Below are 115,343 nucleotides of genomic sequence, written 5' to 3'. Positions count from 1 at the left end.
CCTATTAAAAACCTGCTAATGCACCTTTTTCCTAAGTTGAAATTCATTTTGGGTAATACTTCTTTAGATGAAAAGCAAGAGTTAGAATGGCGCGAACAGCTACGTATATGTAGTTTAGAAATATTTCCTATTTACTTTCGTCTGTCGTTATCAGCAGGTGAATTGTCTAATATTCAGATAAAAATTATCCTTGGTTTGGTTGAAAATACAGAGAAGTTTAGAAGTTATTTGATAGAACTTACTAGACAAAAACTTCCAAACGGCACAACGCAAGCCAGAGTGTTTATAGAACAGCTAGAAAATTCCACTGAAGAAATTCCTGTAAATTACATCCCTTCAGTTGTAGAAGCTTTGTTTGATGTCAGTGAGCAATTATTATCTCAAGATGATGAATCTCATAGCATTCTTGCTTTTAGCAATGAAGTTATTATTAGTCGTTGTATCTCACAACTCTTGCGTCAAATTAATGAAACATCACGGTTTGAGTTGCTAAAAAAATTAATTACCCAAGGAAAAGCCTTACCAATAATTAATCATGAAATTGCAATATTAAAAGAGCAACAAAGTCAATATGGTACAGATAAATCTAACTATGATGAAAAATGGCTTGTGAATGCACAGCATCTCAAAAAACTGGAAGAAATGACTGCCAGCATAGAGGTAAAAACTGATACTAACTATAAATAATTTTAAGAAGAAGTCAGAATTCAGGAGCCAGAATAAAGACGCTACTCGAAAATACTCGCTACCGCTCCGCTATCGATGACTTGTTAACGCTACGCTATCAGTCGGAGATTCAGACCTGCGACTAATTGAAAACCACCAAATCTACGATTTTATGGGGGTTTTAAACCCGGTAATTCAGACGCTTTTTCGGTTAAAATTCATTCTGAATTCTGACTCCTGACTCCTGAATTCTGTTTGAGAAAAACACTACTACTAGATATATAAATATTCTATAACCTACGAAAGATTTAGATATCTTCAGCACTTTCTAATATCGGGGAATATACTTTAATCCCCCCATTGCACTCATGGAATCGTATGACGTTGTAATTATTGGCGCTGGTCATAATGGCTTAGTTTGTGCTGGCTACCTTTTGAAAGCTGGTTACAGCGTCCTATTATTAGAAGGGCGATCGCTTTATTATGCTTAATTAATTATAGGAATCGTATTTGATTTTTGAAATTATCTCCGTGAGCGGGGAGTGGGGAGTAGGGAATAGGGAATTATGCTTTTAATTTGTACCGAGCTTTTTCATAAATCAAACATTAGTCCTATATATTTAATCCTGTTGAATTAGATTCAATACAGTTCACTTAAGCAATTTTTTCTCTCTCTTTCTTCTCTCTGCATCCTCTGTGCCTTAGCGGTAGCCTGCGGCAAGCCGTACCCTTCGGGAAGCAAGCTACGCGTAGCGTCTCGTAGAGAAGCGTCTACGTTAAAAAATTGACTTGGATAACAAAGTTTTAACCTTAACTGAACCGTATTGGAATTAGATTAAGGTTATATTTTTATAGAAAGCTTTGTTTATTTCTAAAGAATGATTTATTGCTAAAAACTTTATTGTAAAGTAATATTACGTAAATTAATTTGCTTTGAGTTTAACTAAAACTATGCTTATTAGTGCAAAATCAATCATTTAAGCAAAAGCAATTTATTACAGAAGCTAGAAATAATTGATTTAAAATTCAAAGTTGTTTCATTATTTTTAAATTCCAAACTCCCTAAAGTTATGAGAAGTATGGAAGAAGCTTATATTCTCTCAGCAGTACGCACGCGACTTAGTAAATTTGGAGATGTCTTAGCAGATTTGTCTTCAGTAGTTATTGAACGATGCGTTAAACCAGTTTTTTGCTTGTCTACCTGTGACAGGGGATTGGGAAACAATTCTTTTAATCCCGAATCCCTATCTTTTTAAGGAGTAAGATTTATGAAATTAAAGCCAATCAATCAGCAGGTTGTTTCGGTCGTTGGAGCTTCCAGTGGTATCGGACGGATCGCAGCTCTTGAGTTTGCTAGACGTGGGGCAAAAGTGGTAGTTTCCGCTCGTGGTGAGTCAAAGCTAAAGTCTTTGGTGGAAGAGATTCGCAGCTTTGGCGGCGAGGCAACTTATTGCGTGGCTGATGTAGAAGTATTTGAGCAAGTTAAGGCGATCGCAGATAAAACTGTGGAAGTCTACGGGCGACTCGATACATGGGTACATGTCCCCGCTATTGGCATCTTTGCAACTTTCGACAATACAACACCAGAAGAGTTTAAGCATGTTATTGATGTCGATCTTATGGGACAGGTGTATGGTGCAATGGCGGCCCTACCACATCTAAAGCGTGAGGGTAAGGGAGCATTAATCCATGTCTCTTCAATGGAAGGTAGGCGATCGCTCCCCTACCAAAGTGCTTACTCGTCAGCCAAGCATGGAGTCGAGGGCTTTATTGAAGCGATGCGTGTTGAGTTGCAACATGAAAAATGGCCTATTAGCGTCACAAGTGTGAAGCCAGCAGTGATCAACACCCCCTTCTGGAACAATGGCCGGACGAAATTAGGCGTAAAGCCTGCCGGGATACCACCTTACTACGAGCCTAAGCTTGTAGCTGATGCTATCCTCTATACAGCCGAACATCCAACTCGTGACTACTTGGTTGGGGATGTAGCTAAAATATTAGATTTGGTACAGCGCATTTCCCCATCATTAGTAGATTCACTGTTATTGCTCGTCGGCTTCAAGTTACAGCATAGTTCCGAGCCGAAGTCTGAAGATGCACCAAATAATTTTTATCAACCTGTTGCTGAAGACGACAGAGTTAACGGAGATTATGGTCACTTAGTTATACCTAGTCTTTCCGACTGGCTAGAAAAAAATCCGTTTCTTCAGTGGGGTGCGATCGCTGGTACAGCAGCATTAGCGTTTCTAGTAGCTCAAGTAATCAAAGAGCAAGGATAAAGGGGCTTCCAATCAAAAAAAGATCCCATACTTTGATGGCAGGGGAGCAGGGGGGAGGGTTATTGTTGAGTAATTAATTCTTCTCTCAAGAACAGCTTCTCTTCTTCCCTTGCCAGTATTGAGGATCAAGCTTTAGCAGAACGAAGTACACTAATAAAGTTTTGAGCATAATTCTGCGTTGAGAAATCGAGGGCGCGTTGTCTGGCAGCTACTCCGGCACTTTGGGCAAATTCTTGCTCGTCAAGATAACGGAGAATTGCGATCGCTAACTTCTCTGCATCACCGTAAGGTGTTAATAATCCATTCATGCCATCGGTAATAATCTCCGTCGGGCCGCCAGCATCACCAGCAATCACAGGTTTACCCAACGCCATCGCCTCAATAATCACAATCCCAAACGGCTCTTTATCCGATGCGTGAACGAATACATCCATCGCCTGTACCCACTCTGGGATATTACGCTGTAAACCAGCCATAATTACTTGCTCTTTCAAGCCCAAGGCGGCGATTTCGGCTTTTAAAAAATCCTCATAATCTGGTTCTAAATCGTGCTTACCGCCAACTACTACACAATGAGCATCAGGATACTTCTGTAAAATTTTTGGCATTGCTTGCACCAATACGTGCATTCCCTTCCATCGTTGCAATCGTCCAACAATTCCAATCAATGGCCCGTGTAAAGGTAAGCCCAGCTTTCGCCGTGCTTCTTCTGGAGACGGCAAAGCATTAGGCTCAAATCGGTCTAATGCGACACCAGGATAAACTAATGGTGTTGGTCTGTGCGGCCAAATCTCTGCCTGTGCTTGCTTACCATCTTGGGAGAGAGTGATAATTGCACGGGCTGGGATTAAAGTAGCGATTCGTACTAGCCAAGTTTTATCGCTAGGTACTTCTAGCTGATACCATACAGCAGGCAAGCCCGCCAGCATTGCTGCTAAACCTCCAGATATATGCGTGATCCACATCCAATTGACAATTATATCTGCACGTTCGCGGCGGGCGATCGCAGCTATCCGAAAAACGGCGGCAACAAAACGGTGGATTTGGCGTAAACGTCCACTTTCTACAACTCGCGCATCAATGCCAAGGGACTTTACTTGCTCAACCATCGGGCCGTCTTCTAAAAATATCACCAGCCACTCGACACCGACATTACGTCCCTGTTGCACCAAATCCCAAAGCATCATTTCACCGCCACCTCGTTGCTCGGCAAGTGGCATTACAATAATTGCTTTCATAATATATCAGTCCTATTTAAGTTGTAAGATTTTGTTTTTTAACTAACGGCAAAAAATAATTTGTATCCAGTCAAATGTTTTCGGATTTATTCATAATTCTTTTGATGTTGATAATACTTGTGTCCTGCCATAGCCATAGCTAAAAATCCCCAAAGAATCATCCCTGCCACACTTAACATGCCACTACCGATAATTAGCTGTGTGGAAGAACTGATACCGATAGCGCGGGCAGCACTAATAAAACTATCGAAACGACCTTCACCATAACTGCTGACACTGATAATTAAAAAAATTAATCCACCCATATAAAAGATGGCTCCAAACCAACCAAGGGTGAAAAACATATCTAAAATGCCACTATCAATTACCACTACTTCAATTTGTCCAGTTTTTTCGTTAACTTTCCAAATATTTCCTAAGCCATTACCTAGACCATTAGAAAGGGCTAAACCAAGGTTTTTATCGTAACTTCCCGATCTATCTTTAAAACTGTTATCTTCTTCAAGATTAGAAAAAGTTTGTAAACGAGCTGCTACAACCCCAGCAATTGGTTCAATGGTTGTCAATGGCACAACACAAATTGCCATCACCGCAATTATGATGATTAAGCGCATTTGAATCCGGGTTTTGACTGAACCCACGATCATAATTATTCCTAATAACCAGCCTCCCCAATTAGTACGTGCTTGTGTCAACAGGAAGGACAAGTAACCAACAACTGAAGCAGGAAAAATTAAGTTTCCTGAACTGGTAAATAACAACAGCAACCCAGCTTGCATAACGGAACCAAAGGGGCCGACTGAGTGCAATGTACTCCAGACGCGCATCCCGAAAGGTACAGGATTTCCAGAACTCATGAATAGTTTTGATTGGATGAGCCAGTACCTATCCCATTCAGGAGCCACGACGAATTGATATACGCCATACGCTCCTAAAATTAACACAGACCAAAGAAATGTTCGTTGAATATTCTGGCGATAGCTGGGATAATCTCGCCAGTTGATAAATAAGTGAAAAGCGAAAATGATCGGACTGAGCCAATCCATCAACCCGCGTGCTACAGGGATTGGTGGATTATAAATTAGACCGATTAAAAAGCCATAGAAGACTCCGATAAAAGCTAAAACAAACGGCAATCCCCCTTGACGTGAAGCGCGGGGAAAGTGTCGGAAGAATGTTGCAATAGTGACAAATACTACTAAGTATGGTGCGATGAGCATCTGACGGGTAGCGTCCCAGCCCACCCGATAGTCAACCAAACGGGTAGCTAAGGGCGTGAGAAACCAGATCCACCAAGTAAAGCTGATGTAGAGAATGGGATGCCGCAAGTATAAAAATATGGCTACTATCAAAGCCATCACCGGATAAATTAGGCGTAATGCGGCAGTAGCACCAGCAAAATAGCAAACTACAGTTAGTAATATAAAGCCTGCGATCGCCATCCAACCCTGTTGCGATCGCTCTTCGGGAGAATAGCTTTCTTGTAAAAAACTATTGAAAAGTATCTGTCTATAATTCATTCAATTTTAGATTTTAGATTTACACATAAAAAATCCCAAATGAAATAATTAGTCTGCAATGACCAATGACAAATGACTAATGACCAATGACAAATTGTTTATATCCTTGCCAACGTCCACGCCAAGATGCCAGCAATTTTTTCCCTGCCAACTGCCCTTGGCTAGGTAAAAATCTCAGCCATTGGACGAAACCCAAGCTATCGCATGTACCCACAAATACTGCCCAGAATAAAAATATAATCCGGCGGATAAATGGCAAATGCTCTAATAAAACTAAGGTTTCATTATGGACTAAATTAATAAAGGCAATTTCATTAAAATTATTTCGCTGGTCTTCATCAAAACGTTGTGCCGGATAGTGATCTACAGCAACATTAGGATCGTAAATTATCTTCCAACCTGCCCGTTTTAATGTCAGAGTGAATGCCATTTCAAAATGTACCTGCGCTCCAGTACCGCGCATCCGCTCGTCAAAGCGTAGTTGTCCGATTGCTTGGGTACGAAAACTCATGTTTACGCCCTTGAGAATATCAACTTCGCGAGGTTCTCCTACTCCCAGGTGATGGTTGCCAATCACTCGGCCAAACCATTGCAACTGTCCCACTACTGGGCGGGATTCGTCTTCTAGTTTGCTGCCGTGGTATATCCAATCACGCCCTCCCAGTCCGCCGAGGTGGCTATCACAGGTAAAGTAAGCGGCGATGCGCTCTAACCAATCTGGGTGAGGTGCAGCATCATCATCAGTAATGGAAACAATATCACCCTCCACTGCTGCTAGTCCGGCGTTGAGGGCTGCTACTACTCCCGGTTGTGTGACTTTCACAGTATGCAATGGCAGATTGGGCGCGTTTAATTGTGCTAGAAATTCCCAAGTTTCTGCATCCGTGTCACGGACAACTACTATCACCTGATCAACCGGTTTAGTTTGCTCCTGTAGCGCCAAAAGGCAGCGTGATAGGTCTTGTGGACGGCGATAAGTCGGTATCAGAACGGTGTTCCGCATTCTTGCTTAACTCCTCGAATAGATCCACATAAGTTTGTGCCATAGTAGTCCAGCTATGTTTTTCTGCCACAGAACGAGCTGCTTTGCCCATTTGCTGTATCAACGGGATATCGCTCACCAAGGACATCAACGCCACAGCCAAAGCATCAATATCATCTGAGTCGGATAAGACGATGCCACATTCTGGTGTCACCAACTCTCCGCCCCCGGTGGCTGTGGCAGTAATTACAGGCAGTCCTGAAGAAAGTGCTTCTAACAATACGAGACTACAAGCTTCGTATCGGGAAGGAAAAACAAATAAATCTACTGCTTGCATAATTTGGGGGATATCACGGCGAAATCCCACAAAATGCACGCGATCGCTTAACCCCAAAGATGCTGCTAATTCTGGGAAAGGGCTACCTTGTGTGTGTCCTACCACCACCAAATGTAAATCGGGAACTTTCGCCAACGCGTGCAACACCGTATCTAAGTTCTTTCTGGGTGTGCGGATATCTCCGGCGAACAATGCTAAGGTGACATTCTCCGTTAAACCTAATTTTTGGCGATGCCTACGGCGGGCTACGCCTACACTTGGGCCAGGGGCAAACTCTTCTAAATCAACGCCATTGATAATTACACGAATCCGAGAACGCGGCACACCAATGTTAATTAATTCCTGTGCTACCTTTTCGGAGACAGCCACCACAACCTGGGCTTTTTGGAAAGCCTGTTTTTCCCAACGCGCATTAAAAGCCGTAAACAGCCATTGGTACAAACCATATAAGTCTCGACGGTTGCGGGAAATATGAACAGGCGATCGCAACCATGAACTATGGACAAAATGTACAGCATTTACATCAGCCGCAGCCAGATTAATTGCGCCATTGACTTTAACTAAATCAATTTCAAAGCGATGTTGACGTAACCAATCTGCACTTTTTTGGGCAAATATCAAATTGCGAACAAATTCTGTCGGATAGCCTTTGACTGGAATTTTAATCCAATTAACTTGACTATTCTCTTCTAGTTCTGGTGCGACTTCACTAGCCAATAATGTCAGTTGATGACCACGACAAATTGCTTCTTGAGCTACTTCGTAGTTTACTCGCCCCTGACCATCTCCTTTTTTGATTTTATGAGTAACAATACAAAATTTCATACACTACCTTGCTTGGTAAAATAAGCGAAAACAAAGACGCAAAGTAAAAAGATTTTTATTACCTCTGTTCCCTCTGCGTCTCTGCGGTTCGTTAAAAGAATAGACCCCCCTTATAAAGGGGGGAAACTTGAAATCTTGCCCCCTCCCCTTCACAAGGGGAGGGTTGGGGAGGGGTAATTCAAGGATTTTTGCAAGAGGTCTAATCTAGAATTTAGACACTATTCCTCTATCATTTAGAGATTTCTATTAATTTTTCTGCGAAAAAACGCGGAGTAAAACTAAGAGTTAGTGCAGCCACAGTTCGCACATCAAATTTTTGTTGATTCAACGCCTGCCAAAAATATGGACGTGCTGCGGCTATCTGTTCACTTCGTAGCAAACCAATTCCCAAAGTTGTATTAGCTTCTAACCATTTTTGTTGAAAGTAACTTTTAAATTGCTGTAACTGAGCGTCTTTCATAAAGACTTGATAACAAAACATTTCGCTTTTAGCTTTGCGGATTTTTGCTTGCATATCTCGACTACCACTGAGCATAGTATCAGTTTGCTCATGGGCGCGATATCGCGTCAATCTTTCTGGATAATAGTAAGCACCGTAACCAGATATACAACAGAGATAAGTTAAATATAAATCCCACATTCCGCCAACTTCTGAGGGCATACTATCCCAATCGATAATATTATTACGAATCACACAAGATGCAGCAGTGGGTATGCTTTTATCTACCAATCCAATTTTGTAAAAAGGTTGATGAATTCCTTTTGCTAGTTTGTCTCGCTTATAACCGCGTGTATTTTCTTCAGTTCCAGCATGATTAATTATGCTATTAGCATCTATAATATATTGGTCACAAAAAGCGAGAATTAATTCAGAATTTGCTTCTAGAGGTGGTACTAGCTTTGCTAAAAAATCTTCATTCCAGATATCATCATCATGGAGGCTAGCAACATATTTACCTCGCGCTATCTTGAAGCCATGCTGCTGATTAGCAAGCATACCTACATTTTGCTGATGTCGCCAAAATATTATACGTGAATCACCAAAAGATTCCACAAGTGCTTGAGGATTTTCTGGGCTACAATTATCAGAAACAATAATTTCGATATTTTGATAAGTTTGTTTAACAGCGCTAGCGATCGCTTGCTTAAGATACTCTGGTCTATTATAGGTGGGGATAATAACGCTAACCAAAGGCTGTTGGGATTCTTGAGACAATGACATAGTTTTTTCCTTTATATTTCGTAGTTAAAATATGGACAATTTGATATACAAAACCTAAGCTTATTTCACTTGAGAAATGCTATACACTTTTTTGGCTCTAAAAGGAAATTCAGCTATTGTTTTTGCATAAATTGTTTGAAGATTATTCACATGAGCATTCATGGTAAATTCTCTCATTAATAAAGCATGACCTTGTTCTCCCATGTATCGGCTTTTTTCATAATCTCCATACAAATTATGAATCGCATCAGCCAGTTTTTTGATATCATTACCTGGAACAAGAATACCTGTTTCTCCATCTCGTAAATGTTCTGGAATCCCTCCGACTGCACTACCAATTACAGGTCGATAACGAGAGTATGCTTCTAGAGTTACAAGACCCGCAGGTTCAGGCCAAACGCTAGGAAAGATGACTGCAAAACATTGTTCGTAAAGGTTATTTAATGTGTTGCGATCGCACCAACCATGCCAAGTAATTCGGTTACTTAATCCGAGTGTATTTGCTAACCTTTCTAAGCGTGGTCGTTCCCAGCCTTCACCTGCAATATCAAGTTTGATTTGCGGATTTGTATGTATTAAGGTTTTGAGTAACCATTCTAAACCTTTATCAGAAACAATGCGACCAACAAACAAAATTCTATGATTTTGATGGATATCTAAACTCAAAGGTGCAACGGTTATTTTTGGTATAGAAATACCACAATGTAACGTTACAATCTTCTCAGAGTTTACACCGTTTTTAATCAACTCTTGACGCACGTATTCGCTATTAGCAACAAAAGTAATTTTTACCTTTTTTAAGACATCTAATAGCTGATGAGTATTTTGCAGTTCTTTAAGAGTTCTTAAAGGTCTACGACTACCACATTTGTCTGCTAATTTACCCCAGGTACAACCTAAGTAAGAGAAATTGCGATCGCAGATTTTTCCTTGTCCAGCTAAATACTTTGTGCCGCTAGGACAGTACAATGAGTGATTATGAACGCTGAAAACCGTAGGACACTCGCCTGTAAGCTGCAAAAGTAAATCTGGGCTGTGGAGGTGCAGCAGCTTAAACTGGCTTTGGTCAACATTCTTAAGCGATTTTATCACGCGATCGCTAACTTCAGGTGGTCGATGTTCAAATAGAGAGGCTAAATAAGTTTCAACACCTCCGCCCTCGCCTACATCGAAATTGGAGCATTGATAAATTAGGTCTTCTTCAAAAATACCTCTGTCCAACTGTTCATCACTTCGCTTGGCATCATTGATTGAGTTAAGCATTAACCACCATGTTTTACGTTATTACTAACTGTGTTTGTCATCTAAATAGAGGCTTAAGTTCATCAAAATTATATGCCAACATTAAACCAAAGCTTGTGTCTAACATCACTCACATAATGCCTGAGAGCAATGTTTTTACTTGCAGATTTATCTGGATAAATGAACTGATCTTCTACATTGAGAACATATTTATTTGAGCATATAGGTTTACCATGATTGTGATGCATTGTCAAATGAACAATTGTTTGTTCCGTAAAATAAGTAGGAGCTTCTTGGAGATTTGCTAAACGTTCGATAGCAAAACTCCAGTCAAATTCATGCCTAAAGAATATAAATCCACCATTTACTGGATTTAGTTTTTCAGAATCATCATAAATAATTCGCTCATCTAGTGACATAGAACAATCAGGTAGATAAAGAGAATATTTATCGTCCGATTTACTCAAATCAATTAAATCAATACCGCCGGGGAAAAATAAAATATCTGAATCAGTGTAAATCGTAGCTCCATTAACCGGAATTGACATTAATGCTGACAACTTTTTGCCAAGTGGATGCAGTTGGGCATAATCATGAACACATTGAGGTAAATCTGTTCTCAGGAAGTTTTGTAAAAGTATTACCTTAACGCAGGGATGGATACGGCGGAGTAAATTACAACTAGACTCAGTGTAACTACCATCAGAAACTACAGTGAATATATCTGGAATGCCAACATTACGAATGAATGAGCGAATACTTGCTACTTGTTCTGGTAAATCACGTTCACATGAGAAAGCATAGACACTTACCGGAACTTGTCGAGTTTGTTTTATCGGAATACTGACAATCTGAGAAAGGGCTGCTTTATATAAGGAACGATTAAATCTACCCTGAATTTTAGCAGTATGATAGCCTATGTTTACCATTTATTTTTCCTAGTTATATAAATAATTTAGTAGTGAAATTAATTCGTAATTTGCCAATTACAAATTACGTAGCTTGCTTCTCGCCGGAGGCGAGTATTACGAATTACGAATTATAGTATTGCATCTGGTGATATTCCCAAAGCTTGCCTTTACGTCCTAGTAATTCTTGATATTTACCCTGTTCTACAATCCGTCCTGCTTCCAAAACTACAACTTTATCGGCTTTAGCAATAGTAGAAAGACGGTGAGCGATCGCAATTACTGTTCTACCCACAGATAGCTTTTCTAATGAATCTTGAATTAAGCGCTCTGATACAGAATCTAAAGCACTAGTCGCTTCATCCAAAATCAAAATTTCTGGGTTCCTTAGTAGCGCCCGTGCGATAGCAATTCGCTGTCTTTGTCCTCCAGATAATCTAACACCCCGATCTCCCAATTGGGTATTAAAACCTTCAGGCATTTCTAAAATAAATTCCAGCGCATTGGCTAATTTAGCAGCTTCTTGAATTTGCTCATTAGTAGCTTGTGGAGTACCATAAGCAATATTTTGCCAAACATCAGTATTGAAGATAAAAGTATCCTGACTGACTACAGCTATTTGACGACGAAGAGAGTTAATTTCAAACAGTCTTATATCAACTTCATCGATATAAACATTTCCCTCTGTAGCATTATAAAAGCGAGGAATTAAATCAGCAAGAGTTGTTTTACCAGCACCAGAGGCTCCGACTAATGCAGTCATTTTCCCCTTTTCAATGGTTAAGGTAACATTATGCAACACTATATTTTTGTCATCGTAGCCAAAATCTACAGATACTAAATTTATTGCCCTTTCTAAAGCTTTAAACTGAAGTGTTCCATTCTGAAAATAATTTTTATCATCACTTTTGAGCAAATTTTTAATATTGTCTGCCGAACCATGTAGAGTATTGAGAAATGCTCTAGTACCATTAATATCTTGAACAAACGGGATGAAGCGAAATAGGACAAAGAAAAATGTTAGCAAAGAAGCAACTTGTAGCGTTCCATTACTAACCAGGCTAGTGAATGCCAAAATAATCATTCCCACCAATACCGTAGTAGCTACTCCTTCGGCAATTGGTTTGACAAGTGTCCAAGTGAATACAACTTTAGTTGTAGTACTTACTACCTTGTCACTGGCTTTATAATAACGCTGGCGCTCAAATTCTTGAGTACCACAGGAATGAACTGTGCGAATGCCATTAATAAATTCTATGGCTGTTGATGTAAAATTAGCATTAGCAGTTGTCATGCCAAAACTTGATTCTCTGACTCTGGCATTCAGATTAGATAAACCTACACCTAAAAGTGTAAATAGCAATGCTGAAATTACAGTCAGTTGCCATGATATCAAAAACATTGAAATCAAGTAGACAAGAGTTGTGATTCCTCTAGTTATTAAAAATGCTGCGCCACTGAAACCCTGTCTTATCCTCTCAATTTCTGTGGTTATTGTGTTAATTAGTTCGCCAGAACGAGTTTTGGCAAAGTAACTTAACGATAATGATTGTAACTGTTCAAAAATTTGTTTGCGTAAGCGATCGCCAAAATGCAGTTGAGATAATTCAGTATATACTTGTCCAAAATAATTGAAGGCAACACGTAACCAAGTACTCAATAAAATCAGCGAAGATATTCGGTACAGACGATTAATCGCCGATGAATTAGCTCCCAATACGAAATTATCGAACCATTCTATTCCTGTTTGGACAGGTTGAGCGTTGGGACTAGTTAAGCTTTGCAAAAAAGAAAGTAAAAAACCAATACTGACACCTTCAAAAGTTGCCGCCAGAACTGAGAATATCAAAGCTAAAATTACAATCTTACGAAAGTGCTTAAATTCTCGCAATAGCAAATAGTTGTCCTGCCAAAAGCTGGAAGCTTTAAGTAGACTACGAAGTTTTTGAGGAAATTGGAAATGCATGGATTTTATAATAGTTTGGCAAGGTAGATAGACCGCTATAGTGTTTTAGCCTCAGTGCGGTAGATGAAAACATCAATTACTTACCGCACAGATAAATTACAGTGTTTGGCTATCTAGATGTAACAGGTGAGACTGTGCTTCTACTTCCCAAGAAGCTTTAATTTCTGGTAGTTTATTTAGCTGTACTGCATCTTCTAAAGTCCAACAACGAGATCCGGTTAAACTCATGTCACCCCGCAGTACATTAAATAACAGTGGCAGATTGTCGAGACTGGATTTACCTATCCAACGCCCTAGCGGTGTGGTGTTTTGCGTGCGAAACCTCATTGCCTGAAACAGTTTACCTCGTTCTCCAACACGCCATTCACAGCAAAAAAGTGACCCTGGTGAGTAAACCTGCATTAGCACAATCAATCCCAACATGACTGGACTTACTAATAGCAGCAACACTAAAGCGGCAATCCAATCAATTACTCGTTGGAAGGGTTGGTTAGACAGTTTATTGCTAGCGGATATGTTTAGGAATATTGGCTTTTGAGCTTCTTCACATGCATCTGCCCAAAATCTCAGCAAAGCCTCACCCAATTTAGGATCTATGCTTACCAAACTTACCGGAGAATGTTGTAAGCATTCTACTAGCGATCGCTTACTATTTAATGAAGGCAAATATGGTTGTTTAACTCGTCCAAGCGGCTTCACCAACAGCTTACCCCGTCGCCACTGGAGTGTGCAGTACCCACGATTATCTTGGTGTTCCTGGGTTACATCATATAAATTCTCTAGAGTTGGAATTATTGAAGTTGTCATAATGTCTTTGGATTATACAGGAGTAAATTGCTGAGGCGTTATCAAAGGCTATCAATGCCAAAGACCCAAATCCGAATCTTGTTGTAAGTCCAAAAAGTTGGAGATAATTGAGGGCAAAATATGTTATTGCTATTTGCCACCTAGCCAAGCACACATTGTGCAGAATTATGCTGGTGTAGAGGTTTATAAATCAACGTTACTATCAATATTCATGGGTAATCGGTATTTTCCGGTAACTACTGAAAGTAGAAATATGTAGAGGGAAATTACCCATAAATTTATATCTACGTTTAATTGCACTGAGGTGTTTATTGTATCGATAGATTTACCAAAACCAGTCTGCTGTTATCTTCTAGCCTTTATGAAGGTGCTTTAATCTCTAGAATATAAGACTATTTAGGAATAGCGATCGCTCATATAAATTCTTTATTTACTCTTTAAAGAGCCAGTGATTTCTCGGAAAACCTATAAAGATAGCATAAATATACTGATTTTTTCCTGATAGCAATAAAATTAAATTTTGTTCAAAAAAATGTAGGGTAGCACACCTGTGCTACCCCATTGCGTGTTGTATTTAAACTGTTAGATCCCCGACTTCTCTAAGAAGTCGGGGATCTTTCGTCACCGTACTAACTATTTTTCTACAGCTTGACGCAGAGCTAATTGCTGTTGTTTGATATAAGGTACGTAATTGCTACTAGAGTTTGATACCCCATTAGCTACAACCCCAATCAGATTTAACTTACTCAGCATGGCTGTAGCTTGATTAAGCTGACTTCGCGTTACAATCCCAATGCTTGCCACCATAACCACGCTACGACAAGATGATGCGGTAAGCATGGCATCCACCAAACCGAGAACTGGGGGAGCATCTATGAGTACCAAATCATAGTTTTCCTCAAATGCTGCCATTAATTCTATCATCCTAGGAGAACTCAACAGATTAGCTGGATCAGCAGGTCTGGGGCCGGCGGTCAAAATATCGATGTAGGCGGAACCTGAGTATTGAAGACTAATCTGGTTGGGTAGAGTTGCATCACTAGCCAGTAGAGTTGAAAGCCCCTGTTCATTAGGAAGATTCAGTTGTTCGTGCAGACTGGGATCGCGTAAATTGGCATCAATCAGCAGTACCCTTTTGTGTAAACGGGCAGCACTCATCGCCAAACCCAACGCCAAAGCTGACTTACCCTCATCAGGTAAAGCTGAGGTAATCATCAAAGATTTCAGGTTAGCAACAGTATTTAAAAGTTCAATATTTTTGTAAATCAGATCCAGCGATTCCCAGCGCGGTGGAGATTGCAATACCTGAATTGTCCAGGGAGCGAGAACTTCTGGCTTACCAAAGGGCAACTTGATCATTGATTCTCTGGGTTTGGCTGGCGGTAATTTGGGAGTTGTTCCCAACAACGGCATGGCCATTTGCTTCTCTAATTCAGCAGTGGTGTGAACTGCATCATCAGCCGATTCTCGAACAAAGGCAGCAATGCCTCCTAACATAAACCCAACTACAGCACCTAACAGCAAGTTCTGTTGAAGATTGGGGCCTAATTGTCCGCCTTTTTGAGGTTCTTCTACAACTTCCCAATTAAATCCACCCTTAGAAAGTTCTTGCCGTAATTGCTGTTCTGCCCTTAAAAGCTGCTCTAACCTTTCACGGCTAAATTGCAACTGCGGTAACATCCGATTGTAATAAGCTAAAAGAGGCGGGAAACGTTTGATTTCAAAACGCAACTCGTTTTCTTTCTGGGCCAAAGTTTGATCACGAGCAGTTAAAGCAACTATAGTTGTCTGTGTTTCTACTAACTGACCAGCTAGGCTGAGATCAATTTGGCCAAGCTGTCCTTTTTCGAGAAGAGAATCTCCATTCGTGAATGCACTAGCAGACTTTTCGCCTAAAGTTCTTCCTACCTCTTGTTGCAATAATTCCTTCTGGCTTTTAAGCTGTTCTTTGAGCTTTTGCACACTCGGAGTTTCATCTGTAAAGCGTAAGCGTTCTTGTGCTAATGCCAGCTCGCTTTTTTGAATTTCGTTCAGTAAGCCTTGATAGCGAGTAGATTGACTCAGACGAGAAGCAACTAGAGCATTTTGAGGAGAACGGTTAAGTTGTTCTTCTAAAGATTTTTGGCGTGCTAAAGCTTCGCCATACTGGGCGCGAGTTGTCTGTCTTTCTTGGGCAATATTATTTAAAGCTGTCTCAATAGCTTTGGCCTGTGATTCTGGATCAATTAAGTTTTGATTTCTGCGGAACCTTTGTAAATTTGTCTCAGCCGCGTTTACTTCTTCACTGGCTTTACTTAACTGTTCTCTGATAATTTGCAGACCTTTTTGTAAACGCGAATTCTGTTGTTCTTTGTTATATTCCACATAAACTTGTCGAATTGCGCTCAGAACTTTTTGTGTCTTTTCTGGATCTCCAGCAGTGTATTCAACTTGAAATATTTTAGTAGCAACATTATCTTCTTTGCTCCTTATTTGAGTTAGTACTAAGGAAGCTTTAATCTCAGCCGAACTTATATCTGGATAATCAGATTGAAGTTTATCAACTGCTTTTTGGATGAGTCCTGAACTCTGCATCAAGTTAAGCTGAGTTGCAGTATCTATGACCACATTAGAGTCAGTAAATTGGTTGTCTACACCCCCTCCTTCTGTTTTTCCTTGATAGTTAGGTTCTACTAGCAGTTGCATGGAACTTTTATAAGTTGGCTTGGTTTTAAAAGTTACCATGCCTGCAATAGCAATAGAAGTAATTAATACTGCTAGAAACCAAGGAAATCTTCGCACAAATACGGCAAACAATTGTCCGTAGCTTGGTTCAGTTTCCGAAGCTGGAGTTATCTGAGGATTTAGACTAGTTTGAACCACTTTTATTATCCTTGTCTTCAAGACTTACGCTAAGAGATTCTCCGAAAATACCTATTTGTTTTACGAACTGCCAAGAAGGAGAAAGAAAAATAAATAGGTAATCTTATAGGGGGAAGAGATTAGGGAATCAAATGAATAATTGATGCACACCACAAGCTTGGTTAATGATTTGCTCAACTTTACTAAAGAAGGCATTTTCTGAAAAGTTTGCTACTGCATGGTTACGGATGCGATCGTAATCCCAAGAAATACCATTGGCTTCTAGTAATGCAATTTGTAGAGATTCGGGTGTTTGCCTTTTGAAAAAGACTCCGGTTTCACCTGGTATTTGAGTATCTAATACTCCACCTGCACCATAAGCGATGACTGGTGTACCACTAGCATTAGCCTCTACTGGAACTAATCCGTAGTCTTCTAAGGCTGCGACAATAATAGACTTGGCTTTGGAAAACAAGTCTTTACGGGTTCTATCACTTACGTGTCCCAAGAACTCAATATTTTTTAATGCTTTGGATTTTAACCGAGCAAGTTCAGGCCCATCACCTGAGATTAATAATCGCCATCCCAGCCAGTTAAAAGCTTCAACTATTATATCAAGGCGCTTATAGCTGATCATCCGGGCTGAGGCCAGATAATATTCTTCTTTTATATCAGAAAAAAGAAATTTACTAGTATCAATTGGATAGTTTACCATCATTGCCTTTTTGCCATAAATACTTTCAATACGGCGGGCAACGACACTAGAATTGGCAATGTAAAGGTCAGGTTCCTGTGCATATTTCAGGTCTACCTTTCTCATTACTTGAAATATTTGTTCGATTAAAGGAGCAAAATATCTATAGTCTCCGTATTCTCTTAAATAGGTTGCTGTATCCCATAAGAAACGGGTGACGTTATGACAGAAGCAAATGTGGCGGGCATTGGGATTTTTTCGCACTGCTTTAGCGAAGCTGGTGCTACTGCTAATAATTAAATCGTAGTCTTGCAGATCCAAGGCACGAAAGGCAGGAAAATATAGAGGAGCCATTGACCTGAAATATTTTGCTGCACCAGGAATTTTTTGTAAAAAGGTTGTATTGACTATGCGATCGCCTAGATCAATAGTTTTTTCTGGATCGTACAGAGATGTGAAAATATCTGCTTCGGGATAGCGTTTACAAAGCAGCTCAAACACACGCTCTGCCCCACCTCGCTGGGTTAAATAATCGTGGACTAGAGCAATTTTCATGAATTTGGCCTAAAGTTTCGATCAGGTTTGTTTCAACGCTCCCCAGCAAGTTATTATCAACAACTTTAGTGTCCCGCAGTATAACTCCTATCCTCTTCACGAAATCCTGGCGACAAATAGGGGCGTACAACTAGCTGTACGCCCCTACAGCCGATTCATTTGTAGCTATTACCCAACTGCTACTAAGATTTTTTCTGAGGCGAAATAAGTGTTTTGCTCAGTTCTTAGTTGGTCGCAAAGTCTGCCTTCAGGTAATTCTACATCCTCATAAGTGAGGACTTGATCCTTAGAAATATCTCGTTTGAGGCGACATCCTTCGGCTAAACCAATTGGTAGAAGATTTTGCTGTTGGACGATATTGGAATTTTCACATTGTCCGTAGGTCATGTAGTAGCCGATGCCATCTAAGGTTTCTCCTGCTTTCAGATCGATTTTGGCAGTGGTGACAACATCTACTAGCGGGCCTGCTAGTGGAGACATAACCGCATCACCAAATAGGACAGCACGCGCTACGGACAAGGGAACTTCAAAATGACAGAGGTGATAAGGAGTATAGAAGCTGTAAAGTGGGCCTTCGCCTAATTTATATAAGTTGAGATAGTGCTGTTGCTTGGGGTCGTCGTGAGTGGCAAATACATATACGCCAGGGCCAGGTTTTGCTCCAACTACATAATCGACGATGCCGCCCAGTTCTTTGAGTTGTTCAACATCATATATATGGGCCATTTCATCGACATAACCGTTAAAGTCATATCCTAGCATTCCCCGTTTGGCGACTTTCATGCCTGTGGCATTGGCAACGATCGCTTGCTCAAAGGAAATTTTGGTTCCGTCGGCAAAGCTAGCCACCATGTGGGGCTTTTGACCCCAACGTTTAGCAAATCCTTCCTGGGTGGTGGGATTGCGATAGGGGTCTTGGAGTCCTTTAATGTTACCGCACAATAACGGAGTTAGACCAATGCTTTTGACAAAGCGGTAGAGGTTCATTTGCACCCCTGGCTGATCGCCATCACAGGCAGTGAGAATCACACCTGCTTTGTCAGCATAGACTTTGAGGATGGGGCCAATGGTGCCGTCGAGTTCGGCATTCATCATAATCACATGCTTGCAATGAGCGATCGCTTCCATAACGATGTGAGCGCCAAATTCCACTGCACCTGTGACTTCGATTAATGCATCGATGCCCTCGGCCCGACACAGTAACTTAGCGTCTTCTGTGACTGCATACTTACCGTTAGCGATCGCATCTTCTAATTCGCTGACAGTTGCAACAACTTGAATATCTTCAATTCCTGCTTCCGAATAAGCTTGTTTAGCTGCATCAATCTGGCGATTGGAGATAGCAACTAACTCCATTCCTGGCACTGAATTGACAATTTGGTTGGCAATTCCTCGACCCATAAAACCAGCACCAATCATTCCCACCTTAATAGGATTTCCTGCTGCTGCACGGGCTTGTAAGGCGCGATCGATAATAATCATGAACTAAACTCCTTTTTGGAACTGTTGGTTGTGATACAAATTCTCTATAAACTTGCACTTAATAATTTTTTAAAGCTAAATATTAAGTACATTTTCATGTGAATTAAGATTAGCTATAGCTAATAACTGGTTCTTTGCTAGATGCTATAGAAGCAGTCTGTTTTTTCTGGCTATGATTTTCGATAATTTGCTCCACAACATTTCTGTAAACTTGGGCAAACTTTTCTTTGGTATGATTTGCTCTTGCATATTCCCAAGCCTGACGAGACATCAGCTTTAGGTCTTCAACAGGCAAATTGGAAATACTTCTAACTTTCGTCTTAATTTCGTCAACGGAAAGATTGTCAAAAATCACACCAAAATCGTGAACATCTACACCAGATTCGTAGCTCAAAATCGGAATTAACCCAGCTTGCAAGCAACTAATTACTGCTCCTGACTGTCCTTCAGAAACAGAAGGATAAACAAGCCCTAAACAGTTATTTGTCACCTCTATAAAATCAGGGCTAGTAACATCAATCCACCCATAAGTGTGGATGTTAGGTGTTTCGTACAGTTCTTTATAGAAAGCTTGCTCAAATTCTTTGTCACTACTTACCGGCCCACAAATTGTTAAATGGTATTCCGGCATTTGGGCAAAAGCATCTAAAACTAAATCTAATCCTTTGAGGACTAAAGCACTACCACCAAACCACAGAAAACGCTTTCTTACCGCTTCAAAATCTTTTTTGTCGGGATAAGGATAAACCACAGGCGAAGAAATTGGGATGCGATACATCGGTTTATTGGCATACTTGAATGTATCAGTTGTGAAATCGTTACCCAACACAATCGCGCAATCGGCATATTCAATTCCCAAGTTAGGAACTTCAAATCGCTGTGGTTTTAAGGTGATACCTTTGCGCCGTTGTAGTTCTAGAAGTCTATTGCATTCTGCTGCATTGCGAAACACCATATTCGCAATGTCAACGTGGAAAATCTTGATGCAATCCTTATTGAGTTTTGGTGCAAGCGCTTCCATTCGATGACGGATATCAATGAAAAATGCGTAGTCTTTTTGAGGAACAAATTTATTATTGTGGAACTGGATAACATCAACGTTATAGCCTAAAGTTAAAAAAGTTTGGGCAATTTGCCAAACTTCCCAGTACCAAGTATGGTCATTAGGCATTGGCTGACCAGGTTTTAAGAGGAATGGTTCAATCCGATAAGAAAGAAGTACATTTCCTTTGGAAGGCTGTTTAGGCTTTAGGGAGACAACCTGTAATGTCTTAGCGTAATTGATGCGAGCTTCGACTTTTTTAGAGACAAAAGAGATAGTATTACCGACACGAGATAGAAGATTATTTGGCATTTATTTCTATCCTAATTAATTATTGTATTAGCTCATGAAAAGCAGCCAGTGTGTTCTACAATAAACACCTGGCGTAGAGAAAGAGTCTATAGTTATCTGGAAGCTGTACCGCCAACAGTCATCATTCTCAACAAAGGCCAATTTAAATCTTTCTCAGATATTTCAGTCACATCTAGAGGCCAATCAATGGCAAAGAATGGGTCGTCATAGCGTAAACCCCTTTCATACCCTGGCGTGTAAAATTCGCCAACTTGATATATAACTTCAGTCTCATCTGTGAGTGCTTGATAGCCATGAGCAAACATTTCTGGAACATACAAAGCGCGGCGGTTTTCTGGGGTTAGCTCTACACCAATGTGTGATAAAAAGCTAGGAGATTCTGGACGCATATCAATAATTACGTCATAGATAGCACCTTTAGTACAGCGAATTAATTTCGTTTCTGCTGCTGGGAGAATTTGATAATGCATTCCCCGAATAGTGCCTTTTTTATAGTTAAAAGACAGGTTACATTGGGCAACTGTTGGCTTTAATCCGTATGCTTCAAATTCTTGAGCGCAGAAAGATCGAGCAAAAAAACCACGCTGGTCTGGCTTTTCTTCTAAGTCAATAATGAATGCGTCTTTGAGTGCAGTTTCAGTGAAAATCATTATGATTCCTTTGAGATGAATGTTGGTTAATTAAATTAGATATTCTTCCGACAAGAACGTTTTTAAGTTGATACTTTAACTGCATCAGATGCAGAACGTAACTCAGCTCTAGGATAAGTATCATCCCAGTATTGAGTGCAAAGGTCTGGTCTTTCAGGAGGATTGGCAGTGTAACAAAAGAATAGCGCTGACCGTTCTTCTGTGCGGACTGTGCCATGATGCAAAGCATTTTTCGTATCTACAATAATTACAGTACCTGCTGGGCCTGGGCAGGATTTCCAAGCTGATTTGGGGATGACTGGTTTTACTTCTTCATCATCGATACCCATATAACCTGACTTCCAAAGTTTGTAATAAAGTTGAATATAACTCCAACTAAATAAGGAAGTTAAAGAGCGAGGAATGTATTCAAAAGGCCCGGTTTTTTCTTCTACATCATTTAAGTAAATGAATATTTTGATGATGCGACGGTCTTCGGCATCACTATGCCATAGCAGTGTGCCAAACTGATGTTTGCTAGGGAAATCTTTGCGTAAATGTACACCATGAAAAGCAACAGGAAGACCAATATAATTTTCGATGATGTTAAGAAGTCTTTTCTCGGTTCCCCAAGCATAAAATTCTGGTAAACCTGTTACTGTGGTAATTTGTGGTAATTTTTCGTCTAGATGATTGTTGTTAGGATTTTCCATCTCAGACAATTGATGGTAAGCAGCTTTGAGCAGTTCTGAGCTAGAGTTTAACCCTAAATCTGCCAGTGTTGTGACGTAAACGCCATCTTTTTTGAGAGCCTTAAGAATGTTGCGTAGGCGTAGCCCGTCGTAGACATCGCTTCCTTCTAACACTGGCAAATTTCTGCTATGCTTCCAACGGGCTAGGTAATATTCAAAGTCAGAAGATAGTGTAGATATTTTGCGTTTTATAGCACTAAACATGGTGTAAATCCTCCTTGTTTTGATACATATTTGTTAGGAACTTCATAGCTTACGGTTTATAAGTCCGCACTTCTTGAGTAGGTATTTCATTTGATTCTGCTAACGCGAGTTCTTTAGAAACCATCACATCAAAAGCACACAAGCTAACCAAAGCCAAAAATGGAACTACTATTTTGATAGCGGACATCGGCCATCTTCTTAAAGCACCCAAGAAAACTTTCAAGTTAACTTCTTTACTGTTCTGTAAAAGCATCCGTCTACAAAACTGCTTAGAATATCCATTCTCTTCCAGTTTCAAAATCACTTCGGGTATATGTTTGTATTGCATTAACAGTGCAGATTTTGGTTCTTTTTGCCAATAACTCACACCAACAACACATTCCAAATAAGTTTCTTGAGTGACGATTACTCTGCCATTAGCAGCACAATAACCGGCTAAATATGCTAAAGATATCCAGTTGTTTTCAGCATCTTGCCAATTTTGGAGAGCGCGTTTCACTAAATCAGTGCGGTAGACTGTAGCAGTTAGAAAAATAACTGCACCGACACTTTTTGAGAAACAATGCTCAAATATAGCTTTACCATCACCATCACCATTTTCACTATCTATATCAAACCAGCGATTACCAACAATTGTTGGTGGATGGACTGGTTCACCAGTAATTTGGTTCCGTCCAGAAAAGTTGAGGAACAATAATGATAAATCTTCATACTGCTTGAGTTTGTTAATCACATAAGCAACAGCTCTATCTTGAATTGGATCATCATCACCAATTGTCCAAACATATTTGGTTGTTGTAGAATTTAGGCAATACATAATATTTTTGACTACGCCTAAATTCTTAAAATTTTTATTTGACTTGAATGTAATATTATTAAGCGTTGTTTGCCATTTTTGGATTATCTCCTGAGTATTATCTGTTGAACAATTATCAGAAACTAAAATTTCACAGTCGTCTTCAAACCCTTTAATAGCTTGAGCTAACCAAGTAAGTTGTTTATCTAGAAGTTGGGCACGATTAAATGTAGGAATGGCAATAGTCAGCAGTTTATTCATATTAAGCTCTAATTTGTAGTTAACAAGGTATTAAGCTACTTCCCAGTCTTTTTTTTGTGGTTTGGCAGCAAAAATTTATAGTAGATACACCTTTTAATTACTCTTTAACGATTTCCAAAATACATCAAAGTATTTATCTCTTGAAAATCACTTAAATATTGCCCGCGATCGCAATTCTATATAAATCTAGTAATAATAGGCATTAAGACCCTATTAAAACCCTATCTCGAAGAGGAGATGGATAAATTTTAACTTCAGGAATTGGCACTACAAACTGTCCACCCCACTCGCCAATAAATGCCATTTGCTCCATAATTTCTTCCTTAAGATTCCAAGGCAATATTAGAAGATAATCTGGTTTAGTCTCGCGGATTTTATCTGGTTCAAAAATGGGAATATGAGTTCCAGGTAAAAATAAATCTTGCTTGTAAGGATTGCAATCTACTGTGTAATCTATAAAATCTTTTCCAATCCCACAGTAATTGAGCAATGTATTGCCTTTGGCTGGTGCGCCATAACCAGCGATTGACTTACCTTCTGCCTTAGCTGTCAAGAGAAAATTTAATAGTTTGTGCTTTGTTTTTTTGACTTTTTCTCCAAATGTAATGTAAGTCTCTATGCGATGCAGTCCGGCGGCAATTTCTTTAGCTTTCAAATCTCTAACTCGTTGACTAATGCTGAGATGAACAGCGTAGTCATGTTTGGCATAAATTCTTAATGAACCGCCATGAGTTGGTAATTCCTCCACGTCAAAAAGTTGCAAGTTGTGTGCTGCAAATATTTTTTCTATAGTGAGGAATGAAAAATAAGAAAAGTGCTCGTGATAAATAGTATCAAACTGATTTTGTTCAATAAGTTGTAAAATGTGAGGAAACTCCATCGTCAAAATACCATTCGGTTTGAGGATGAGTTTCATTCCTGCAATGAAATCGTTTAGATCCGGTACATGAGCTAAAACATTATTACCTATCAAAAGGTCAGCTAGTTTTTCTTGTGTCACTAGTTCTTTGGCAGTTTCAACTCCAAAAAACTTGTTGATACTAGGAATGCCTTTGTCTTCAGCAACTTTAGCTATATTTGCGGCTGGTTCTATTCCTAAAACAGGGATTCCCTTTTCTAGAAAATATTGCAGAAGGTAGCCGTCATTACTGGCAATTTCAATAACTTGATTATGATGATTAAAGCCAAACTTCTCTACCATCATCTCCGTGTAAGCCTTGGCATGTTTTAGCCAACTTACTGAGTAAGAAGAAAAATAAGCATAATCGCTGAAAATATGATCTGGAGTTTCAAACTGTTCTAATTGAACTAAAAGAGTGTCTTCAGAAACATAAGCGTGGAGAGGATAAAATTTTTCTGCATTATTTAGCTGTTCTGCTGTCAAATAGGCATTAGCTAAGGGTGACATCCCTAGATCAATAAAGGTTTGGTGCAGGGGTTGACCACTGAAACGACATTTTGCGATCGCCATAAACTTTAACTCACTAATTGCAAATAATTTGATAGATGGATAAGTCCGAATCAACCTATTTGATTCGGAAACTTAGTTTATTTGTTCGCTGTTGCTAGGCTAATCTAACTACTTTTTATTCCAGAAAAAATCTTTGTCAATTTGCTCAGTACGAATCAGATACTCTAGTTGCTTTAAGCGGGTAAATCCTCTAAACAAGAAAGTATCTTCAGCCATATCTATTTGACTGAATAAATCAAATAACTGCTGGGCACCAAGTCGGGCATTCCAATCACACTTAAATCCAGGTAGGATTGTGTTGATTTTCTCGAAGGATACTCGATAGCTGCGGTTATCTGAACCGTTGTTACCAAAGGACAATTTACAATCTGGGAAAATATCAGCAATAATTTCTGCGATTTCTTTGACGCGATAATTATTTGCTGTATCTCCCACGTTGAAGATTTGGTTATGTACAATGTCTCGTGGTGCTTCCAAAGCGCAGACTATTGCTTTGCAAATATCCAGTGCGTGGACTAATGGCCGCCAGGGTGTACCATCACTGGTCATTTTGATTTGTTTGCTAGTCCATGCCAACCCTGCTAGGTTGTTTAAAACAATATCAAAACGCATTCTGGGAGAAGCACCAAAGGCAGTTGCATTCCGCATAAAGGTGGGAGAGAAGTCATCGTCAGCGAGTGGTCTGACATCTCTTTCTACGAGAGTTTTGCATTCTGCATAGGCGGTTTGGGGATTAACAGGCGATTCTTCTGTGACATCACCTGCGGTAGCAACACCGTAGACGCTGCATGAAGACATGTATACAAAACGGCGCACACCCATAGCTTTAGCTAGGCTAGCTAGACGAACTGAACCTATATGATTAATTTCGTAGGTAATATTAGGTGCTAATTGTCCGGCTGGGTCGTTGGAGAGTTCCGCCATGTGAACTATGGCTTCAACACCTTCCAAATCATCAGGGGTGATGTTGCGGATATCTTTGTTAAGGGTTTTGGGTGTTACCCCATTAGCGTTGTATAGCCAACCAACTTTATAAAAACCGGTATCTAGACCGATAACTTCATGTCCTCGTTCAATTAACAGAGGCGGTAATAACGAACCAAGATAGCCTTCTGTTCCAGTTACTAATATTTTCATTGTGGTTAATGCCTTTGTATTGATGAGTTAAATTTTTCGTTTAGTAGGGACGCACAAATATTTGCCCTAAAGGGTGTTGCATTCAAGAGAGAACCGCTATATTTTTCGTTTGTATACAATAGCTTGACCTCTCTCCAAACCTCTCTCCTAAGAGAAGAGAGGCTTTGAATCTTGCTCCTCTTCCCTACAAGGCAAGGGGTTGGGGGTTAGGTCATTGGACTCAACCCAGAAGCGCTATATATATCGGCTAACATTCATTACATAGTTTGCCAACTAACCCATTGCGTAGCAGCACTCTATAGCGGTTCTTAATTGATGCACTACACTTTTTTCTTGTAAGATGGGTATCTTACCCGTCTCTTATATTTCCAGGCTGGAAAAGATGCCCACTATACAAGATTCATCCTTTAATTCAGCAGCCCGGAAGTAATAACAATGTTATCTATGCAGTTACTGCAACATCTAGATGCGAAAGTTGGGGAATTTCTGCCACAAGCGCTTTACCGATTTCTAGAGAAGATGTGGCCGCAGGAGAAGGAGCATTGCAAACATGAATGGAGTTTTGACCGGAAACAATCAAAAAGTCGTCTACAAGCTTGCCATCGTTCATTAAGGCTTGAGCGCGAACTCCCGCATGGGTGGGAACTAAATCTTCTGCTTGAACTTCGGGAATTAGTTTTTGCAAACTTCTGGTGAAGGCTGCTTTACTAAAGGAACGAATGATTTCTTTAATTCCTTCATCAGCGTGTTTGGCTGCCAACTTCCAGAAACCAGGATAGGTGATAACTTCAAGAAAATCCCGTAAGTCAAAGTCGGTTTTTTTGTAACCTTCGCGTTTAAGCGACAGCACCGCGTTTGGCCCTGCATGGACGCTACCATCAATCATTCGGGTAAAGTGAACACCCAGAAAGGGAAAATCTGGATTGGGAACTGGGTAAATTAGTGTCTTGACCAAATAACGTTTTTCTGGAGTGAGTTCGTAATATTCTCCCCGGAATGGAACAATTTTTGCTTGGGGTTCAACTTGACCTAATTTGGCGGTGCGATCGCTATGCAATCCAGTACAATTAATTACAAAGTGGGTTTCAAAGTTACCTTTGTTTGTTTGCAGTACCTGATTTTTTCCACTTGGGGAGATTTTCAGAACTTTTGTATTCAGGTGTAAATCCCCACCCTGCTGTTGAATTAGCTCGGCATATTTCAAACAAACTTGCTTGTAATTAACAATACCAGTTGAGAATACCCGAAGTCCACCTACACATTTTACATGAGGTTCAATTTCCCTGACTTCTTCCGGGCTAATTCTTTTAACTTCTATGCCATTGTCTAAGCCACGTTTGTAGAGATTTTCTAAGCGTGGTAGCTCTTGTTCTTCTGTTGCAACAATCACCTTACCACAAACTTCATGCTCAATTCCATGCTCTTGACAAAACTCTACCATTGAGCGAGAACCGTCACGACAAAATTTAGCTTTGAAACTCCCTGGTTTGTAGTAAATACCAGAATGAATTACACCGCTATTATTGCCTGTTTGGTGAAATGCCCATTGTCTCTCTTTTTCTACTACTAAAATACGGGCATTAGGATAGCGTTTTCCTAAAGCCAGCGCTGTAGAGAGTCCAACTATTCCCCCACCTATAATTGCAAAATCATACATTAGGATTATTGTACTTGAAATTACAGTAAATCTATAAAGTTATTTGTCATTTGTCATTTAACTCCTGACTCCTAACTCCTGTACAGACGCGATTAATCGCGTCTCCACTCCTAACTATCTTTCTACCATACTTTCCAAGGAGCTTGAGTGCTTTTCCATAGTTCCTCTAGGTAGTTTTTATCGCGTAAAGTATCCATAGGTTGCCAAAAACCATCATGTTTGAAAGCCGATAGTTGTTCCATATCAGCTAGCTTTTCTAATGGCTCTTGTTCCCACACGGTAGAATCATCAGCAATCAAATTGATTACTTCTGGTTCTAACACAAAATAACCACCATTAATCCAAGCTCCATCACCTTCAGGTTTCTCTCGAAAACTGGTGATTTTAGTTTGCTCATATCCTAAAGAAATAGCCCCAAAACGTCCGGCTGGTTGAACGGCTGTGAGGGTTCCTAAGGTCTTTTGCTCTTTATGAAATTTAACTAGCTCGGTGATATTAATATTACTAACACCATCACCATAAGTAAAGCAAAAAGTCTCATTACCAAGATGTTCGCTGATTCGCTTTAAGCGTCCACCTGTCATTGTATTATCACCTGTATTTACTAAGGTGACACGCCAGGGTTCAGCATAACCAGAATGCACGTTCATCTGGTTAAATCGCATATCAAAGGTAACATCTGACATGTGTAAGAAGTAGTTAGCAAAATACTCCTTAATTATGTAACCTTTGTAACCGCAACAAATAATGAAGTCATTAATGCCGTGAGCAGAGTAAGTTTTCATTATGTGCCAGAGAATTGGCTTACCACCAATTTCAACCATCGGCTTGGGTCTGATACTAGTTTCTTCACTGAGGCGTGTACCAAGTCCTCCAGCCAAAATCACCGCTTTCATGCAATTACCTCGGAGATTTGTAGGGATATAATTATTTGACTGTGCCAATTTTAGATTCTGGATTTGCAATTTGGGATTAATGCTCGAATGTCACAAGCCTATGAGTAGATTTGCTCTGCCCATTTTCATAACGGGGCATGTGCCAAAAAACTCTTTTTCTCAAAAATCCAAAATCCAAAATCCAAAATTGTTTGACTTTATCGACATGAAGAGGATGCACTTAGATAGAGAAAAATTGATTTCTTTTTTCTTTTTCTACGTCAATAATCTAACTGTTATTTTCAATGAAATCATGAAGGAAATATAAATTAAAATCTTTTCTATATAAAAGCTCTATGAATATCTATAAATAAGAAAACAAATTATCAAATTAGATATAATTTTTACCTAATAAATAACTAGGGTTAGCGTTAGCTAACCCTAGTTAGGCTTGATTTCTGAAATTCAGACTAAATAATATACCAGTAAAAAAACTTACTTGTTTTTAGTTAGTTTTTTCTACATTACTTGAGCTTTGGAATAAAGGGTCACATTTGTTTTCTATGACTACACACATGTTACTGAGTGCTTGCTGATAATTATCCATATCATCTTGCTCAAGAAAAATTTTGGCAGATGCCTGTATATCCTCGACAGCTTTCGCCTGATTTTTGTTAGATTCACTACCGCCATATTGTGCTAGTTCATAGCGAACCATGCCTCGTTTGAGATACACTTTTGCTAGTTTGGGGCTGATAGCTAATGCTTGGTTAAAGTCAGCGATCGCTTGATGATATTCTTGCTCATAATTGCTGCTATATTGAGCAATTTGATAATAGACAACACCGCGTTGAAAGTAAGCTTCTGCTTTGGATACATTAAGTTTTATGGCGTGAGTAAAATCTGTGATCGCTCTTTTGTAAGCTTGTTGAGATTCACCGCTATATTTAGCCATTTGGGTGCGGACAATTCCGCGTCTGATATAAGCTTCAATTTCATTACTATCCAGACCAATGGCGCGATTATAGTCTGCGATCGCTAGGTTATACTCTAAATCGGGATCGTTGCTATATTCGGCAAGCATATAGCGGGCATTACCCCGATTCACAAGAGCTTTGGTTTGATTGGGATTGATTGTGAGAGCTTGGCTATAATCTGCAACTGCTCCTTCGTAATCTTTCATGTTATAGCGAGCATTGCCACGATTTACAATCGCTCTGACATGTGTCGGTTCTTGTTCAATTGCTCCGGTAAAGCTGGCAATTGCTTTTTCATAATCTCGGTCTTGGTAAGCAGTATAACCTTGCTGATAATAATCAGCAAAGCTGAGTTTGTTATTTGTCTGGGGAGACTTCAATGTTTGTTGAGTGTAAGCATTTTGGGTAACTAATGGCTGAGTAAATTTAATCATTACATCCGCATATCCCAATAAACCAAAACCCAGCAAGCAACAAATAATCGGGTACAACTTTGACTTTTTGGAACGTTTATAAGATGTACCGCTTGGGGTAATTACTGGCTGCCAATAATTAGCTGCGTGCGGTGACATGGTTCGCTGTCGCTGTGGAAAATGCGGTGTCTGGGTGTATTGCTTTTTCCGTTTGATTCGCGGTTGAAGATGTTCTCTAGCTTCTATAGCCCGATGTGATGGGAAGGGGTCGCGTCCGCCTAATCGCACGGTACGTTCACACCAGGGACAGCTACGCATGTGGTTGTTGTAGCGATGCTGAGGATTTGTCGTACAGGTAATTAAGGAATCTTCAGCTTCAGCAATAGCCGATAGCCAAGCCTGGGCACTGGGGCGCAGCTGTGGGTTGTTGTGACCATCTTCAAAACAACGGACAAATAATTCTTGTAAGCTGGGATGAAGAATTTCCCAAGCAGGTGCAATTGGTGTAGGAAGGTAGGGTACGTAGCGCTTTTGGCTATAAGTGAAATGACCCGATGCAATGCGAGCTTCGTAGGGCGGTGGCTCAATAGCACCTTGAAAAATCCCCGAAAATGGGTGCGTACCTTCCATTAAGAGTTGAAATACTAGCACCGCTAACCCAAATAAATCGTGAGAAATTTCGCGATCGTGCTGGGCAAAAGTTTTATTCTGTAGTTCTGGTGGGGTAAACTCTGGTTTACCCACTGGGCAGCGATAAACAACATTGCTGCTGGGGTCAAGTACTTGGAAGGAGTCTGTATCTATCAAAGTCACCAGTGCTGTGTCACTGACGAGGATATTTGACTCGTTTACATCACCAATACAATATCCACTAGCGTGTAAAGCAGCAATTGCTGCCGCCAAGTTACGAGCCGTGCGGAGCAGGTACTGATAGTTGAATAGGGGGCAGTGTTGGCGACGGGTTCTAGGGTTGTAAAAGTCGATGATTGGACGCATCCCTTGAATGCGTGGCATCAAAAACCCCAGGATGATATTTTTGCCATCTGCTGCTCGTAATAAATCCTCTGGCCAAGCGATAGAGATATGCCCTAAACTCGCCGTCGGGTTTTCTGGCGGGTTGGCAAGCATCGCTTGGAGTTTATCAGCATGAGCAGTCGTTGGCTTGTGGTAAATCTTTGCCACCAAGTTGTTATCGGATGGCACTGCATAAACACAAGCCTCACCGCCACGTCCCAAACTGACATTGAGACTGAGGATTTCTTTTTTAGGGGAACAACGTAGTACCTGCATAATGAAATTACCGCTAACGGAGTTATTGTAAGATGTGAAACCTGTAAATTTTTTGCTTATGAGTTGTTGAATGCAGCTATAATGAGTGTCAAATCATCATCAGTGCGTTGCGTAATCCGTTCTGAGCGTAAAAACTTTACTAACTGCTCCTTTGCTTCTGTCTTATCCTCGGCATTAGCTACAAATTCAAACAGGGGAAAAAAGAAGGGTTTGTGAGGTTCGCCAACAACCATATTCAAAGCCAGCATTTGTAGTCCATCAGTGATGATGCCAACATTTTCTATGTCTGTGCGCCAGACTCTCATCTGCGCTGTATCTAAGGCAGTAGGAGAAGTTAAAAAAGTTGTTTCGTTAATGTATTCGCCGCTATCAGGTATAGTCAGTGCTAAGAGGTTGCCCATGCTATCTTTTGCCACTGCCAAACCATCACCTATTTGCATTACAGCCACAACTTCTGGTGTGGCGAGCATCACAATTAAGGTAGTTGCTAAATCTTGAGGCTGTTTGTCACAAGTAGCCGCCTCATAATCCACAGCTTTTTTGGCAGCTAGTATGGCATCATTTAAGAGCGATCGCACCAATACATCATCAGTCAAACTTTTCCGAGTGAGTCCTTTGGTTGAAATGTTTTCTATTGCTGTTTCCACAGCAATCATCGCTCCCACTTTCCCCAGTAATGCAGAACCCGCGCCATCTGCTGCGGCCGCCACTAAAACGTTATCTGATAATACCTGCCAGTGATGAGCATCCTGGCATAATTGATTGTTTTTTAAGTGACTTGTACCACATACAGACGCAGCCACAATCCGCCATTGAGCAATCTGTTTTGATATGTTCATAGATTTTTTTCTAGCAGCTAGCTGTGTTAAACATCAAGCTGCAATTTTTTATTAAACAGTCCCCCAACCAATCGGCGGTAGTGCTACCTGTTCGTCTACCTGCGAATGAGAAACAGCTGACATACTAGTTGACAGCCAGACAAACATCTCGATAAAATTCAATCCTTTCAGCTTCAGGGGGGTACGCACAGCTATTTGATTTAAACGAGTCATATTCGCATTTTCTACGCCTACTGTAAAAAATGCTACACGCTTATTAGCTTCATCTCCCTGTAGCCGCTGGGATGCTTGCTCTACAACATTCTCTAGCTCGCCTTGTGGTTCTCCATCGGTAATCATGAATACCCAAGGACGATAGTAAGCAATCCCATTGGCACGATACTGAGATTTCCGCTCTTGAATTATGTCTAAAGCTTTATGGATTCCTGCACCCATTGTAGTCAATCCTTGAGCCGTCAAAATTGGCGGATTGAATTGATCGGCAGTCACAAAGTCTTGTACTACATTGATATTACTATCAAATGTTACGATCGCCACTTCTACCCGTCTTGCAGCTAAGGAATTTTTGACTAATTCATCCTTTAAACTTAGTAAACCCTGATTTAAAGCCTCAATCGGTTCTCCTTGCATCGAACCAGATGTGTCTAGTAACAGTACACAAGGACAACGTGGTTCTGGATTCTCAGCAAATTCTACTACTTCATCAAGTCTTAATGTATCATCCATAACTTTTCGTGTTATGTTAAAGTTCAAAGCTTTATTTCCCTTTCTTGAGAGTATATAATTACAGTCGCCCAAGCGACTTACAGAATATAGTAGCTAGTGGTAGATGCTCTAATTTTTATTAAACAAATTTTTTTCATAAAGTTCTCGACATATTTAAGAAGAACTTGAGAACAGCTTCGTTTAGCAAAAAAGAGTTTATCAAAACGCAGCATTCCCTGTTGTAATGTATCTACCCAAAAATTATATCCATTAACCCTACAGTACAATAAATACGTAAACTTTCCTAGATAAATTTTTAAAGATTTTATGTAGAAAAATCGCTCTTTTACATAAAAGTAATTAACCATAATTGAGCTTCTTAGCTCTAATAGGATAGCAGTGTCGCTGCAAAAACATGGAATCAAATTTACACTTTTAAGGAAGTGGGCATAAATAAACATCATTATTAAGGTCTTCAGTTAAGAGTTGTCGGTAGTAAGTAAAATCTAGAAGTAACTAACATCTACTGAGAGTCAAGTTAGGATAGGTATTTACGTTTATTCATACCCACTTACTTTGTTTTAAGATCGATAAAATAAGTATAATGTGCTAATTGCAACAATCTGTATTTAAAATTTACTAGTTTTAACATATATACATATTTTAAAATAAATATTTTGTACGGAGAGAAATATTACAAAGAAGAAAATATTTCATAGCTGATATTTTCAATTTACAAATGTTCGGTTGTGAATTCCGCAAAAAACTTGAGAAATATGAATAATTCCGGTACATTCACCAAACTACGTCCAATAAGTTTGTTAAGACAGTTATCCAATTGCTCCGACAGTACTTGTTTACAAGCATTGAGTAACTCCGTTTCTTGGTCAATTTACCTAGAACAGGGAAGAATAACCTACGCTACCCATTCAGTGGAACCCTTTGACCGGCTAGAACGTCATTTGCGTCGCCTCAGCCACCAAATTCCGCTGCTTACCAGTGAGGTTCGTGTTCAATTACGTTTAATGTTTGAACCTGATTCACACATTCAGTTAATTGAAGATGATAGCGATTCAAGAAGCCAGCCTCCTGAGTATCAGGCTATATCCTGGCTTGTTAGTCAACAATATTTACATTCTATACAAGCAGCAGTGTTGATTCAAGAATTAGTTCGAGAGGTGATCGAATCATTTTTACTAATCAAAGAAGGTACTTATAAATTAACAGAAACACTTGATACAATGCCAATATTTTGCAGGTTAGATGTAGAAAAAATTCTAGAGCATTGCCAAGTAAGATTAAAAGAATGGCAAGCTTTTGTTCCTCAAATTTCTTCTCCATATCAACGTCCATATCTGTTGATTAATAGCAAAATCGAGGAAAAAGATTTACCAAAATTCCAATCAGATTTAACTAATTGGATGAAAGGTTTTAGTTTGTGTCATCTAGCCGTAATTTTGAATCAAGATGAAATCCAACTGGCTCACACTTTATACTCTTACATCCTTAAGGGTGCGATTATCTTGCATGAAGCTGATCCACCTTATGATAAATTACCAAAGATATTTGAAGAGCAATCGCTTATCTCAAAATTCATTCCTAAGTTAATTGATACCAAAAAAGAACTAAATATCACCGTCAATTCTTACCTAGATATTTCTGAAGAAAATATAGTTCCTGTCCAACGATTACCTCAGATTTCTCCTTCTCCAAAAGAGAAGTTTCAGGAGCCAATAATATCAAATAGCATAACTCCTTTTTTTCAAAGAGTAGCGTCTGCTACTGTAACGGCACAAAAAGCTCATAAAATCGTTTCTGTAGATGATAGCCCCACAATTCTCAAAGAAATTAGCCGTTTCTTAGAAAACGAAAATTTTTCTGTAGTAACTATCAACGATCCGATAAAAGCCGTTTTGTCAATTATAAGGCACAAACCAGATTTAATCTTGTTGGATTTAAACATGCTAGGAATCGACGGTTATGAGTTGTGCCGGATTATACGAAATAATTCCATATTTCAGAAGACTCCTATCATCTTTGTCACTGGGAATAAAGGGGTTTTAGACAAAGTAAAAGCCAAATTAGTTGGGGCATCTGGATATCTGACTAAACCGTTTACTCGCGCCGAATTACTGAAAATAATTTTTATGCATTTGACTTAAATTAGCCACAAAACCTAAAAATTTTGAGCGAGTGAGGAAATTAATACTAATCTGAAATTTGACGAAAACTTAATTAAGGAGAGCGTGTTCATCTCTGGCTAATTGTTTTTTCTCTAGCTTACATGCTACATTTCGGACTCCGATGAGTTGATTGAACGGATTATTGGTATCAGTTAAAGCCCGCTCGTCAAGTGGTCGTTGGTAATTATATTTGTACTTTCCATCTTCACTGGTTGTGGATGAGTTACCACCACCGATGAAGGAAGCGAAAATATTACTATCAGTAGCAGCGCCACTAAAGCCACTGCCACTATCTAAACTGCTGCCATCGGTAGACTGCCATTTGCCATCACTGAAAGAAAAATTACCATTACCAGTTGGATTATTGTTAGTACTTTGTGACCCAACAGTTTGATTACTATTGTCAGTTGCCATTAGAATTAAACTCCTATTACTCAAACTAAAATCCTTCCATCAAGAAGAAAATTAGCGATATTAATGAAAGCATTTGAAAGCATTTATTTACTTTCATTTTCAATAAAAAGAGCAGGTACCACATTTAGCAAGTATACAAAATTAGATTTGCATTTAAAATGAACAAAATTTAGATTGGATTGCCGATTCTTTAGATTCGATTGTCTATTCTTTCGATAGTATTCAGGTAAATTTCAGAAAATTGGCCGATAATCTTTACAGTGAATGCTTTACAAGAATTATTTTAGTGATGTTTCAGCACAAAGAGGGCAAATTTACCTCTTTAAAGTTCTACAATAATGCAATGCAATTACACTAGAAATAAAGAATAAAGTTTGATTGTTATAGTCTATTGAGTAAGAAAATATTCTTATAAGGTTTTATTGAGTTTTAAAAATTTAAGTTCTGCGATCGCTAGAGCAAACGCATTTCAATCACTCTTCTCCCAACTAATATTAAAAACTAACGAAAAAATCAGCATTTATTATTTGATTATTTTCCATCAAAACCATATCTACGACGCGCTACGCCTTGTAAAATCGTGGTCATTGCTCATCGCAAAAAGCTGGGCTTATTGATAACAGAGAAAAAATAATGTCCCTTTTACATAATGTAATAATTGCTCAACGATGGAGTAATAATGCTAAAAAGTAAAACTAGAGTGAATATTCCAGATAAATTAAGCAACGAATTCTTTGAAAAGTGCTGTTGTGTTGAAGTTCTTGAAATCCGCGCAGCATCTAGTAGAGAAGTGCGGGCTGCGCCTACGCACAAAAGTTAGCTAATTAGGTTTTATGTTTTAAAGCTTCGCTCTAGTAGAAAACAGAACAATTTATAAACCTGTTTTCTAGCTAAACTAATAAAAATTCCTACTATGGAGTATCAAAAATGAAAAGTGTAGTGAGCGCTGTTATATTAACATTTCTTGGTGGAGTAAATTCTCTTCCTAGCTATGGACTCTTATCAAATATCAAGCCTTCAAGAATAGAGCTCCAATCAATTGTTAAAGATAATCATCAACAGTTGATGGCTAGAGTTGGAACTATAGATACTCAATTTTATCTTAAATATGGAAAGACAGCTTACCTCCCTACTGAAAATATTAAAATCAAATTTTCAAAAGTTATTCAGGATTCTCGGTGTCCCTCTGATGTAACTTGTATTTGGCAAGGACAAGTTATTATTGGATTAGACATCATAAAAAATGGTAAGCAAGTTTCAACATTGATGCTAACTCTTATCCCAGGTCGTGATGCTTTACCAATTCAATTTTTAGATAAATATACGGTGAAATTGATAGGGGTTTCCCCGTACCCAAGCGGACAGGCGATCGCGCTCCAAGACTACATTGTTGAACTTGTTGTTAATAGAAACTAGATGACCAACCTTTGACTTTTTTTAATTAAAAGTTAAAAATTAAAAAATAAATCAATTGCTCAGAGTAAAAAGCTGGGCTTGTTGAGAACAGAGAAAAAACAAGCCCAGATTATATCGTTATCCTGTATATAGCTATACAGTATTTCTAGGGATATACAAAAATGATAATTTTTACAGGACGAAACTGAAAGTTAGGTGAATTTATGCCTCCAGTTACTGTTGTAGTATTCCACCAAAAACGCTCGTCATTAGTGAAACTACTTCCTTCTAGAGTGTGCCAATTTCCATTAGCATGTTGTATGGCTACTACTATTCCCAAAATGGATGTACTAGGCAAACCATGTGCTACAGAAAAGAAACCATTCTGGTCTGTTGTAGTCGTTAAATAGAAAGTTCTGGCAGTGAAAGGGAATGCCTGAGCAATCAGGTAGGTATCTTTTGGATATAACTCCACCATTTTTTCTTGCTGAGAGTTTTTTAAATCATCATTAAAATCATCTCTTCCAGTAACAGTTGCTATTTGATTGAATTGTTGAAATGAGTTCTTTGAAAGCTCAACAGCAAGAGCCGAATTAATTTTAAAAGTCGTCAGAGTTACAGCAGTAGTCGCTAAAATAGTAGACACACATAATTTCTTCAGATTCATCATAATAGATTAAACCCCTCTAGAAATTGTTATTAATTGCAAACATAAACGCTTCAATCTAAAAGTTACGTCATGCTGTTTGCTAGTTATTATATATTTCAACAAAGTATTGAATTAGTCAAGTATTTGGGACTAATACTTTTAAGTAAGTCGGCGTTAAAAAATCAATCTATGTAACGAAGTCTAAACTTAGTAAAGAGCTTAGAAATGAATCGTTGCAGGGTTTTTACAAATAATTGTTGATAATCTAAATGACTTATTGAATGATTTCCTCTCTGTTACTCAAAATTTCTACTTGAATATTTGCAACTCTTAGCACTACTATTGTTTACGATCGCATCTCCTACCTAATTAGCTCAATTTTTTGGAGTATATTGTTTTGCGAGTCTAACGTAGTAGGATTGTTCAAGTGAAAGGGTACGCCTTGGGCGATGAGTAGCCATTGATCGCTTCTTGCACCCTAAAATAAGAGCAAAAGACGATTCTTAAAACAAGCACACTCCATGCGTATTTCTCTAAATTGGCTGCGCGAACTAGTAGAGATAAAACTTAGTCCAGAAGAATTAGCCGAAACCCTGACAATGGCAGGGTTTGAGGTTGAAGATATTGAAGACCGTCGCACTTGGGCAAATGGTGTGGTTATCGGCAAAGTGCTTGAGCGTCAACCCCATCCCAACGCCGATAAATTAAGTGTTTGCCAAGTGGATATTGGTGCAGGTGAGACTTTAAATATTGTCTGTGGTGCTGCCAATGTGAAGGCAGATATCTATGTGCCAGTAGCAACTACAGGTACTTACTTACCCAACATCGATTTAAAAATTAAACCTGCAAAATTGCGTGGTGTCCCATCTCAGGGCATGATTTGTTCTTTAAAGGAACTCGGTTTGCCCACCGATGTAGACGGAATTCATATTTTTACCCAGGAAAATTTACCATTGGGTAGTGATGTGCGTCCGTTGTTGGGTCTAGATGATGTAATTTTAGACTTAACTGCAACTGCCAATCGCGCTGATGCTCTGAGTATGGTGGGTGTAGCACGGGAAGTAGCAGCTTTAACTGGTGGAAAGTTAAGCATTCCTGAACCCGGTGAAGTCTCCATTACCAAAAATGCCGGAAATTTAGCTTTAAAAATTGCCGATACTCAAGCTTGTCCTGCATACATTGGTACGGTAATTGAACAGGTAAAAATTGCTCCCTCTCCCGAATGGTTGCAACAGCGTTTACGGGCTGCTGGGGTACGTCCCATCAGTAATGTAGTGGACATTACTAATTACGTTTTGTTGGAATGGGGACAACCTCTGCACGCCTTTGATTGCGATCGCCTAAAATCAGTTGCAAGTAGTGAAAATTTAACCATCGGTGTTCGCTTCGCCAATACTGGAGAATCCCTCAAAACCCTCGATGGACAAACTCGCACCCTATCAACCCAAAATTTGTTAATTACCGCAAACGACAGACCCGTTGCACTGGCGGGAGTCATGGGTGGTGAAGAAACAGAAGTTCATCAAGGAACTCAAAGCCTAGTTTTAGAAGCAGCTTTATTTGATTCCGTAGCAATTCGCCGTTCTTCCCGGAGTGTCGGTTTAAGAAGTGAGGCTTCTGGCAGATATGAACGGGGAGTTAACCGAGCCGAGTTGGAAATAGCTAATCGCCGCGCCTTGTCCTTAATTGGCGAATTAGCTAGTGGAATTCTTGTCCAGCAGGAAATTGCCGACACCCGCCCCGACCCGTCTACCTGGAGTCGTTCTATCGCCCTGCGTTTAGACCGCGTTAATCAAATATTGGGGCCGATAGATTTGGGAGAGGATACAGGTGAACTGCAAGAACAGGATGTTGAGCGTATCCTGGCTGCATTGGGATGTCAGTTGACTCCTTCAGAAAAAGATACTAACCATCAACATACATGGTCAGTTTCTGTTCCGCCCTATCGTTACCGCGACTTAGAGCGAGAAATTGACTTAATTGAAGAAATAGCCCGTCTCTATGGCTACAACAAATTTTGCGATACATTACCAGAAAAAGCGGAAGCTGGCTATCTGCCTTTAGATGAGGAATTAATTCGCAAATTACGAGCTTTCCTCCGGGCTGAAGGGTTGACAGAATTAATTCACTATTCTTTAGTCAAACCAGGAGAAGACAGAAATATAGTATTGTCAAACCCCTTATTTGTCGAATATTCAGCGCTGCGAACCGATTTGATCTCTGGATTAATTGATGCCTTTCAATACAATTTAGAGCAGGGTAATGGAGCCTTGAACGGCTTTGAAATCGGGCAAATTTTCTGGCAAGAAGAAGACGGCTTGCAAGAAACAGAAGCCCTTGCTGGGATTGTGGGAGGGGATATTTCTGTTGGCAAATGGTCAAAAAGTGGACGCGAAGAACCCATCACCTGGTTTGAAGCCAAAGGCATTTTAGAAAGTGTATTTCGGCAACTTGCCTTGCCGGTAGAATTTCAACCCGATTGCCGAGATAATCGCTTACATCCAGGACGCACTGCTTCCCTGTGGATTCGGGGTAACAGGCTGGGTATTTTTGGACAACTCCATCCCCAATTGCGACGAGAAAAAGGCTTACCAGATTCCGTTTATGTTTTCCAATTGAATCTAGATGTGCTTTTAGATTCTCTGGGAGAAGATGAAGTTCTGGTTCCAACATTTCAGCCCTATTCTACCTATCCAGCTAGCGATCGCGATATCGCCTTTTTCGCACCCGTGAAAATCTCAGTTGCCGAAATTCAAAAAGTAATTACCAAAGCGGGTAAAGATTTGCTCGAATCGGTAGAATTATTTGATGAATATCGCGGCGAAAATGTCCCCGAAGGACAGCGAAGTTTAGCTTTCCGCTTAATTTATCGGGCTAGCGATCGCACTCTTACTGAGGCCGAAGTCGAACCAGTACACAATAAAGTCCGCGAAGCTTTGGTGGAAAAATTCGGCGTAAACCTGAGAAGTTAGTTATTGGGCATGGTGAAGAGGACTTGGGGACAAGGAGAATTAGGGACAAGGGGAAAGACTTATTGGAAGTTCTAAACTTTTGTCACCTTGTCACCTTGTCACCTTGTCCCCTTGTCTCCCCATCTCCCCACTCCCCGTTCATTTTTTATTTGGAATTAATTAGCTATGCCAAAATATGTACTCTGGGGAACTTACTGCGAAGACGTTCTCGAAAAACGCGCCCCCCACCGTCAAGCTCATTTAGACGGATTAGCAAAACAAAAAGAATCTGGTGTGCTAATTACTATTGGCCCTACCAAGGATGTAACAAAAGTTTTTGGGATTTACGAAGCAGAAGACGAAGCCACTGTACGCCAGTTAATTGAAAATGACCCCTATTGGAAAAATGGCATCTGGACTGAGTATTCTGTTAAAGAATGGATTCAGGCTTTTTAAATTAACGTGAGTTCATTTATTTCCTGAAATAAGACGATTGCGCTTATATTATCTAGCCGTTGGCTAGAGGTGCGATCAATCTTGAACTTTAAGTCCAGATAGGCTGTCTTTTTTAAGATAGCCTATATCTAACCTTCAGGAGTCTACGGTTTAAGTCAACTTTTGCTAGCGTAGTAATATAAGCTTTATCGCTCTCCAGTAAGCGCCTGGAAGCAAAAGGATTAATATGGCTCATTTAAATCAGCGTCGTCCCCAAAATGTCAACGGCGATTTTTATGTAGATAGTACCTGTATTGATTGTGATACCTGTCGCTGGATGGCTCCTGAAGTATTTTATGATGTTGATGACCAATCGGCTGTTTATCATCAACCAACCAATGATGCGGAAAGATTAGCAGCGTTGGAAGCACTTTTAGCATGTCCTACTAGTTCTATTGGCACAATTGAGAAACCAAAAGATATCAAAGTTGCTCAAGAAAAGTTTCCAATATTAGTAGCAGAAAATGTTTACCACTGCGGTTATCATTCTGAAAAATCTTACGGTGCTGCTAGCTATTTAATTCAGCTTCCAGAAGGTAATATTTTGGTGGATTCTCCCCGTTTTACGCCGCCTTTAGTCAAGCGTTTAGAAGAAATGGGGCCAATTCGTTATATGTACCTAACTCATAAGGATGATGTGGCAGATCATCAAAAATTTGCCGAGCATTTTAAGTGCGATCGCATTCTCCATACTGATGATCTTACTGCCGATACTCGTAATGTAGAAATACAGATAACTGGTTCTGAACCATTTTCTTTGACACCAGATTTACTAATTATTCCAGTTCCCGGTCACACGAAAGGACAAACTGTTTTACTCTACAAAAATAAGTTTCTATTCACTGGCGATCATCTCGCTTGGTCAGAAAGCTTGCACCAGTTGACAGCATTCCACGGAGCCTGCTGGTATTCTTGGTCAGAACAGACTAAATCAATGCGTAACTTAGCTAATTACTCTTTTGAGTGGGTGCTACCAGGTCATGGGCGAAGGTTTCATGCTGATAAGGAAACCATGCGCCAGCAGATGCACAAGTGTATTGAATTGATGGAATCTTTGAATTGACCAAATAATTCAAAATTATTCGGTTATATAGCAAAACTTAAAAACACCTAACCCTCTAACCCCTTTCCCGATACCGGAAGGAGGAAATTTTAAAGGAGAGAGATTTAGAGAGAGGTGAAACTTTATTGCATACAAAGCAGCGATCGCTATAACCTGGGTTTTAGAACTTTTTTAACCAAACACGGATTATGAAAAAGCTGATCAACAAGCCGGAAGACTTTGTGCAAGAAAGTCTAGAAGGTATGGCGGCGGCTCATTCCGATTTAATTAAATTGAACTACGATCCCGCTTTTATCTATCGAGCCGATGCACCTATTCCGGGTAAAGTAGCAATTATTTCAGGTGGTGGTAGTGGACATGAACCAATGCACGCTGGCTTCGTGGGCAGAGGAATGCTTGACGCAGCTTGTCCTGGTGAGGTTTTCACTTCACCAACTCCTGACCAAATGCTAGAAGCAGCAAAGCTTGTAGATGGAGGCTCAGGTATCCTTTATATCGTCAAAAATTACAGTGGCGATGTGATGAACTTTGAAATGGCAACGGAGTTAGCCCGTAGTGAGGGCATTCGATCGCTAAATATTTTGATTGATGACGATGTAGCAGTGAAAGACAGCCTCTACACTCAAGGACGCCGGGGTGTGGGAACAACAATACTGGCGGAGAAAATTTGTGGTGCGGCGGCTGAGGCAGGGTATGATTTGCCACAAATAGCAAATTTGTGTCGCCGGGTAAATCTGAATGGGCGGAGTATGGGAATTGCTCTAACATCCTGTACAGTCCCCGCTAATGGAACACCGACCTTTGAATTGAGCGATCGCGAAATCGAATTAGGTATCGGTATTCACGGTGAGCCAGGAACAGAGCGTACAACTATCAAACCAGTAGACGAGATTACCGAAATATTGACGCGATCGCTCCTTAAAGATGCACCATACAGCCGCACACTGCGCGAGTGGGATGAAGACAAAGGAGAATGGGTAGATGTAGAACTAACAAATTTCCCATTTGCCAAAGGCGATCGCTTATTAGCTTTTGTCAATAGTATGGGTGGAACTCCGATTTCCGAACTGTATATTGTTTACCGTAAACTCGCCCAAATCTGCGAGCAGCAAGGATTGCAAATTGTGCGAAACTTGATAGGGCCTTACATCACATCTCTAGAAATGCAAGGTTGCTCCATTACCCTGCTGAAATTAGATGATGAGATGATCCGCCTATGGGATGCACCAGTAAAAACACCAAATTGGCGCTGGGGAATTTAACTAATATACGAATTATGTTGAGTCAGGTGCAGATATTACAATGGTTGCAGGCTTATGCAACCGAGATAGAGCAGAATAAAGCATATTTGACAGAATTAGATGCTGCGATCGGAGATGCAGATCATGGGATCAATATGGATCGCGGCTTTAAAAAGGTAAGCGCTCAGTTACCAACTCTTACAGACAAAGACATTAGCAACATTCTCAAAACCGTCAGTATGACCTTGATTTCTTCTATTGGCGGTGCGAGTGGCCCTCTTTATGGCACCTGGTTTTTACGAGCCAGTACAGCAGTAGTTGGTAAGCAAGAATTAACAGAACAAGATGTTTTAGCGATACTCCAAGCAGGCTTAGACGGCGTGGTGCAACGTGGCAAAGCGCAACTAGGAGACAAAACAATGGTGGATGTATTATCTCCGGCTGTAGGCGCTTTTGGACAAGCTGTAGGAGAAAGTAAGGGAACGCTAGAAGCTTTGCAACAGGCTGTCGCAGCAGCCCAAAGGGGATTGCAAGAAACTATACAGATGCAGGCGAAAAAGGGACGGGCTAGCTACCTGGGGGAACGAAGTATCGGACATCCAGATCCAGGGGGGACTTCTGCTTATTTGATGTTGAAGAGTTTGTTAGGTGTATTGGAAACTATTTGAGATTCAGAAGTTGAAGCAGATTTTGAAGCTTGAAATTATTCCAATTCAAAGCTACTGAAGTTTCAATAGTTAAATCTCCTTTTTTAAGGTTACTCATCAAAGCAGAACCATTTTCAAGACTATGGAAAAGGTCATCTAAAAGCTGCAATTGATTTCGAGGAAGAGTATAGTAAACCTTATTATTTTCAATTTTAACCTCTTTTGGTAAAGCTCCATCGGGAAGTTTACCTCCCAAAAATGTTGTCCAACCTGCAATCAGGTAACGGTAAACTATCGATTCCGTCTCAAACTGAGGGGGTTTCAATAAGCGAAGTTCCCCTTCAAGGCAATTTTCATGAAGAGTTATTTTCTCAGGAGTAAAGTGTAATTGCACTTGAATTTTCTTGTACTCTATTGTTGCAACAAGTCCTTCCTCAGAGTGTGGTTTTAAGGTTTTTAATTGTTCAACTCTAGATTCAGCTTGTTGACAAAGAAGAACCACCATTCTTTTTGTCAAAGTTAACTGTTTAGTGCCTGAGCTAAAGATAATGTATTCTTCTAGGCTTCTTTTGATAAATTGTCTAGACTCCTTAAAGGCTGCTGTAATCTTTCCAAACATAATGCTCTTCGATAAATATTTAGGTTTCCATTTATCAGTATTCCCATATAATTTAGTTAAATCATCATAATTGGACGACGATTTCTTGAAATTTGCTTTCCAAAGCTATATAAATTTGTCTTGTTATATTGCAATACAGTTAAGTATTTCCTTCTTTTCTTCTCTTTGCGTCCTTTGCGTCCTTGGCGGTTAATTCAAAAAATTGACTTTGACAAATAGTTCTAGAGTTAACTGAACCGTATTTTGTTATATTATTTAATCGTCAAATTACTGAATTAATTGTTAAAGCCTTACAATAAAACCGTTTATCGCTGGGGTAAGTCGTAAAGATTACCTAAAAATTCAAACTTATCTAAATTATCTGATTGACAGCAGATATACTCTCAATGCGCCATTTACCTCGTTCTCGAATCAAATCATACCGAACTCGCAAATTATCGCTAGAAGGCTTTTTAAACTGACCATTTTCATATAACTGTTTCACTTCTTTAACCGTAGCTTTCACTACGGCACGATTTGCAAATAAATCACTTGTTTCTACAGATTCTATCTTCAGACTATGGTCATACTTGTAGTATTGTTTTTCTAGCCTATACTGTTCACCAGTCTGCCGCGATTGAGACAAAGCTGAACCAGTTAAAATCTGCTCTAAATTATTAATCTCATGATTGGGCCCGAAAGCTTCAGCTTTGGTTAATAACCAAGCCCGAATGACTTCCTCTGCCGTTGCATTTGTTAAAGGCCCTTCTGCTGATTCTAGTTTACTGTTTGGATCGGGAATAGATATTGGTGGTTGATTTATCTGTATAAATAACTCTGAACCACGCATAGGTGGTGTAGGGAAAAACAAATTTTTTAACCATCCAAAAGTTGTTGTGGCTACCACCCAGAGAACTAATAGACTCACCAAAGAAATAAACACTCTCCATACCAGCCGTGTTTTCCCTTCGATGGTGTTAGCAAAAGTTCGCCGCCGCCGGGGACGACGAGAATAAGGACGATTATCTGGTATACGCTCTCGGATAGTAGATTGAGCAGGTTTTCTCCGCCTACGCTTTTGATTATGAACAGGTGCAGCACTTTTAGCTGAACCGTTCAAATGCTGATTAGTGCCTCTGCTCATCCGTTCAGCAGCAGGAATCTCTGATTTTACACTTCCAGATGAATTCCACATAGGTGGTGAGAAGTTTGGATGTTCGGACGTTTCTTTTGTTGGTGTTTTTGGTAAATCTGAATCAGGGATTCTGCTGTGATTAAATGGCGCTGAAGTCCTAGTTGAATTGCTGTCAAAAGAGGTCTTCTTTGTCTTAGGCTGGGGAAAATACTGGGGGTTAATTACAGCCCATTCATTAGTTGTTTCTGCATCCGTTGGCAGTGCTTCTAAATAAGCTTGCACCTGTTGGTTAGCAAAGTAATCTTTTAGAAGAGCTTGCTGGTTTGCTAAATCTCGGAAATGGGGAAATACTTCGTGTTGCAACCACTGTTCTGCATATAAACACAGCCCTGGTAATAAATCTGGAGAGTCTTGAGATTTTTCCCGAATAAAAGCTAAAGCTTCGTACTCCTGACTAAGTTCTAAAACACGAGTTGCTTCTTCAGTTTGTCCCAAAAGTAATGCACATAGTGACTGTTCTAAATGTACATCTTGGCGCTTGCCCAAACGGATCAGCATTTGCCTTGCTTGCCGAATTAAAGCAGGTTGCCGTTGAGCAAATCCCCGTGCTATTAAGGCATAAACAGCTAAGTAAGTGGCAACAGCAGAAGGACGTTTGCTTTGAGCTTCAAATAATTTGTGCTGTTCCGCGACTGTTAAGTGGTTGCGTAACTGCTGGATAAATCGCAAAAAATCATCTATATTTAAACCAGATTCATCATTGTTAGTGCCATCAATGCCACCACGATCTTCTAAAAGGTTTTGCAATAATTCCAAGCCTTGGCTTCGTTCGGCAGTTTTTTCTTGAGGTAGTGCTAACAACTCCAAAATTCGATATGGTCGCAATTTGTAAAGATCCGCCTGAATTTCTGCCTGTACACTAGTGAACAACCCTTCGCGTACTAAGAGTTCTTGACCAGTTTCTAGGGATATGGCGGCATTTTCGTAATGACCTTGCTGCCACTGTTCACGACCTAATTCTAGACAAGCAAGGGCAACAGTGAGAACAACATCTGGATGTTCAGCGCTTTCGTATATTTCTTCGTCTGCTAAATTATTACTTTTTATTACACTTTTAGCGCCATTTTTATTTACCAGGTAGGGACGACCCAGTTTCAATACAAGCTCGTATTCGCCCAACTCTTGCAAAATTAACAAAGCGCCAACTAATTCGTCTTGGCTAATTTCGATACCCAAACTTTGGGTGTCGCTACCCCTTTTGGTGCTTTCTGGACGATTTTCCTTTGCTACTGCGGCAGCAGCAAGGTTATCAGGGTCATAGGCGTGGGTAAGATAGAGATGATCGTAGGTACTGCGTTGTTTTGGATCTGATAAAACCACGTAAGCTTCTTCTATGAGTTGTTTACGAGAAGAAATTGCTGCCTGAGAATACTCACGTCGAGGCAATTGTACAATGCGATCGCTGTATGCCTGCCGCAATTGTTCATCACTTGCCGCCAACGGTAGTCCTAAAATTCGGTAGTAATCTAGCGGAATTCGCACAGCCTACTTCCCCTGCACCGTGATCAACATAATTCACCTAGAGCGTTCCAGGCCTGTAAAACCGTGCCATAACAATGCCGTATAGAATTTACTCTACAAGTGTATATTGCAACAACTTGTTTTGTACCTTCCCGAAATTTTGAGTCACATTTTAGTACTAATTTTTTGCTTTCGCCTAGAAAGCCTCAGTTGTTTGTTTTAATTCTTAGTATTTTTATTTAACACAACTATTATCAGCCTTCGATAGCACAAACCACAACTACCGCTTTTAATCACGGCATAATTGTTGTGGTTGCAAGAATCTATTGATGATTGATTTTTTCGGGACTTTCCAACTAGAAGGTCAATAAAACACCACTATTGGAAATTTGTTACCCTGATAACTAGAGAAAAAAATCATATCATAATTTACCTTTAATTACAATTACCTATTTGGATATATAGATTTTGCCTCCTTTTTTTAAATTGTTAATGGATATGCAGAAAGCAGTCTATCTTGATTGCTAGTCTATGAAGGGGAATATTTAGGAGTGCTGTTAGCGGATAGCTATGGTTTAGCCCGTCTGAGTAAGAAGTAATGAGTCAGAGGTAGTACTTATAATTTTTTTCACTCAGTACTTACTACTCGTAACTGATTTGGAGTCAAATCCTCACGGGACATGGGCTGAAAACTTAAAAATCAAAAAATTAAAAATTCAGCTATTCCCTAAGATCCTTTTTTGGTGCATAAATAAAGTTTGATTGTTGAGTCTTGCAAACGCTAGCCTGTTAAAAGCCGAGGTGTTATCAGACCAACTTATTTAAGACCGTAAGTTTAAGTTGTACAACAGGGATACTCAAAAATAATGGTTCAAGAGCGTACTTTACCCACTTTTAATCCTGCTACTACGCACATTACTAAAGAAGAAGGGTTACGGTTGTATGAGGATATGGTACTAGGGCGCTTGTTTGAAGACAAGTGCGCTGAAATGTACTATAGGGGCAAAATGTTTGGTTTTGTCCATTTGTACAACGGTCAAGAAGCAGTTTGCAGTGGTGTTGTGCAATCAATGCGACCGGGTGAAGATTACGTTTGTAGTACTTACCGCGACCACGTTCATGCTCTCAGTGCGGGTGTACCAGCAAAAGAGGTAATGGCAGAATTATTTGGCAAAGCCACAGGTTGCAGCAAAGGGCGCGGTGGTTCCATGCACATGTTTTCTGCCGAACATCGTTTGCTCGGTGGCTACGCTTTTGTGGCTGAGGGAATTCCTGTAGCAGCTGGAGCGGCTTTTCAAAGTAAATATCGCCGCGAAGTATTAGGAGATAAGAATGCTGACCAAGTGACAGCTTGCTTTTTTGGCGACGGTGCAGCTAACAACGGTCAGTTTTTCGAGACGCTAAATATGGCAGCCTTATGGAAACTGCCAATTCTTTTTGTAGTCGAAAATAATAAGTGGGCCATTGGAATGTCTCACGAACGAGCCACTTCCCAGCCAGAGATTTATAAAAAAGCCAGTGCATTTAACATGGTGGGCGTGGAAGTAGATGGCATGGATGTGCTAGCAGTTAGAGCCGTGGCTCAAGAAGCTGTAGCCCGTGCCCGCGCAGGTGAAGGCCCAACATTAATAGAAGCGCTTACCTACCGCTTCCGGGGTCACTCCTTGGCTGACCCAGATGAAATGCGAAGCAAGGCGGAGAAAGAATTTTGGTTCGCCCGTGACCCAATTAAGAAGTTGGCAGCTTATTTGCTGGAGCAAAACCTGGCGGATGAGGGAGAAATCAAAGCAATTGATCGTAAAATTCAGGATGTAATCGACGAAGCGGTTAAATTTGCCGAAAGCAGCCCAGAACCAGACCCCAGCGAGTTATATCGTTTCGTGTTTGCAGAAGACGAGTAAATTCTAGGGAATGGGGATTGTGTACTAGGTACTGGGAACTACGGGCTGGGGACTAGGGACTGGGAAAAAGTTATTCTAATCCCCAATCTCTAATCCCTAATCCCCGATACCCAATACCCAATCTTTAATCCCTAATCCCCAATACCCAATACCCCAGGACTAAAATTTGTGTTTAGTATTGCAGTTCAACAGCAACAGTACAAGACCTACATTCTTTCTGATGAAGCCGCAGGTTCTCAATTAGAAGTCGTACCAGAACGCGGTGGTATCATCACTCGTTGGCGCATTCAAGGGCAAGAGATTTTTTACCTGGACACTGAACGTTTTACTCATCCTGAGTTGACTGTCAGAGGTGGGAATCCAATTTTGTTTCCTATTTGTGGCAATTTACCAGATAATACTTACACTCACAACGGGCAACAATATACTCTCAAACAACACGGTTTTGCCCGTGAATTGCCCTGGAAAGTAACAGAACAAGAAACTGGAGATAAAGCTAGTCTCACTGTTGTTCTTGATAGCAATGAACAAACTAAGGCAGTTTATCCTTTTGATTTTCAGCTGGTTTTCACCTACGAACTTCAAGGTAACACCTTAGAAGTCCGCCAGCAGTATAAAAACTTGTCATCCACACCAATGCCTTTTTCGGCTGGTTTCCATCCCTACTTTCTCTGTGGTGATAAAACTCAGTTAGAGCTTGAAATTCCCTCTAAGCAGTATCAAAACAATCTAACTAAGGAAATTCATTCTTTTGACGGCAATTTTGACTTTAGCCGTGATGAAATTGATTTTGCCTTTGGACAGTTAACGAGTCAATCGGCGACTGCCATAGATGGCAGCCGGAAGTTAAAACTCACTTTGGATTATGATAATTTCTCTACCTACCTGGTATTTTGGACAGTCAAAGGCAAAGAGTTCTACTGTCTAGAACCGTGGAGTGCCACCCGTAACTCTCTCAATACTGGTGATAACCTGACTGTGTTAGCACCAGGAGCTAGCCATACAGCATCTATAAGGTTGACTGCTAATTTTTTCTAAACCTCTTTACAAATCTACAGATATCTGTGCTATGATGGCAAAGTTGCGAAATGCAGCGAAAGGGTCGCTAACTCAACGGTAGAGTACTCGGCTTTTAACCGATTAGTTCCGGGTTCGAATCCCGGGCGACCCATAAAATTAACACAATATTACTTGGATTAAAAGAAGGCGATCGCAGCATTCAAGAAATTTCTGCAATTCGGTATGATAGGCGTAGACTAATCCCAAACACCATTGTCATGGTAAAAGCACTTCCACAGCATTGGACAATTCCCCTTCTAGAAAATGGCGACAAACTCAGCCTTTATGAATTTGAGCGTCGCTACAACGCCATGCCTAACTTGAAAAAAGCCGAATTGATTGAGGGAATTGTCTACATGCCTGCTGCTTTGCGTTTTAGAAGTCACGGCCAACCGCACGGTTGGATTGTTGGTTGGTTATTTACTTACGAAGCGGCTACACCTGGTGTAGCGTCAGCAGTAGAACCCACTGTGCGCTTAGACTTAGATAACGAACCTCAACCAGATGCTGTACTTCTAATCAACCCAGAAGCGGGAGGTCAAGCAAGGCTGAGTGAAGATGATTATATTGAAGGCGCACCAGAGTTAATTGTCGAAATTGCTGCTAGTAGTGTCGCCATCGACCTCCATGCAAAAAAACAAGCCTATCGCCGCAATGGAGTCAAAGAATATATCGTTTGGCAAGTACTCGATCAGAAATTGACCTGGTTCTATTTGGAACAGGGCGAGTATGTAGAGTTGGCTACTGATAGTAACGGTATTCTACGAAGTCAAATTTTTCCAGGGTTGTGGTTAGGGGTTACAGAGTTATTAGCGGGGAATATGCAGTCCGTGTTGACTGTTTTACAAACAGGCTTGCAATCTCCTGAACACGCAGCATTTGTCCAGAGACTAGAGCCTTTTGCCTGATGCGATCGCTTGTAGATTTGCCAAAATAGTTTAGGAGTGCGATGCTTTAAGATAACCATTTGGGATACTGGGCTACCAGAGCTACTAGCTGTAGGGTAACTAAATCTACAGCAATACAGAGTAACTATGGTTCATAGTACAAGAGTATAGAACACAGTTATAGTAACGATGGCATAAACTTTTTCAACATAGACACACGACACTAGTTATAATTTCCTATAAGTTGAAAAAACTCTTAAGATTTAGCGTAATAATTACGCTTCTCTCAGACCGACTAGCTGACAACCACATTAGGAGGACTATCTATGGCGCTTGTACCACTGCGGCTGCTGTTGGATCACGCAGCTGAAAACGGTTACGGCATCCCAGCTTTCAACGTTAACAATTTGGAGCAGATTCAGGCAATCCTGAAAGCTGCTGTCGAGACAGATAGCCCCGTAATTTTACAAGCTTCACGCGGCGCTCGTAATTATGCAGGAGAAAACTTTCTACGCCACCTGATTTTGGCAGCCGTAGAAACCTATCCTCACATTCCCATTGTCATGCACCAAGATCATGGTAATGCGCCTGCTACCTGCTACTCAGCAATTAAGAACAACTTCACCAGCGTGATGATGGATGGTTCTTTAGAAGCTGATGCGAAAACCCCCGCCAGCTTCGAGTACAACGTTAATGTTACCCGCGAAGTTGTAAATGTAGCTCATGCTTTGGGTGTCAGCGTTGAAGGTGAACTCGGTTGTTTGGGTTCTCTAGAAACTGGTGCTGGTGAAGCTGAAGATGGTCACGGCTTTGAAGGTACACTCGACCACTCACAACTGCTAACTGACCCCGATGAAGCTGTTGACTTCGTAGAAGCAACCCAAGTAGATGCTTTGGCAGTTGCCATTGGCACAAGCCACGGTGCTTACAAGTTTACCCGTAAGCCGACTGGGGAAATTTTGGCAATCAGCCGCATTGAAGAAATTCACCGCCGTCTGCCTAACACCCACTTGGTAATGCACGGTTCTTCTTCTGTACCTGAAGATTTGCTTGCACTGATTAACCAGTATGGTGGTGCAATTCCTGAAACCTACGGTGTACCTGTAGAAGAAATCCAAAAAGGGATCAAGAGCGGTGTACGTAAAGTAAACATTGATACTGATAACCGTTTGGCTATTACTGCTGCTGTACGTGAAGCTTTGGCTAAAAAACCAGAGGAGTTTGACCCCCGTCACTTCCTCAAGCCTTCTATTACATACATGCAGAAGGTTTGTGCTGAACGCTATCAGCAATTTGGTACTGCTGGCAACGCAAGCAAGATTAAACAAATTTCTTTGGAAGATTTTGCTGCTAAGTATGCTAAGGGTGAACTCAACGTTGTTACCAAGTCAGCTGCTAAAGTTTAATTTTGACAACAAATAAATAGGAGCATAGTCCTGCTATGCTCCTAAAAAACTGATAACTTTAATGTTGTCAGAAACCGGGTATTTACCCGGTTTTTTGTTTTATTTATAAAGGCTGGAATGGGCATTGGGCATTGAGAAGAGTCAGAGGGGGAAAACTTTAATTGCTCCCTGCCCCCTGCTCCCTGCTCCTCTGCCTCTACTCCCTAGAACACCCGGTGTTGTAAAGATGGCATTTGACGGCGCACTTGTTCGAGCCTAGTAGGCTTGATTTCTGCGATCGCAATTCCCGGTTTTTCTCCGGCATCGGCTAAAATTACGCCCCAAGGGTCGATAATAACGGCGTGGCCGTGGGTTAGACGGCGGGCGTAGTTATTGCCTGTTTGGGCAGGAGCAATGACGTAGGCGGTATTTTCGATGGCTCTGGCTTGTAGTAATACTTGCCAGTGGTCTTTGCCTGTAAAAGCAGTAAAGGCGGCGGGAATAAAGATAACATCGGCTCCCTTGTCTGCCAGATGACGGTACAGTTCCGGGAAGCGGACATCATAACAAATGGAAAGCCCTAAATTACCAAGCTTTTCTGAAAAATGGACAGGTGGTAATTGCGTACCAGCCACAACCGTGCTGGATTCCCGATAGGTGTTGCCGTCGGGGACATCAACATCAAATAGGTGTACTTTGCAGTAGCGGGCAAGTTCTTGACCGTTTGGGTCGATAAGTAGAGTGGTGTTATAAACTTTGCCTGTATTGTCTACCGGAACTGGAAAGCTGCCGCCCAAGATCGTAATTTGAAAGCGTTGAGCCATTTTTTTGAGAAACTTTTCACTTTCAAGAGCGATCGCATCACCTTGCGCGAGTTTGTCTTTTTCTTCTCCCATATAGGAAAAGTTTTCTGGCAAACCTACCAATTCAGCACCTTGACGCACGGCAAGCTCTATTAATTCTTCTGCCTGTGCCAAATTTTTTTGTAGATCAGGCACACTGGTCAATTGAATAGCGGCGGCTAAATAAGACTTCATAGATTCAACAACGAACAGTTGATTTATGGAAAAGTGATTATCAAAATATATCGTTACTTCAACATCTGTGGAACTTAATTAGAAATGCTTCAGCCAAGATTTTCTTTACCAGACTTGTTTTATGCTGATCTTAATCTTCCTCTGGGTTATAGCAAACGAAGCAAGATAAAGATTAGGTTGTGATTAAACCTTGATAAAAACTGTCTACTGTGGATATTCCTATTCTCATTCAAACATTTATCGCTGTGTTTGTCTTGGCGGATGCTGTGGGCAATATACCGATTGTTTTAGTTTTGACTAAAGGCATGATGCCAGACCAAAGAAACAAAGTTATAGACAAAGCAATTGTCATTGCGATCATAGTTCTTTTGCTATTTGCCTTTGCAGGGCAAATAATTTTAAATTACTTGGAAATTAGTATCGGTTCTTTGCGAGTAGCAGGAGGATTATTGTTGCTGTTAATTGCTTTACAAATGCTGCGTGGAGAATTAGATCAGCCGATTATTGAAGAGGGACGCGATGTCGCAATTACTCCATTAGCTTTACCACTGTTAGCTGGGCCTGGGACTTTGACAACGGTGATGTTGTTGATGTCGAAATCACAGAGTCCGCATATTGCTGTCGTGGTAGGTATCTTAGGAGCGATGTTTGTCACTTGGTTAATTTTGCGTTTAGCAAACGTGATTGACCAGTGGATTGGTGCAGAAGGTGGAGTGATTGTGACTCAACTTTTAGGTTTTTTGTTGGCGGCGCTAGCGGTTGAAATTGGTAGTACAGGAATTAGGGAGTTATTTTTGAGCTAGAAAACTCCTAAAAATATTCTGAAACTGTATACAAATATAAATAAGTTTGAGAAACGAGAAATTCGCGCCTCTCAAACTTGTTTATAAAAATTAACCTAAACTTAGAACAAGATGGATAACTCAAGAGGAGTTTATTGCCAATTGAGTTTCAAAGATACTTTTCGAGAGTGGAAGCTAATGTAGTCTTAGGCACAGCGCCAACTACCATATCCACTTTCTGTCCATCTTTAAAAATCATTAATGTGGGAATACTGCGGATGCCGTACTGACTAGCAACTTGAGGATTTTCATCCGTGTTGACTTTGACGACTTTGATTTGACCTTTGTACTGTTCGGAGATTTCATCGACAACAGGAGCTACCATACGGCATGGTCCGCACCAGGGTGCCCAAAAGTCAACTAAAACGGGTACATCGCTGTCGAGTACTTCTTGCTTGAAACTAGAATCGGTAACTTGCGCGGCTGTTGACATGCCTAAAACCTTCGTCAATAATATCTGAACTTGGTGAAAATTCTACCATAGCAAAAACCTCAGCTTGGAAGTGCGAGGATGTACATTTGCAAAGAAGCTCTCTTATTTTATTTATAAACATAAGGAACCGCCCGAACAGTAGTCCGGGCGGAGTGTGGTGTGAGGAGTGAACGGAAACATTCGTCTCCGCTATCTCTATTGTAGGCGAGATATAGAATTTTTCCAGCAATTGTTTAGGGGGCTGGAAAAATTTATTGAAGAATTGGGGAGTGGAAAGAGGCAGAGGGGCAGGGGGCAGGGGGACAAGGTGAAAAACAAAACTTGCAATCAGTCTTTCCCTTACCCTTGTCCCCTTGTCTCTTCCCAATGCCCCATGCCCCATGCCCCAATTTTATTTCCCCATACCTAATTGTTGAGCTTTTTGGTAAACTTTCCCCTCGGTTAATAAAGAAGGCGCAATCACAACTTCCACTTGTTGCATTTCTTTAATATTTTTGGCTCCTAAAGTGCCCATACTGGTCTTTAAGGCTCCTAAAAGATTGTGAGTGCCATCATCTAGCCCTGCTGGGCCAACGAGTATTTGCTCTAGGCTACCGGTAGTGGCAACGCGAATGCGGGTACCACGGGGCAAGACTGGGCTGGGAGTGGCCATGCCCCAATGATAACCTCGTCCTGGGGCTTCTGCGGCTCTAGCAAAGGGGGAACCAATCATCACACCATCGGCACCGCAGGCGATACATTTACAAATGTCGCCACCGGTGATTAAACCGCCATCAGCAATAATGGGAATGTAGTTGCCAGTTTCCTTGTAGTAATCATCTCGTGCTGCGGCACAATCTGCGATCGCAGTCGCCTGTGGTACACCCACACCCAACACCCCACGGGACGTACAAGCTGCACCAGGCCCAATTCCTACAAGTACCCCAGCCGCGCCAGCTTTCAACAAATTCAAAGTGACTTCGTAAGTTACACAATTCCCCAACACTACGGGGATGGGCATGGAACGGCAAAATTCTGCTAAATCAAGTGGTACTAAAGACTCTGGTGACAGATGTGCAGTAGAAACTACCGTAGCCTGTACAAAAAATAAATCTGCTCCAGCTTTTGCCACCGCCTCACCGTATTTACTTGCACCGGCTGGAGTCGCACTTACCGCCGCAATGCCACCTTGTTGTTTAATTTCCTGAATCCGTTGTTCAATTAATTCTGGCTTTATTGGTTCGGCATAGAGTTCTTGCATCAGCCCGACAAATTCATCTTTGCCCACAGAGGCAATCCGATCTAATATGGGGTCTGGATCAGCATAGCGAGTGTGAATACCCTCTAAATTCAAAACACCTAATGCTCCTAACTGTGACAAACGTACAGCCATGCGAACATCTACAACACCATCCATCGCACTGGCAATTATCGGGATTTCTCGCTCAATATTGCCAATACGCCACTTAGTATCTGCCAAACTGGGGTCTAGTGTTCTGTTACCAGGGACTAGAGCAATCTCATCTATCCCGTAAGCTCTGCGAGCTGTTTTTCCCCGTCCAAGTTGAATTTCCACGCTTTAATTTTTCTCAAATCTGTTTAAGCTAGGGTATCAAATTGTAAGATATCTTGGGGCGTTTTTTCCCTAAATTACACAGAGAAATTCGAGCCACCCGAGCTGCTGCTCAAAACTTTGATGGACATAAAGTATTTACTAGGCAAACAAATTACCAATTTTTGCTAATTGGTTTTTATATTGTGTTCTTTGAAGATTGGGGTTGCGCTAGTTTTCGGCAATTCTACTTTTATGTGTCTATTATTACTAAGCTAATTTCAATATTATTGGCATTAGTTTTCTGAATTTGCCTGTATTGACTTAAGATCAAGATCGGGCAAATTCTCATAAATTATACAAAATTGGAATACTTTGTATCGTTTGAAATCGATAAACCTTCTGAATCGAAAGATTTTCAATTCTAAAATCCACAATTGGTTTGATTTACCGTTTATTTTTAACTACATTCACACCAGTGTAACCAGTTGCTAGCCAAAGTATCGCTCTAGCTCCATCACGAACAGATTTTTCGATAGATTCAGGGGGTTTTTCAGAAGGAACGGGCACTGGTTTTAAATAAATACCTCGACTACCCAAAATAATTTCGCCGATGACACAAGCCCGACGCATGTGGAAATCTGAAGTAATTAAATAAACGCTCTTGATGCCGCGAGATTGCAAATCATCTACCAACGTAGTAAAATTAGTAACAGTATCTACGGCTTCATAGTCCAAGTGTAAACGTTTGGGATCAACACCAGCTTTGGTAAACACATGTTGGGTGAATCTAGCTGGACTACCCCCAGTAATCCAAATTGGTATATTTGGATGCTGGCGAACGAATTCGGCCGTAAACTTTTCTCGCTCTAAACGTCTCGTTGAACCACCCAACACTACAACTGCTTGCGGCTGTACAATTTGGTTTTGTACTTCTTTGTATCCCCACCAGATGATTAGCGGTAGGACAAAAGCCATAAAACGAAAAGATTTACCTGTAAAAAATAGCTTATTCAAGGCTCGATAACTTTATGTACTGAGTCTAAAATTTCCTCTAGCTAGAAGAAAAACAACAATTGATATGTAGAGTAGCAAACTCCTATAAAGTCTGTCCAAATTTATATTTGGGTGATTTTCAGGTTGCAGCGCGATTAAGCGTGCTTGAAGTTTTTCCTCTAATTGATGGATTATCCTAACCGATATCGGACAATTCATCATAGGGTGTTAACCTCTTTTCAAAGAACCCCATCTAGGGTAGCTTAAATGGTAATTACGAGTTACGAATTACTTGAACTTATTCACTAGTTGTTGCTTCCAGCCAAACTTCTACATCATCTGCTAACAACTTCTGTGCTGCGTCCATCATTGAGGTTGCTATATCTTTAAGGTCTTCACGATTGTTCAAGTAAGTTTTCAAGGCTTCCATTGGGTCGATGCTGCTACTTGCAGTCAATTCAGGAATGCGGGGTCTGGCTAATTGACTTACTAATTCTGCTTGAATGGTGTATGTATGAGCGGGACTTAAAGCAGTATGTAGAGAAGAACTGTCAATTAAATCCATCTGCTCGGAGCGGAGTTTGTAAATTAGCCGCACTACAGCATCTTGAATATCATACTTAGCGATCGCTTTCATTAACACCCCTTGCGGATCATCTGCTTTCGAGACATCCACTTCAATGGTGCGGAAAGTCCGAACTGTTAAGGGACAAAATTCCCATTCAACCTTCCCCCGCTCCAGCTCTATCATCACATAGCCTTTGTCTTCTTTTTCTTCACTAAAATCTACCCTCTCAATGCTTCCTGGATAAATCACTGGCGGGTTGTTGGATTTATTCAGATTTTGGTGGCGGTGGACGTGTCCCAAGGCTACATAATCAAAACAAGGTCGCGTCAGTAAAGATAAGGGCAGAGTAAAGCCTTTACCTACTGCCAAAAAGCGTTCTGCACCCAAAGCAGCATTGTCAGACATCAAGTGAGCCAAAAGGATAGTTGGCACATTGGGGTCAAGACGGCGAATTTCCCCTTCTAGAACAACTCGCAGGCGTTCTGTTAATAGTTGGTTGACTTCCGCCAAAGATGAACCTTCAGTCTCTTGGCGAGTCATCAGAGTTGAACGGGTAAGCCAAGGAAGCGTGATTACTTGCACTTTGCCATTACGGGTTTCGATGCAGTGAGTAGTTACTGTGTCACCGACAACAAATCCTGGCACTCCCAAAGTGCGGTAAATATTTAAACTCGCGCCTCCCTGTCCTTGAGAGTGTTGGTCGTGATTGCCTACCAACAGCACTGTTGGAATATTGGCATCCATGAGACGGCGAAATTGGCTGGCAAACGCTTGTTGTACATAAGGCGGTGGTGTAGCATCTGGGAAAGCATCGCCACCAAATATCACCATATCAACAGCATCTGTCAGCGCCCGGTCAATACATATAGACAAGGTATTGACAAAATCCTCCAATCGTGTATTTAATCCCGTTTCTGGATTAATTCGTCCGTGAGAGAAGCCGCTTCCCATGTGGATATCGGAAAGATGGAGGATTTTAATCATATTTATCCTTAGTCATTAGTCATTTGTCTAAATATTAATGACTAATGACCAATACATAACAACTAAATATGAATTCCGCATTCTGTTTTATCACTTCCCCGCCAACGTCCGGCGCGTTCGTCTTCGCCTTCGCCTACTTTAGTGGTGATGGGTTCATCGCCGATGCTGGGATAACCTTTGTCGTGAAGGGGGTTGTAAATGACTCCATGTTCAGCCACGTAAACCCAACTATCTTTGCGTGTCCAAGTAGCGATAGGATTTACTTTCAGCCGACCTTTACCGTCAAATTCAAATATAGGCATATTCGCACGGGTTACTGCTTGGTCACGGCGGCGACCGGTAATCCAAGCGACGCTGTTGAGTTCGTCTAGACCCCGTAATAGTGGTTCAATTTTTGTAATGTGGTGGAATTGGGCAATATCCTTGTCCCAAAGTTTGTCACCGTACTTCGCTTCAAAGGCTTCGCGGGTGTCTACGTCTGGAGTTTTGAAAGTTTGCAAATCCAGGTTGTAAATTTGTTTGGCTTTGGCTACTAATTCTAGGCTTTCAGGGAAGTGGTGCAAAGTGTCGAGAAATATCACAGGAACTGGATGCTTCAGTTCAGTGTAAAGAATATGGGTGATTATCATATCATCCACGTTAAAGGCACTTGTTTGCACCAGTCCCGTTGGGATATTTTCTATAGACCATGCCAGTATTTCTTTGGGAGTGGCAGTTTCAAATTGCTGATTTAATGTATCTAAGTCAAAAGCGATCGCTTGGTTTCTAGATGCCGTGGATACTGTCATGATAATCTTCTGTTCAAATATTTTTACCTTGACTAAGATTTATTTTACTCCACAAAGGCCCATATTCCGCTCGGAGATAAGGTAATTATTCTGTTCGGAAATTACTACATTATCAATATGGGGTATGGGGAATTGGGCGTTGTCCTATTTTTAGGATTCAGTCAAAAGGAATACATAAGTAAAAATATTTAAGTATAAATTAAGTAATTACTAAGAAACTTTACGGTAATTTAAGTTTTACAATGCTTTTATAGATATTTATACTGATTTTGATATGGTTAAGGAACAATTAATAAAAAGGATTTTACTTAAATGAACACTTCAAAATCCCCCAATCGCTTAGGTGAATCTATAATCATGGGTGCTTTAATGATGTTGACTAGCGCTGGCATAATTACAATAATGAACTTTTTCTAAGATAAAGATTTCTAATTTTAATAATAAAACTTCATATAGCCCTGCTCAAAACTGAGTAGGGCTTTTGATTTTAATACAAATGAGTCCCTGTATATTAACTTTTTTCTATGACTTCTCAGTAGAAAATAATTGGGAAGCCGTGTTTTTACGTAGTTTTGCAATCAAAGAATTTAAAATTGGGATGCGATCGCTATTTATCCCTAGTGGTCTGTCCCATTAATTTTGATGGGACAGACCACTAGTGACCAATTGGCGCTTTCGCTCCTGCACCGCCTTTGCCCAGGAACAATAACAGAGGTAATGAGCAAAGGAACCCTACGCCTACGACTCGAAAACAATCTGCGTAAGATAAGACAGCTGATTGAATATCTACTGTTTGACTTAATAAAGCTAGTGCCTGTTGTTGCGCTGTTGCCGCATCCATGCCTTGGCTTTGGAGTGCCCCATTGAGTAAATCTAGACGCTGATTGGTTTCTGGGTCATAAGGGCTAAGTTTAGTTAACAAGATGGCTCGATGAAAAGTCTGTCTTTGGTCAAGCAGAGTAGTAAGTAGGGCAATGCCGATACTGCCACCTAATTGTCGAGTCAGGTTGTAGAAACCAGAACCGGCTGAAACATCTTGTTTGGGTAGCGGCCCTAAAACTGCCAAACTCAAAGGCAGAAACATCAACACGGTAAAAGCCCCACGCCATACCAATGGCCAGAATAAATCATCTGTACCTGTTTGTGGGGTAATTGTCGCCAATTGAAACATGACTCCAGATGATCCGACAGCGCCCAGTGCAATTAAAAATCGGGCATCAACTATACTAGACAGTTTGCCTAATAAAACCATAACGATCGCAGACGCTAAAGCCCCAGGTGCTAATAATAATCCTGTTTGTGTTGCCGTAAATTGCAGCACACTCTGAGCAAATATTGGCACAGCAAAAAGTGCGCCATAAAGTCCCATACCCACTACTGCTGAGAGAACGCTTCCCGCAGCTAAAGAACGGTGACGCAAAACTCTCAAATCCACAGCCGGGTGATCTGTTTTTAGTTCTCGCCAAATAAACAACCCCAAGCCGATAATACCGACAATCGTCAGAGTGACAATAAAACTAGAAGAAAACCAGTCATCTTGCTCCCCTTCTTCTAATACAGTTTGTAAGCTACCCACAGCCACGATTAAAAATCCAATCCCCCACCAATCAACAGCTTGATTTTGGGTATCCTTCCTGGCTTTATTCTTTGGCAAAAACGCCAAAGACATCGCTACTGCGATGATCCCAAAGGGAATGTTAACAAAGAAAATCCAGCGCCAGCCTAAACCATCTACTAAGAATCCTCCCAATGTTGGGCCAATTGCCGGGCCAGCAATTACACCTACACCAAAAACTGCTTGGGCTAAACCTTGTTCAGCCGGGGGAAAAGTCTCGAACAAAATCGCCTGGGCTTTCGCTAGCAAACCGCCACCGCATAAACCTTGGAGAATTCGAGCAACGATCAACATCGGTAGATTGAAGGACAGCCCACATAAAACGGAGGAAATGGTAAAACCAATCAGCGAGAAGATAAAGTAGGTTTTACGTCCAAAGTAATCTCCCAACCATGCAGATAAGGGAATTAAGACCACGTTAGCGATCGCATATCCGCTAACTACCCAACCCACTTCACTGACAGTTGCACCCAAAGTCGCTTGGATATCAGTGAGAGCTACGTTAACAATACTGGTATCAATTACTTCTAAAATAGCACCAAGGGAAGCCGTGAAAGCGATCGCCCACTTCAATGGCCCGTGGACATAACCAAATTCGTCAAAACTAGAACTTTTAATATTGGTAGCCATTATTACATAAATAATATTTGGGAAATGTCAAGCAATGCTTTAGTTAGGACACTGATGCTAAAGCTAAAATTAAATTTTGTATATATACGCTACCGTAGCGTATCATATTGAAATGGTCAAGAGAAAATTCAATGAAAAGTAGCAGAAATACCTATGCTAAGGATGGATGGTCACTACTGCTGTTTTCATGCATGAGAATTGGGTTATAGGGCTTATTTGTTTCCTGTAAGCTACTTTCTATGCCCAAAGCTAGAAGCAAATGGCCAATAAGATATTGCTTGGGGATAATATTTTTATGAATAAGCAAATCAATAGCCCCTCTGGAAGACCACGCAGCATTCACGCCAATCAGGCTATTGTGCAAGCGACTTTGGATCTGCTTGCAGAGGTAGGATATGAAAGCATGAGTATAGAAGCGATCGCTTCTCGTGCTGGAGTTGGTAAAACGACTATCTATAGGCGTTACACTTCCAAAGAAGAACTAGTTGCAGACGCGATAGAAAGTTTGAGAGATGATTTAGTGATCCCTGATACTGGCAGGTTTTGGGGAGACATGGATATTTTGATAAATAATGCCGCCAAAAAAATAGATAGTCCCCTTGGTCGTCAGACACTGGCTTTGATAATTAGTACAGCGTCTAGCAATCCTCAGTTTGCAGAGGTTTACTGGACAAAATATACAAAACTCCGACGCGAAGCCTTTTCTAAAGTACTTGAGCGTGCCAAGTCTAGAGGCGAAATTCACAAGGATGCAGACGTAGACTTAATTATTGACCTTGTGAGCGGGTCACTATATTATGCACTGATATTCAAACCCACAACCGAGCCGGTAGAAGCATACATGCGCCGCACAATAAATCTTCTCCTCAAAGGGATTGAGAATGGGAGATGAGGGGGCGGGGGAGGCAGGGGAGGCAGGGGAAGCAGGGGAAGAAGAATTTTCCCCTTTGCACCCTGCCCCCCGCCGCTCTGCCTCTTTTCAATGCCCAATGCCCAATGCCCACTCCCAACTTGTTACCAAAATAACTTTCCATCACAGGTCATAAATGAGATGATGGAGAAATTAGAGAAAAAGGTGAACAATTGTTATTTTTCTCCTTCCGCTTCTGGTTGCAGGATGGCATCACAGTATTGGATGAGGGTTGTCAAGCGATCGCTAATCGTTTGAAGTCTCGTTTGTGCAGTAGATGCTTGCCGCGCTCCTTGCAAAAACATCACATCTATTGCCAACAAGCGCAGTTGCTTGCTCATTTCGGTTTGATAAGATTGCACTCGCCAGTTTTCATCAGCCAAAGGTACAATCTGCTCCCCAAAGAATTGCTGCAACGAGGCTACACGCTGCCGCAGTTCTGGTGCAACAATTTGGGTAGTTGCGGCATCGGAACGTAATTGCTCTAGCAAGGTTACGAGTGCCAAATATTTCTCAGGGTTTAAAGACATCCGGTGCTAGTTAAGATAGTATTAATGTCAAGTAATTTTTCTTCTACAATAAACTTTCTTAAAGACTTATCAGCACTAAAAGCCTCAAATCAGGATTTGGGGCTTTGTTTGCCATCAATGGATTTTCTTTATGAACCTTGAAACTCAAATTGGATGACTACCGGACGCTCCTGCGTCGCTCTAAGCGAATCTATGCCGTTGGCGCAGCCTCTCGTAGAGAAGGCTTTACGCTACGCTATCGGCAATTGGAAAATCATCCTTACATTGGTTTTTTACCCGTCTCTGGGCGACAGCATCTTCTAAGATTGATGCTGCCAGTTTTATTTATCATTCACTTATCTACCAATCCTATACCAACCCAATTGTATGAGCAGTCTAGCTATAAATTCATCAATTGATCTAACCATTCCAGAATGGTTAAAGAAATGTTTGAAGGAGTCATCCACAAGTAGTGGCGCACCGGAAGATGACCGAAAGCACAGTGATGCAGTCTTAATTGGTCGCGCATTTGAATTTGCTTACCAACTGCATCAAGGTCAATATCGCAAATCGGGAGAACCATACATCGCTCATCCCGTTGCTGTAGCCGACTTGCTGCATGATTTTGGAGGCAGTGCTGCTATGATAGCAGCTGGGTTTCTTCATGATGTCGTTGAAGATACAGAAGTAACAAGTCAAGAAATAGAAGAACGTTTTGGCGCAGAAGTGCGGCAATTGGTTGAAGGTGTCACCAAGCTTTCTAAAATTAATTTCACCAGCAAAACCGAAAGTCAAGCCGAAAATTTCCGGCGAATGTTTTTGGCAATGGCGCAAGATATTCGGGTAATTGTAGTGAAATTGGCAGATCGTTTGCATAATATGCGAACTTTACAATATATGTCCGAGGCCAGCCGCCGCCGCAGTGCCCAAGAAACGCGAGATATTTTTGCGCCTTTAGCCAATCGCTTGGGGATTTGGCGAATTAAATGGGAACTGGAAGATTTGGCTTTTAAGTATTTGGAACCGGAAGCTTTCCGTCAAATGCAGGAGCTTGTTTCCGAAAAACGAACGGCGCGAGAAGAGAAATTGGCTAAAGCTACGAAAATGTTGCAAGAACGTTTGCAGCAAGCCGGAATCCGCTTTCAGGATATTAGCGGTCGTCCCAAGCACCTTTATAGCATTTACCAAAAAATGCACCGCCAGCAAAAAGAATTTCATGAAATTTACGATTTGGCGGCGCTGCGGATTATTGTTCAAACTAATGAGGAATGCTATCGGGCGTTGGCGGTGGTTCATGATGCTTTTCGCCCAATTCCTGGGAGATTTAAAGACTACATTGGGCTGCCAAAGCCTAACCGTTATCAGTCGTTACATACTGGGGTGATTGGACTAACTGGCCGTCCTTTAGAGGTGCAAATTCGGACAATCGAAATGCATCATATCGCCGAGTACGGGATTGCCGCCCATTGGAAGTACAAAGAAACGGGAGGTTCTAGTATTAGCCATTTGACAGGGACGGATGACAAGTTTACTTGGCTGCGACAACTGCTTGAATGGCAAACTGATCTTAAGGATGCCCAAGAATATCTTGATAGCATCAAAGATAATCTATTTGAAGATGATGTCTATGTCTTCACCCCTAAGGGAGATGTTGTTCCTTTAAGTCCCGGTTCCACCACTGTAGATTTTGCTTATCGGATTCATACCGAAGTAGGAAACCATTGTTCAGGGGCGCGGGTGAATGGGCGAATGGTATCTTTGTCAACGCGGCTACAAAATGGGGATATTGTAGAAGTTCTTACCCAAAAGAACTGCCATCCGAGTTTGGATTGGTTGAACTTTGTCAGAAGTTCGGCGGCAAAATATCGAATAAAACAATGGTACAAGCGATCGCGCCGGGAAGAAAATGTTGCCCGTGGACGCGAATTGTTAGAAAAGGAACTCGGTAAAACTGGTTTTGATAGCTTGCTGAAATCGGATGCAATGGAGACTGTCGCCCAAAAGTGTAACTACCATAGTGTGGACGATTTACTCGCGGGTTTGGGTTACGGAGAAGTGACATTGAATTTGGTGCTAAATCGTTGGCGAGAAGTGGCGAAAGCACAACAACCAATTTCCACTGTGTCGCCATTTATTCCCAAAGAACCAAGTACATCAAAAGCTTTGCGGGATTCACCTGCGCCTATCTCCCGCGCCAGTGATTCACCAATTATTGGGGTAGAGGGGTTGGTTTATTATTTAGCTGGGTGTTGTACCCCGATTCCTGGCGAACCAATTATTGGTGTGGTGACGCGCGGTAGGGGGATTTCGATTCATCGCCAAGGCTGCAATAATCTGGAAACTGTGGAATATGAGCGCTTAGTACCAGTTAGGTGGAACCCAGCCGCCGAAAATAGTGGTCGTCCGCACACGTATCCTGTAGATGTTCAAATTGAAGCCCTTGACCGCGTAGGGGTGCTAAAGGATATTTTGTCACGGTTGAGTGACCAAGGAATAAATGTCCGCCATGCTCAGGTGAAAACCTGTGCTGGTCAACCTGCATTAATCGACTTAGGAATAGATATACGCGATCGCTCTCAATTAGAGCAAGTGTTTGTCCAAATTAAGAAAATGAGCGACATTTTGAATATCCGCCGCATTGGTCAAATTGACGAGTAGGTGTCCCAATTGGTAAGGTGCGTTAACGCAGTGTAACGCACCAATTTAAGTTGCGATTTCATTTTCAAATTTCCTTGAAATAATCAGCCCCGATCATAGGTGATGGTTTCTAATGGCAAAATTACTGTAAATGTAGACCCTTTTCCTAGCTGTGAATCTACTTTAATTTCACCATCCATTAACTGAACCAATCGAGAGACTATTGCTAAACCTAATCCTGTACCATCAGAACTTTGCACTTGGGGAGCAGTCACTTCCCGAAAATAAGGATTGAAGATTTGTGCTTGAGCATCTAAAGAAATACCAATACCAGTATCAGTAACAGAGATAGCCCATTGCTGTTGAGATACCGTCCAGCACTCCAAATGAATTGAGCCAGATTCTGTGTAGCGAATTGCATTACTCAGCAGATTTGTCAGAATTTGCTGAAGCCGAAGCGGATCTGTAATCACTTGACTTGGAGCGCGTTCGCATTCAACAACTAAGGATAATTCTTTAGCACGCGCTAATGGCTCAACCATTTCTAAAATAAAGTTGATTAAACTAAGCACATCGCTTAGAGTAGGGTGCAATTTCATCTGTCCGGCATCATAGCGCGAAATTTCCAGAGTATCGTTGATTAACCGGACAAGCAGTCTACCACTCTTAAGAACTCGCTCGATACTTTCAAGATTTGCATAGCTGTCTTTGAGTTCTGATTGTTGACGCTGCTGGCGCAAAAATAAGTCTGCGTAACCGATAATTGAGGTGAGGGGGGTTTTCAGTTCATGAGCTAAATGAGAGAGACTATCTTTATTAGCGCGAACCAAACGAGTTAGTTCTTGGTTAGTCAAGCGCAATTGACTTTGGAGTTGTTTAAGCTCTTGTAATCGTCCTTGAGTATAACTGTTAAAGCAACGCGCGATCGCTTCATCAATTACTGTATCAATCAGGCGAACAGCCCTTAACACCTCTTGTGCAGATCCCTGTAATAAATCTTCTTCTAAAAAGGAAAAAATCACAAACCGCAGTAAACGATACTCTCGCGCAATTTCGGCTGGTTCAAATCCCTGTTGGGCGCGGAGTGTGCCGTGTTCTAAACTTGCATCTACTACTGTTTGCAAATCGCTCGTTTCAGATTCAGAAAGTACTGTTGCTAATGCTTTCAAAACGCGGGGTAAGCTATCCCGTACAGCTTTGAAAGTAAGTTCATTAGTAGCTTCAATTTGTTCATCTTGGTAAACAGCTTCTACCCATTGATCAAGAATGGCATCACTTTTTGCAATTAAAGTTTGACTAAAATCCATTTTTTGCCCAACCAAACACAGCGAAGGCTGTTCCAGTATAGCTAAATTAGTACGTTTAATGTCAATTTCGCACCTGATAGAAGATAGAGGTTAGTGAAAAAACAGCTTCTTGCTGAACTAATTACTTTAACTTATTTCATCATAAATGCAAGAGCGATCGCTTAACTAACTAGATTGTGATTACAAACATAGTACGAAATTTCAACACAATTAAAATTGTGAGTGTATTTATATAGATATCTTTTGCAGAGACTCGATTAATCGCGTCTCTTAGTTTTTACGGATATCTCAAAACAACTTTAACTTTTATTCGTTAAATATTCTGAGGTTCTCTAGGTGATACAGCAGCTAAATTGGGTAAGTTATAAAATTATGAAAATTTGATAAAGTATGTCTAAGCTTCTGGTTAGCCAATATCACACAGAAGTAGAAAGAATTATCCAGTATGGCGGTTCACGGAAAGAAACATCGATTCGGGTTGCATTTCAAAACTTAGTCAATGAATATTGCAAACCTAGAGAATTTAGACTTATTCCCGAACTAGATTACAAAACACCTAGCGGCAAACTTGTTTATCCAGATGGCACAAAAATGGCATTTTAGCATTTATCACTAACTCATCATTTATTGACGCTAGGACATTTGATGGTTTTAGAAAAATTGTAACTGATGAGTTTAGTCATATTTACATTATTGATTTGCATGGAGACGTTAGGAAAAATCCTAAAATATCAGGAACTACACATAATGTTTTTGGTATACAAGCTGGTGTTGCTATTATATTGATGGTCAAAAGGGAAAGCAGCAACAGTACACCTTGTAAAATATTCTACAATCGTCGCCCTGATTTTGATACAGCAGAAACTAAATTAAAATTTTTAGCTGAAACTAAATTTACTGATATTCATTTTGAACATCTTACACCAGATAAAAATCATAACTGGATTAACCAGACAGATAATGATTTTGATAATCTTTTACCATTAGTTGATAAAGATGTAAAAGCTGGTAGAACTGGGAAAGCAGTATTTAAGTTATTTACCAGGGGTATAGAGACTACAAGAGACGAATGGGTTTATGATTTTAGTAAACCACATTTAATTCATAAAATAGAATTTTTTATTAAAAAATATAACTTATCCGTTGTTGATGGAGAAATGGATAACTGTATTAAATGGAGTTCGTCATTAGAAAGTTATCTACATACAACGAGAAAACTTACTTTTGATAAAAAATTAATTGAAAAATCTCTGTACCGCCCCTATTTAAAACTTTATCAGTATACAGAAAAGATTTTAAACCATAGATTGACTCAAAATCATTATGAAATGTTTTCCAATAATTTAAAAAGCCAAAATAAAGTTATTGCTTTTTCTGGTATTGCCTCTAATAAATCCTTTCATTGTCTGAGTTCCGATGTATTGATTGGCTTAGATACAATTGAAAAAACTCAATGCCTTCCCCTCTACCGCTACGAAAAAGACGGCAACCGCATCGACAATATCACCGACTGGGGATTATCCCAATTCCAAACCCATTACAACAACTCGACAATTACCAAATTAGATATTTTCCACTACACCTACGCTGTCTTGCACAATCCTGCCTATCGCACCAAATACGAACTCAATTTAAAACGAGAATTTCCCTGCTTACCCTTCTATGATGACTTTCACCAATGGGTTAACTGGGGTAAACAGTTGATGGATTTGCACATCAATTATGAAACTGTCGAACGTTATCCTTTAAAACGAATTGATTTACCTCTCGCTAAAAATAGGATACCAAAGGCAAAACTCAAAGCCGATATAACGAAAGGAACCATTATTTTAGATGATGTCACAACTTTAGAAGGTGTCCCCAAAATTGCTTGGGAATATCGCCTTGGCAACCGTTGTGCTTTAGAATGGATTTTAGATCAATACAAAGAAAAGAAACCTAAAGACCCTACTATTGCTGAAAAATTCAATACATATCGCTTTGCAGATTATAAAGAACAAGTGATTGATTTACTACAAAGAGTTTGCACCGTCAGCGTGGAAACAATGCAGATTATTCAACAGATTGAGGTGTAATCGATTTGTTATTTTTCGGGAACAGACTAATCAATGTGCGTAAAGCCCGATTAACAGCTTCTTCATTAGGAAAATATTCTTGTACATCGGGATCAAGCATCACTGCCCCATCTTCAAGAGTAAAGTGCTGTACAATAGTTGTCTCATCAGCTTGATGAATGGTAACAGTATGTCCACGCCGATAAGCTTGGTAATGCTTTCCACGAACACCATCAGTGAAATCGTACTCTGGAAGCATATCGTTATCCGTGATATCAGGCTGCTCAGAATTAACTTTGTTCATAAACTTTCCGTTCTGCTTTTGTGGCTTGGCGGCAACTGATAATGCGAATATTGGATTGACGTTCTGTATAAACTACAACGAGTAACTCTCCTCGTAAAGAAAGACCAATATCAATGTATCGTTCTTCCTCAATTGAGTGGTCAGGATCAGTAATAGTAATCGAAAACGGGTCATTGAATACAGTTTTTGCTTCCTCAAAGCTAATTCCATGCTTCTTGAGGTTTTCTTTGGCTTTTTTTTCATGCCATTCAAACCCCAATTCCACAGAATTACCCTCACTATGACGAATTTAGCAAGCCTCTCAATAATATTGTACGTTATTTTTGAAAAAGTATATTTTAGTCCATATATTTTAATACTAAAAGTTCCTCCCACCGATGTACCATATACCTGGGTAATGATGGATGATTAATATTGATTAGTGTATCTATAATACCGTGATACCGTTTTTTTGCTCTTTTGTTTGCCATCACTTAGTTTCAAAAGGAGAACATCTTAGATGGCTCGAAATAAAAAGAAATCAGCCGGGTTCAAGTCTGAACATTCACTTAACTCTAGATGCCCTATTTGTTGTATTATCCCGCCCCATATCCTGGAAAATATCGTTGTAAATGGCAACTCCCAGCAGCGTAGTTGGGCTTTTCATACATTAAATATTTCGGCACAGCTTCGTGGACGGAGAGATGTAACAGGTAATGTCTCCTTTGCACCTTCTCCGGGTATAAAGCGGCGCACTATCTACGATGCAAAATATGGCCAGCAACTTCCTGGTACACTAGTGCGTGGTGAGGGAGATCCTCCCAGCAGTGATGAAGCAGTTAATGAAGCCTACGATGCTGCTGGTGCTACTTATGAATTGTTTTATGAGATATTTGATCGCAATTCCATCGACGACAAAGGACTACGCTTAGACTCCACCGTGCATTATGGGGAAAAATATGACAACGCCTTTTGGAACGGTGACCAAATGGTTTATGGTGATGGCGACGGAGAAATGTTTCAATGCTTCACCAAGTCAATAGATGTTATTGGGCATGAACTAGTTCATGGTATAACCCAGCATGAAGCGGGTTTACAGTATTATGGCGAACCTGGGGCACTGAATGAATCGTTTTCTGATGTCTTCGGTTCCCTAGTAAAACAAAAGAGCAAAAATCAGACTGCACAAGAGGCAGATTGGCTGATTGGCGAAGGTCTGTTGATACCCACAGTTAAAGGTGTTGCCCTGCGATCGCTAAAAGCACCAGGAACAGCATACAATGACCCATTATTGGGTAAAGATCCGCAACCAGCCCATATAAAAGATAAATATACTGGTACTGATGATAACGGCGGGGTGCATATCAACTCAGGAATTCCTAACCATGCCTTTTATCTAGCGGCTGTTGAGATTGGTGGTTATGCTTGGGAAACAGTAGGCAAAATCTGGTATATTGCTTTACGCGATCGCTTAAATGCCAAAGCAGATTTTAAAAAAGCTGCCGACGTCACCATTAAAGTTGCAGGCGAAGTCTACGGTAATGACAGTGATGAGCAAAAAGCTGTACAGAATGCTTGGCAAAATGTAGGAGTTGTTTAGAATTAGGAGTTTTATTTTAACTTCTAACTTTTAGATGTACTATTTGTTATTGCTAAACCGGGAGGTGAAAACTATCATCTCCCAGTACTTGTATTTTCCCAACCAGGTAGCACAATGGAGAGCAGAAAAATGCAGATATCCTTTGAACGCACAGGCGGCTTTGCTGGGATTACTAAGAAAACAAGCGTTGATACAAATACTCTCCCGCCAAATGAAGCCAGCACACTTGTCCGACTGGTGGAAGTTGCTGATTTATTTAGGCTACCTGAACATATTACCTCGCCAAATCCTCAGAGCGATCGCTTTCAGTATAAGTTAACAGTAGAAGATAACGGCAAGCAGCATACAGTGATTGTTAGTGAGGCAGCATTGCCAGGAACTTTAAGACCCCTGATTGAATGGTTACAAACCATAGCATAGAAAAGGTAATTTGCTAAATTAACAATTTAATTTTTGGAGGAAAATCCAGCCAACACAATATAAAATTGAATGCCTAAAGAAAAGCATATAACTAGGAGAATGCGAAGTCGTGGGCGAAGAAAATATAAACTTTAATTCCGCAGAAGAAAACCAAACTGATGATTTTTTGCACGTAGCATCTGTAAAAGAGGATTGGGGTGGAGATGGCAGAGGGCGCATGAATTTATCAGGAAGACACACAGCGATCTCGAAAGAGTATGTACCTCGCCAATACCAATTCTTTGATACAAATACCCTACCAGAAGAACACGGTTGGCGAGTCAGTGGAATGCCAGAGAATGTAGTAGCTGGAAGCCGTCGATTACTTACTTGGCATGACAGTGGTGCATCAACCTCAAGAGTTGTAATACCACGGCAATTTGAAGCACCGTCTGGCTTTTTTACTTCTGATTTAGAGATTTTCATGCTTAGGGGTGCAATCCAAGTAGGAGAGTGGCGATTAAGCAAGCATGGCTACTCCTTTATCCCTGCAGGAGTAAGAGTAGGCCCTTGGAAAGTACTAGGTGATGAGGAAGCGGAAATCCTCTGGATGGAAAACGGTTCTCTCAAGTATAAATATGCACTAAATAATCATCCAGATGCTAAGTTAAGTGGCTTCATCCCAGCATTAGATAGCAAATTGCTACCGTGGGGCAATACAGATACAGTTCAATTTGTACAAGCAAATAAGAAGTGGCTAAGGAAGAATAGTAACGGAGGTGGAGTCTGGCTGCTTGCTATCTTGCCACATTATGATGGTAAGTCCCCAATGATTCAATGTTATAACGAGGAAGGGTATTGCCTAGCTGGATACTGTGATATTGGAGATCACCGATTTGTAAAAGATTATTTTGCTTATGGCCCTAGTTTTATGACCTCTCCTTGGCATAGAACAGATGATGGCGGTTTGTTCTTTGTCAGAGTTGATAGAGATTTATCACAAGTTGGAACAGTCTTGTCATATCCATACTAATTAACATATAGTTTGTAACCAGCAAGGTTTCTATGTGGGCATTCTAGAAGGTCTTTTTAAATACCGCCCAATAGGTGAACCTATAACCTGTCCATTGTTGTAAATCAAATTTCCGCGCAAAAAAGTACTTTTTACCCTTCCAGTTAACTCCACTCCTTCAAAAGGTGTGTAACCTTGTTGTGACTCCGACTCAGCAGCGCATACTACAAAGCTTTCATTGGAATTTACCAGCACCAAGTCAGCATCATAGCCAATTGCAATATCGCCTTTTTCTAACAAACCAAAACGCCGCGATGGGTTCCAAGATAACAACTTAGCCATCTGGTTGTAAGACATCCCCCGCTTGCTACCTTCACTAAATACACCAGAAAGTAAATATTCTGTCCCGCCAAAACCAGACTTCGCTAACCAAATATTATTCGGGTCTTTAGCACTTCTTTTTTGTTCAGCAGAACAGCAAGCGTGGTCGCTAACTATCCAATCTACTTGATTGTTGAGTACTGCTTGCCATAAGTATTCCACATCAGCACGGGGACGAATAGGAGGGTTGACTTTTGCCCAAATTGTATTGGGAGTATCGACATCTAATAGTAAATGTCCGATAGTAACTTCTCGCCGAAAATTGATATGAGGAAAAGCAGTTTGCATAGTCAAAGCTGCTTCCATTGCTTTACGCGAACTCAGGTGCAGCAAATTGATATTTGCACAGTTAGTCTCATGCGCCAAATAAGAAGCAATGCAAATTGCTAACCCTTCGGAATGAGGTGGACGTGCTGCACTGTAAGCGTGTAATCCGCTAAGACTAGAATCGTTTTCAACTATTTTGGTGTAGGCGTTGAGAATTTCTGCAACTTCGCAATGCAAACTCAAGCTGATAATATCTCGCGCTTCTGGATGTGCTTCCATCAAGCGAGTTAGACCACGCATAATAAATTCAAAATGGGCGAAATCGTACCGTTCCTCTTTATTAATCATCAAAAAGAGGTTTTGCTGGTCTGACAAACCATGCAACCCATATCCGCCATAAAACATGAAGATTTTAAACGAAGAAACACCGTGTTCTTCAAATAATAAAGGTATTTCGTCAATATGCTGGCTAGCTATAGGTGCGATGTGATATCTGTAATCTACAAAAAAATTACCTGCGGATAACGCCAAGACCTCTGGAAAAAAATCGCGGTAGGAGCCGCCTTTGTTAAGATAATACTGCCCTGTACGGATATAATTTAAGCTGGTTGTCACACCTCCCATTGCTGCTGCTTTGCTTTCAGTTACAGCATCTTTATCCAAAGGTTGATAGATACCGATGTGCATGTGGGCATCTACGACCCCAGGAAAGCCTAGTAGGTTTTTGCCATCAAATACCTCTTTACCTGTGTCTGGGCTAATATTAGAGGCAATCTGAGCAAACTTTCCATCCTTAATGCCTAAATCAAGTAGTTCGATTGCATCCTGATGGGGACGAACTACCCGCACATTTTTGATAATTTTATCTAATACGGGAGTTTCAGACACAGTAGACCTCACACTAAAATGAGTTTAGTCAGGAATTCCAACATCGAATTGGGACGAAGACCAAATTTCATCATTATATAACGGTTTTTTATGAAATCATCTTCAGGAGAAAAGACAATGGAAAGGTTTAATGAATATCATATAGACCCAAAAGAATTTGCTTTCCTCAAAAGTTTTGAAGATAACTGGCAAGTGATTAGAGATGAGTTTATATGTTTTTTTAAGAATGCATCTGATGACGAGTTAAAGTCAACTTATGATATTTTGGGGCCTAAAAGTCAAACAATTAAAACCAAAGGTGATGCAAAATACAGTGCTTTTGGGATTTTATTTCAAGGTATGTTTATTGATAAATATATTCAAGCGCATCAAATACAATATCCTGACTATGGCCCAGATGACGCATCACAAAAAGCACTTATATTAAGAGAAAAATATTTTCCGAGTTTGGCTAAAGTAATAGAAAAAGTCAACTTTAGCGATGAAGGAATCATCAGAAATGTGTATTTTGGAACATTCCATCCAGGCTTAGATATCAAACTGCATGTAAACTATAATCCTCACATGAATCGTGGCTATTTAGGATTAATCGTCCCAAAGGGAGATGTGGCTATGAAAATATGCCATGAGCAACTTTATTGGCATGAAGGAAAATTCCTGGTTTTAGATCACAGTTATCCACATTGTCCACACAATTACACTAATTATGATAGAACCGTCTTGGTTGTAGATTTTTTTAAACCCGATAAACCTAGAGATGAAGTTATCCGATTTGAAAAAGAGCAAGTTACGCAACGTATGCAAGATAATCCTTACAGCTTAGGTGTTTTTAGTAAAAGCGATAAAGCTAAAGAAGAAGATTTTATCAAGTATGGTTTAGCTCATCAATTAGAGTGGGATAAAGCTTTATAAGCTTAGTATAATGCACCTTAGATTTTTAATGGTGCGTTATACTTTCAACTAAAACTCCCTCATTTATATTTAAATAAGATGAGTAAATGAACGCAAAAACTTATAAAAAGTTAATAGCAAAACAACTTAATCAAGATTTTAAATCTGCCATTGAAATTGTAGAAGTTCCTATTTCTAAACCTGCGTCTAGTGAACTTTTAATTCAAAACAAATTTGCTGGCGTTAACGGTGGCTTTGACACCTTACTTTGTCGTGGTGGAGTTCCCTATGTTAACTTGATTCCTCCCTTTGACTTGGGCGTGGAAGCTGTGGGAAAAGTTGTTGCTGTAGGTGAAAATGTTAAAGATTTTCAAATAGGTGATGCTGTAATAACTACGGTGCGTGGTGGCGGTTATCGAGAATATCAGCTTATCGATGCAAACTTAGCGGTGAAGGTGCGGGAAGCAACGCCAGAGGTGCTAACACTAATACCTACAGGTATATCAGCTTTGGTTGCATTGGAACAAGTGGGAGAGATGAAAAGTAATGAAGTCGTTCTAGTAACAGCAGCAGCAGGAGGAACCGGTCATATTGCGGTGCAATTGGCAAAGTTAGCCGGGAATCATGTCATTGGTACTTGCAGTTCTGAGGCGAAGGCAGATTTATTAAAGGAATTAGGGTGCGATCGCATTATCAACTATCGCACAGAAAACCTCAATCAAGTTCTCAAACAAGAATACCCCAATGGGATTAATCTAATTTTTGAGTGTGTAGGCAAAGCAGTATTTGATACTTGTGTTGAAAACTTGGCAGTGCGCGGACGTTTAGTAGCGGTTGGTTTTATTTCTGAATACGCAAATAATGTAGAGCAAATTATACAATCACGCATTTATCACCAGCTATTTTGGAAAGCTGCTTCTGTGAGAGGTTTTCTGATGCCTCATTATAAAGAATATATGTTAGAGACACGCGATCGCCTTTTAAACCTGTTCTACACAGACAAACTTAAAGTTGCCGTTGACCCAACACAGTTTCAAGGCATAGAATCTATACCCGACGCTGTAGAATATCTTCTCAGTGGTCAGAATTGTGGCAAAGTGGTGGTGAGGTTTTAAGTAACATGGTATTAGTTTATATCCGGTCGGGGGTGAGAATGACACAAAATTCAGAAAATACTTTAAAAGTTGCTCAACAGGCATTTGAGAATCTAACGCATGGTATGGCAACAGGAGAGTGGGAACCATTTTTAGATATGCTCACAGAAGATTTTACCCTTTGGTTCCCAATGGGAAAATTCCACGGTTTGAATGTGGGAAAAGAGAGAGCTAGAGAATTTTTCCAATACGTTTCTGAATCATTCAGTCCTGGGTTGAACCTGACTAGTCTAGACCGTGTTACTAGCAATGAAACAACGGCTGTCTTTGAGTTTCGGGATGAAGGACTTTTGTTTGGACAGCCTTACAAAAATCGGGTAGCAGTTTCTTTTGATGTGCGTGGAGAAAAAATTTGCAGCTATAGGGAATACTTTGGCAGTGACAGTAAATCATATTAAATAATTCGTAATTATGAATTATTTAATAGACTCTTCTTAGTTACTCTCAGGGTTTAGTTCGCTGATTTCTCGGCATTTAGCCTCTGCGGCTTGATATGCTGCTAGATAGTCTTGACCACCCAACATTACATCACCGTAATATTCATAAGGTGGATCGCCATAGATTGGCAATGGATCATCTTCTGGATAATCTTCTTTAGATTCTTCAATGATGGCTTTCAGTTTTTTAACACTCAGCCTTTGTGCTGCAAAATACCAAAGTTCTTGAGGATTTTTGTTTAGGTACGGTAATGTAGGATCGACAATACGGACATCGGAACCGTTGCCTACCTCAATCCAACCGTGTTCAATCGGTCTGTATGGTTTCCCTGCAAAAGCTAAAAATCCCTGAATATATCTTGCTCCCTCAGTGGATAATGCTGCTTTATAAGCATTATCAAACGGAGTGCTAGCTCTGCTGTTTATACTTTCAGCAATTTTGATTGACAGCGTTTCATCCAGTAATTTGTTCATCAATAGCAAGGATTAGAGCAGCCGTAAAAATATATTACCACTGCTGCTTACAATTTTGCTTGGGCATCTGCATTCACTAATCACAAATGACTAACTCTACTTTGTATTAATACTTTTAAGTGAATATGAGTATCATCAACTATTAGAATGATATTTTTGTTAAAATTCATACTTGCATATTAGACTTCTTGCATAAGTCGGGAAAAGGGGAAGGTGGGGCCCCCTCTGGGGATAAGGGGCGGGGGGAAGGGGAAAAAGTTCTGTATCGTCCTTTTCCCCTTTAACATGAACCCTTTTCCCCAAGAGTGCAAAAAGCACTTTTGCCAAGAGGTCTATTATTAAATTTATTTTAAAGATTAGGATCCGCTATATAAATAGAAAACAAAGGTAGCACAGCTAGCTGTGCTACCTTACTATGTTGTTTATCCATCAAATCATGGGGTTGTGGAGGGATCAAGTTTTATCCGAACTGTCTTGGAACAACAGGGGCTTCCCCAACAAACCTGCCCAGCAGGCATATCAGTAAAAACACTACTGCGAGCGCCAATCACAGCATTAGCGCCAATTTTCACTCCCGGCCCGACAAAACAATCTGCGGCTACCCATGCACCATTGTCAATGGTGATACTCGCTGTTTTCAACCCAAAGGCGGGGTCTTGGATATCATGACTACCAGTACAGAGGTAGCTTTTTTGCGAAATTACGCAGTGTTCACCGATGAGGATCTGATCGAGGCTATATAAAACTACGTTATCTCCAATCCAACTGTAGTTGCCAATCGTAACTTTCCAAGGGTAGGTGAAGCGGGCAGTGGGTCGAATTAATACGCCTTTACCGATACGAGCGCCAAATAGTCGTAGCAAAGCACAACGCAGAATATTTAACGGTTGAGGAGTCAGGGGAAAGGCGATCGCTTGCACAAGCCACCATAACAAAATATACCAACCTGGGCGCCCCCGATCAAACCAGGATTGGTCGTATTTGCGTAAATCTACGAAAGGGTCATTAGTCATTCAATTTTGGATTTTAGATTTTTCCTTCAATTCAAAATTAAAATTTGGATTTTAGATTTTAGATTTTAAATTTTTCCTTCAATCCAAAATTAAAAATTAAAAATCTAAAATTGTCATAGTCAAGAGTCAATGGTCAATAGCTCTCCCTCTGCTCCCCTGCTCCCCTGCCCCTCTGCTCCCTCCTTCGAGGTAGTTGCAGTATTTAAGTGACCACCACAGTTGCGTAATTCGTAGAGTTTAACACCAATTTGATATTCATATTGACTCAGCAAACGTGCATAGATATATCCGGCTTTGCCATCCAAAAAACCGCGTTGAATAATATAAAATAAAACAAATCGTAAAATGGGTTTAAATGGCAGGTGTACCCAAACTTTTTTCAAAAAGCGCTTGCGTTGCACTGCGTCACCAAATAGATTCGCGCCGATAGTGCCGCTATCATCTTTACCTGTGAGAATATTAAAATAAACGCTGGCTTCCCAGTTAGAATAGCGGTTGTGTCGTTCTAACCAGTGATAAAGGTCGCGGAAGTCTTCGTGGAGCATATCATTTTTGAGATACCCAACTTTACCCTGCAAAATCACATGTTCGTGTACTTCGTTATCACCAGTATTGGGAATATCTTCTGTATGTAGATTTTCGTAACGACCTTTTTTATGTTGAAATAAACGTAGATTCCAATCGGGATATTTCCCGCCATAACGAATCCATTTTCCTAAGAAAAATACGCGGCGATTTAGGTAATAACCTGTATATTCCTTGTTTTGAATTGCTTGCTCAATTTCTTCCCAAAGTTCAGGAGGAATACGCTCATCGCAATCTACAATTAGCACCCATTCGTTACGAAAAGGTAGATTGTCTAAAGACCAATTTTTCTTTTTGGGCCAGCGTCCATTGAAGTTGAATTGTACGACATTTACACCATGACTGTTAGCAATTTCAATGCTGTTATCAGTACTTTGAGAATCTACTACAAATATCTCATCTGCTCTGCTGAGGCTAGCAAGGCAAGCAGGTAAGTTTGCTTGTTCATTTTTTGCCGGAATTAATACAGAAACTGGTATTTTAGATGACATATATTTGGGAGTTAGGAGTTATAAGTAGAGACGCGATTAATCGCGTCTGTACAGGAGTTAGGAGTAAAGCATTCTGAATTTTAAATTCTGAATTCTTTTTTATTTCTTATTTGCTCTGGATAAAAGACCTTGAATAGCAGCATTTAAGTACCCAATCTGACCGTAAGCATATACAAGTTTGTCAAACCGTTCTGCTGGATCAGAAAAATATTGCAATGCCTTATACAAGCCGCGCACAAACCGTTCGCTACCTCGCTGTAATTGAGCAATTCCAGCTTTACCAACGAGTTGTTCTCGATAGCATTCACTGATACCCTGCCACCAGCCCCGGTTTAAAAACCAGGAGCGTTGGAGGCGTTCTGGAGCAACATTGTGAGCAACCAGTGCTTCGGGAAGATAAGCGACTTGCCAATTACGCTGTAGGGCAAATTCGGTCATTTGCAGTTCTTCATTTGATAATAAATTTTTTCCCACTCGGCCGAGATGAGGATCAAAACCGCCAATTTCTTCTAAAAAACTGCGGCGGATGGAGTAATTTAAGCCTCTGGGTGTTAAGCCAGGTTGCTCGATGTAGATGATACTGTCACCCAAATCGTATGCACCTAGATTTGCAGCTAATCCGGGAGATAGCCACCGTGGTTGTTGAATTCCTGGAGGCCAGATGAGAGTGACTTTGCCACCTGCGATCGCTAATTTAGAATTATTGTAATAGGCAAAATATAAAACTTGTAGCCAGCCCTTACTAGCAACGGCATCGTCATCGAGATAAGCAAGAATATCACCAGTAGCTATTTTTGCACCCGTGTTGCGGGCGACAGATAAACCAATGGTAGGTTCAAATATATATTTCAAGCGCGGATTGTGGGCCCTTTGTTCTACAACCTCACGGGTGCGATCGCTAGACCCATTATCAACTACTACAATTTCAAAGTCAGCAGGAAAATCCTGCGCTAAAAGACTATCAATTGCAGCCCCTAAATAGGTATCTCGATTGTGGGTACAGATAATGGCAGAGATTTGGGTGTCTGGCATAGCTTTTATTTTGGATTTTAGATTTGGGATTTTAGATAAAAATCTGAAATCCAAGGCACACCTGCTGAGAGTTAATCTAAACTAAAAATTACCGACCCACCAACCGAGTTTCTTCGGAATTAATCTTTAAAACTTTACGTTTGTTGAATATGACCGTGTAAAACAACAAGTGTTTGGGCCAGTTGACTCAGGCGGGTTTCCAAAGATTGCTTGCGTCCTAACAGTTGACGTAACTTTTGGTAACGCGCGATCGCCATGCTAACATTGGGAATCTGATCTGCTGGACATGGACGCGACCAGACTTTACCAGTATCGTCTATACCACAGAGACGGTAGCCAGTAATAGATGATTGATAAGATACTTTCCCACCAGTGGCGCAAATTTCTTCTACATAGTTCATCAGGCGGTCAACTTCTGCATGGCGCAGTGTTGCAGTTCCTCCTGCTTCTGGTTCCTTGGGATTGGATTCTAACCAGCCATTAACAATTGGCCCTTCTAAGTAAATATCCTGAATTTGCTTCAAAATATTTTGCAGTTCTATTTGCCAACCGGCGACAGTTTCCTGAATTTCTTGCAATAAATTCATCGCCAATCCTGGATTCGCTCCGTGGCGATGGCTACTAAAGCTCGGAGTTTTCAACTTGGGTAGGCTGGGTGTTTTGCTACCATCCTCTTGTGCTTGAAAGGTCTGCACAGACTCATGGTGAGGAAAGAAATCTTGTTCAGCAGGATAATCTCTCTCAGTGTCAACTGTTTGTTCTTCTTGAGAGGATTGAGTTTGTGTACTTTCTGTGGGTTCGTTGGCTCCGACACTGATTCTAAAGGAGAAAGGCCGTTTTGTCGTCGAATCACCAGCTTCGGCGGCAGAGGCAGTGCCGCGATTCACTAAATCATGTAGAGTTGCTTCTATGCGTTTTAAGCCTGCGTTCATAAAGACATCCTAAGGTTTGCTGTCCCCGATGGTGTTGGATAATTAAGAATGGGGTTGTTGGGATTTTCGGCTTTTGCCAATTTTGACATCAATGATGCTGGTGCTAATTTTATCTCTTAAAAGTTATTTGAAACTAAAAATTTTGCCAAGAAAGTAAAAAACTGGGGTGATAAATTACAACCGTAAGCATATTGTTAAAATATTCAGGAAACAACTTTGGGTAAAATCATCTTAGTAATAGGGCCAGCCCGATCTGGTAAAAGTGAATGGGCGGAAACTCTGGCTATGCAGTCAAAAAAAGCTGTTATTTACGTAGCAACAGCCACCGATAACCCAGATGACGAAGAATGGCATCAACGCATTTTAGAACATCAACAACGTCGTCCCCAAGACTGGGTGACTTTATCTGTACCTGTGGAACTGTCTGCTACCCTCGCTGATGCCAAACCTTATACCTGTCTTTTAGTTGATTCTTTAGGAACTTGGGTTGCGAATCTCTTAGAAGAGGACGAGTCTAGCTGGGAAAACATCGTTGCAGAGTTGTTAGAGACGGTGGATCTGGTGGCTGCTGATATGGTGTTTGTAGCAGAAGAGGTTGGTTGGGGTGTGATACCAGCTTATCCTCTTGGAAGGGCGTTCCGCGATCGCCTGGGTTCTTTAGTCCGCCAGCTAGGTGTACTTAGCAATACTGTTTATTTAGTTACAGGTGGTCATGTTCTCAATCTCAGCAGGCTTGGTTATCCATTGCCAAATAAAGGAGAAATGAGGAGTCAAGATTCTTAACTATTAATTCAAATTAATCCAAAATCTAAAATTTAAAATCTAAAATTGTAATATGGCAACCAAACAAGAAGTTAGAGGATACCTTGCCTACTGGTTTCAGTTGGGTAAGAAAGTGATTACGAGCAACGGTAAGGCAAGCTTTTTGCCCCAATCGGTGCTAAATGGCGATCGCTATAGTGAAGAATTTGAAGAGTGCTGGCAAAAAATTCTCTCACCGGAATCGGGTGATTGTTACCTAGAGGGTACACACGAAACCATTGCTGAACTTTTGACACCAGCCTGGGAGATGCTACCTTGCAGCCGTTGCAGTATGCCAGTAGCCGCACGAAACGTCGGAATGCCGGCGTTGTTATGCCCCTGCAATGATTTACCTAGCTGGCCTAATACCGAATTACCAGCCCCGCGAGAGCCAATTAATACTCAAGAGCAACTTAAAATAATTAGCGATCGCTTATAGACAATCTTGCATTTTCTCAGTTGTTTTTAGACGACTTTCGGTATCAAACTCAAAATTAATTCTGAGGCGGGCTAGATGAGAATCAAATAGCCTCACTATATGGCTTTTCCTAATCAAATAATCTAAGCTCCCCGCTTGCTCTTAAGGGGTTGGGGGTGAAGTTCTGTACCTATTCAACTGAGAACCGCTATAAATCAACACAGTTCATTTAAGCCCCAAATTTTTTGTAGATATGTTGCCATGTAACGTCTTTAAATACCAAAAAAAATCCTTAACTTAAATATATTGTGCTAGAAATGGCTAACTAACTAACTTATTATTTGAAATATTACGTCGGCGCAAATTAGAAGATTTAACCAATTTCCAGACCGAATAATATTGATTGCTGTAAACAATATCTGTCTTTAAGTTATAATTTTTTTCTATTGTTTCGCGCCAATTGTCTGAAGGATTGAGTAAAAATACATCAGCAAACCCATCAGGTATTTTAAGGATTTGTTGGTTGTTCACCAACAAAAATCGCACTTTTGGTTCCAAAAGATAGCTTAGAGAGAAAACATTCCTATAATTATTACCCAAAGCATCACTAATCAAAAGTGGACTACTCGTCTGATTGATGATTCGGGCAACTTGTGGATTGCCATAACTCATACCCTTATTCCACCAAGTTTCTGCTTGGGAACTCACCTTACAAGAAATCAGCCCACAAATAATCACCAATGCCATGATTATTTGCCAAATGCTGCGGCGTGATATGCTTTCATTATATATTTGCGTAGCTAGTAGGTAAGCAACAGTTACTTGGATTCCTAAATAAGATGGTAGCAAATATGGTTCAGTGGATAATTGTATGCTACCATAACTTGACAGTATTAGAGGTAATGCTGGCACTAAAATCAATGTAATGAGAAAAAACCAAACTTTATAATTAGTTGTTAGACAAAGAAAACAAATTGAATATCCTACAATAATTAAAAATATTGGTGTAATTAAAGAATTCAAAGGATTAGCTGGGCTAAGGTCTATATCAAGAAAAATCCGGCTTAACTGGATTAGCAAAAATGGAAATATAGGCATCAAAGATGACTGAATTTTTGTTTTATCTGCTGAAAGCAAAAATTGAAAAAAGTCACCCATCACAATTGTTATCCAAGGCATGAAAGCTAAAAAACCTACCAGTGATACTAACAAATAAGTTCTGACAGTTTCAGTTAACTTAAATTTGGCAGCGATAATTACATAAATTCCATGAGCAAGTGCTACGAATGCACTCCAAAGACATGTATAAAGGCTAATAGCTAAAGTTACTGCATAAATACTCCAGATAGCGAATAAATCTGGCTGTTTCTGTTCTTTTGCTAGCTCATCTTTATCTTGTGATTCCAGCCGCATTACTCGCAGCAGAGACGCACTAGATATTAATATAGTGACTAACCAGAGAATATATTCTTGTGCTTCTTGGGCATAAACTAGTTGAATTGGAGAAATCGCTATGAGTGCGATCGCTACACCAGGAACCGATAATGGTACATTAAATAATTCTCGGCATAGCCAATAAACACAAGGAAAAACCAGCAAACTGATGCAGGCAGATAAACTTCTAATCGCCGTCACCGAATTACCAAATATGTTCATCCACAATCTGGCTATTATGTAATAAAGTGGTGAATGGTAAGGATCTTCTTTTGCTAAATTCATGATTGTGTCATTTAAGCTTTTTTGTTGATTTACACCTTGAAACTGGGCAAAGCTTTCTCTAGTAATGACACGATTATTAAAAATTTGTTGTTTTACTTCAGTTGTTCTGTAACCAGAAATCCGCAATGAAGTATAAGTTTCATCATACGAGTAAATTTTGCTATCAAGGTTAAAATAGCGAAACAATATACCCATTGTCAATAAGAAAATAATTAAAAATCGCAACCAGCTCGGAGCAAATTTGAGATGGCGCATAAGTGGGTTTCCTAAAATGTTTTCTCAAATCATCTAATTAAGCGTACTAGATAAGGTGTCGCAAATACCTTCATCCTAGACATTGCTAAGACTTCAAGCAAAGCCTATTTGTTAAACATCGCCAACCGTACTTTTATTTAATTGGGAAGATTGGCAATCAATACCTCTTCTTCATTAATTACGAAAAGAATTGGACAAGGTTGTATCAAATCTCGCAAAACTGGATTTAGTTTTAAAACTTAGATATCAATGAAGTGTAAAATACACTAAGTGTAGCCGCATTTGTAGTAAGCCAACTCTACAGCTACCGTGCATTGAGCGATCGCTTTGCTGATTATAGTTCTCAATTCTCTACCCGGTGAAAAGAGCATTGCTTAAGGGCGAAGGAAGGATTGTTTTTTGCCTCCAATCCAGGACAGTCTGTAGAAGGAGCGATATTATTAACTGATTAGAATTTGAGGTAGCATTTTAAAGTAGCTGTATCAGCAGATTGATAATACTCCCTTGGCAAGAGAAGATAAACCTTGCTTTTAAGCTATCGGAGGCTAAAATCGCACAGATGCAACAGCAGAATTTCTTGCGTTCGATTCCAAAAGGGTTCTTGAGAGTGCCACTCCGTGTAGCTCTTGTAGTGCCTTTCGTGCTGCAAATCTCTAGTGCTGTAGGCTTAACAGCATTTTTATCTCTAAAAAATGGTCAGAAAGCTGTTAATGATGTTGCTACTCAGCTGCAAAATGAAGTTACAGCTCGGATTCATCAACATCTTACCGCTTACATAGAAATACCCCAACTGGTAACTCAGATGAATGCCAATTCTGTCCATATTGGTGAGTTAAGTTTAAAAAATACAAAAAGTTTAGAACACCATTTATGGCATCAAATGCAGTTGTTCAAACCCTTAAAGCCGATCGCTTTTGCAAGTACACAAGGAGATATTCATTCGGTTGATCGCCTTAATGATGGTTCACTAGTTATCCGAAGAAAAGATCAATCAACGGGTAACAATTACTATACTTACACCACTGATAATCAAGGTAATATTGTCAAATTACTTCAAGTTAAACGAACCTTTGATCCTCGCACTCGCCCTTGGTACACAAATGCTGTCAAAGCAGGTAAAACGACTTGTACAGAAATTTATTCATATTTTTCTTCATCAGGGCTAGCGTTCAGTGCAACTAAACCTCTTTATGACCAGACAGGTGGCTTGCTTGGAGTGACGAATGCAACGTTATCTCTCTCGCAACTAAGTGAGTTTTTGCACAGTTTAAAGATTGGTCGCTCAGGAAAGACATTTATTATCGAGCATTCTGGAGATTTGGTAGCAACTTCAACGCCAGAGCAACCTTTTATCTTGAATAATGAGGGAGGAAAAAAGACATCTAAACGGCTTAGAGCGATCGCTAGTAGCGATCGGATCACTCATCTAACAACACAGTATTTGCAGTCAAAATTTGGTACTTTTAGAAACATTTCTTCTAGTCAACAGCTAGAATTTGAAATTGATCAAAAGCGGCAATTTGTACAGTTAATGCCCTTTACAGCTGACTGTGGGCTAAATTGGGTGATTATTGTGGTGGTTCCAGAAGCCGACTTTATGGAGCATATCGAAGCCAACACCCAAACCACTATTTTGCTGTGTTTAGGGGCGTTGATATTAGCTATAGCCATAGGAGTGATTACTTCTCATTGGATTACTCAACCAATTCTCTGTTTGAGCTTTGCCTCTAAAGAAATTGCTAGTGGGAAATTAGACCAAACCGTTACAGTAGAGGGTATTAACGAACTAAGAGTTCTTGCTCAGGCTCATAATCAAATGGCTACTCAATTACGAGATTCATTTGCTGGACTCTTAGAAGTTAACAGACAATTAGAAGCTGAAATTAATGAGCGGAAGCAGGTAGAAGAACAGTTACGATATAATGCGTTTCACGATGCACTGACAGGTCTACCAAACCGAGCTTTCTTTATGGAGCGCTTAAAACACACACTCCAGCGAGCCAAGCGACAGAAGAATTATTTATTTGCTGTACTATTTCTCGACCTGGATCGGTTTAAGGTGATCAATGACAGTCTCGGACACCTAAAAGGAGACCAATTTCTAATTGCTATTGCAAATAGATTAGAAGTATGTATACGCTCCACGGATATAGCCGCACGACTTGGGGGAGACGAATTTACAATCCTGCTTGACGAACTCCAGAATGTGTCAGAAGCCATCAAAGTAGTTGAACGAATTCAACAAGAATTGACATTACCCCTTGAACTTGACGGACAAGAAGTATTTACAACGGCAAGTATTGGCATCGCCTTAAGTTCGACATTAGACTATGACCAACCAGAAAACTTGTTGAGGGACGCTGATACGGCTATGTACCGAGCCAAGGCGTTGGGCAAAGCTCGCTATGAACTATTCAACCAAGAAATGTATATTAAAGCTCTGGTCAGATTGCAGTTAGAGAACGATCTACGGCGAGCGATCGAACGCCACGAGTTTCAGCTTTATTACCAACCAATTGTTTCCCTCGCTAATGGCAAACTTTCAGGCTTTGAAGCTCTGCTGCGCTGGAACCATCCAGAGCGTGGTTTGATTTCTCCAACAGATTTTATTCCCCTAGTAGAAGAAAGCGGACTGATTGTCGAGGTTGGCTACTGGGCATTACATGAGGCGTGCCGCCAGATGCGAAGCTGGCAGGTGAGCCATCAGACAAACTCATTAGAGAAAATCAGCGTCAATCTTTCAGTCAAGCAATTTTCTCAACCGGATTTAATTGAGCAGATTGGAGAAATTTTGGACTCGACTGGTCTTGATGCTGGCAGTCTCATGTTAGAAATTACTGAAAGTGCAATTATGGAGAATGGCGATGAGGCAAATGCTGCACTCTCAGAACTTCGTAAGATGGGCATTAAGTTATCAATTGATGATTTCGGTACAGGCTATTCTTCCTTAAGCCGTATCCATAACTTTCCGATTAGTGTGTTGAAAATTGACCGTTCCTTTGTCAGCCCGATAGATGCTAATGGCAAGAATTTAGAAATTATTGAGATAATTATCACACTAGCACACAAATTAGGTATGGATGTGACTGCCGAAGGAGTGGAGACAAAAGAGCAGCTAGCATTTTTGAGAAAGTTGAACTGTGAATGTGGACAAGGATATTTTTTCTCACGTCCCTTGGATAACACGGCAGCAGTGGCATTAATCGTGACAAACCCTCAGTGGTAAGGGTTTTTTGAAAGGATTTGGATAACGCCATCTGGCAAACTCTGCAACATTAGATATAGTTAAAAAATCAATAGTTTTAAACTGCCGATCAATAGCTGGAATACTGCATATTTTAGCTCCAATATTTAAGTATGCTTGCAAAATTTTAGGTATTTCAACATTGAAAGAATCTGGACATTTATGAGGCATTTTTAGACAAAATCGTGAATTTGGATAAACCAAAATACTTGGATGCATCAAGCCATTTTGCTTAAAATAATCATAAGTGCAAGTAGCTTCTGAAGGGCATTGTGTTAATAATGATGCACAGCCAAAAAAATATTGGTTTTTACTCCAAATGAGATAATTTGCCAATCCTTCCCAGAGTAGTAAAAGTGCCTGAATATTGCGGTATTCTTTAGCTATACATGCACGTCCAACTTCAACTGATGTTTGAAGCACAGAATTGGGAATCGCATTAAGATTAAATATATCGGCAGCATCAAAGCCTAGTCTTTGAGAAGCCATTGTATAGGTTTGCATCCGATAAGTTCCAATAGTTTTACCCGTTTGTTTGGAGATTAGGATTAAATGATGGCAAACCGCATCAAACTTATCTATATCCATCTTGGTAAAGTTAGAAGCAAAAAATCCCAAGCCTAGTTCCAGATTAAAAACTTCAAAGCGCAACCGAAAAATTGATTCTAATTCTTCTTTGGTTGATGCCAGGCGTAGGGTATATTTTTCAGTTTGAAGGACGGGGAAATCTTCAAGGGGGGCAGGAGGATTCAGTTGGTAATTGATGTTGCATCCAGAAACTTCCATCTATCTTCCTACTTAGATTTGCGAAAATATTCTACTAGGATTTAGGTAATATACAAATAGCTCACATTATGCATTAATGTGTTGAAGTGTGATTGAGACGGTTTTTGATGAAAGAACCTCTAGACAGCTTTTTTACTCTCTCGGATTAGAGGTAGAGTGCTTTTATTATGGACATTAATTCCGAAAAAATCTGGCAATAAGATACAAAATTTTCCTTTGATGTACGCTATAAATACAAGTCATATCAGAAAAGAAAGTCTAAATTAGGGCAGAAAGCCCCCGGATGAATCCAGGGGCTTGGGATGATTTTGGTTGCGATGCTTGCGGTGATCTAATTGCAATATGCGATCGCTGCGGTAAATGCACTCTAAAATACTTAATTAATTACGGTGATTATTGCTGTAGTGAACCCTTGTACCAGCCCAAAGCAACTTCTCCCGCAACGTTTGATAGTAGGAATTGTTCTCGCGCAAAATAATAAATTTAGCCCGACAATCTGCCATCCGCACATCAACGCGGTGTCCCGGCCAAATTGAAGTCCCTAAAACCCCATCTGTCCACAGCTTGGTACTCAAATCATAATCCCCCAAAGGCCAAATACTCACCACAGAACCAGGGGGTAAAACCAGGGGACGACTAGAAAGGCTCATTGCACAAATAGGAGTGATGGTAATCGCCTCCATACCATCATGCATAATTGGCCCATTAGCAGAAACGGTGTAACCTGTAGAACCTGTGGGAGTGGAAATAATCAACCCGTCCCCGACATACTGATCGACTACCTCACCGTCAATTTCCATTTCCAGAATTGAAGTAATCATTCGATCTGCGGAAGCAGGTTTAACACAAAACTCATTCAGAGCCAGATAATGCTCACTAACTGGTTCTAAATTAGACCCGTGACCCTCATATACAGCAGCTTGTAACATCATCCGTCGTTGGATAGCATAGCGATCCTCAAACAGTCGATCCCAAACTTTCTCAGTATCCTGAAACTCTTCCACCGACTCAGTTAAAAACCCCAGATGACCTCCCACATTCACTCCCAGAATCGGGATGCCAGCTGGGGCTAAATGTCTGGCACCAGTTAAAACAGTACCATCGCCACCGAGTACCAAGGCGAGATCAATTGGTTGAGCCGCCGAAGCCAAAAAGACAGGATAGGGGTTGTCTTTCGGCCCGCTTGGCCCCATCAACACCTGGCACTCGCGGCTTTCTAGTTGTTTAGCACAGATTTCTGCCCATTGTTTACTCCGGGCATCCCGCGCTTTATAAGCAATGATTACCTGCTTGAGTTGCACGCACAATTACCATTTCAGGAGATTAAACTGCTCCATATCGACGGTATCGCGGTTGCGATAAATGGCAAGCACGATCGCTAAACCCACCGCCGCCTCGGCCGCGGCCACGGTAATCACAAATACTGTGAAAACCTGACCCTTAATTAATGTTGAGTCGAGGAAGTTGGAAAATGCCATTAAATTCAGATTAACAGCATTGAGCAGTAACTCAATTGACATCAGCACCCGCACAGCGTTGCGGCTAGTAATTAAACCGTAGATGCCGATACAGAATAAAGCTGCTGCTAGTAATAGAAAGTACTGGAGTTGCATGAATCTGAATATCCCTCCTGAAAAATCTGGCTATTTATCTACGACCCAGGTCGTAAATATTACTCTTTTGTTTCGCTGGTTGTTGATACTAGTTCTCTGGGACGTTCTTGCAAAGTTAAAACAGTTTGCCCCAGCTTGGATGGTGTCAACAAGTCTGGCAAATACTCGCGGCGTGCCAAAATAATTGCTCCTACCATTGCTATCAGTAGCAAAATGGAAGCCAGTTCAAAAGGCAGTAGAAAGTCAGTGAAGAAATGTTCTCCAATTAAAACTATAGAACTTTCGCCACCTGCTACAGGAGCGGCTGAGTAAGCCCAAGGAGTAGCCAGCACCATCGTGCTTAAAAGACCGAACAATCCTACACTGACTAAACCTGTTAATACTTTCCGCACCCAAGAGTTGGGAAATGCTACAAAACTCTCCCGCTTGTTCACCAACATAATGGCAAACAAAATCAACACGTTAACCGCCCCAACGTAAATCAGTATTTGTGCAGCTGCAACAAAATCAGCATTTAGCAACAGGTAAATTCCCGCAATGCTGATGAAGACACCCCCCAGCAAAAAGGCAGAATAGACGATGTTGGAGAACAGCACTACACCAATGGCCGCCCCAATCATCATCACGCCTAATATGCCAAGCGATACAAACTGTACTCCTTCCGCTAGATTCACTGTTTTTTGTCCTTAGTCATTAGTCATTGGTCATTAGTCATTGGTCATTAGTCATTGGTCATTGGTCATTGGTCAAATAACGAAGGACAAATGACAATGGACAAATGACAAATTACATTTATTTTTCCGTTTGTTCTACCAGGTCTTCTGGACGCGTACCAGCACGCGGTGCATCTGCGGGCAATCCATGTGGTTCGAGGACGCCTTTGGGTAGGTAAACTAGTTCGCGCAGTGGTGTAACCATTGGATCATCTGTTACCTTATAGGGCAGACGACCTAGCGCTACGTTGTCAAAGTTCAATTCATGGCGATCGTAAGTGGAAAGCTCATACTCTTCTGTCATAGATAGACAGTTAGTGGGGCAAAATTCCACACAATTACCGCAAAAGATACAAACTCCAAAGTCAATGCTGTAGTGATTGAGTTTTTTCTTTTTGCTGGCTTTATCGAATTCCCAATCTACTACAGGCAGGTTAATTGGACAAACGCGAACACAGACTTCGCAGGCAATGCACTTATCAAATTCAAAGTGAATTCTACCGCGAAACCTTTCGCCAAGAATCAGTTTCTCGTAAGGATACTGTACGGTAATCGGACGCCGCCGCATGTGATCGAAGGTGACAGAAAGTCCCTGACCAATGTAACGCGCAGCTTGTACTGTTTCTTTGGCGTAATCACCAACTTGTTTCAGGAACTTTAGCATTGTGTATCAATCTCTCTTTTTAAGCTATCAGCGTTATTTGTCCTTTATCCTTTGTCCTTGGTCATTAGTCATTTGTACTAATGACTAATGACTAATGACTAATGACTAACCACCGAAGGCGAAGGGAAAGGCTAGTTTCAGGGCGGCGGTTAATAGAAGATTAACCAAGCCAACTGGCAACAAAAACTTCCATCCTAAATCTAACAGTTGGTCAATCCGTACCCGTGGCACTGTCCAGCGCAACAGGATGGCGACAAACACTAGTAAATAGGCTTTGAACACGGTCATCGTAATCCCCAAAGCAGCAGTTACTATCTGGAACACGGGATTTAGTTCACTGACTCCCAACCAACCAGCGATGAGGTTGAGGGGAATGGGAAAGTCCCAACCGCCCAGGTAGAGAATTGCTACTAGTAAGGAAGAAAGGATCAAGTTAACGTAAGAACCCAGGTAGAAAAGACCGAATTTCATACCTGAGTATTCAGTTTGATAGCCTGCTACCAGTTCTTCTTCCGCTTCGGGTAAGTCAAAGGGTAATCGTTCGCATTCAGCTAGGGCAGCTATCCAAAAGATTAGGAAACCGATTGGTTGTCGCCAAATGTTCCAGCCCAGAATGCCGTAGCCAGACTGTTGATTGACAATATCAACGGTGTCGAGACTGTTAGACATCATAGCGATCGCTAATACCGCCAGTGCCAAAGGAATTTCATAGCTAATAGATTGCGCTGCTGCCCGCAACCCCCCTAAGAGGGAGTATTTATTATTAGATGCGTAGCCAGCCATTAATAAACCAATGGGTTGAATGCTTGACAAGGCAATCCACAAGAATACGCCCATGCCCACATTGCTAATTACGATGTTCTGCCCAAAAGGGACGATCAGGAATGATAGAAACACCGGAATCACAACAATAATTGGCCCAAGAGTAAACAGCCAAGGGTCAGATTTGGCTGGTACTATATCTTCTTTAAATACCAACTTCAAACCATCAGCCACAGGTACCAGCAACCCAAAAGGCCCTTGGTATTCTGGGCCAATTCGCTGCTGTGCGGCGGCGGAAATTTTTCGCTCTAGCCAGGTAGCAACTAATACCCCCACTGTTGCCCCAATCAGCATCAGTATCATTGGCAGTGGCATCCAAATCGCTTTGGCTGTTCCTGCTGGTAAACCTAAATCCCGGAGGGATTCAATAAAAGTTCCTTGGAGGTCAATTCCTGAGTTCATGTTTCCACTCTTTAAGACATCGAGTCATAGTGAATTACAACTATTAGTTGAATTAATACCTGTAAATTCACGCATTTTTAATTTTTGCCCAGATGACGCTTGATTGAAGATTTGTTGCTAATTCCCATGCCTAGTATATCGTTGGATGGTTTGAGCACCCTGAAGCGAGATGAGAACTTCTACTTATGGTTGGCATTGAGATTGCTATTGAGAAGATGAGGGGACAAGAGAAGAAGCAAGGGGGCAGGGAGCAGGGGGCAGGGAGGATGGAAAAGAGGAATTGGGGCAAAGTGCGCTTTGCCGGCGAGAAAGTTTCCCCTTTTCCCCCTGCCCCCTGCCCTCTCCTTCTTCATTTTCCCCTGCGCCCTGCCCATTTACCGTTGGTCAATGGGGGTATAAGTAACTTCATGCCGACCGTTGTAAACCTGGGTAGGACGGAAAATCCGGTTTTCTGCTAGTTGTTCTTTCCAGTGAGCTAACCAACCAGCAACGCGAGCGATCGCAAATATTGGCGTAAACAAGTCTGTAGGAATTCCCATCTTCCTATACACCAAACCTGAGTAAAAGTCAATATTTGGATAAATTCCTTTGCTACCGAGTTTTTCTCCTACCACTTGTTCCATTTCTAGGGCAATATCATAGAATTTGTCATGCCCAAACTTTTCAAAGAGCTGTTCCGCTAGTCCTTGTAAAATTATGGCTCGTGGGTCTTTTACTTTATACACACGATGTCCAAAGCCCATAATCTTAGATTTAGTTTGCAGACAATGGTCTATGTAGGGACGGACATTTTCTACAGAACCAATTTTTTCCAACATCTGAATTACTTCTTCATTGGCTCCACCATGTAGAGGCCCTCCCAGAGTTCCCACGGCACTAGCAACCACAGCGTAAGGATCAGTCAAGGTGGAAGCTGTCACCCTGGCACTAAAAGTGGAAGCATTCATTGTATGCTCGACCTGAAGTATCAAGCAGATATCAAAAATCCGCGCCATCAAAGGATCGGGTTCTTGCTCGTTGAGCATGTATAGAAAATTGGCGGAGTAATCTAAGTCATCACGGGGACGTACCGGGTCATTGCCTTTCCGCATCAGTTGGAACGCTGCTACCATTGTGGGAATGGTAGCTATCAGGCGCACCACTGAATCCCTAATGTAAGCAGGATTATGTAAATCCCGGAGCGAATAAAACAAGCCTAAAGCAGCAGCAGAGGCTTGCAGCGCATCCATTGGGTGACCGCTTTCAGGAAAGCATTTCATCATGTCCCGAATGCGGTACTTTATCCTGCGGTGATAACGAACTTCATGCTCAAATGCGTTCAATTCTTCCTTGCTTGGCAGTTCGCCCCAGATTAAGAGATAAGCAGTTTCTAGGAATGTACTTTTCTCTGCTAGTTCCTCAATCCGGATGCCACGATATTCTAGTATTCCCTTTTGCCCATCAACATAGCTGATACTTGATTGGGCGGCGGGAATGCCTTCTAAACCAGGCTTGTATTCGCACACCATCATGGCACCACCATTCGCTTTATGAAATATCTGATCAAGCTAACTTACCAGAAATTATTGTCGCTATAACAGTAGCCCTTCTAACAACAATTGGAAATGTTGAAAAACTGTTATAGCAGGTACTTGGGTGGTGTCAACCAAAACATCTGACTCCGACCCAGAGGAGAACCTGTTTCTGGTAGTTTTATCCCAATCATACCTGCTTTTTTCAAGACTAAGCTTCCTTTTACTTCGCCCCATAGAAGAATTTCCGCCCAATTGGTCAAATCAGGTTCGTGTCCAACCAGTGCCAGTTGGGTATTTTGGGAATAATTTCTTGGCTCTAACCAGTCTTTTAGCCAACTAGAAATTTGACCATCGTGGGCGAGGTGGCTAGATTCCTCTAATTTGGAGCTTAGTTTTTCTGCTATCAGGATTTCAGCCGTTTGGCGGGCCCGCACTAAGGGGCTGGTAAGAATCAAGTCAAAGCTTAAACCCAATTTAACAAGTTTCTGGGCAACTTTCTCAGTTTTTTGCCTTCCTTCCTTGGTAAGGCTGCGCTCCTCATCCTTGATGCCTAATCCCTTGTCTTCGGCAATGCCATGACGAATTAAGTATAGTTCCATACTTTGAATTTTATTAGCGTAGCGGGTCGTAACCCGTACTTAGTTAGGATTGACGTTGTTAGGATTGACGTTTGGTGTGAATTAATCTATCCTAATCTTAATCATTATTACGTATTCGTTGATATGCGATCTGTCCGATGCAACGCGGCGTTAGGTGTTCTAGTTACGATTAGGTGACTCAGAAGCAGGTTCAACTACTGAAATTGGGTAAAGTAGGAATTAGTTACTCGGCAGAGACAGGAACAGTTTTTACCCATGTAAAAGTATTCAAGTTAGGTAGCGAAACACCAAGAGCAAGCCCTTGCGCTATCTCAAAAGCCACACCAGGTGGAATAATTACTTGACTATACAAATTAGATAACAAATCAAATAAGTTAAGCTGGTAGAGATATTGCACTGCTGAAGTATCAACAATCACATCAGGCACGAGCTAGATCCTCAATCAGTTCAGCCTCAGTGAGTTTGAAGGTGTTGATGTCATATTTTGCTAGTTGTGAAAGGAATACAACTTTGGGAATACCCGCTAAATTAGCTGCTGCTCCTGAAGAGAGTTTGCCAAGTTCATATAACTTCATAGCAGCAGCGAGAAGAACTTCACCTTGTAGCTGTTCTGGTTTTACATTGAGAGCCAATATAGTTTCTTCTGGAATAGTCAAAGTGAGTTGGTACATAATAATATATGCGCTGCTTTATTTAGGATCATAATAACGCGCTCATATAACCAAACACTTTGACTCCAGCATGAGTTAGGAGTTCTCCTCATCTCCTTCTCCCTCTACTCCGACTGAATCGGATTATCTCTAGGATTAACCAACCTCAGCAGTTTTTGCTTAATTTGAGCGTCGAATACTTCCCATTTCATTTTCGCATAAGCGGAATTTTCGTTGCTGCCAGATAAGAAGCCCATTGGAATTTCAAAGCCGCCTGCGCTTGTTCTTCCACCGCCGAAAAAGCGCCCTGCACTATCTTGTCCAAAGGCTTCTTTGATGAATTCATCGGGGTCAAGGGTAAGTTTGCTGGTTCTCAGGGAGCCAATGACTATTTCTAGTTCTTCGTCTTCATCGTGAACAATGCCGTAAACTACGGCGGTGTGAACGTTTTCTTCGGTGACGAGAAAATCAGCCGCTTGGGGGATGGCGTCACGGTCTTCGTAGCGTAAGTAACCAACACCAGCGATGGAAAAGTTATTTTGGACGATGCGATTTTTTAGCGATCGCTCGATCACATCCATTACCCGCTTGGATCGATTCGCCTGTAAAATGGCGTTTAGCAGTTGGGCATCATAAAATCGGCTTAAATAAGCAGCTGCCATAAAGTCTTCTTCTTGCGCTTGCATTAACCGATTTGTATCTGAGCGCAAGCCGTGCATCAAAGCAGTTGCACATTTGACGTGTTGATTTATGCTGCTATCTAATGCTAATAATCCCGTTTGCAGGTATTGGGTAAAAATGGTTGCCGTCGCTCTGACATAAGGGCGGATATCCTCAAACTCTGATTGCAGATCGCCTTGGATACTGTGATGGTCAATGAGGACTACTAGAGGGATTTTAGCCTGCTGCACTGCTGAGAGTAGCTGTGAAGTGGTTCCCTGGTTATCAATTAAGACAAAACCTTGATAACATGACAAATCCTTGGTTTTCAAGGTTTGCGGCGTCCAGCGTTGGATAGGTAAATTAGTCAACCTTACCAAGGCAATATTTTCTTGATGACTTAATGCGCCAGCATAAATGATTTCACATTTGATATCATATTGCTGGGCTATTAACTGATAAGCCCAGGCACAGGAAAGGGCATCAGGATCGGGAAAATCTTGCAGAATTACCAGTTGGCGATCGTGTCGGTGTGCCAGAAGGGTTCTTTGCAGTTCTTCTGACTTTTGTTGTGCCAGGGAATTACTACGGTTATTAAGATATATAGCTCCATCGCCTACCGATGGCGGTAATGACGGAGTTTTAAATGAAACTTCCACTGGCGTTTTCTCTATTTCAGGTTCCTCTGGGTTTGGCTCTGTGGTCGATGACAAACTCTCAAACTGAGTAACGGGAGAATTCAAGTACATAGGGAACTTTTTTAAAGTGTGAGGCTCCTTTAATTCAGAAATACTACAATCAGCAATTCACTGAATTCTAGCCACATTATTTTGATCTTCGCAAAAATCTCAGAACATTGCACTATACATCTAAGTATATTTTTGTCAGTCACAGCAGCGTTCAACAATGACCAATAATGACGTAAATTCCACTCTTAGGTCTGTAGGTGCTGGAAACAAAAAAGTTTAGTATATAGGGCTTTATCTGACAGCATAAATCTGTTTAAGGAGCTTTTTTTGTCTTTCTAAATTCAATGAGTGGGATTTTAATCTGACTTAGGGTATAATTTCTATCTTATACTTTAGGTCTACTCCTTGATATTTGAAATTTTTTTATGCTCAATACTCTCATTTTTGTGAGTATTGAGCAATTAACAATTATTTTATTGAACAATGCGTGTTTTTTATCCCCTTTGAAAATTCTGATAATTTAGAGCCAAGCCTGTACCACAAGGCGGAAGTCAAAAGTCAAAACGTCAAAAACCTATAATTTTGGGCTTTCTGGCTGTAATGAAATAGTAGGTTTATTTTCGCCAACCTGTACTAGTGCAAGAAGACATAAGCTAGGGAGCAAGCCCCATACATAAATGTAGAGGCTTGAGCGTTGAGATATTGCGCCTGTTTGCAAGACGCGATCGCATTCATTCGTTGCAAGCTATATAGCCATCAATTTTTCAACAATTGATAACTAAATTTATTGGCACTATCTCAAAACAAAAAGATGTTTCTTCTTTCTTCTTTGCTCCTCTACTTTTTTGCTCAAAGACCTATAACATACTTTTGCCACTCTGTATGCAGTCCACTCTTAAGATGTTTGCTGACCTCAAAATAGAGACTGCTATAAGGTTGGCGAGGAGGATGACGTAAAGGCATGTGAGCTTCATTGGGAGTTCGACTGCCTTTTTTGACATTGCAACGGACACAAGCGGTCACAATGTTCTCCCAGGTATCACCCCCGCCGCGCGATCGCGGTATTACATGGTCTAGGGTCAACTCATCCCCTGTATAACCACAGTATTGACACGCATGACCGTCACGGTGCAATATATTTCGACGAGTCAGAGGAATTTCTTTATAAGGAACACGCACGTAATGACGCAACCTGATTACGGTCGGCAACGGAAAATCCGAGTATAGGAATTTGCCGTTATGTTCCACGCGTTCTGCCTTGCCCTTAATTAAAAGAACCACAGCACGACGCCAACTCGTTATATTGAGAGGTTCGTAAGAGGCGTTTAAGACTAAAACCTTCCCCATTTATCTGCGCTCAGGGTATTAGCTTTACATAAATGTTAACACAAATACATCCTACTAGGGAGATGAGAATAAATTATACTTTCGGAATAATTCGGCAATTAAGTTATGAGTAAGAAGTTGAGAAGTAAGGAGTGTCCTTGGCTTTGCTCCCAACTGATAATTCTTAATTTTTACTTTACTACCGCAACATCTTGTATCCATTCCAATATGAAGGTTACACTTCCTATTTAATCTGATCTCGCTTTAGTAAGCGTATATGGATAACTTGGAAGTTTAGCCGTGGTGGGATAGGAGTCAGTACAAATGTTAAGTCGTAAACAAATCCCTGGTGTAGTTCCTAATCAGCAGTGCGACACCTATGAGTGGTTTTCGCAACGAGCCTGGGTAGAAATTGACTTAGAGGCGTTGTCGTACAATGTAAAGCAATTGATACAGTTTTTATCGCCGCGTACTGAGTTGATGGCAGTAGTAAAAGCTGATGCTTATGGGCATGGAGCAATAACAGTCGCCCAAACTGCAATCGAATCGGGAGCAAGTTGGCTGGGAGTCGCTACAGTTCCAGAAGCTATTCAATTGCGAGAAGGTGGGATTGAAGCACCCATTTTGATTTTAGGAGCAACTCATACACCAGAGCAGATTCATGCGATCGCACATTGGAAACTTCAGCCCACACTCTGTAGTCCTAAACAAGCTTTAGTATTTTCTGATACTCTAGAATCCATAAACTATGATTCTGCCATACCCGTACACATCAAATTAGATACGGGAATGTCTAGGTTGGGAACTAATTGGCAGCAAGCTGGTGAATTTGTGCAATTAGTACAGCGCTTACCACATCTATCTATTGCCAGTATTTATTCTCATTTGGCAACAGCAGATGATCCTGATACTACGGCAATGGAAGAACAGCATAGACGATTTGAGGAAGCGATCGCTCAAATCAAAGCAATGGGAATTGAGCCACCCTGCTTGCACTTGGCAAACTCAGCTGCTGCATTGACAAATCCGGCATTGCACTACGACATTGTGCGAGTCGGTTTAGCAGTTTACGGACTTTACCCAGCAACCCATTTACAAAATGCGATCAATCTCAAATCGGTGTTGCAACTTAAGGCAAGAGTCACCCAAGTTAAAACAATTGCCGCAGGAACAGGTGTTAGTTACGGGCATAAATTTATTGCCCCGCGTGAACTTTGCCTCGCCGTCGTCGGAATTGGCTACGCTGACGGTGTGCCTCGTAACCTTTCCAACAAAATGCAGGTGTTAATTCGCGGTCAGCGAGTTTCGCAAATTGGGGCAATTACAATGGATCAGTTGATGCTGGATGTGAGTGCTATACCTAATATCCAAGAAGGGGAAATAGTCACCTTGCTAGGGGAACAGGGAAAAGAAAAAATTTCAGCAGACGATTGGGCAGAACAACTAAACACTATTTCTTGGGAAATTCTCTGTGGGTTTAAGCATCGTCTGCCTCGTGTTGCGGTTATGTAATTGGGCATGGAGAAGAGGCAGAGGGGTAGGGAGCAGGGAGCAGAGGGGAAAGAGTTCACTAAGAGGGGAAATGGTTAAAGGGGAAAGGGAAAGGATTTGAATTTACCTTTGCCCTTTAACCTTTTCCCAGACCAAAAGAGAGATTATTAGGTTTATCCGAAAAGTATTGCTTCCCATTCCCCATTCCCCACTCCCTATTCCCAAAAATAATTTCTCATGGTATGATAGTAAACTGATGCGGATGTGGCGGAATTGGCAGACGCGCTAGATTTAGGTTCTAGTTCCGAGAGGAGTGAAGGTTCAAGTCCTTTCATCCGCATTTCTAATAAATCGAATTGCCTGATCTAGGCTAGTAGTTATTCTGTGCAGTAACTAGTTGTTTTTCGTTAATGACAGATAATTGCCATTGACATAAATACCTTAATCACGCGATAAATAAAATATAAATTGTCGTAAACATATTGTATTTTCTAAAAAACAATGAGTTTATGATATTTTTTGTAGATTCTTTATTTTGTCAATTTTCTAGGCTCATTTTATCAAATACGCTGCGCGAAACTCTTTCCTGGTCGAACACCTGGGTTTTTAAGGCGAATACGATACAAGCTATTTCTCGCCGTGATGTACAAAGTTTTATAATCATTGTCTCCCCACGCCAAGTTAGCTGGAACTTCTGGAACTTCAATGATACCTAGTAGATTGCCTACGGGTGAGAAAACCCACACTCCTCCAGGCCCTGTACTATAAACATTTCCTTTGATATCTACTTTCATTCCATCTGGAACCCCTTCTTTCCCAGGATATTTCTGTTGGGCAAAAATACGTGCATTTTTCAAAAGACCATCGGAATTAACATCAAAGACACGGATATAGCCTGCTTCAGAATCATTTACATATAGTTTGGTTTCATCAGGAGAAAAGGTGATGCCATTGGGACGGACAAAATCTTTAGCTAATAGAGTTAATTTCCCATCTGATGTAAGACAATAAACACCATAAAAACCTAATTCTTTTTGTTGTGGTTTAATACCATAGGGTGGATCTGTGAAGTAGATACTTCCATCTGATTTCACTACTAAATCATTTGGGCTATTAAGTCGTTTTCCTCGGTAATGGCTAACAAGTGTGACTAATTTGCCATTTTTCTCTGTACGAGATATACGACGGTTAGCGTGTTCGGCAGTAATTAAACGCCCTTGAAGGTCAAAGGTGTTGCCATTAGCATTACCAGATGGACTGCGGAAAATCTGCAATTTTTGATGAGGTTGCCATTGATAAATTGTATTAGCAGGAATATCACTAAATAGTAGAAAACCATCTTGATGCCAAAGCGGCCCTTCTGTAAATTTTAAATTTATAGCAATTCTTTCAACTTGAGTATCCTTCTCAAGAATACTTTGTAAATTATCTTGTTTTATATAAAACTTATGTGTGGTAGTATGACGATAAATTAAGGTCAAAAGGTTTACTAATTGACCATTTTTAGCTTTACCCCATTCAGTAACAGTTATACTTGCATTCTGCTGATGCGAGTCTTGAATACGTGTATTTATTGTATTTAATGATACTAATTTAGTCTTAGTTCTTTCCCCTTGACAAGGGTACAAAATACTCATCAAGATAATACTAATTCCCATAGTTACGGGAATTGAGGCTAGTTTTATATTCTTAATAAATCTAGATTCCATAAACTAAAATCTATTAATAACTGAATAATGAAAAAATTATACTTTTCAATTGGTATCTGTATAGCCTTGCTTTTCAACTTAGTGTTTTCTAATATTTCTTCAGCTCAAATTACAGACCCCATTCCTGAAAAGATTGAAAAATCACAGATTTCCGTAGGTATACAAGAAGTTGTACAAATACCCAAAAGTGTTATAGCGCCAAGGCAAGAGAAAATCGCAAGATTGAATCTGTTAGCCAATACAGGTGATGGTAGTGGCAGGTTATTCGTCAATGATATGCGTGGCAAACTCTATGTAATTAAAAATAATCAAGCCTCAGTTTACATGGATTTACAGCGATTACTATCTTTAAGTTTCAGTGATAAAAGCACTCAACAAGGTTTCTCTTATTTCGCTTTCCATCCAGAATTTAGGCAAAATGGAATTTTTTATACTGTACACAGTGAAGACAAAAATAAATCCATTCCTGATTTTCCTGTGAGAAAAAAGATTATTGATAGGACAGGTAAAATCATCGAAAGTTCTCACCATGACGTAGTTCTAGAATGGAAAACTACTAATCCTGCTGCTAATACTTTTTCTGGAACTTTTCGAGAAATTCTGCGGATTGAACAGCCATATCCAGACCATAATGTCGGGCAATTGGGCTTTAATCCTAATTCTAAACCTAGAGATGTTGATTATGGAATGTTGTACATTGCTACAGCAGACGGAGGAAGTGACGGCTTTCCTGTCAGCAATACAGATCCTCTAGATAATGGACAAGACTTGAGTACACCTCTAGGAAAAATTCTACGTATAGATCCTTTTGGTAGGAACAGCGCTAATGGTAAGTACGGCATCCCTAAAGATAATCCTTTTGCTCAGGATAATAACCGCCAAACTTTAGGGGAAATTTGGGCTTATGGGTTACGTAATCCCCATCGTTTTAGTTGGGATACAGGTGGCGAAGGCAAAATGTTAATTGTTGATATCGGTCAAGCTTTGATTGAAGAAATCAATCTTGGGAGCAAAGGCGCCAACTACGGATGGGGGAATCGTGAGGGAAGGTGGGTGATAAATGAAAAGAATCAGAATGTTCTATTTCCTTTACCTCAAGATGATGCCAAGTATGGTTACACATATCCAGTTGCTCAATATGACCATGATAAACCTGCTGATTGGAAAGGTTCTTATGCGGTTGCGATCGCAGGCGGTTATGTTTATAGAGGTAAAGCCATTCCTGAATTAGTAGGTCAGTATATTTTTGCTGATTTTGGCAACGATGGACGTTTTTTTCATGTACCTGTAAATGAACTTGTTAATGGTAAACAGGCAAAGATTAAAGAACTTAGACTCTTTGATGGTCAAAAAGAAGCTTCTTTTCTAGAAATCGTTGGTGGTAAACGTTCTGATGTGAGGTTTGGGGTAGACGAACAAGGGGAAATCTATGTAACCTCTAAGAGCGATGGTAAGGTAAGAAAAATTGTTCGTTCTCCATATAGCAATCCTAAATGAGTTGTGAATAAAAATAAGGGAACGAACCGCTATCTCTACGAGAGGCTTCCCCCAACGCGCAGCATCTCGCACAGAAGAACGCCGAGGGCGAATGAGTATCACCCAAGAACCTAGAGAGCTTGCCGCAGGCTACAGCAGAGGCGCAGAGAAGCCAGTGCGCCCTTACAGGGATCTTGCCCGATCTTTAGCAACTGGCGCGACATGAAGAAATGAGAGTTTGAGAGATATTTCGCGTAAGCCTTATATCTCTGTTCATGAAACTAAAACATATAAAAAAATCAATTTACTATTATCAATAAACCAGTGTTATTACTGTGGTCAAGTTGAAGTTACTCGATGCAAAGTGGCTTCATCTAGTTCTATCTGCTTAAAAAATAGAGTTCACTTCAGTGTAAATACAGAAGTTCAAATATATCCCTATCTACAAAATCAGTATTATTCCTGTAGTCAGATTGGGGTTACTCAATGGAAAGTGGCTTCATCTAGTCTTGACATTTTTATGTCTTAATTGTCCAAAAATGTCTGTAAATCTCAGTAACAGTAAGTAAATTAATAATAATTTACGAATTTACTGAGATTTGATCATTTCAAAATGATGCTGTTTTCGTTGAGTTTCACCACTAAATCTAGAAATAAGCTGATGTACTTGAAAATCCAAAAGTTTGATGCTTTTTACTTGATCTCAATTCTGGAATAACTCTGTACGAATTTAGCTTACACGTATGAATTTAGCTGAAGTAAAAGCAAAATGAGCACAACTCCTATAGGTAGCTACAGGTTGTTCCAGAAACTACATCCGCTATCTCTGTTGGCACAATTAACCAGTCGGCGTGTTACAGGGTGCTTAAACATATTTACTGGAATAGTTTCTTGGTCAATTTATCTAGAGGACGGTAAACTTACTTATGCCTCCTATTCAGATAAACTGTTTGAGCGGCTTGACAGTCACTTGCGGCGCTTAAGCCAGCAAATTCCTGCTCTTAACAGCGCCGCTCGTGTGCAGATGCGGCTGATGTTTGAGACGAAGAATGAACATCAATCAATACCCAATGCGGATTACCAAGCTATTTGTTGGTTAGTAAATCAGGACTATATCACCTCTGTACAAGCAGCAAGCCTGATAGACGAATTAGCAAAAGAAGTACTGGAATCATTTCTATGTTTAAAAGAAGGTAGCTATGAATTCAGCCCAGAAAGCTCTTTGGATGAATTACCAAAGTTCTGTCACCTGGATTTACGATTACTTGTTGAACATTGTCAAAAGCAGTTACGAAATCGGCAAAATATCCAGTCATCAATTCCGGCTGGTGGGGGTTCCCAAGTTTTGTCTAAAATACAACCGTCTCAAGTTCAGCCACAACTGCAAATAAAAATTGGGCAAAAGTTTCCGTTACCAATCAATTTTGATCTTCCTGAAAATCATAAAAATACTCAGCTACCTGCTGGTAAAAAACTATATACAATTGCCTGCATTGACGATAGCCAAACAGTTTTAAATTCCATCAAACATTTTTTGGATGAAAACACATTTACAGTTGTGATGATCAACGATCCTGTGAAGGCTTTAATGCAAATTCTTCGGAGTAAGCCCGACCTGATTTTGCTAGATGTTGAGATGCCAAGTTTAGATGGCTACGAGCTATGTTCCTTATTGCGGAAACATTCAGCTTTTAAACATACACCTATCATTATGGTTACTGGTAGAACAGGATTTATCGATAGGGCAAAGGCGAAAATAGTCAGATCGTCAGGATACTTGACTAAGCCTTTTACACAATCAGAATTGCTAAAAATGGTTTATAAACATCTTGGTTAATTTAAAAGTCAGAATTCAGGAGTCAGAATTCAGGAGTTAGAAGGAATGAGACAGCCAGCAAAGACATTTCAAGATTTGATAGTTTGGCAGAAAGCACATCAATTTATTTTATTAGTGTATCCATTTACTGCTAACTTTCCTAAATCAGAAATATATGGGCTTACCTCTCAATTTAGACGGGCAGCAATTTCTATACCAGCAAATATAGCAGAGGGATTTAAGAAAAAAGGATTAGCAGATAAAGGACGTTTTTTAAACATTGCACAAGGTTCTTTAGAAGAATGTCGTTATTACCTAATTCTTTCAAATGATTTGGAATATGGGGAAACTTCAGAATTAAAACTTAAACTTGAAGAAGTTAGTAAATTACTGACAAGTTATGCTACTTCCATTCTAGATTCTGATTCCTGACTCCTGAATTCTAATATGCTTAATTTATTTTTTTAGGAGATTTAATAGTGAGTCTGACTTTACTTGGCACAATTTTGATTGTAGAAGATTCTCCCAGCGAATTAGAGTTAATGAGCCATTATCTGAAAGAAAGTGGTTACAACGTAATTAAGGCAAGTGGTGCAAAAGAAGGTTTAGAAAAAGCTGTATTAGAAAAACCAGATGCGATTGTTACTGATGTAGTAATGCCAGAAATGAGCGGATTTGAATTGTGCCGTTATCTAAGAAGAAATCCGATTACTGCAAAAGTACCAATTGTAATTTGTAGTTCCAAAAATCAAGAAATTGATCGTTTATGGGCAATGAGACAAGGTGCAGATGCCTACATAACTAAACCTTATACTCGTGAACTTTTGCTACGTACTATTAAATCAATGGTAATTTAAATCAATGACTAGTATAAACATTACACTTCCTTCAAAAGAAACCCAAAATAATTTAGTAGATGGTTATCTGAAGTTTCAGCTAAATCAACAAACTGCTGCTGTTTTATCAATGAAACATACGCAAGAAGCAATTATTGTACCTATTGAATCTGTAACCTCAATGCCTAATATGCCTTCCTGTATATTAGGATTAATGAATTGGCGGAGTCGGATAATTTGGGTTGTTGATTTGCCACGAATGCTCAATTTAGAATCTCTAGATTATCGACTACGACAATACAGTGCAATCATTATCCAAGTAGAATCATTGGTGTTAGGTTTAGTTGTGCAAGAAATAAAAGGTACGACTAAGTTTATCTCTGATGATATTCATTCTCCTATAGGACAAGTAGCATCTAGTTTAGTTCCTTATTTATGTGGATGCGTTGTGCAACAAGAAGAAATATTACTGGTATTAGATGCTCAGGCAATTGTGCAGTCTGCTATTCTCCGCAGTGATTAGAGTGTATTCCTAAAAAGGATTTTAGTGTTCTTATTCACATAGTCAGGAGAATTACTTTTATGTTTAATAAAACCAATACGAATCAAGGTAGTGGCGCTCAAAATCGAGCATCACTGATTTCATCCCAAAAAATAAATGGTAGTGCCATAAAGCTACCAGCTAAGACTACTAGTGAAACGGCTAATAATTCTTTACTAAATCAGGCTATTGCCTCTTTTACAAAATTCGGATTGGCTAAGAAAGCGACTATTTTAGCGATCGCAATCGGTACAATACCAGTATTGGGCATCGGTGCGATCGCTTTTAGCTTTGCCAACAAATCAATTACTAAGCAAATTACCCAGTCTCAACAAACTGAAGCCATTGGCTTAAGTGATAAAGTTAACCGTTTCATGTTGGGACGCTACGGAGATATTCAGGTAATATCAAGTTTACTTTTTTTAACAAGTCCCCAGGCTAGTGTAAGTATCACCACTCAAGATAAACAAGCAATCTTAGATGGAGTTATCAAAGCCTACAAAGCTTATGACAGCGTTGCTGTTTTTAATCGCCAAGGTAAGTTGATTGTCCAATCCACAGGCGAACCCCTAGACAACCAAAAAGACCGTACCTACTTTCGAGAGGTTTTACAAAAAGATACTCCTATTATCAGTAAACCTGAAGCAGCAAAAAATACTGGTGTAGTGAGTATTTATATAGCTGCACCTGTGAAAGAGATAAGGACGGGCCAAACCATTGGTGTGGTAAGGGCACGAATGCCCGTAAAATCTTTAGAGGAAGTCATCAAAAACTACGTAGCCAATGGGCAACAATACCATTTGCTCGATGCTTCGGGAACAGTTTTCTTGAGTCCCCAAAAGGAATTATTAGGAAAAGAGGCAAAGGCAGAGTATTCTAATTTACCTAAACTGGTAGCAGCCAATAAGGTAGATAGTTTTATAGAAGTTCCCAAAACTGGCAAAAAAGAAGAACTAGTCAGCTACGTACCAGGCACTAAGTTAGACGGTTTACCAGATTTAAACTGGCAAGTACTTTTATCTACAGACACAGCAATTGTATTTGAGCCGCAAAGACAATTGTTGTGGATTATAGGCATTGGCACAGCAGTTACAGCATTGATTGTAGCTGCGATCGCATCTCGGTTAGCTAAACTTACTACACAGCCAATTTTAAATGCGACTGCGGCATTAGCAAAGCTTGGTCAAGGTAAATTTAATACCCGTCTGGAAATCGAAAGAGAAGACGAATTAGGGGTATTGAGTGCAAACATCAACCAGATGGCTGAACAGTTGCAGGTCTTAGTTAAAGAACAAGAACTAGACGTTGAAGGGGCAAAACAACTAACAGATATTACCCTACGAATTCGGAAAACTCTTAAAACTGAAGATATTTATCAAGCAGCAGTAAAAGAAGTTCAGCGATCGCTAAAAACAGACCGGGTAATCATTTATAGTCTAAATCAAAATTCTAGGAATGGCGTTGTCGTTGCTGAATCGGTAACTGATAATTGGCCGGAAATGCTCGGAATCAAAATTGACGATCCTTATTTTCGGGAACGTTATATAGAAACTGATCAGTATGGACAGGTGCAAGCGATTGCAAACATTCATCAAGAGCAAAGCCTGAAAAATGCCGTCGGTTACATCCAACTTTTGGAAAAATTTGCTGTCAAAGGTAATTTGATCGTACCAATTCTTGCCCAAGGACAGCTTGTATCCTTATTAATTGCTCATCAGTGCGAAACTCCTCGTGTTTGGCAACAGCCGGAAATTGACTTGTTTCAACAGATAGCAACTCAAATCGGCTATGCCTTAGAACAAGCCAAGTTATTAGAAGAGATACAATCCAGGAATGTTACAGTAATCAGTTCTGGCGACGAACTGCATCAACAAGAAACACTGCAACAGCAACTTTTACAACTGCTCAATGAAGTAGAAGGTGCAGCCAGAGGCGATTTGACTGTACGTGCAGACGTGACGGCTGGGGAAATAGGTACTGTTGCCGACTTTTTCAACTCCATTGTCGAAAGCCTCCGGGATATTGTTACCCAAGTTCAAAAAGCTGCCATCCACGTTAATACTGCCATTGGCTCTAACGAAGGAGCTATCCGCCACTTAGCAGAGGAAGCACTCACCCAAGCTGCTGAAATTAACCGCACCCTTGATGCTGTTGACCAAATGACCCTCTCTATGAAAGGTGTAGCCGAAAGCGCCGAAAAAGCTGCTTTCGTTGCCAATCATGCGGCTCGCACCGCTACTAAGAGTGGACAGGCGATGGATTTAACAGTACAAAATATCCTGTCTTTGCGGAAAACTGTGGGTGAAACTGCTAAGAAAGTAAAACGTTTGGGAGAATCTTCGCAACAAATTTCTCGCGTGGTTTCGTTGATTAACCAAATCGCTATTCAAACTAACTTATTAGCCATTAACGCCGGTATTGAAGCAGCGCGTGCGGGTGAAGAAGGTCAAGGTTTCGCCGTAGTGGCTGAAGAAGTCGGCGAACTAGCAGTTAGAAGTGCCGCAGCAACCCAAGAAATTGAACAAATTGTTGAAAATATTCAACGAGAAACCAGTGAAGTGGTACAGGCGATGGAAATAGGTACTAGCCAAGTTGTAGAAGGAACTCGAATTGTGGAGGAGGCTAAACAAAGTCTGAGTGAAATTTTAGATGTATCGCGTGAAATTGACTCGTTAGTGCAGTCGATTTCTACTGCAACTGCATCTCAAGTTGAAACATCGCAAAGTGTTAGCCAATTGATGAAAGATATTGCTGCTGTATCACAACGCACTAGCGATTCTTCTCGTCAAGTTTCCGAATCTCTACAACAAACTGTAGAGATTTCCCATCAGTTACAAGAAACTGTCGAGGCTTTCAAAGTTAGTTAAGTTTGTCATTTGTCATTTGTCATTTGTCCTTTGTCCTCAGTGCTTTGCTATTTGCTAGTGACCAATGACTTTTATTATTTGTCCGTTGTCATTTGTCCTTTGTCCTTTTACTAATGACTAATGACCAATGACCAATGACCAATGACTAATGACTAATGACTAATGACCAATGACTAAGGACAAAAACTATGTTACAAGACAAAGAACTAGAAATCCAGATGCAGTTTCTGGAAGAAGCAATTGATTACTTAAATACCTTAGAAGGGGTATTACTAGAAATCGATACTAGTAACCGCATCGATTTAGATAAAATCAATGCTGCACTCCGGGCCGCTCATTCTATCAAAGGTGGCGCGGGGATGATGGGATTTAAATCGTTAAGTGATTTAGCGCATCGTCTAGAAGATTCTTTTAAAGTTTTAAAAACTAAAAAAAATTCTCTCGAAATTGATACTCAGTTACAAAGTTTATTGCTATCTGGAGTTGACTGGCTGCGTCAAATTGTCGAATTGCTTGCAGAAGGAAATGTTGTCGAAGATGCGTGGTTAGCAACCTTTTGTTACCCAATTTTTGATGAGTTACACGATCGCTTGGGTGATCCCACCCCTGAAGATGCCTCAACCATGCTATCTCCAGAAGATGGCCAAGACGTTATCTCCTTGTTATTTGGCACCGAAGTAGAAGAGTGTTTGCAGCGTCTAGAATCTATATTGGCAGATAGCGAACAGCCGGGATTACATGAAGAAGTTGTGATCATGGCTGCTGAATTGGGCGGTTTGGGTGAAATGCTTCAGTTGGCAGCTTTTACCAAGCTTTGTGAGTCAGTAACGCAGCAATTGGAAACTGTTAGCAGCTCGCACATTCCCGAAATTGCCCGGTTAGCATTGCAAGCATGGCGGCGATCGCAAGCTTTGGTGCTGACAAATCAACTAGATAATTTACCTACAGAACTTGACTTCAATAGTAGTTATACGCCATCTCTGCCACTATTACCAGCAGAAGTAAAACCACATATTGCCACAGACATAGAAGTAGTCTCAACATCTGTTTGGCAACCAGAAAACATTAAAGAAAACTGGACTAATCATGAAGCGATCGCTGCTAGTTTTACATTTGCAGATGTAGAATTTGCCGATGATGTTAATGCTGTCAATGTTACAGAACACAACACAATATTTTCTAAAGAAAATAATCTTCCAGATGCCAGATATGGCGAAGGTAAAGGAGAGCTAAATGGCGTTGTTAAAGAGCGGGAAACTCATGATAATAGCGTCCGAGTTCCCAGCAAACAACTAGAGCAAATTAATGATTTATTTGGCGAACTGATTGTCCAACGAAATGGGTTAAACTCGCAACTAGAAAGATTACGCAAACTCGTTCGTAACTTAAACCAGCGAGTCCAAGTTCTCGACCGCGAAAACCAGGAATTACGTATTGCTTATGACAAAATTTCTACTCAAGCTGCGGTGCAGGTGCAAGTTGAAAATAACCAACAAGCACAAGGCATAGAGAGGGAATTTGATACTTTAGAAATGGATTGCTATAACGATTTAAACCTGCGATCGCAGGAAGTTATGGAAACCATTGTTCAGGTACAGGAAGTAACAACTGACGTTCAACTCAGTGTAGATGATACAGACCAAATTGCTCGTAAAATAAACAAAACATCCAAACAGTTACAAACAAAGTTAAATCACATCCGAATGCGGCCTCTGTCTGATTTAATTGAACGTTTTCCTAGAGCCTTACGCGATTTAAATGTAGAATATGGGAAAAATGTGCAGTTAAAAATTGAAGGTGGCAACACTTTAATTGAACGCGGCATTTTAGAAGCATTAAACGAACCTTTAATGCATCTGGTAAGAAACGCTTTCGATCATGGTATCGAAGACTCTAGCACCCGCCGCCTTTTGGGTAAACCAGAACAAGGATTGATTGAAATTACAGCTAGTCACCGCAGCAATCGCACCCTAATTACTATCCGAGATGATGGTTGGGGTATTTCTTTAGAGAAAATTCGCACCCGCGCCTTAGCTATGGGATTAGATGCTTCTCTACTCGCTAATGCTAGTGATGAAGAACTATTATCACTAATTTTTGAACCAGGTTTTACCACCTCCGAGCAAGTTACAGCATTATCTGGCCGTGGTGTCGGTATGGATGTAGTTCGTAACAACCTCAAACTGATTCGAGGAGATGTGAAAGTTGATACGGAACCAGGAGTTGGTACTACCTTCACCTTATCACTACCATTTACCCTTTCCGTGGCACGAGTTCTGCTGGTAGAAATCAACAAAATGCTATTGGCTTTTCCCACAGATGTCATTTCAGAAATATCCTTACTCCAAGACGAACGAGTTTTCCAAATGGCAGGTAGCGAAGTTCTAAATTGGCAAGGAAACATGCTACCACTGATTCGCCTGACTCAATATTTAGAGTTTAATTGCCTACGCTACGATCGCTCAGAGTTAGAAACTCCCGCAGCAATTAATGCTAACAGCGTCTTAGTAGTCAAAGGTAATAATCAGCCAGTCGCAATCCAAATAGACCGTTGCTGGGGTGAACAGGAAGTTGCTATTCGTCAAGTGGAGGGAAATATACCTTTACCTAAAGGCTTCAGTAACTGCACAATTCTTGGTGATGGTCGAGTAGTGCCACTAGTTAATGTCAATGAATTGCTGTATTGGATTGCTACAAATCGGCAAACTCCCAAAGGTACTCAATTACCATCAGCAAGGTTAAAGACACCGTTCTTAATATTTGATGAAAACAAAGTATCAGCAGCCTCTATTCAGCAGAAAGGTACAGTTTTGATTGTAGATGACTCAATTAATGTTCGCCGATTTTTAGCACTAACTCTTGAAAAAGGAGGGTATCAAGTAGAGCAAGCTAAAGACGGTCAAGATGCCTTAGAAAAACTTCATAGTGGATTAAAAGTTGAGGCGGTTATTTGTGATATTGAAATGCCTCGCCTTGATGGCTATGGCTTTTTAGGCAAGATAAATTCAGATGTTGATACAAAAAATATTCCAGTTGCAATGTTGACTTCTCGTAGTAGTAATAAACATCGACAATTGGCGATGCAATTGGGAGCTAGGGCTTACTTTTCTAAACCTTATAACGAGCAAGAGTTATTACAAACGCTGGAAGAAATTATTCGTAATGTGGTAGAAAAGGGCGCGTCTAATTAATAATTCATAATTAGTTTGATATATTTTCGTAGGGTGCGTTGGCCTTTGGCGTAACGTACCGTTTGTTTTATAGTATCTTGGCGACTAGAAGTCGCGGCTACACAGACAAAACCCACCTCCGTGGGCTAAAAATTTGGCTTTTTCGTTAGTCCGCGCCCAAAGAAGTAATATGATTTAATTGATCGCACTCTCCACAATGCACTATCCACAATAGAATTAATTAACGATTTTTGCAATTCGCTACTTCCTTGCAACTAAGAACCCAACTGGATAATTGCTAATTAATTGCGTGATATATTGAGTTATGTTGGCAATAATCACCAAGCTTTTGCGAAATGGTATTTGTCAAGCTTGAAGTAATTACTGACATCGCGTTATCTATGGTGAATTTATGGTAACTGTAACACTGATGGCTGTTGCTACTACGATCGCAACTACGCTTTGGACTAAAGCGCAGGAGGAAATCGGCAAAAACATTGGTCATGCTGTATCGATGGCTCCTGGTAAGTTAATAGAATTACTCCGCCAGAAGAATAAATCGCCATTACTCATCAGTGCTGTTGAGGGAAATGAACCGCAGCGTTTAGATTATCAAGCAGTGCTGGTGGAACTGAAAGCAGCAGCAGACACAGACCCAGAAATTGCTCAAGCTGTTATGGAAGTGGAAGCCGCAGCAAAAGCAGAACCAAAACTCACTCAAAAAATTCAAGAAATCGAAAATACTCTCAAGTCTCAACAGCCAACCATTCAAAATCTGACGCAGCTAGCAGAAAAAATTGGGTCTGTAAATCAAGGACACATAGATAACCAAACTATCAACTTTTGACTACAGTCGTCCCAAGGGGAGGATGGGACAAAGTTAACTCCCGATCGCTGGCGTGAAGTCTGCCATGAAATACTGGCAGAACGGCGAAAGCTGACTACAAATTCTCTGACATCAACTGAAGGAGTCGCCCTGCAAGTTGATGATGTTTACGTGCCACTGGGATTAGTTGAGCGCAAAAAACAATCTAAGCGTCAGGGTGATATTTCTCCAGAAAAGGGGTCAGAACTGTACAAGGAGACAGAAATTACCAAAACATTTGAGAATGATGCTTTTCTAGATGAAGTTCTCAAACAGAAGAACACGCCTAAAAGTAAAGGTAAGCGAATTGCGATTATTGGCGAACCAGGAGCAGGAAAGACAACACTTTTACAGCAGATTGCTGATTGGGTATCTCGTGAGATTGACCAATCGATTGTCATTTGGGTATCTTTAGCAGATTTGCGAGAGAAGGAACTAAAATCTTATCTGTTCGACAGTTGGTTAACTCAGGTTGCCGAAAAAACAGGTAAAGCTGAACCCACTGAGCAACTGAAGAATGATTTTATTGCTCTGTTTAATCAAAATAATGTCTGGCTGCTGCTAGATGGGTTAGATGAGATGTCCGCATCTTCAGGTAATCCTCTCACAGAAATTGCCCGGCAATTCCGTGAAGCAGGGTTAATTTCTCAAGCGCGAATTCTACTGACTTGTCGGGTTAATCTGTGGGATGGCAATAGTAATGCACTTGATGATTTTGATACCTATCGCAGTTTAGATTTTTCTTATCCACAACAGGTAGAGAAATTTATTCACAAATGGTTCGCTGCTATTCCCGAAATTGGGAAGCGATTATGCGCTGCTTTGAAAGAATCAGGTAAAGAACGGATTCAAGATTTAGTGAAAAATCCTCTGCGGTTGACACTGCTGTGCTTGAATTGGAAATCAGGAGATGGTAAATTACCGGATACTCAAGCGGGACTCTATCAGCAATTTGTTAATGACTTCTACAAGTGGAAAGAACAGGAATTTGCGACAACATCTGACCAGCGTCAGCAACTCAATGTCAAACTAGCGGAATTAGCTAAAAAAGCAATAGACAACGAAGCAACCCGTTTTCGCTTGCGGGAGGATTTTGTTAGTCAGTTTCTGGGGAATGCTGATGATGAAAAGTCGCTGCTAAAATTGGCACTCAATCGCGGCTGGCTGAACTGTGTAGGGATAGATACAAATAGAAAACCTGTTTACGCTTTCTTTCATGCTTCATTTCAAGAGTACTTTGCTGCTAAAGCAATTGATAACTGGGATTTCTTTCTCAAGCACGTTCCGAAAAATCCCAGTCAAGGAATTTATCGCATTTTTGAACCGCAATGGAAGCAAACAATATTACTTTGGCTAGGGCGAGAAGAAGAAAACCTCAAGCAGCAAAAGCAAGAGTTTATTGATGCTTTAGTAAATTTTAAAGATGGATGTCAAAAAGTTTATGAATATCGCGCCTATTTTTTAGCTGCCGCAGGAATTGCAGAATTTAGAGAATATTTTAAAGCAGATAAAATAGTAACACAAATTGTCAAGTGGACAATTGATAGTTCAATCAAAGAGGAAGCTAGGTCGGCATTGCAACAAACAGACCGCACAAAAGCGATCGCCGCCTTGGTGCAACTGCTGCAATCAACTACTGTGGATGACTCCACCCGTTGGCAGGCAGCAACAACATTAGGGGAAATCGGCACTGGCAATGAAATTGCGATCGCCGCCTTGGTGCAACTGCTGCAATCAACTACTGTGGATGACTTCACCCGTTGGCTGGCAGCATCAAGCTTAGGGGAAATCGACCCTGGCAATGAAATTACGATCGCTGCCTTGGTGCAACTGCTGCAATCAACTACTGTGGATGACTCCACCCGTAGGCAGGCAGCATCAAGCTTAGGGGAAATCGATCCTGGCAATGAAATTGCAATTGCCGCCTTGGTGCAACTGCTGCAATCAACTACTGTGGATGACTCCACCCGTTGGCAGGCAGCAACAACATTAGGGGAAATCGGCACTGGCAATGAATTTGCGATCGCTGCCTTGGTGCAACTGCTGCAATCAACTACTGTGGATGACTCCACCCGTAGGCAGGCAGCAACAACATTAGGGGAAATCGGCACTGGCAATGAAATTGCAATCGCCGCCTTAGTGCAACTGCTGCAATCAACTACTGTGGATGAATTCACCCGTTTGCAGGCAACAAAAACATTAGGGGAAATCGGCACTGGCAATGAAATTGCAATCGCCACCTTAGTGCAACTGCTGCAATCAACTACTGTGGATGAATTCACCCGTTTGCAGGCAACAAAAACATTAGGGGAAATCGGCACTGGCAATGAAATTGCAATCGCCACCTTAGTGCAACTGCTGCAATCAACTACTGTGGATGACTCCACCCGTTGGCAGGCAGCATCAAGCTTAGGGGAAATCGATCCTGGCAATGAAATTGCAATTGCCGCCTTGGTGCAACTGCTGCAATCAACTACTGTGGATGACTCCACCCGTTGGCAGGCAGCAACAACATTAGGGGAAATCGGCACTGGCAATGAAATTGCGATCGCCGCCTTGGTGCAACTGC

At 40.6% G+C, this 115,343-nt stretch carries 97 protein-coding genes, 2 tRNA genes and 1 pseudogene (1 of these 100 running past the window's edge); 42 read left to right on the top strand and 58 right to left on the bottom strand.

Annotation, left to right across the window (positions count from 1 at the left end):
• From RMY00_RS10495 to RMY00_RS10485, 3 genes and pseudogenes are all read left to right on the top strand, one after another.
• On the top strand, positions 1-687 hold the 3' end of the coding sequence (locus tag RMY00_RS10495; RefSeq protein WP_322647482.1) for a KAP family NTPase. Its footprint begins 1,140 nt before the window's first position; the window shows 687 of its 1,827 coding nt (coding positions 1,141-1,827); the start codon falls outside the window, past its left edge; it ends in the stop codon at positions 685-687.
• 347 nt (positions 688-1,034) lie between these two features.
• Positions 1,035-1,145: pseudogene (locus RMY00_RS10490) on the top strand (FAD-dependent oxidoreductase); the annotation flags it as partial.
• Between the two features lie 789 nt (positions 1,146-1,934).
• Positions 1,935-2,945, top strand: a complete 1,011-nt coding sequence (locus RMY00_RS10485) for an SDR family oxidoreductase (protein ID WP_322647481.1) — start codon at positions 1,935-1,937, stop codon at positions 2,943-2,945.
• Positions 2,946-3,070: 125 nt separating this feature from the next.
• Here the strand turns inward: RMY00_RS10485 and RMY00_RS10480 are convergent, their stop codons facing one another.
• The 23 genes from RMY00_RS10480 to RMY00_RS10370 all read right to left on the bottom strand — a co-directional run bounded on the left by RMY00_RS10480 (position 3,071) and on the right by RMY00_RS10370 (position 32,945).
• A complete protein-coding gene (locus RMY00_RS10480; RefSeq protein ID WP_322647480.1) occupies positions 3,071-4,183 on the bottom strand; it encodes a glycosyltransferase family 4 protein in 1,113 nt (370 codons plus the stop codon).
• 86 nt (positions 4,184-4,269) lie between these two features.
• Entirely contained in the window at positions 4,270-5,703 is a 1,434-nt protein-coding gene (locus RMY00_RS10475) for an O-antigen ligase domain-containing protein (RefSeq protein ID WP_322647479.1), read from the bottom strand.
• Positions 5,704-5,779: 76 nt separating this feature from the next.
• On the bottom strand, positions 5,780-6,706 hold the full coding sequence (locus RMY00_RS10470) for a glycosyltransferase family 2 protein (RefSeq protein WP_322647478.1): 927 nt from the start codon (positions 6,704-6,706) through the stop codon (positions 5,780-5,782).
• Positions 6,624-7,847 carry a glycosyltransferase family 4 protein gene (locus tag RMY00_RS10465; RefSeq protein ID WP_322647477.1) on the bottom strand — a complete coding sequence of 408 codons (1,224 nt, stop codon included), beginning with the start codon at positions 7,845-7,847 and terminating at the stop codon, positions 6,624-6,626. The genes RMY00_RS10470 and RMY00_RS10465 overlap by 83 nt, the downstream gene beginning before the upstream one ends.
• A gap of 229 nt (positions 7,848-8,076) precedes the next feature.
• Positions 8,077-9,069, bottom strand: a complete 993-nt coding sequence (locus tag RMY00_RS10460; RefSeq protein WP_322647476.1) for a glycosyltransferase family 2 protein — start codon at positions 9,067-9,069, stop codon at positions 8,077-8,079.
• A 60-nt stretch (positions 9,070-9,129) separates the two neighbouring features.
• Positions 9,130-10,332, bottom strand: a complete 1,203-nt coding sequence (locus tag RMY00_RS10455) for a glycosyltransferase family 4 protein (RefSeq protein WP_322647475.1) — start codon at positions 10,330-10,332, stop codon at positions 9,130-9,132.
• Positions 10,333-10,400: 68 nt separating this feature from the next.
• Complete coding sequence (locus tag RMY00_RS10450; protein ID WP_322647474.1) at positions 10,401-11,240, bottom strand: hypothetical protein; 840 nt, start codon at positions 11,238-11,240, stop codon at positions 10,401-10,403.
• 103 nt (positions 11,241-11,343) lie between these two features.
• The gene (gene hepA / locus RMY00_RS10445; RefSeq protein ID WP_322647473.1) at positions 11,344-13,185 is read right to left on the bottom strand and encodes a heterocyst formation ABC transporter subunit HepA; all 1,842 of its coding nucleotides are present in this window, start codon (positions 13,183-13,185) and stop codon (positions 11,344-11,346) included.
• Positions 13,186-13,281: 96 nt separating this feature from the next.
• A complete protein-coding gene (gene hepC, locus RMY00_RS10440; RefSeq protein WP_322647472.1) occupies positions 13,282-13,992 on the bottom strand; it encodes a heterocyst development glycosyltransferase HepC in 711 nt (236 codons plus the stop codon).
• A 633-nt stretch (positions 13,993-14,625) separates the two neighbouring features.
• Positions 14,626-16,854 (bottom strand): polysaccharide biosynthesis tyrosine autokinase, encoded by a 2,229-nt coding sequence (locus tag RMY00_RS10435; protein ID WP_322647471.1) that lies wholly within the window; start codon positions 16,852-16,854, stop codon positions 14,626-14,628.
• 127 nt (positions 16,855-16,981) lie between these two features.
• Positions 16,982-18,082, bottom strand: coding sequence for a glycosyltransferase (locus RMY00_RS10430; RefSeq protein ID WP_322647470.1), 1,101 nt, complete (start codon positions 18,080-18,082; stop codon positions 16,982-16,984).
• 168 nt (positions 18,083-18,250) lie between these two features.
• Entirely contained in the window at positions 18,251-19,564 is a 1,314-nt protein-coding gene (locus RMY00_RS10425; RefSeq protein WP_322647469.1) for an NAD(P)H-dependent oxidoreductase, read from the bottom strand.
• 109 nt (positions 19,565-19,673) lie between these two features.
• Positions 19,674-20,918, bottom strand: a complete 1,245-nt coding sequence (locus RMY00_RS10420) for a glycosyltransferase (protein ID WP_322647468.1) — start codon at positions 20,916-20,918, stop codon at positions 19,674-19,676.
• A gap of 92 nt (positions 20,919-21,010) precedes the next feature.
• The gene (rfbC, locus tag RMY00_RS10415; protein WP_322647467.1) at positions 21,011-21,568 is read right to left on the bottom strand and encodes a dTDP-4-dehydrorhamnose 3,5-epimerase; all 558 of its coding nucleotides are present in this window, start codon (positions 21,566-21,568) and stop codon (positions 21,011-21,013) included.
• Positions 21,569-21,630: 62 nt separating this feature from the next.
• On the bottom strand, positions 21,631-22,503 hold the full coding sequence (locus RMY00_RS10410) for a phytanoyl-CoA dioxygenase (RefSeq protein ID WP_322647466.1): 873 nt from the start codon (positions 22,501-22,503) through the stop codon (positions 21,631-21,633).
• A 49-nt stretch (positions 22,504-22,552) separates the two neighbouring features.
• Positions 22,553-23,560 carry a glycosyltransferase family 2 protein gene (locus RMY00_RS10405; protein ID WP_322647465.1) on the bottom strand — a complete coding sequence of 336 codons (1,008 nt, stop codon included), beginning with the start codon at positions 23,558-23,560 and terminating at the stop codon, positions 22,553-22,555.
• Between the two features lie 202 nt (positions 23,561-23,762).
• Positions 23,763-25,031, bottom strand: a complete 1,269-nt coding sequence (locus tag RMY00_RS10400) for a class I SAM-dependent methyltransferase (protein ID WP_322647464.1) — start codon at positions 25,029-25,031, stop codon at positions 23,763-23,765.
• A 108-nt stretch (positions 25,032-25,139) separates the two neighbouring features.
• Entirely contained in the window at positions 25,140-26,168 is a 1,029-nt protein-coding gene (locus RMY00_RS10395; protein WP_322647463.1) for an SDR family oxidoreductase, read from the bottom strand.
• 442 nt (positions 26,169-26,610) lie between these two features.
• On the bottom strand, positions 26,611-27,825 hold the full coding sequence (lhgO, locus tag RMY00_RS10390) for an L-2-hydroxyglutarate oxidase (RefSeq protein ID WP_322647462.1): 1,215 nt from the start codon (positions 27,823-27,825) through the stop codon (positions 26,611-26,613).
• A 122-nt stretch (positions 27,826-27,947) separates the two neighbouring features.
• Positions 27,948-28,721, bottom strand: coding sequence for a glucose-1-phosphate cytidylyltransferase (rfbF, locus tag RMY00_RS10385; RefSeq protein WP_322647461.1), 774 nt, complete (start codon positions 28,719-28,721; stop codon positions 27,948-27,950).
• 484 nt (positions 28,722-29,205) lie between these two features.
• Positions 29,206-31,380, bottom strand: coding sequence for a tetratricopeptide repeat protein (locus tag RMY00_RS10380; protein WP_322647460.1), 2,175 nt, complete (start codon positions 31,378-31,380; stop codon positions 29,206-29,208).
• Positions 31,381-31,436: 56 nt separating this feature from the next.
• Entirely contained in the window at positions 31,437-32,219 is a 783-nt protein-coding gene (locus tag RMY00_RS10375; protein ID WP_322647459.1) for a PP2C family serine/threonine-protein phosphatase, read from the bottom strand.
• Positions 32,220-32,270: 51 nt separating this feature from the next.
• Positions 32,271-32,945, bottom strand: a complete 675-nt coding sequence (locus RMY00_RS10370) for a vWA domain-containing protein (protein ID WP_322647458.1) — start codon at positions 32,943-32,945, stop codon at positions 32,271-32,273.
• Between the two features lie 755 nt (positions 32,946-33,700).
• Here RMY00_RS10370 and RMY00_RS10365 point away from each other — a divergent pair.
• The gene (locus RMY00_RS10365) at positions 33,701-35,086 is read left to right on the top strand and encodes a response regulator (RefSeq protein WP_322647457.1); all 1,386 of its coding nucleotides are present in this window, start codon (positions 33,701-33,703) and stop codon (positions 35,084-35,086) included.
• 69 nt (positions 35,087-35,155) lie between these two features.
• Here RMY00_RS10365 and RMY00_RS10360 read toward each other — a convergent pair whose 3' ends face one another.
• Complete coding sequence (locus tag RMY00_RS10360) at positions 35,156-35,521, bottom strand: hypothetical protein (protein WP_322647456.1); 366 nt, start codon at positions 35,519-35,521, stop codon at positions 35,156-35,158.
• Positions 35,522-36,448: 927 nt separating this feature from the next.
• Between RMY00_RS10360 and RMY00_RS10355 the strand changes: the two genes are divergently transcribed.
• Positions 36,449-36,937, top strand: a complete 489-nt coding sequence (locus RMY00_RS10355) for a hypothetical protein (RefSeq protein ID WP_322647455.1) — start codon at positions 36,449-36,451, stop codon at positions 36,935-36,937.
• Between the two features lie 145 nt (positions 36,938-37,082).
• Here RMY00_RS10355 and RMY00_RS10350 read toward each other — a convergent pair whose 3' ends face one another.
• Positions 37,083-37,562 carry a hypothetical protein gene (locus RMY00_RS10350; protein WP_322647454.1) on the bottom strand — a complete coding sequence of 160 codons (480 nt, stop codon included), beginning with the start codon at positions 37,560-37,562 and terminating at the stop codon, positions 37,083-37,085.
• Positions 37,563-38,086: 524 nt separating this feature from the next.
• Here RMY00_RS10350 and pheT point away from each other — a divergent pair.
• The 5 genes from pheT to dhaL all read left to right on the top strand — a co-directional run bounded on the left by pheT (position 38,087) and on the right by dhaL (position 43,983).
• The gene (gene pheT, locus RMY00_RS10345) at positions 38,087-40,537 is read left to right on the top strand and encodes a phenylalanine--tRNA ligase subunit beta (RefSeq protein WP_322647453.1); all 2,451 of its coding nucleotides are present in this window, start codon (positions 38,087-38,089) and stop codon (positions 40,535-40,537) included.
• A 165-nt stretch (positions 40,538-40,702) separates the two neighbouring features.
• The gene (locus RMY00_RS10340; protein ID WP_100898250.1) at positions 40,703-40,972 is read left to right on the top strand and encodes a YciI family protein; all 270 of its coding nucleotides are present in this window, start codon (positions 40,703-40,705) and stop codon (positions 40,970-40,972) included.
• 226 nt (positions 40,973-41,198) lie between these two features.
• Positions 41,199-42,074: an MBL fold metallo-hydrolase gene (locus RMY00_RS10335; RefSeq protein WP_322647452.1), complete on the top strand. Its 876-nt coding sequence runs from the start codon at positions 41,199-41,201 to the stop codon at positions 42,072-42,074.
• A gap of 188 nt (positions 42,075-42,262) precedes the next feature.
• The gene (dhaK, locus tag RMY00_RS10330) at positions 42,263-43,336 is read left to right on the top strand and encodes a dihydroxyacetone kinase subunit DhaK (protein ID WP_322647451.1); all 1,074 of its coding nucleotides are present in this window, start codon (positions 42,263-42,265) and stop codon (positions 43,334-43,336) included.
• A gap of 14 nt (positions 43,337-43,350) precedes the next feature.
• Complete coding sequence (dhaL, locus tag RMY00_RS10325; protein ID WP_322647450.1) at positions 43,351-43,983, top strand: dihydroxyacetone kinase subunit DhaL; 633 nt, start codon at positions 43,351-43,353, stop codon at positions 43,981-43,983.
• Here the strand turns inward: dhaL and RMY00_RS10320 are convergent.
• Complete coding sequence (locus RMY00_RS10320; protein ID WP_322647449.1) at positions 43,976-44,581, bottom strand: hypothetical protein; 606 nt, start codon at positions 44,579-44,581, stop codon at positions 43,976-43,978. The two genes, dhaL and RMY00_RS10320, sit on opposite strands and share 8 nt — an antisense overlap.
• A 352-nt stretch (positions 44,582-44,933) precedes the next feature.
• Positions 44,934-47,237, bottom strand: a complete 2,304-nt coding sequence (locus RMY00_RS10315; protein WP_322647448.1) for an IMS domain-containing protein — start codon at positions 47,235-47,237, stop codon at positions 44,934-44,936.
• 845 nt (positions 47,238-48,082) lie between these two features.
• On the opposite strand from RMY00_RS10315, the gene pdhA reads away from it, so the two are divergent.
• The 5 genes from pdhA to fba all read left to right on the top strand — a co-directional run bounded on the left by pdhA (position 48,083) and on the right by fba (position 52,469).
• Positions 48,083-49,117, top strand: a complete 1,035-nt coding sequence (gene pdhA / locus RMY00_RS10310; RefSeq protein WP_322647447.1) for a pyruvate dehydrogenase (acetyl-transferring) E1 component subunit alpha — start codon at positions 48,083-48,085, stop codon at positions 49,115-49,117.
• A gap of 168 nt (positions 49,118-49,285) precedes the next feature.
• Positions 49,286-50,155, top strand: a complete 870-nt coding sequence (locus RMY00_RS10305) for an aldose epimerase (protein ID WP_322647446.1) — start codon at positions 49,286-49,288, stop codon at positions 50,153-50,155.
• Positions 50,156-50,216: 61 nt separating this feature from the next.
• A tRNA-Lys gene (locus tag RMY00_RS10300) sits at positions 50,217-50,288 on the top strand.
• Positions 50,289-50,394: 106 nt separating this feature from the next.
• A complete protein-coding gene (locus RMY00_RS10295) occupies positions 50,395-51,084 on the top strand; it encodes a Uma2 family endonuclease (protein ID WP_322647445.1) in 690 nt (229 codons plus the stop codon).
• 305 nt (positions 51,085-51,389) lie between these two features.
• Positions 51,390-52,469: a class II fructose-bisphosphate aldolase gene (gene fba / locus RMY00_RS10290; RefSeq protein ID WP_012411833.1), complete on the top strand. Its 1,080-nt coding sequence runs from the start codon at positions 51,390-51,392 to the stop codon at positions 52,467-52,469.
• A 203-nt stretch (positions 52,470-52,672) separates the two neighbouring features.
• Here the strand turns inward: fba and RMY00_RS10285 are convergent, their stop codons facing one another.
• A complete protein-coding gene (locus RMY00_RS10285; protein ID WP_322647444.1) occupies positions 52,673-53,485 on the bottom strand; it encodes a carbon-nitrogen hydrolase family protein in 813 nt (270 codons plus the stop codon).
• A gap of 209 nt (positions 53,486-53,694) precedes the next feature.
• Between RMY00_RS10285 and RMY00_RS10280 the strand changes: the two genes are divergently transcribed.
• Positions 53,695-54,288, top strand: a complete 594-nt coding sequence (locus tag RMY00_RS10280; RefSeq protein ID WP_322647443.1) for a MarC family protein — start codon at positions 53,695-53,697, stop codon at positions 54,286-54,288.
• Between the two features lie 148 nt (positions 54,289-54,436).
• Here the strand turns inward: RMY00_RS10280 and trxA are convergent, their stop codons facing one another.
• The 5 genes from trxA to cysH all read right to left on the bottom strand — a co-directional run bounded on the left by trxA (position 54,437) and on the right by cysH (position 59,627).
• Positions 54,437-54,760, bottom strand: a complete 324-nt coding sequence (gene trxA / locus RMY00_RS10275; protein WP_196522884.1) for a thioredoxin — start codon at positions 54,758-54,760, stop codon at positions 54,437-54,439.
• A 391-nt stretch (positions 54,761-55,151) separates the two neighbouring features.
• Entirely contained in the window at positions 55,152-56,315 is a 1,164-nt protein-coding gene (locus RMY00_RS10270; protein ID WP_322647442.1) for a GuaB3 family IMP dehydrogenase-related protein, read from the bottom strand.
• Between the two features lie 423 nt (positions 56,316-56,738).
• On the bottom strand, positions 56,739-57,269 hold the full coding sequence (locus RMY00_RS10265; RefSeq protein WP_322647623.1) for a YdcF family protein: 531 nt from the start codon (positions 57,267-57,269) through the stop codon (positions 56,739-56,741).
• A gap of 316 nt (positions 57,270-57,585) precedes the next feature.
• On the bottom strand, positions 57,586-58,839 hold the full coding sequence (locus tag RMY00_RS10260) for an exonuclease SbcCD subunit D (protein WP_322647441.1): 1,254 nt from the start codon (positions 58,837-58,839) through the stop codon (positions 57,586-57,588).
• A 62-nt stretch (positions 58,840-58,901) separates the two neighbouring features.
• The gene (gene cysH, locus RMY00_RS10255) at positions 58,902-59,627 is read right to left on the bottom strand and encodes a phosphoadenosine phosphosulfate reductase (RefSeq protein ID WP_322647440.1); all 726 of its coding nucleotides are present in this window, start codon (positions 59,625-59,627) and stop codon (positions 58,902-58,904) included.
• A gap of 496 nt (positions 59,628-60,123) precedes the next feature.
• Here cysH and RMY00_RS10250 point away from each other — a divergent pair, with 496 nt between their 5' ends.
• Positions 60,124-60,264: a hypothetical protein gene (locus RMY00_RS10250; protein ID WP_322647439.1), complete on the top strand. Its 141-nt coding sequence runs from the start codon at positions 60,124-60,126 to the stop codon at positions 60,262-60,264.
• An 18-nt stretch (positions 60,265-60,282) separates the two neighbouring features.
• On the opposite strand, the gene RMY00_RS10245 is transcribed toward RMY00_RS10250, so the two are convergent.
• A complete protein-coding gene (locus RMY00_RS10245) occupies positions 60,283-61,872 on the bottom strand; it encodes a DHA2 family efflux MFS transporter permease subunit (RefSeq protein ID WP_322647438.1) in 1,590 nt (529 codons plus the stop codon).
• A 295-nt stretch (positions 61,873-62,167) separates the two neighbouring features.
• On the opposite strand from RMY00_RS10245, the gene RMY00_RS10240 reads away from it, so the two are divergent.
• Entirely contained in the window at positions 62,168-62,764 is a 597-nt protein-coding gene (locus tag RMY00_RS10240; protein WP_322647437.1) for a TetR/AcrR family transcriptional regulator, read from the top strand.
• A gap of 194 nt (positions 62,765-62,958) precedes the next feature.
• On the opposite strand, the gene patD is transcribed toward RMY00_RS10240, so the two are convergent.
• Positions 62,959-63,312 carry a heterocyst frequency control protein PatD gene (gene patD, locus RMY00_RS10235; protein WP_322647436.1) on the bottom strand — a complete coding sequence of 118 codons (354 nt, stop codon included), beginning with the start codon at positions 63,310-63,312 and terminating at the stop codon, positions 62,959-62,961.
• Between the two features lie 137 nt (positions 63,313-63,449).
• Here patD and RMY00_RS10230 point away from each other — a divergent pair, with 137 nt between their 5' ends.
• Complete coding sequence (locus RMY00_RS10230; RefSeq protein ID WP_322647435.1) at positions 63,450-63,710, top strand: hypothetical protein; 261 nt, start codon at positions 63,450-63,452, stop codon at positions 63,708-63,710.
• The gene (locus RMY00_RS10225; protein ID WP_322647434.1) at positions 63,679-65,949 is read left to right on the top strand and encodes a bifunctional (p)ppGpp synthetase/guanosine-3',5'-bis(diphosphate) 3'-pyrophosphohydrolase; all 2,271 of its coding nucleotides are present in this window, start codon (positions 63,679-63,681) and stop codon (positions 65,947-65,949) included. Before RMY00_RS10230 ends, RMY00_RS10225 begins: the two co-directional genes overlap by 32 nt.
• A gap of 83 nt (positions 65,950-66,032) precedes the next feature.
• On the opposite strand, the gene RMY00_RS10220 is transcribed toward RMY00_RS10225, so the two are convergent.
• Complete coding sequence (locus RMY00_RS10220; RefSeq protein ID WP_322647433.1) at positions 66,033-67,235, bottom strand: HAMP domain-containing sensor histidine kinase; 1,203 nt, start codon at positions 67,233-67,235, stop codon at positions 66,033-66,035.
• Between the two features lie 390 nt (positions 67,236-67,625).
• Here RMY00_RS10220 and RMY00_RS10215 point away from each other — a divergent pair, with 390 nt between their 5' ends.
• Positions 67,626-67,838 carry a hypothetical protein gene (locus RMY00_RS10215; protein WP_322647432.1) on the top strand — a complete coding sequence of 71 codons (213 nt, stop codon included), beginning with the start codon at positions 67,626-67,628 and terminating at the stop codon, positions 67,836-67,838.
• A gap of 182 nt (positions 67,839-68,020) precedes the next feature.
• Positions 68,021-69,310, top strand: a complete 1,290-nt coding sequence (locus tag RMY00_RS10210; protein ID WP_322647431.1) for a type ISP restriction/modification enzyme — start codon at positions 68,021-68,023, stop codon at positions 69,308-69,310.
• Here RMY00_RS10210 and RMY00_RS10205 read toward each other — a convergent pair.
• Positions 69,288-69,593: a hypothetical protein gene (locus tag RMY00_RS10205; protein ID WP_322647430.1), complete on the bottom strand. Its 306-nt coding sequence runs from the start codon at positions 69,591-69,593 to the stop codon at positions 69,288-69,290. The two genes, RMY00_RS10210 and RMY00_RS10205, sit on opposite strands and share 23 nt — an antisense overlap.
• Positions 69,580-69,858, bottom strand: coding sequence for a BrnT family toxin (locus RMY00_RS10200; RefSeq protein WP_416212060.1), 279 nt, complete (start codon positions 69,856-69,858; stop codon positions 69,580-69,582). Before RMY00_RS10200 ends, RMY00_RS10205 begins: the two co-directional genes overlap by 14 nt.
• Positions 69,859-70,092: 234 nt before the next feature.
• Here RMY00_RS10200 and RMY00_RS10195 point away from each other — a divergent pair, with 234 nt between their 5' ends.
• The 3 genes from RMY00_RS10195 (at position 70,093) to RMY00_RS10185 (ending at position 72,604) form a co-directional block, all read left to right on the top strand.
• Positions 70,093-71,172, top strand: a complete 1,080-nt coding sequence (locus tag RMY00_RS10195; protein WP_322647429.1) for a M4 family metallopeptidase — start codon at positions 70,093-70,095, stop codon at positions 71,170-71,172.
• A 129-nt stretch (positions 71,173-71,301) separates the two neighbouring features.
• The gene (locus RMY00_RS10190) at positions 71,302-71,592 is read left to right on the top strand and encodes a protealysin inhibitor emfourin (protein ID WP_322647428.1); all 291 of its coding nucleotides are present in this window, start codon (positions 71,302-71,304) and stop codon (positions 71,590-71,592) included.
• Between the two features lie 109 nt (positions 71,593-71,701).
• Positions 71,702-72,604 carry a DUF4437 domain-containing protein gene (locus RMY00_RS10185; RefSeq protein WP_322647427.1) on the top strand — a complete coding sequence of 301 codons (903 nt, stop codon included), beginning with the start codon at positions 71,702-71,704 and terminating at the stop codon, positions 72,602-72,604.
• 30 nt (positions 72,605-72,634) lie between these two features.
• On the opposite strand, the gene RMY00_RS10180 is transcribed toward RMY00_RS10185, so the two are convergent.
• Positions 72,635-74,119, bottom strand: a complete 1,485-nt coding sequence (locus RMY00_RS10180; RefSeq protein WP_322647426.1) for an amidohydrolase family protein — start codon at positions 74,117-74,119, stop codon at positions 72,635-72,637.
• Positions 74,120-74,236: 117 nt separating this feature from the next.
• Between RMY00_RS10180 and RMY00_RS10175 the strand changes: the two genes are divergently transcribed.
• The 3 genes from RMY00_RS10175 to RMY00_RS10165 all read left to right on the top strand — a co-directional run bounded on the left by RMY00_RS10175 (position 74,237) and on the right by RMY00_RS10165 (position 76,562).
• The gene (locus RMY00_RS10175) at positions 74,237-75,031 is read left to right on the top strand and encodes an aspartyl/asparaginyl beta-hydroxylase domain-containing protein (RefSeq protein WP_322647621.1); all 795 of its coding nucleotides are present in this window, start codon (positions 74,237-74,239) and stop codon (positions 75,029-75,031) included.
• Between the two features lie 86 nt (positions 75,032-75,117).
• Entirely contained in the window at positions 75,118-76,125 is a 1,008-nt protein-coding gene (locus tag RMY00_RS10170; protein WP_322647425.1) for a zinc-binding dehydrogenase, read from the top strand.
• Positions 76,126-76,163: 38 nt separating this feature from the next.
• Positions 76,164-76,562 (top strand): nuclear transport factor 2 family protein, encoded by a 399-nt coding sequence (locus tag RMY00_RS10165; protein ID WP_322647424.1) that lies wholly within the window; start codon positions 76,164-76,166, stop codon positions 76,560-76,562.
• A 36-nt stretch (positions 76,563-76,598) separates the two neighbouring features.
• Here RMY00_RS10165 and RMY00_RS10160 read toward each other — a convergent pair whose 3' ends face one another.
• From RMY00_RS10160 to RMY00_RS10140, 5 genes are all read right to left on the bottom strand, one after another.
• Positions 76,599-77,075: a hypothetical protein gene (locus RMY00_RS10160; RefSeq protein WP_322647423.1), complete on the bottom strand. Its 477-nt coding sequence runs from the start codon at positions 77,073-77,075 to the stop codon at positions 76,599-76,601.
• A 434-nt stretch (positions 77,076-77,509) separates the two neighbouring features.
• Positions 77,510-78,088, bottom strand: a complete 579-nt coding sequence (hpsU, locus tag RMY00_RS10155; RefSeq protein ID WP_322647422.1) for a hormogonium polysaccharide biosynthesis acetyltransferase HpsU — start codon at positions 78,086-78,088, stop codon at positions 77,510-77,512.
• Between the two features lie 119 nt (positions 78,089-78,207).
• On the bottom strand, positions 78,208-79,164 hold the full coding sequence (locus RMY00_RS10150) for a glycosyltransferase family 2 protein (RefSeq protein WP_322647421.1): 957 nt from the start codon (positions 79,162-79,164) through the stop codon (positions 78,208-78,210).
• A gap of 99 nt (positions 79,165-79,263) precedes the next feature.
• Complete coding sequence (locus RMY00_RS10145; RefSeq protein WP_322647420.1) at positions 79,264-80,196, bottom strand: glycosyltransferase; 933 nt, start codon at positions 80,194-80,196, stop codon at positions 79,264-79,266.
• Positions 80,197-80,330: 134 nt separating this feature from the next.
• On the bottom strand, positions 80,331-81,128 hold the full coding sequence (locus tag RMY00_RS10140; protein WP_322647419.1) for a hypothetical protein: 798 nt from the start codon (positions 81,126-81,128) through the stop codon (positions 80,331-80,333).
• Positions 81,129-81,344: 216 nt separating this feature from the next.
• Between RMY00_RS10140 and cobU the strand changes: the two genes are divergently transcribed.
• Entirely contained in the window at positions 81,345-81,911 is a 567-nt protein-coding gene (gene cobU, locus RMY00_RS10135) for a bifunctional adenosylcobinamide kinase/adenosylcobinamide-phosphate guanylyltransferase (protein ID WP_322647418.1), read from the top strand.
• A 52-nt stretch (positions 81,912-81,963) separates the two neighbouring features.
• Positions 81,964-82,368, top strand: coding sequence for a hypothetical protein (locus tag RMY00_RS10130; protein WP_109010375.1), 405 nt, complete (start codon positions 81,964-81,966; stop codon positions 82,366-82,368).
• A gap of 300 nt (positions 82,369-82,668) precedes the next feature.
• Here the strand turns inward: RMY00_RS10130 and RMY00_RS10125 are convergent, their stop codons facing one another.
• Entirely contained in the window at positions 82,669-84,321 is a 1,653-nt protein-coding gene (locus RMY00_RS10125) for a glycosyltransferase family 39 protein (protein WP_322647417.1), read from the bottom strand.
• Positions 84,322-84,928: 607 nt separating this feature from the next.
• On the opposite strand from RMY00_RS10125, the gene RMY00_RS10120 reads away from it, so the two are divergent.
• Positions 84,929-87,547, top strand: a complete 2,619-nt coding sequence (locus RMY00_RS10120; RefSeq protein ID WP_322647416.1) for an EAL domain-containing protein — start codon at positions 84,929-84,931, stop codon at positions 87,545-87,547.
• Here RMY00_RS10120 and RMY00_RS10115 read toward each other — a convergent pair.
• The 12 genes from RMY00_RS10115 to RMY00_RS10060 all read right to left on the bottom strand — a co-directional run bounded on the left by RMY00_RS10115 (position 87,521) and on the right by RMY00_RS10060 (position 98,024).
• Positions 87,521-88,351, bottom strand: a complete 831-nt coding sequence (locus RMY00_RS10115) for a GNAT family N-acetyltransferase (protein WP_322647415.1) — start codon at positions 88,349-88,351, stop codon at positions 87,521-87,523. The genes RMY00_RS10120 and RMY00_RS10115 overlap by 27 nt on opposite strands.
• A gap of 380 nt (positions 88,352-88,731) precedes the next feature.
• Positions 88,732-89,652, bottom strand: a complete 921-nt coding sequence (locus RMY00_RS10110; RefSeq protein WP_100898810.1) for an NAD(+) kinase — start codon at positions 89,650-89,652, stop codon at positions 88,732-88,734.
• Between the two features lie 6 nt (positions 89,653-89,658).
• The gene (gene nuoK / locus RMY00_RS10105) at positions 89,659-89,964 is read right to left on the bottom strand and encodes an NADH-quinone oxidoreductase subunit NuoK (RefSeq protein WP_006199065.1); all 306 of its coding nucleotides are present in this window, start codon (positions 89,962-89,964) and stop codon (positions 89,659-89,661) included.
• 59 nt (positions 89,965-90,023) lie between these two features.
• Positions 90,024-90,638 (bottom strand): NADH-quinone oxidoreductase subunit J, encoded by a 615-nt coding sequence (locus RMY00_RS10100; RefSeq protein ID WP_322647414.1) that lies wholly within the window; start codon positions 90,636-90,638, stop codon positions 90,024-90,026.
• Between the two features lie 118 nt (positions 90,639-90,756).
• Positions 90,757-91,341, bottom strand: coding sequence for an NAD(P)H-quinone oxidoreductase subunit I (gene ndhI / locus RMY00_RS10095; protein ID WP_322647413.1), 585 nt, complete (start codon positions 91,339-91,341; stop codon positions 90,757-90,759).
• A 105-nt stretch (positions 91,342-91,446) separates the two neighbouring features.
• Entirely contained in the window at positions 91,447-92,565 is a 1,119-nt protein-coding gene (gene nuoH, locus RMY00_RS10090; RefSeq protein ID WP_322647412.1) for an NADH-quinone oxidoreductase subunit NuoH, read from the bottom strand.
• A 374-nt stretch (positions 92,566-92,939) separates the two neighbouring features.
• On the bottom strand, positions 92,940-94,076 hold the full coding sequence (locus RMY00_RS10085) for a citrate synthase (RefSeq protein WP_322647411.1): 1,137 nt from the start codon (positions 94,074-94,076) through the stop codon (positions 92,940-92,942).
• A 107-nt stretch (positions 94,077-94,183) separates the two neighbouring features.
• Positions 94,184-94,678: a phosphohistidine phosphatase SixA gene (gene sixA / locus RMY00_RS10080; protein ID WP_322647410.1), complete on the bottom strand. Its 495-nt coding sequence runs from the start codon at positions 94,676-94,678 to the stop codon at positions 94,184-94,186.
• Between the two features lie 223 nt (positions 94,679-94,901).
• Positions 94,902-95,105 carry a hypothetical protein gene (locus RMY00_RS10075; protein ID WP_322647409.1) on the bottom strand — a complete coding sequence of 68 codons (204 nt, stop codon included), beginning with the start codon at positions 95,103-95,105 and terminating at the stop codon, positions 94,902-94,904.
• Entirely contained in the window at positions 95,098-95,349 is a 252-nt protein-coding gene (locus tag RMY00_RS10070) for a UPF0175 family protein (RefSeq protein ID WP_322647408.1), read from the bottom strand. Before RMY00_RS10070 ends, RMY00_RS10075 begins: the two co-directional genes overlap by 8 nt.
• A 104-nt stretch (positions 95,350-95,453) precedes the next feature.
• Entirely contained in the window at positions 95,454-96,737 is a 1,284-nt protein-coding gene (locus tag RMY00_RS10065) for a bifunctional oligoribonuclease/PAP phosphatase NrnA (RefSeq protein ID WP_322647407.1), read from the bottom strand.
• Between the two features lie 789 nt (positions 96,738-97,526).
• Positions 97,527-98,024, bottom strand: a complete 498-nt coding sequence (locus tag RMY00_RS10060) for an HNH endonuclease (protein WP_322647406.1) — start codon at positions 98,022-98,024, stop codon at positions 97,527-97,529.
• Positions 98,025-98,327: 303 nt separating this feature from the next.
• Here RMY00_RS10060 and alr point away from each other — a divergent pair, with 303 nt between their 5' ends.
• Together alr and RMY00_RS10050 are read left to right on the top strand one after the other, a co-directional pair.
• Complete coding sequence (alr, locus tag RMY00_RS10055; protein ID WP_322647405.1) at positions 98,328-99,515, top strand: alanine racemase; 1,188 nt, start codon at positions 98,328-98,330, stop codon at positions 99,513-99,515.
• A gap of 237 nt (positions 99,516-99,752) precedes the next feature.
• Positions 99,753-99,834 (top strand) — tRNA-Leu (locus RMY00_RS10050).
• Positions 99,835-100,054: 220 nt separating this feature from the next.
• Here RMY00_RS10050 and RMY00_RS10045 read toward each other — a convergent pair.
• Complete coding sequence (locus RMY00_RS10045; protein WP_322647404.1) at positions 100,055-101,203, bottom strand: SMP-30/gluconolactonase/LRE family protein; 1,149 nt, start codon at positions 101,201-101,203, stop codon at positions 100,055-100,057.
• A gap of 27 nt (positions 101,204-101,230) precedes the next feature.
• On the opposite strand from RMY00_RS10045, the gene RMY00_RS10040 reads away from it, so the two are divergent.
• From RMY00_RS10040 to RMY00_RS10000, 9 genes are all read left to right on the top strand, one after another.
• Complete coding sequence (locus RMY00_RS10040; RefSeq protein WP_322647403.1) at positions 101,231-102,700, top strand: PQQ-dependent sugar dehydrogenase; 1,470 nt, start codon at positions 101,231-101,233, stop codon at positions 102,698-102,700.
• Between the two features lie 748 nt (positions 102,701-103,448).
• The gene (locus RMY00_RS10035) at positions 103,449-104,516 is read left to right on the top strand and encodes a response regulator (protein WP_322647402.1); all 1,068 of its coding nucleotides are present in this window, start codon (positions 103,449-103,451) and stop codon (positions 104,514-104,516) included.
• A 45-nt stretch (positions 104,517-104,561) separates the two neighbouring features.
• Positions 104,562-104,927: a four helix bundle protein gene (locus RMY00_RS10030; RefSeq protein WP_322647401.1), complete on the top strand. Its 366-nt coding sequence runs from the start codon at positions 104,562-104,564 to the stop codon at positions 104,925-104,927.
• A gap of 47 nt (positions 104,928-104,974) precedes the next feature.
• Positions 104,975-105,352: a response regulator gene (locus RMY00_RS10025; RefSeq protein WP_322647400.1), complete on the top strand. Its 378-nt coding sequence runs from the start codon at positions 104,975-104,977 to the stop codon at positions 105,350-105,352.
• 4 nt (positions 105,353-105,356) lie between these two features.
• The gene (locus RMY00_RS10020) at positions 105,357-105,854 is read left to right on the top strand and encodes a chemotaxis protein CheW (protein ID WP_322647399.1); all 498 of its coding nucleotides are present in this window, start codon (positions 105,357-105,359) and stop codon (positions 105,852-105,854) included.
• A 59-nt stretch (positions 105,855-105,913) separates the two neighbouring features.
• Positions 105,914-108,739 (top strand): methyl-accepting chemotaxis protein, encoded by a 2,826-nt coding sequence (locus RMY00_RS10015; protein ID WP_322647398.1) that lies wholly within the window; start codon positions 105,914-105,916, stop codon positions 108,737-108,739.
• Positions 108,740-108,927: 188 nt separating this feature from the next.
• Positions 108,928-111,930, top strand: coding sequence for a hybrid sensor histidine kinase/response regulator (locus RMY00_RS10010; RefSeq protein ID WP_322647397.1), 3,003 nt, complete (start codon positions 108,928-108,930; stop codon positions 111,928-111,930).
• Positions 111,931-112,321: 391 nt separating this feature from the next.
• Positions 112,322-112,756, top strand: a complete 435-nt coding sequence (locus RMY00_RS10005) for a hypothetical protein (RefSeq protein WP_322647396.1) — start codon at positions 112,322-112,324, stop codon at positions 112,754-112,756.
• Between the two features lie 150 nt (positions 112,757-112,906).
• On the top strand, positions 112,907-115,343 hold a 2,437-nt coding region (locus RMY00_RS10000), incomplete at its 3' end, for an NACHT domain-containing protein (RefSeq protein ID WP_322647395.1).

It is taken from the genome of Nostoc sp. ChiVER01 (assembly GCF_034531155.1).
Classification (GTDB): domain Bacteria; phylum Cyanobacteriota; class Cyanobacteriia; order Cyanobacteriales; family Nostocaceae; genus Nostoc.
This window is presented reverse-complemented; position numbering and strand designations above follow the sequence as displayed.

Coding starts and splice junctions, on each gene's coding strand:
- RMY00_RS10030 (WP_322647401.1), top strand. CDS start 104,562: ATGAGACAGCCAGCAAAGACATTTCAAGATTTGATAGTTTGGCAGAAA.
- dhaK (WP_322647451.1), top strand. CDS start 42,263: ATGAAAAAGCTGATCAACAAGCCGGAAGACTTTGTGCAAGAAAGTCTA.
- patD (WP_322647436.1), bottom strand. CDS start 63,312: ATGTCTTTAAACCCTGAGAAATATTTGGCACTCGTAACCTTGCTAGAG.
- cysH (WP_322647440.1), bottom strand. CDS start 59,627: ATGACAGTATCCACGGCATCTAGAAACCAAGCGATCGCTTTTGACTTA.
- RMY00_RS10370 (WP_322647458.1), bottom strand. CDS start 32,945: ATGGATGATACATTAAGACTTGATGAAGTAGTAGAATTTGCTGAGAAT.
- RMY00_RS10245 (WP_322647438.1), bottom strand. CDS start 61,872: ATGGCTACCAATATTAAAAGTTCTAGTTTTGACGAATTTGGTTATGTC.
- RMY00_RS10085 (WP_322647411.1), bottom strand. CDS start 94,076: ATGATGGTGTGCGAATACAAGCCTGGTTTAGAAGGCATTCCCGCCGCC.
- RMY00_RS10150 (WP_322647421.1), bottom strand. CDS start 79,164: ATGTCATCTAAAATACCAGTTTCTGTATTAATTCCGGCAAAAAATGAA.
- RMY00_RS10405 (WP_322647465.1), bottom strand. CDS start 23,560: ATGAATAAACTGCTGACTATTGCCATTCCTACATTTAATCGTGCCCAA.
- nuoK (WP_006199065.1), bottom strand. CDS start 89,964: ATGCAACTCCAGTACTTTCTATTACTAGCAGCAGCTTTATTCTGTATC.
- RMY00_RS10400 (WP_322647464.1), bottom strand. CDS start 25,031: ATGGCGATCGCAAAATGTCGTTTCAGTGGTCAACCCCTGCACCAAACC.
- RMY00_RS10195 (WP_322647429.1), top strand. CDS start 70,093: ATGGCTCGAAATAAAAAGAAATCAGCCGGGTTCAAGTCTGAACATTCA.
- RMY00_RS10320 (WP_322647449.1), bottom strand. CDS start 44,581: ATGTTTGGAAAGATTACAGCAGCCTTTAAGGAGTCTAGACAATTTATC.
- hepC (WP_322647472.1), bottom strand. CDS start 13,992: ATGACAACTTCAATAATTCCAACTCTAGAGAATTTATATGATGTAACC.
- RMY00_RS10425 (WP_322647469.1), bottom strand. CDS start 19,564: ATGATTATTATCGATCGCGCCTTACAAGCCCGTGCAGCAGCAGGAAAT.
- RMY00_RS10005 (WP_322647396.1), top strand. CDS start 112,322: ATGGTAACTGTAACACTGATGGCTGTTGCTACTACGATCGCAACTACG.
- RMY00_RS10215 (WP_322647432.1), top strand. CDS start 67,626: ATGTCTAAGCTTCTGGTTAGCCAATATCACACAGAAGTAGAAAGAATT.
- dhaL (WP_322647450.1), top strand. CDS start 43,351: ATGTTGAGTCAGGTGCAGATATTACAATGGTTGCAGGCTTATGCAACC.
- RMY00_RS10015 (WP_322647398.1), top strand. CDS start 105,914: ATGTTTAATAAAACCAATACGAATCAAGGTAGTGGCGCTCAAAATCGA.
- RMY00_RS10340 (WP_100898250.1), top strand. CDS start 40,703: ATGCCAAAATATGTACTCTGGGGAACTTACTGCGAAGACGTTCTCGAA.
- RMY00_RS10470 (WP_322647478.1), bottom strand. CDS start 6,706: ATGCGGAACACCGTTCTGATACCGACTTATCGCCGTCCACAAGACCTA.
- ndhI (WP_322647413.1), bottom strand. CDS start 91,341: ATGCTAAAGTTCCTGAAACAAGTTGGTGATTACGCCAAAGAAACAGTA.
- RMY00_RS10250 (WP_322647439.1), top strand. CDS start 60,124: ATGAGTCCCTGTATATTAACTTTTTTCTATGACTTCTCAGTAGAAAAT.
- RMY00_RS10455 (WP_322647475.1), bottom strand. CDS start 10,332: ATGCTTAACTCAATCAATGATGCCAAGCGAAGTGATGAACAGTTGGAC.
- RMY00_RS10380 (WP_322647460.1), bottom strand. CDS start 31,380: ATGCAGGTACTACGTTGTTCCCCTAAAAAAGAAATCCTCAGTCTCAAT.
- RMY00_RS10355 (WP_322647455.1), top strand. CDS start 36,449: ATGAAAAGTGTAGTGAGCGCTGTTATATTAACATTTCTTGGTGGAGTA.
- RMY00_RS10295 (WP_322647445.1), top strand. CDS start 50,395: ATGGTAAAAGCACTTCCACAGCATTGGACAATTCCCCTTCTAGAAAAT.
- RMY00_RS10040 (WP_322647403.1), top strand. CDS start 101,231: ATGAAAAAATTATACTTTTCAATTGGTATCTGTATAGCCTTGCTTTTC.
- RMY00_RS10485 (WP_322647481.1), top strand. CDS start 1,935: ATGAAATTAAAGCCAATCAATCAGCAGGTTGTTTCGGTCGTTGGAGCT.
- RMY00_RS10465 (WP_322647477.1), bottom strand. CDS start 7,847: ATGAAATTTTGTATTGTTACTCATAAAATCAAAAAAGGAGATGGTCAG.
- RMY00_RS10450 (WP_322647474.1), bottom strand. CDS start 11,240: ATGGTAAACATAGGCTATCATACTGCTAAAATTCAGGGTAGATTTAAT.
- alr (WP_322647405.1), top strand. CDS start 98,328: ATGTTAAGTCGTAAACAAATCCCTGGTGTAGTTCCTAATCAGCAGTGC.
- RMY00_RS10210 (WP_322647431.1), top strand. CDS start 68,021: ATGGTCAAAAGGGAAAGCAGCAACAGTACACCTTGTAAAATATTCTAC.
- RMY00_RS10420 (WP_322647468.1), bottom strand. CDS start 20,918: ATGCCAAATAATCTTCTATCTCGTGTCGGTAATACTATCTCTTTTGTC.
- RMY00_RS10285 (WP_322647444.1), bottom strand. CDS start 53,485: ATGAAGTCTTATTTAGCCGCCGCTATTCAATTGACCAGTGTGCCTGAT.
- RMY00_RS10140 (WP_322647419.1), bottom strand. CDS start 81,128: ATGAACGCAGGCTTAAAACGCATAGAAGCAACTCTACATGATTTAGTG.
- RMY00_RS10060 (WP_322647406.1), bottom strand. CDS start 98,024: ATGGGGAAGGTTTTAGTCTTAAACGCCTCTTACGAACCTCTCAATATA.
- RMY00_RS10460 (WP_322647476.1), bottom strand. CDS start 9,069: ATGTCATTGTCTCAAGAATCCCAACAGCCTTTGGTTAGCGTTATTATC.
- RMY00_RS10430 (WP_322647470.1), bottom strand. CDS start 18,082: ATGAAAATTGCTCTAGTCCACGATTATTTAACCCAGCGAGGTGGGGCA.
- RMY00_RS10160 (WP_322647423.1), bottom strand. CDS start 77,075: ATGAACAAATTACTGGATGAAACGCTGTCAATCAAAATTGCTGAAAGT.
- RMY00_RS10360 (WP_322647456.1), bottom strand. CDS start 35,521: ATGGCAACTGACAATAGTAATCAAACTGTTGGGTCACAAAGTACTAAC.
- RMY00_RS10365 (WP_322647457.1), top strand. CDS start 33,701: ATGAATAATTCCGGTACATTCACCAAACTACGTCCAATAAGTTTGTTA.
- RMY00_RS10165 (WP_322647424.1), top strand. CDS start 76,164: ATGACACAAAATTCAGAAAATACTTTAAAAGTTGCTCAACAGGCATTT.
- RMY00_RS10375 (WP_322647459.1), bottom strand. CDS start 32,219: ATGAACATATCAAAACAGATTGCTCAATGGCGGATTGTGGCTGCGTCT.
- RMY00_RS10190 (WP_322647428.1), top strand. CDS start 71,302: ATGCAGATATCCTTTGAACGCACAGGCGGCTTTGCTGGGATTACTAAG.
- RMY00_RS10035 (WP_322647402.1), top strand. CDS start 103,449: ATGAGCACAACTCCTATAGGTAGCTACAGGTTGTTCCAGAAACTACAT.
- RMY00_RS10045 (WP_322647404.1), bottom strand. CDS start 101,203: ATGGAATCTAGATTTATTAAGAATATAAAACTAGCCTCAATTCCCGTA.
- nuoH (WP_322647412.1), bottom strand. CDS start 92,565: ATGAACTCAGGAATTGACCTCCAAGGAACTTTTATTGAATCCCTCCGG.
- RMY00_RS10205 (WP_322647430.1), bottom strand. CDS start 69,593: ATGAACAAAGTTAATTCTGAGCAGCCTGATATCACGGATAACGATATG.
- RMY00_RS10335 (WP_322647452.1), top strand. CDS start 41,199: ATGGCTCATTTAAATCAGCGTCGTCCCCAAAATGTCAACGGCGATTTT.
- RMY00_RS10125 (WP_322647417.1), bottom strand. CDS start 84,321: ATGCGCCATCTCAAATTTGCTCCGAGCTGGTTGCGATTTTTAATTATT.
- RMY00_RS10480 (WP_322647480.1), bottom strand. CDS start 4,183: ATGAAAGCAATTATTGTAATGCCACTTGCCGAGCAACGAGGTGGCGGT.
- hpsU (WP_322647422.1), bottom strand. CDS start 78,088: ATGACTAATGACCCTTTCGTAGATTTACGCAAATACGACCAATCCTGG.
- RMY00_RS10265 (WP_322647623.1), bottom strand. CDS start 57,269: ATGGCTTTTGTCCTACCGCTAATCATCTGGTGGGGATACAAAGAAGTA.
- RMY00_RS10010 (WP_322647397.1), top strand. CDS start 108,928: ATGTTACAAGACAAAGAACTAGAAATCCAGATGCAGTTTCTGGAAGAA.
- rfbC (WP_322647467.1), bottom strand. CDS start 21,568: ATGATTTTCACTGAAACTGCACTCAAAGACGCATTCATTATTGACTTA.
- fba (WP_012411833.1), top strand. CDS start 51,390: ATGGCGCTTGTACCACTGCGGCTGCTGTTGGATCACGCAGCTGAAAAC.
- RMY00_RS10225 (WP_322647434.1), top strand. CDS start 63,679: ATGAGCAGTCTAGCTATAAATTCATCAATTGATCTAACCATTCCAGAA.
- pheT (WP_322647453.1), top strand. CDS start 38,087: ATGCGTATTTCTCTAAATTGGCTGCGCGAACTAGTAGAGATAAAACTT.
- RMY00_RS10170 (WP_322647425.1), top strand. CDS start 75,118: ATGAACGCAAAAACTTATAAAAAGTTAATAGCAAAACAACTTAATCAA.
- RMY00_RS10020 (WP_322647399.1), top strand. CDS start 105,357: ATGACTAGTATAAACATTACACTTCCTTCAAAAGAAACCCAAAATAAT.
- RMY00_RS10145 (WP_322647420.1), bottom strand. CDS start 80,196: ATGCCAGACACCCAAATCTCTGCCATTATCTGTACCCACAATCGAGAT.
- RMY00_RS10240 (WP_322647437.1), top strand. CDS start 62,168: ATGAATAAGCAAATCAATAGCCCCTCTGGAAGACCACGCAGCATTCAC.
- rfbF (WP_322647461.1), bottom strand. CDS start 28,721: ATGAAAGCGGTGATTTTGGCTGGAGGACTTGGTACACGCCTCAGTGAA.
- RMY00_RS10475 (WP_322647479.1), bottom strand. CDS start 5,703: ATGAATTATAGACAGATACTTTTCAATAGTTTTTTACAAGAAAGCTAT.
- RMY00_RS10395 (WP_322647463.1), bottom strand. CDS start 26,168: ATGAAAATATTAGTAACTGGAACAGAAGGCTATCTTGGTTCGTTATTA.
- trxA (WP_196522884.1), bottom strand. CDS start 54,760: ATGTCAACAGCCGCGCAAGTTACCGATTCTAGTTTCAAGCAAGAAGTA.
- RMY00_RS10065 (WP_322647407.1), bottom strand. CDS start 96,737: ATGTACTTGAATTCTCCCGTTACTCAGTTTGAGAGTTTGTCATCGACC.
- sixA (WP_322647410.1), bottom strand. CDS start 94,678: ATGGAACTATACTTAATTCGTCATGGCATTGCCGAAGACAAGGGATTA.
- hepA (WP_322647473.1), bottom strand. CDS start 13,185: ATGCATTTCCAATTTCCTCAAAAACTTCGTAGTCTACTTAAAGCTTCC.
- RMY00_RS10070 (WP_322647408.1), bottom strand. CDS start 95,349: ATGTACCAACTCACTTTGACTATTCCAGAAGAAACTATATTGGCTCTC.
- RMY00_RS10130 (WP_109010375.1), top strand. CDS start 81,964: ATGGCAACCAAACAAGAAGTTAGAGGATACCTTGCCTACTGGTTTCAG.
- RMY00_RS10410 (WP_322647466.1), bottom strand. CDS start 22,503: ATGTTTAGTGCTATAAAACGCAAAATATCTACACTATCTTCTGACTTT.
- RMY00_RS10260 (WP_322647441.1), bottom strand. CDS start 58,839: ATGATTAAAATCCTCCATCTTTCCGATATCCACATGGGAAGCGGCTTC.
- pdhA (WP_322647447.1), top strand. CDS start 48,083: ATGGTTCAAGAGCGTACTTTACCCACTTTTAATCCTGCTACTACGCAC.
- RMY00_RS10175 (WP_322647621.1), top strand. CDS start 74,237: ATGGAAAGGTTTAATGAATATCATATAGACCCAAAAGAATTTGCTTTC.
- lhgO (WP_322647462.1), bottom strand. CDS start 27,825: ATGTATGATTTTGCAATTATAGGTGGGGGAATAGTTGGACTCTCTACA.
- RMY00_RS10115 (WP_322647415.1), bottom strand. CDS start 88,351: ATGGAAGTTTCTGGATGCAACATCAATTACCAACTGAATCCTCCTGCC.
- RMY00_RS10220 (WP_322647433.1), bottom strand. CDS start 67,235: ATGGATTTTAGTCAAACTTTAATTGCAAAAAGTGATGCCATTCTTGAT.